Source organism: Myxococcus hansupus, from assembly GCF_000280925.3.
In the GTDB taxonomy this organism is placed as follows: domain Bacteria; phylum Myxococcota; class Myxococcia; order Myxococcales; family Myxococcaceae; genus Myxococcus; species Myxococcus hansupus.
The window spans coordinates 3,787,133-3,902,475 of the sequence record NZ_CP012109.1; the positions used below are offsets into that span (position 1 = coordinate 3,787,133).

At 68.6% G+C, this 115,343-nt stretch carries 79 protein-coding genes (2 of these 79 running past the window's edge); 48 read left to right on the forward strand and 31 right to left on the reverse strand.

Going from position 1 to position 115,343, the window contains the following annotated elements:
• The 3 genes in view from A176_RS14660 to A176_RS14670 are tightly spaced (at most 10 nt apart) and all read left to right on the forward strand, a layout consistent with a single transcriptional unit that may run on beyond the window.
• Positions 1 to 218: the final stretch of a cbb3-type cytochrome c oxidase subunit I gene (locus A176_RS14660; RefSeq protein WP_002639524.1), read on the forward strand. 1,420 nt of this gene lie to the left of the window's left edge; the window shows 218 of its 1,638 coding nt (coding positions 1,421–1,638); its start codon lies beyond the left edge, outside the window; it ends in the stop codon at positions 216 to 218.
• Positions 208 to 858, forward strand: a complete 651-nt coding sequence (locus A176_RS14665; protein ID WP_002639525.1) for a cytochrome c oxidase subunit 3 — start codon at positions 208 to 210, stop codon at positions 856 to 858. Before A176_RS14660 ends, A176_RS14665 begins: the two co-directional genes overlap by 11 nt.
• A 10-nt stretch (positions 859 to 868) precedes the next feature.
• Positions 869 to 1,249, forward strand: coding sequence for a cytochrome C oxidase subunit IV family protein (locus A176_RS14670; RefSeq protein ID WP_044889181.1), 381 nt, complete (start codon positions 869 to 871; stop codon positions 1,247 to 1,249).
• Positions 1,250 to 1,253: 4 nt separating this feature from the next.
• Here A176_RS14670 and A176_RS14675 read toward each other — a convergent pair whose 3' ends face one another.
• From A176_RS14675 to mbhE, 8 genes are all read right to left on the reverse strand, one after another.
• Positions 1,254 to 1,778, reverse strand: coding sequence for a hypothetical protein (locus A176_RS14675; protein ID WP_049872305.1), 525 nt, complete (start codon positions 1,776 to 1,778; stop codon positions 1,254 to 1,256).
• Positions 1,779 to 2,004: 226 nt separating this feature from the next.
• Positions 2,005 to 2,382, reverse strand: a complete 378-nt coding sequence (gene mnhG, locus A176_RS14680; RefSeq protein ID WP_002639528.1) for a monovalent cation/H(+) antiporter subunit G — start codon at positions 2,380 to 2,382, stop codon at positions 2,005 to 2,007.
• Positions 2,379 to 2,660 (reverse strand): MrpF/PhaF family protein, encoded by a 282-nt coding sequence (locus A176_RS14685; protein WP_002639529.1) that lies wholly within the window; start codon positions 2,658 to 2,660, stop codon positions 2,379 to 2,381. The genes mnhG and A176_RS14685 overlap by 4 nt, the downstream gene beginning before the upstream one ends.
• Positions 2,657 to 3,130, reverse strand: coding sequence for a Na+/H+ antiporter subunit E (locus A176_RS14690; protein ID WP_002639530.1), 474 nt, complete (start codon positions 3,128 to 3,130; stop codon positions 2,657 to 2,659). Before A176_RS14690 ends, A176_RS14685 begins: the two co-directional genes overlap by 4 nt.
• Positions 3,127 to 4,632 (reverse strand): proton-conducting transporter transmembrane domain-containing protein, encoded by a 1,506-nt coding sequence (locus A176_RS14695; protein ID WP_002639531.1) that lies wholly within the window; start codon positions 4,630 to 4,632, stop codon positions 3,127 to 3,129. Before A176_RS14695 ends, A176_RS14690 begins: the two co-directional genes overlap by 4 nt.
• Positions 4,629 to 4,988, reverse strand: coding sequence for an NADH-quinone oxidoreductase subunit K (locus A176_RS14700; RefSeq protein ID WP_002639532.1), 360 nt, complete (start codon positions 4,986 to 4,988; stop codon positions 4,629 to 4,631). The genes A176_RS14695 and A176_RS14700 overlap by 4 nt, the downstream gene beginning before the upstream one ends.
• A 3-nt stretch (positions 4,989 to 4,991) precedes the next feature.
• On the reverse strand, positions 4,992 to 5,435 hold the full coding sequence (locus A176_RS14705) for a Na(+)/H(+) antiporter subunit B (protein WP_002639533.1): 444 nt from the start codon (positions 5,433 to 5,435) through the stop codon (positions 4,992 to 4,994).
• Positions 5,432 to 7,741: a hydrogen gas-evolving membrane-bound hydrogenase subunit E gene (gene mbhE, locus A176_RS14710; protein ID WP_002639534.1), complete on the reverse strand. Its 2,310-nt coding sequence runs from the start codon at positions 7,739 to 7,741 to the stop codon at positions 5,432 to 5,434. The genes A176_RS14705 and mbhE overlap by 4 nt, the downstream gene beginning before the upstream one ends.
• Before the next feature lie 328 nt (positions 7,742 to 8,069).
• On the opposite strand from mbhE, the gene A176_RS14715 reads away from it, so the two are divergent.
• Positions 8,070 to 9,107: a zinc-binding dehydrogenase gene (locus A176_RS14715; RefSeq protein ID WP_002639535.1), complete on the forward strand. Its 1,038-nt coding sequence runs from the start codon at positions 8,070 to 8,072 to the stop codon at positions 9,105 to 9,107.
• Positions 9,108 to 9,164: 57 nt separating this feature from the next.
• On the opposite strand, the gene nrfD is transcribed toward A176_RS14715, so the two are convergent.
• From nrfD to fdh, 3 genes are read right to left on the reverse strand one after another with little or no spacing between them, the layout of a single operon-like run.
• Positions 9,165 to 10,304, reverse strand: coding sequence for an NrfD/PsrC family molybdoenzyme membrane anchor subunit (gene nrfD, locus A176_RS14720; protein ID WP_002639536.1), 1,140 nt, complete (start codon positions 10,302 to 10,304; stop codon positions 9,165 to 9,167).
• Entirely contained in the window at positions 10,301 to 11,098 is a 798-nt protein-coding gene (locus A176_RS14725; protein ID WP_002639537.1) for a 4Fe-4S dicluster domain-containing protein, read from the reverse strand. Before A176_RS14725 ends, nrfD begins: the two co-directional genes overlap by 4 nt.
• Before the next feature lie 3 nt (positions 11,099 to 11,101).
• Positions 11,102 to 14,374 (reverse strand): formate dehydrogenase, encoded by a 3,273-nt coding sequence (gene fdh / locus A176_RS14730; protein WP_082282744.1) that lies wholly within the window; start codon positions 14,372 to 14,374, stop codon positions 11,102 to 11,104.
• Between the two features lie 362 nt (positions 14,375 to 14,736).
• On the opposite strand from fdh, the gene A176_RS14740 reads away from it, so the two are divergent.
• The 5 genes from A176_RS14740 to A176_RS14760 all read left to right on the forward strand — a co-directional run bounded on the left by A176_RS14740 (position 14,737) and on the right by A176_RS14760 (position 19,474).
• Positions 14,737 to 15,339 (forward strand): AHH domain-containing protein, encoded by a 603-nt coding sequence (locus A176_RS14740; protein ID WP_226994319.1) that lies wholly within the window; start codon positions 14,737 to 14,739, stop codon positions 15,337 to 15,339.
• A gap of 3 nt (positions 15,340 to 15,342) precedes the next feature.
• Entirely contained in the window at positions 15,343 to 15,921 is a 579-nt protein-coding gene (locus tag A176_RS14745; protein WP_002639541.1) for an imm11 family protein, read from the forward strand.
• A gap of 181 nt (positions 15,922 to 16,102) precedes the next feature.
• The gene (locus A176_RS14750; RefSeq protein WP_044889184.1) at positions 16,103 to 17,068 is read left to right on the forward strand and encodes a Rieske 2Fe-2S domain-containing protein; all 966 of its coding nucleotides are present in this window, start codon (positions 16,103 to 16,105) and stop codon (positions 17,066 to 17,068) included.
• Positions 17,052 to 17,978 carry a fatty acid desaturase gene (locus A176_RS14755; RefSeq protein ID WP_002639543.1) on the forward strand — a complete coding sequence of 309 codons (927 nt, stop codon included), beginning with the start codon at positions 17,052 to 17,054 and terminating at the stop codon, positions 17,976 to 17,978. The genes A176_RS14750 and A176_RS14755 overlap by 17 nt, the downstream gene beginning before the upstream one ends.
• Entirely contained in the window at positions 17,975 to 19,474 is a 1,500-nt protein-coding gene (locus A176_RS14760) for a phosphatase PAP2 family protein (protein WP_002639544.1), read from the forward strand. Before A176_RS14755 ends, A176_RS14760 begins: the two co-directional genes overlap by 4 nt.
• Here A176_RS14760 and A176_RS14765 read toward each other — a convergent pair.
• Together A176_RS14765 and A176_RS14770 are read right to left on the reverse strand one after the other, a co-directional pair.
• On the reverse strand, positions 19,462 to 20,082 hold the full coding sequence (locus tag A176_RS14765; protein WP_002639545.1) for an SgcJ/EcaC family oxidoreductase: 621 nt from the start codon (positions 20,080 to 20,082) through the stop codon (positions 19,462 to 19,464). The genes A176_RS14760 and A176_RS14765 overlap by 13 nt on opposite strands.
• A 74-nt stretch (positions 20,083 to 20,156) precedes the next feature.
• Positions 20,157 to 20,585: a DUF1801 domain-containing protein gene (locus A176_RS14770; protein WP_226994320.1), complete on the reverse strand. Its 429-nt coding sequence runs from the start codon at positions 20,583 to 20,585 to the stop codon at positions 20,157 to 20,159.
• 188 nt (positions 20,586 to 20,773) lie between these two features.
• On the opposite strand from A176_RS14770, the gene A176_RS14775 reads away from it, so the two are divergent.
• On the forward strand, positions 20,774 to 21,718 hold the full coding sequence (locus A176_RS14775) for a patatin-like phospholipase family protein (RefSeq protein ID WP_002639547.1): 945 nt from the start codon (positions 20,774 to 20,776) through the stop codon (positions 21,716 to 21,718).
• A 2-nt stretch (positions 21,719 to 21,720) separates the two neighbouring features.
• On the opposite strand, the gene A176_RS14780 is transcribed toward A176_RS14775, so the two are convergent.
• Positions 21,721 to 22,491, reverse strand: coding sequence for a TVP38/TMEM64 family protein (locus A176_RS14780; protein ID WP_002639548.1), 771 nt, complete (start codon positions 22,489 to 22,491; stop codon positions 21,721 to 21,723).
• 308 nt (positions 22,492 to 22,799) lie between these two features.
• Between A176_RS14780 and A176_RS14785 the strand changes: the two genes are divergently transcribed.
• The 7 genes from A176_RS14785 (at position 22,800) to xerD (ending at position 28,841) form a co-directional block, all read left to right on the forward strand.
• Complete coding sequence (locus tag A176_RS14785; protein ID WP_002639549.1) at positions 22,800 to 23,255, forward strand: general stress protein; 456 nt, start codon at positions 22,800 to 22,802, stop codon at positions 23,253 to 23,255.
• 49 nt (positions 23,256 to 23,304) lie between these two features.
• On the forward strand, positions 23,305 to 23,643 hold the full coding sequence (locus A176_RS14790; RefSeq protein ID WP_002639550.1) for a hypothetical protein: 339 nt from the start codon (positions 23,305 to 23,307) through the stop codon (positions 23,641 to 23,643).
• 32 nt (positions 23,644 to 23,675) lie between these two features.
• Entirely contained in the window at positions 23,676 to 24,896 is a 1,221-nt protein-coding gene (locus A176_RS14795; protein ID WP_002639551.1) for a cation:proton antiporter, read from the forward strand.
• A complete protein-coding gene (locus A176_RS14800; protein ID WP_002639552.1) occupies positions 24,893 to 26,191 on the forward strand; it encodes a cation:proton antiporter in 1,299 nt (432 codons plus the stop codon). Before A176_RS14795 ends, A176_RS14800 begins: the two co-directional genes overlap by 4 nt.
• A 54-nt stretch (positions 26,192 to 26,245) precedes the next feature.
• A complete protein-coding gene (locus A176_RS14805) occupies positions 26,246 to 26,857 on the forward strand; it encodes an L-threonylcarbamoyladenylate synthase (RefSeq protein WP_002639553.1) in 612 nt (203 codons plus the stop codon).
• A gap of 232 nt (positions 26,858 to 27,089) precedes the next feature.
• On the forward strand, positions 27,090 to 27,860 hold the full coding sequence (locus tag A176_RS14810) for a hypothetical protein (protein WP_226994321.1): 771 nt from the start codon (positions 27,090 to 27,092) through the stop codon (positions 27,858 to 27,860).
• Positions 27,861 to 27,905: 45 nt separating this feature from the next.
• Positions 27,906 to 28,841, forward strand: coding sequence for a site-specific tyrosine recombinase XerD (xerD, locus tag A176_RS14815; protein WP_021780966.1), 936 nt, complete (start codon positions 27,906 to 27,908; stop codon positions 28,839 to 28,841).
• Between the two features lie 12 nt (positions 28,842 to 28,853).
• Here xerD and A176_RS14820 read toward each other — a convergent pair whose 3' ends face one another.
• Positions 28,854 to 30,026 carry a DUF4388 domain-containing protein gene (locus tag A176_RS14820; protein ID WP_002639556.1) on the reverse strand — a complete coding sequence of 391 codons (1,173 nt, stop codon included), beginning with the start codon at positions 30,024 to 30,026 and terminating at the stop codon, positions 28,854 to 28,856.
• 263 nt (positions 30,027 to 30,289) lie between these two features.
• Between A176_RS14820 and trpS the strand changes: the two genes are divergently transcribed.
• The 6 genes from trpS to A176_RS14850 all read left to right on the forward strand — a co-directional run bounded on the left by trpS (position 30,290) and on the right by A176_RS14850 (position 40,119).
• Positions 30,290 to 31,336 carry a tryptophan--tRNA ligase gene (gene trpS, locus A176_RS14825; protein WP_044889187.1) on the forward strand — a complete coding sequence of 349 codons (1,047 nt, stop codon included), beginning with the start codon at positions 30,290 to 30,292 and terminating at the stop codon, positions 31,334 to 31,336.
• A 163-nt stretch (positions 31,337 to 31,499) separates the two neighbouring features.
• Positions 31,500 to 32,372 (forward strand): segregation and condensation protein A, encoded by an 873-nt coding sequence (locus tag A176_RS14830; RefSeq protein ID WP_002639558.1) that lies wholly within the window; start codon positions 31,500 to 31,502, stop codon positions 32,370 to 32,372.
• Positions 32,359 to 33,351, forward strand: coding sequence for an SMC-Scp complex subunit ScpB (gene scpB / locus A176_RS14835; protein WP_002639559.1), 993 nt, complete (start codon positions 32,359 to 32,361; stop codon positions 33,349 to 33,351). Before A176_RS14830 ends, scpB begins: the two co-directional genes overlap by 14 nt.
• Before the next feature lie 24 nt (positions 33,352 to 33,375).
• Positions 33,376 to 35,760 carry a pseudouridine synthase gene (locus tag A176_RS14840; RefSeq protein WP_002639560.1) on the forward strand — a complete coding sequence of 795 codons (2,385 nt, stop codon included), beginning with the start codon at positions 33,376 to 33,378 and terminating at the stop codon, positions 35,758 to 35,760.
• Positions 35,761 to 35,845: 85 nt separating this feature from the next.
• Positions 35,846 to 37,972 carry a HEAT repeat domain-containing protein gene (locus tag A176_RS14845; protein ID WP_044889188.1) on the forward strand — a complete coding sequence of 709 codons (2,127 nt, stop codon included), beginning with the start codon at positions 35,846 to 35,848 and terminating at the stop codon, positions 37,970 to 37,972.
• Positions 37,972 to 40,119 (forward strand): cyclic nucleotide-binding domain-containing protein, encoded by a 2,148-nt coding sequence (locus A176_RS14850; RefSeq protein WP_002639562.1) that lies wholly within the window; start codon positions 37,972 to 37,974, stop codon positions 40,117 to 40,119. Before A176_RS14845 ends, A176_RS14850 begins: the two co-directional genes overlap by 1 nt.
• 2 nt (positions 40,120 to 40,121) lie before the next feature.
• On the opposite strand, the gene A176_RS14855 is transcribed toward A176_RS14850, so the two are convergent.
• Positions 40,122 to 40,823: a GspE/PulE/PilB domain-containing protein gene (locus tag A176_RS14855; protein ID WP_002639563.1), complete on the reverse strand. Its 702-nt coding sequence runs from the start codon at positions 40,821 to 40,823 to the stop codon at positions 40,122 to 40,124.
• Between the two features lie 173 nt (positions 40,824 to 40,996).
• Here A176_RS14855 and A176_RS14860 point away from each other — a divergent pair, with 173 nt between their 5' ends.
• Entirely contained in the window at positions 40,997 to 41,830 is an 834-nt protein-coding gene (locus tag A176_RS14860; RefSeq protein ID WP_002639564.1) for a hypothetical protein, read from the forward strand.
• 12 nt (positions 41,831 to 41,842) lie between these two features.
• Here the strand turns inward: A176_RS14860 and A176_RS14865 are convergent, their stop codons facing one another.
• On the reverse strand, positions 41,843 to 43,090 hold the full coding sequence (locus A176_RS14865; protein ID WP_002639565.1) for an ArsB/NhaD family transporter: 1,248 nt from the start codon (positions 43,088 to 43,090) through the stop codon (positions 41,843 to 41,845).
• 122 nt (positions 43,091 to 43,212) lie between these two features.
• Here A176_RS14865 and A176_RS14870 point away from each other — a divergent pair, with 122 nt between their 5' ends.
• The 3 genes from A176_RS14870 to A176_RS14880 all read left to right on the forward strand — a co-directional run bounded on the left by A176_RS14870 (position 43,213) and on the right by A176_RS14880 (position 47,971).
• Positions 43,213 to 45,630, forward strand: coding sequence for a DEAD/DEAH box helicase (locus tag A176_RS14870; protein ID WP_002639566.1), 2,418 nt, complete (start codon positions 43,213 to 43,215; stop codon positions 45,628 to 45,630).
• A 15-nt stretch (positions 45,631 to 45,645) separates the two neighbouring features.
• Positions 45,646 to 47,364: a ribonuclease H-like domain-containing protein gene (locus tag A176_RS14875; protein WP_021780967.1), complete on the forward strand. Its 1,719-nt coding sequence runs from the start codon at positions 45,646 to 45,648 to the stop codon at positions 47,362 to 47,364.
• Between the two features lie 118 nt (positions 47,365 to 47,482).
• Positions 47,483 to 47,971 carry an FKBP-type peptidyl-prolyl cis-trans isomerase gene (locus tag A176_RS14880; protein ID WP_002639568.1) on the forward strand — a complete coding sequence of 163 codons (489 nt, stop codon included), beginning with the start codon at positions 47,483 to 47,485 and terminating at the stop codon, positions 47,969 to 47,971.
• A 95-nt stretch (positions 47,972 to 48,066) separates the two neighbouring features.
• Here the strand turns inward: A176_RS14880 and A176_RS14885 are convergent, their stop codons facing one another.
• Both A176_RS14885 and A176_RS14890 read right to left on the reverse strand, forming a co-directional pair.
• On the reverse strand, positions 48,067 to 49,053 hold the full coding sequence (locus A176_RS14885; RefSeq protein ID WP_002639569.1) for a hypothetical protein: 987 nt from the start codon (positions 49,051 to 49,053) through the stop codon (positions 48,067 to 48,069).
• Positions 49,053 to 49,976, reverse strand: coding sequence for a bile acid:sodium symporter family protein (locus A176_RS14890; protein WP_002639570.1), 924 nt, complete (start codon positions 49,974 to 49,976; stop codon positions 49,053 to 49,055). Before A176_RS14890 ends, A176_RS14885 begins: the two co-directional genes overlap by 1 nt.
• A gap of 254 nt (positions 49,977 to 50,230) precedes the next feature.
• Between A176_RS14890 and tesB the strand changes: the two genes are divergently transcribed.
• Positions 50,231 to 51,100 carry an acyl-CoA thioesterase II gene (gene tesB / locus A176_RS14895; protein ID WP_002639571.1) on the forward strand — a complete coding sequence of 290 codons (870 nt, stop codon included), beginning with the start codon at positions 50,231 to 50,233 and terminating at the stop codon, positions 51,098 to 51,100.
• 80 nt (positions 51,101 to 51,180) lie between these two features.
• Here the strand turns inward: tesB and A176_RS38680 are convergent, their stop codons facing one another.
• The gene (locus A176_RS38680) at positions 51,181 to 51,852 is read right to left on the reverse strand and encodes a hypothetical protein (protein WP_144429546.1); all 672 of its coding nucleotides are present in this window, start codon (positions 51,850 to 51,852) and stop codon (positions 51,181 to 51,183) included.
• Positions 51,853 to 52,057: 205 nt separating this feature from the next.
• Here A176_RS38680 and A176_RS14900 point away from each other — a divergent pair, with 205 nt between their 5' ends.
• Positions 52,058 to 52,330 (forward strand): hypothetical protein, encoded by a 273-nt coding sequence (locus A176_RS14900; protein WP_226994323.1) that lies wholly within the window; start codon positions 52,058 to 52,060, stop codon positions 52,328 to 52,330.
• A 46-nt stretch (positions 52,331 to 52,376) separates the two neighbouring features.
• A complete protein-coding gene (locus A176_RS14905; protein WP_002639573.1) occupies positions 52,377 to 53,078 on the forward strand; it encodes a type 1 glutamine amidotransferase in 702 nt (233 codons plus the stop codon).
• Positions 53,079 to 53,091: 13 nt separating this feature from the next.
• Here A176_RS14905 and A176_RS14910 read toward each other — a convergent pair whose 3' ends face one another.
• Complete coding sequence (locus tag A176_RS14910) at positions 53,092 to 53,517, reverse strand: type II secretion system protein GspG (protein ID WP_002639574.1); 426 nt, start codon at positions 53,515 to 53,517, stop codon at positions 53,092 to 53,094.
• A gap of 73 nt (positions 53,518 to 53,590) precedes the next feature.
• Positions 53,591 to 53,977: a type II secretion system protein GspG gene (locus tag A176_RS14915; protein WP_158513090.1), complete on the reverse strand. Its 387-nt coding sequence runs from the start codon at positions 53,975 to 53,977 to the stop codon at positions 53,591 to 53,593.
• A 354-nt stretch (positions 53,978 to 54,331) separates the two neighbouring features.
• On the opposite strand from A176_RS14915, the gene A176_RS14920 reads away from it, so the two are divergent.
• From A176_RS14920 to A176_RS14935, 4 genes are read left to right on the forward strand one after another with little or no spacing between them, the layout of a single operon-like run.
• Positions 54,332 to 56,698, forward strand: coding sequence for a GMC oxidoreductase (locus A176_RS14920; RefSeq protein ID WP_002639576.1), 2,367 nt, complete (start codon positions 54,332 to 54,334; stop codon positions 56,696 to 56,698).
• 12 nt (positions 56,699 to 56,710) lie between these two features.
• The gene (locus A176_RS14925) at positions 56,711 to 58,258 is read left to right on the forward strand and encodes a GMC family oxidoreductase N-terminal domain-containing protein (RefSeq protein ID WP_002639577.1); all 1,548 of its coding nucleotides are present in this window, start codon (positions 56,711 to 56,713) and stop codon (positions 58,256 to 58,258) included.
• Between the two features lie 24 nt (positions 58,259 to 58,282).
• Positions 58,283 to 59,326: an alpha/beta fold hydrolase gene (locus tag A176_RS14930; protein WP_002639578.1), complete on the forward strand. Its 1,044-nt coding sequence runs from the start codon at positions 58,283 to 58,285 to the stop codon at positions 59,324 to 59,326.
• Between the two features lie 35 nt (positions 59,327 to 59,361).
• Positions 59,362 to 60,651, forward strand: coding sequence for an Nramp family divalent metal transporter (locus A176_RS14935; RefSeq protein ID WP_002639579.1), 1,290 nt, complete (start codon positions 59,362 to 59,364; stop codon positions 60,649 to 60,651).
• 90 nt (positions 60,652 to 60,741) lie between these two features.
• Here A176_RS14935 and A176_RS14940 read toward each other — a convergent pair whose 3' ends face one another.
• The 3 genes from A176_RS14940 to A176_RS14950 form a co-directional block, all read right to left on the reverse strand.
• Complete coding sequence (locus tag A176_RS14940) at positions 60,742 to 61,815, reverse strand: hypothetical protein (protein ID WP_002639580.1); 1,074 nt, start codon at positions 61,813 to 61,815, stop codon at positions 60,742 to 60,744.
• 80 nt (positions 61,816 to 61,895) lie between these two features.
• Positions 61,896 to 62,498 (reverse strand): DUF2378 family protein, encoded by a 603-nt coding sequence (locus tag A176_RS14945; RefSeq protein WP_044889191.1) that lies wholly within the window; start codon positions 62,496 to 62,498, stop codon positions 61,896 to 61,898.
• A gap of 72 nt (positions 62,499 to 62,570) precedes the next feature.
• A complete protein-coding gene (locus tag A176_RS14950; RefSeq protein WP_044889262.1) occupies positions 62,571 to 63,566 on the reverse strand; it encodes a bile acid:sodium symporter family protein in 996 nt (331 codons plus the stop codon).
• Positions 63,567 to 63,693: 127 nt separating this feature from the next.
• Between A176_RS14950 and A176_RS14955 the strand changes: the two genes are divergently transcribed.
• A complete protein-coding gene (locus A176_RS14955) occupies positions 63,694 to 64,470 on the forward strand; it encodes a 3-hydroxybutyrate dehydrogenase (RefSeq protein WP_002639583.1) in 777 nt (258 codons plus the stop codon).
• Here A176_RS14955 and A176_RS14960 read toward each other — a convergent pair.
• The 3 genes from A176_RS14960 to A176_RS14970 form a co-directional block, all read right to left on the reverse strand.
• Complete coding sequence (locus A176_RS14960; RefSeq protein ID WP_002639584.1) at positions 64,424 to 65,776, reverse strand: MFS transporter; 1,353 nt, start codon at positions 65,774 to 65,776, stop codon at positions 64,424 to 64,426. The genes A176_RS14955 and A176_RS14960 overlap by 47 nt on opposite strands.
• A 47-nt stretch (positions 65,777 to 65,823) precedes the next feature.
• Positions 65,824 to 67,263, reverse strand: coding sequence for a hypothetical protein (locus A176_RS14965; protein ID WP_002639585.1), 1,440 nt, complete (start codon positions 67,261 to 67,263; stop codon positions 65,824 to 65,826).
• Positions 67,264 to 67,375: 112 nt separating this feature from the next.
• Positions 67,376 to 68,785, reverse strand: coding sequence for an esterase/lipase family protein (locus A176_RS14970; RefSeq protein ID WP_158513091.1), 1,410 nt, complete (start codon positions 68,783 to 68,785; stop codon positions 67,376 to 67,378).
• A 306-nt stretch (positions 68,786 to 69,091) separates the two neighbouring features.
• Between A176_RS14970 and A176_RS14975 the strand changes: the two genes are divergently transcribed.
• A complete protein-coding gene (locus A176_RS14975; RefSeq protein WP_002639587.1) occupies positions 69,092 to 70,327 on the forward strand; it encodes a threonine aldolase family protein in 1,236 nt (411 codons plus the stop codon).
• Between the two features lie 96 nt (positions 70,328 to 70,423).
• The gene (locus A176_RS37995; protein WP_082282746.1) at positions 70,424 to 70,618 is read left to right on the forward strand and encodes a hypothetical protein; all 195 of its coding nucleotides are present in this window, start codon (positions 70,424 to 70,426) and stop codon (positions 70,616 to 70,618) included.
• A 4-nt stretch (positions 70,619 to 70,622) separates the two neighbouring features.
• Here A176_RS37995 and A176_RS14980 read toward each other — a convergent pair whose 3' ends face one another.
• Positions 70,623 to 71,885 carry an MFS transporter gene (locus tag A176_RS14980; RefSeq protein WP_044889264.1) on the reverse strand — a complete coding sequence of 421 codons (1,263 nt, stop codon included), beginning with the start codon at positions 71,883 to 71,885 and terminating at the stop codon, positions 70,623 to 70,625.
• 114 nt (positions 71,886 to 71,999) lie between these two features.
• Between A176_RS14980 and A176_RS14985 the strand changes: the two genes are divergently transcribed.
• The 6 genes from A176_RS14985 (at position 72,000) to rtcA (ending at position 79,987) form a co-directional block, all read left to right on the forward strand.
• Positions 72,000 to 72,905: a hypothetical protein gene (locus tag A176_RS14985; protein WP_002639590.1), complete on the forward strand. Its 906-nt coding sequence runs from the start codon at positions 72,000 to 72,002 to the stop codon at positions 72,903 to 72,905.
• A gap of 16 nt (positions 72,906 to 72,921) precedes the next feature.
• Entirely contained in the window at positions 72,922 to 73,533 is a 612-nt protein-coding gene (locus tag A176_RS14990) for a YdeI/OmpD-associated family protein (protein WP_002639591.1), read from the forward strand.
• Positions 73,534 to 74,010: 477 nt separating this feature from the next.
• Positions 74,011 to 75,348 (forward strand): sensor histidine kinase, encoded by a 1,338-nt coding sequence (locus tag A176_RS14995; RefSeq protein ID WP_002639593.1) that lies wholly within the window; start codon positions 74,011 to 74,013, stop codon positions 75,346 to 75,348.
• Positions 75,338 to 76,741: a sigma-54-dependent transcriptional regulator gene (locus A176_RS15000; protein WP_002639594.1), complete on the forward strand. Its 1,404-nt coding sequence runs from the start codon at positions 75,338 to 75,340 to the stop codon at positions 76,739 to 76,741. The genes A176_RS14995 and A176_RS15000 overlap by 11 nt, the downstream gene beginning before the upstream one ends.
• Positions 76,742 to 76,810: 69 nt before the next feature.
• Complete coding sequence (locus A176_RS15005; RefSeq protein WP_002639595.1) at positions 76,811 to 78,748, forward strand: CocE/NonD family hydrolase; 1,938 nt, start codon at positions 76,811 to 76,813, stop codon at positions 78,746 to 78,748.
• A 156-nt stretch (positions 78,749 to 78,904) separates the two neighbouring features.
• Positions 78,905 to 79,987 carry an RNA 3'-terminal phosphate cyclase gene (rtcA, locus tag A176_RS15010; RefSeq protein WP_002639596.1) on the forward strand — a complete coding sequence of 361 codons (1,083 nt, stop codon included), beginning with the start codon at positions 78,905 to 78,907 and terminating at the stop codon, positions 79,985 to 79,987.
• Positions 79,988 to 80,008: 21 nt separating this feature from the next.
• On the opposite strand, the gene A176_RS15015 is transcribed toward rtcA, so the two are convergent.
• The gene (locus A176_RS15015) at positions 80,009 to 80,338 is read right to left on the reverse strand and encodes a hypothetical protein (RefSeq protein WP_002639597.1); all 330 of its coding nucleotides are present in this window, start codon (positions 80,336 to 80,338) and stop codon (positions 80,009 to 80,011) included.
• Between the two features lie 78 nt (positions 80,339 to 80,416).
• On the opposite strand from A176_RS15015, the gene sppA reads away from it, so the two are divergent.
• Positions 80,417 to 82,231, forward strand: a complete 1,815-nt coding sequence (sppA, locus tag A176_RS15020) for a signal peptide peptidase SppA (protein WP_002639598.1) — start codon at positions 80,417 to 80,419, stop codon at positions 82,229 to 82,231.
• 24 nt (positions 82,232 to 82,255) lie between these two features.
• On the forward strand, positions 82,256 to 83,329 hold the full coding sequence (locus tag A176_RS15025) for a lipid A deacylase LpxR family protein (protein WP_002639599.1): 1,074 nt from the start codon (positions 82,256 to 82,258) through the stop codon (positions 83,327 to 83,329).
• Positions 83,330 to 83,376: 47 nt separating this feature from the next.
• Here the strand turns inward: A176_RS15025 and A176_RS15030 are convergent, their stop codons facing one another.
• Complete coding sequence (locus tag A176_RS15030) at positions 83,377 to 84,357, reverse strand: peptidylprolyl isomerase (RefSeq protein WP_002639600.1); 981 nt, start codon at positions 84,355 to 84,357, stop codon at positions 83,377 to 83,379.
• A gap of 261 nt (positions 84,358 to 84,618) precedes the next feature.
• Between A176_RS15030 and A176_RS15035 the strand changes: the two genes are divergently transcribed.
• The 3 genes from A176_RS15035 to A176_RS15045 all read left to right on the forward strand — a co-directional run.
• On the forward strand, positions 84,619 to 85,443 hold the full coding sequence (locus A176_RS15035; RefSeq protein ID WP_002639601.1) for a peptidylprolyl isomerase: 825 nt from the start codon (positions 84,619 to 84,621) through the stop codon (positions 85,441 to 85,443).
• Positions 85,444 to 85,518: 75 nt separating this feature from the next.
• Complete coding sequence (locus A176_RS15040; protein WP_049872307.1) at positions 85,519 to 103,875, forward strand: Ig-like domain-containing protein; 18,357 nt, start codon at positions 85,519 to 85,521, stop codon at positions 103,873 to 103,875.
• Positions 103,791 to 115,343: the 5' portion of an Ig-like domain-containing protein gene (locus A176_RS15045; RefSeq protein ID WP_144429548.1), read on the forward strand. Its footprint extends 1,245 nt past the window's final position; only the first 11,553 of its 12,798 coding nucleotides appear in the window; it begins with the start codon at positions 103,791 to 103,793; its stop codon lies beyond the right edge, outside the window. The genes A176_RS15040 and A176_RS15045 overlap by 85 nt, the downstream gene beginning before the upstream one ends.

Sequence of the window (115,343 nt, forward strand, 5' to 3'; positions counted from 1 at the left end):
TGCTGGGCTTCGGGTTCGTCATCGTCGCCATCTATCTGGGGTGGTCCCTGCGGTACGGCAGCGTGGCGGGGCGCAACCCGTGGGGGAGCGAGGGGTACGAATGGCTGAGTGATTCGCCGCCCCCGGAGTTCAACTTCCATGCGCCGCCGATCTTCCCCCGGCCCCCGCATGAATACGGTCCGCCGCGCGCGGACGGGGAGGTGGACCATGCCGCATGAAGGAGGCGCGCGGCCGGTGGCGCCCGGCGCCAGCCACTTCGGGGACGAGTCCTCCCGGCAGGATGCCGCGCACCTGGGCATGTGGATCTTCATCGCCACCGAGGTGCTGCTGTTCGCGGTGCTCTTCACGGCCTATGCGTTCTACCGGCTGACGTATCCGGAGGTGTTCCAGCAGGGCCCGGCGCACATGGACGTGTTCCTGGGCACGCTGAACACCTTCGTCCTGGTGTCGAGCAGCATCCTGGTCGCGCTGGCCGTGGACGCCGTTCGCGGCGGAAAGGAGTTCGTCAGCGCGGCGCTGCTCGCGCTGACGGTGGTGATGGGCATCGCCTTCCTGTCCATCAAGGCGGCGGAGTACGCGAAGCACGTTCGCGACGGCGCGCTTCCGGGCGCCTGGTACGCGTATGAGGCCTTCGCCGCGCCCGGCGCGAACCTCTACTTCACGCTGTATTGGGTGATGACCGGCGTCCACGCCGTGCATGTGCTGGTGGGGGTGGGCGTGCTCGTCACATTGATGCTGCGGACGCTGTCGGGAGAGCTCGGGGCCCGGTTCCATACGCCCCTGGAGCTGGGCGGCATGTACTGGCACCTGGTGGACGTCGTCTGGCTGTTCCTCTGGCCCCTGCTGTACCTGGCGTGAGGGCTTGAGCATGCGCGACGGAGGCCGTCACGGTGTGGGCCAGGTGTTGGGGGTGGGCGTGGCCTTGCTGGGGCTCGCCGCGCTGTCCTTCCTGCTGTCCCGGGCGCACCTGGGCGCGTGGGCCGTGCCGGTGGCCCTGAGCATCGCGCTGGGGAAGGCGGCGCTGATTGCCTGCTTCTACATGCACCTGACGGAGCGGCCCGGCGGCCCCCGGCTCGTCGTGGGCACCGCGGGGGTGTTCGTCGTCATCTTGATAGGGCTGGTGCTGGCGGAGGCCGCGGCGCGAGTCTGGCCAACGTTGCCACCGGGGCCGTTCCCCGTGTCCCGGCTGCCGGGGCAGGAGCGGGAGGGGCCTCCTCGCGTGGCTCCGCCTTGGCAACGGCTGCCCTGAGGGTTCAGCGTGGCGCCCTCGCGGACGCGGCGGCGCGATGACGGAGCCGCGTCAGTCTCAGCAAGGCCCTCCGGGCGGCGGGCAGCGCACCCAGGCAGGCGCCAAAGGACAGGTGCAGCAGGAACAGCGCCGCCGGGGAGGGCTCCGCGCGCGCCAGGGGCGGTGATGCCCAGGGGACCACGAGCGAGGGCATGACGGCCTGGAGCGCCAGCGCGAACAGGAAGCCCAGCATCAGGGGCGCCAGCGCCGTACCGCCGCGAGGCACCATCGAGGCGAAGGCGGTGGCGAGTCCCCCCGCCGTCGCGAAGTGGACCGCGAAGCCCAGCAGCACGGCGACATCGCCGGTGGGCGCGTGACGGAAGAAGACGCCCCCCACCAGCCGGGGCGCGTACCACGGGTCTCCATGCGCCACGGTTCCGAGCAACATGGCCAGCACGGCCATCACGCCCGCGCCCAACGTGCCCGCGAGTCCCCCCGCGAGGAGCACGTCCCGTTCCAGGCTGCCATCGGTCGTGACGTCGTCGGACAAGCCTCGGGGGGATGCTCCATGTCGTCCACCTTCCGCGTGTCGGCCGACCGCATGGCGGTGCGCCTTCACCGTGGTGGCGTGCCTGACGGAAGGCCACCCGGACACGCGGCGGCGAAGGCGCGGTGGCGGTTGTTCGACACCCCGGGGGTGGAGGTGTTCTCGAACCGCCGCGAGGAACGCTCTTCCGTACGAGGGCGGCTGTCCGCGCGGTGCCTCGGCGGAGCCCTTACTCCCAGTCTTCGCCATCCGGCCCGAGGCTCGGCTCGTACGGGCCTCCGGCGGGGTGGTGTTCCTCCAGGTCGTTCTGGTGCGTCTTCTCCCAGAGCGGGATGCCCGCGCGGAACGCCGCCTGGGCGATGAGCAGCGTGGCCACCGGGGTCATCACGAAGACGAAGGCGACGCCCAGCGCGGCGCGCGCCACCACGCTGACGTCGCCCAGGCCCAGCGCCGCCGCGCCCATGAGGAGTCCCACGCCCAGCGACGACGCCTTCGCCGCCGCTTGCAGGCGCAGGAACAGGTCGGGCATCCGGAACAAGCCCAGCCCCGCGAGGAGCATCAGCAGCGCGCCGGTGACGAGCAGTATCGCGGTGAGAATCTCCTTCATCGCTGCCCCCTTCGTGCGCTGTACAGATACCGAGCGATGACGATGGTGCCCATCGAGCCGATGACGGCCAGCACCAGCGCCACGTCCACCAGCTCGGGCTGGCCCACCCACAGGGCGTAGACGGTGATGACCGCCGCCGTCTGGAGCGAGAACAAATCCAGGGCCACCACCCGGTCCGTCAACGAGGGGCCGCGGACCAGCCGGTGCAACGAGAACAGCATCGCGATGGAGATCGCGCCCAGGGCCCCCTGGGTGATGACTTGAAGCCAGGTGCTCATCGCAGGGCCCTCAGCAGGGGAATCTCGACACGCTCGCGCAGCTCCCGGCAGAAGGCCTCGCGGGTGGTGGCGAACATCACGTGGACGTAGATGGATTTGCGGTCCTCCGACACCTCCAGCCCCAGCGTGCCCGGCGCGAAGGTGACGATGAGCGTCAGCAGGGTGATCTCCGCGTCCGTCTCCGCCTCCATGTCGTAGCGATAGATGGCGGGGCGGGTGCGGAGCTTCGGCGTGGCGATTTCGAACGACACCCGCGCGTTGGCGACCAGCACGTCCCAGCCCACCCGGGCCACCAGCCGCACCACGTTCCAGGTCCGAGTCGCGTAGCGGGACGGCAGGTGCTCGGTATCGACCAGGGCCAGCACCAGGAAACCAATCACGAAGCCGGTGATGAGGTTCTCCGCTGTGACGGCGCCCAGCATCGCCGCCCAGAGGAGCGCCAGCATCAGGTTCCAGAGAAAGGCCGTCATGGGCGTCCTCCCATCACCGCCTGTACGTACTCGCCGGGGTCGAGGAGCTGGCCCGCCGCGGCGTCCGCCAGCTCCATCAGCGGCTCGGCGCCCACCCCCAGGACGACCATGAACGTCGTCATGGCCATGCACGGTCCCAGCACGCCGTCACCCAGGCTCAACGGACGGCTGGGCTCCTGCGGCTGGTTCTCCGGCGGCGCCTTCCAGAAGGCCTCGCGCCAGATCTTCATCATCGAGAACAGGGTCAGCAGGCCCACGACGACCGCCGTGCCGGCGATGGCCCAGTTCTCCGCTCGCAGCGCGGCCTGGATGACGGCCAGCTTGGCGAAGAACCCGGAGAAGGGCGGCACGCCCGCGAGCGACAAGGCGGGGACGAAGAAGAGCGCCGCCAGCAGGGGCTGTGTCCGGTACAGGTTGCCCATCTGGTGCAGGTCGTAGGTGCGCGTGACGCGCGCGGTGGCCCCGCTCACCAGGAAGAGCGCCGACTTCGCGAAGATGTAATGGAGGAGGAAGGCGATGAGCGCCGTCAGCGCGCCGCGCGTGAGCAGCCCCAGCGCCGCGATGAGGTAGCCAATCTGGCTGATGATGTGGAACGACAGCAGCCGTCGCATGTCGTACTGCGCCACGGCGCCCAGCACGCCCGTCACCATGGTGAGCCCGCCGATGACCAGCAGCAGGGTGCTGGTGAGCTGCGTGTCCCGGGTGAAGACCAGGGTGAAGATGCGCGCCAGGGCGTAGACGCCCACCTTGGTCAGCAGCGCGGAGAAGAGCGTCGTCACCGCCGCGGGGGGCGTGTGGTACGAGGCCGGCAGCCAGAAGAAGAGCGGAAAGGCCCCGGCCTTCAGCGCGAAGGCCACCAGGAAGAACATGGACACGGCGGTCAGCAGCCTGGGCTGGTCCGAATCCGGAATCACCACGGACAGGTCCGCCAGGTTCAGCGTCCCCGCGACGCCGTAGAGCAGGCCCACCGCGCACAGCAGCACCACCGAGCCCATCAGGCTCAGGGACATGTACTTGATGGACGCCTCGAGCTGCTCCTGACGCGCCTCCAGCGCGAGCAGCACGAACGAGGCGCCGAGCATGACCTCGATCCACACGAAGAGGTTGAAGAGGTCCCCGGTGAGGAACGCGCCACACACACCGCCCACCAGCACCAGGACCAGCGGATAGTAGGCCCCGGCCTCCCGGGAGGCGGGCAGCGTGGCCGCCGAATAGGAGACCACCGTCAGGCCCATCACGCCGGAGACCAGCACCAACAGCGCGCTGAGCAGGTCGGCCACCAGGGTGATGCCGAAGGGCGCCGCCCAGCCGCCCATCTGCGCCGCCTGCACACCGTCTCGGCGGACGGTGACCAGCAGCATCGCCCCCACGACGGTGACGGCCATCATGGTCATCAGCGCCAGCCACCGCCGGGGCCACGCGCGTGACGGGATGAGCTGCCCCGCCGCGGCGGCGCCCAGGCACAGGATGATGGGCAGGCTGAGCAGCGTGGCCGAGGTCATTGTTCAGAGTCCTTCAGCTCGGTGCGCAGCGCGCGCGTGTCGTCGGTCCCGGTCTCCTGGGCCGCCCGGTGCACCAGCACGAGGAGCAGGGCGAGCAGACCGAAGTTGATGACGATGGCGGTGAGGATGAACGCCTGCGGGACGGGGTCCGCGAAGGGCGCGGAGAGCGCCTGCTCCCCCTCGGGCACCAGGGGCGCGAAGCCTCGCTGAAGCCCGTTGACGGTGAACAGCAGCAGGTTGGTGGCGCTGCCCAGCAGCACGAGCCCCAGCGCCAGCCGCACCACGCTGTGGAGCATCAGGCAGTAGAGCCCCGCCGCGAAGAGCACGCCCACGGTGATCGAGAGGAACATCTCCATGCGCTAGGCCCTCGAGTCCGGAGCGGTCGTGTCCTCACCCCGGCCCATGCCCAGGATGAACGCCATCGCCGTGCCCAACACCGCCAGGTACACGCCCACGTCGAAGAGCTGCGGCGTGCCCAGCTTCAAGCTGTCCGACCAGGGCAGGGGAAGCTGGCCCCAGAGGCCCGACAGGAACTCGCGGCCCCCCAGCATCGCGGGGATGCCACTGGCCAGCGCCACCAGGAGCCCCGCCGCCGCGAGCCGCGTGGGATGCACTCGCAACTGCTTGCGCGCGGCGGGACGGCCGAACGCCACCATCTGCAAGGCGAACGCGGTGGCCGCCATGAGGCCTCCGACGAAGCCCCCGCCGGGGATGTCGTGGCCGCGCACGGCCAGCACCAGGGAGACGAGCAGCAGCACCGGCGCCATCATCCGCGCCACGGTGTGCATCACCACGGGACTCATACCTGCCTCTTCTTTCGCTGCGAGCGCGTGCGGAACAGGAGATAGACACCCAGTCCGGACGTCGCCAGCACGGCGGTCTCTCCCAGGGTGTCGAGCGCCCGGAAGTCCACCAGGATGACGTTGACGATGTTCAGCCCCTTGCCGCCGGGCACGCTCTGCGACGCATAGAAGTCCGCCAGCTTCCGGTGCGTCGGCACCGACGCCACGTGCAGGAGCGTCCAGGTGATGAGCCCGCCCACCGTCAGGGGCAGGACCGCCGTCCACCAGCGGAAGCGATGCTCATGGGGCTGCACCGGGAAGCGCGAGAACACCAACGCGAACAGGATGACGGTGAGCGTCTGCACCACCACCTGCGTCATCGCCAGGTCCGGCGCGGCGAAGAACACGTACAGCAGCGCCTCCGCCAGGCCCAACGCTCCCAGCGCGAGGATGGACGTGAGCGCCGACTTCGACACCACCGCCAGCACCGCCGCCACGAGGATGCCCACCAGCACCACCACCTCGTGCGGCAGGATGGCGCGCGAGACGCCCTGGGGCCACGTCCCCAACCGCAGCACCACCGCCAGCCCCAGCAGCCCGCCGAAGGTGGCCATGGTGACGACGATGTACTGGTGCAGCGAGCCGTTCTGGATCAGCCGCGTCACGTTGGAGGACAGCTTGATGAGCGCGCTCAGCGTCTCCTGGTAGAACTGCTCCGGCCCGTGCCGGCTCAGGTTCAGCGACTGCAAGCCGCGAAGCAGGGGCTTCTGCAGCGCGAAGAGCCCGCCGCCCAGCGCGAGGCTCGCCGCGCTCAGCCCCAGCGCCGGTGTCACGCCGTGCCACAGCGTCAGCTCGAGGTCCGCGGCCTGGCTCCCGCCGATGTCCACGGCGGCCGTGGCCAACAGCGGCTGGAGGACCCACGGCACCAGGCCCAGCACGAGCCCGAGGCCGGCGAGCACCGCGGGCCCCAGCCACATCGACGGCGGCGCTTCGTGGACCTCGGCTTCGGGCTTGTCCGCGCGGAAGGTCCGGCCCGTGAAGGGTTGCACGCCGACCCGCATCGCCGCGGCCACCATGCCGCCGAAGCCCACCATGGCCGCGAGCGCCAGCGGCCATCCGCCAGGGCCCTTCAAGCAGGCTTCATAGATGAGTTCCTTGCCCACGAAGCCGAAGAGCGGCGGCACGCCCATCATCGACAGCGCGGCGGCGGCACCGGCGGCGGCCGTCAACGGCAGGTGCTTGCGCAGCCCGCTCAGGTGCGTCAGGTCGCGCGTTCCCGTCTCGTGGTCGACGGAGCCCGCGACCAGGAAGAGGGTGCCTTTGTAGAGCGCATGGGCGGTGAGGAACGCGACCATGGCCTGGATGGCCTCCGCCGTGCCCTGGCCCAGCAGCATCACCAGCGCGCCCAGGACGCTCACCGTCGCGTAGGCGAGCACCAGCTTGAGGTCGGTGTGGCCCAGCGCCAGGAGCGCGCCCAGCACCATGGTCACCGTGCCCACCACGGTCAGGACGGTTTCCCAGGGCGGCGTGCCGCCCAGCACCGGTGCCATGCGGGCCAGCAGGAACACGCCGGCCTTCACCATCGTCGCGGAGTGGAGGTACGCGCTCACCGGTGTCGGCGCCGTCATCGCACCCGGCAGCCAGGTGTGGAACGGCATCTGCGCGGACTTGGTGAAGGCCCCACCCAGCACCAACAGCAGGATGGCCAGGTAGCGCGGGCTGGCGCGCACCGTCTCCGAGGAGGCGATGGTCTGGGAAATCGACAGCGTCCCCGCCACGTCCCCCATCAACAGCAGGCCCACCAGCAGGGACTGTCCCCCCAGCGCGGTTATCAGCAGGGCGCGCTGTGCGGATTCGCGGGCCGCGTCCTCCTTGTGCTCGAACCCGATGAGGATGAACGAGCTGAACGTCGTCACCTCCCAGCAGATGAAGAGCAGGATCGAGTTGTCCGACAGGACGATGCCCAGCATCCCGCCCATGAACAGGAGCAGCCAGCCGTAGAAGCGGCCCAGCACCTCGTGATGCACCAGATAACGGCCCGCGTAGATGACCACGAGCGTGCCCAGGCCGGTGATGAGCAACGCCATCAACAGGGCCAGGCCGTCCAGCCGAAGCGCGAAGTCGATGCCCAGGTAGGGGATCCACTTCACGCTGACCGCGCGCACCTCTCCACTGACCACCGCTGGGACCTGCGCGCTGAACCACACAGCCAGCCCCGCGGGAAACAGGGCAAGCACCCAGCCGGCCCCTGCACGGCCCAGCCGCGTGAGCAGCACGGCCAACGCGGCGGCGATGAAGGGAACGGAGAAGACAATGCTCAGAGCCATGGGCGGCGCCAGCAGGCCATTGCGGGACGCGGGCTCCTAGGCTTCTTCCTTGCACGCTCGGCGTTGGGGCCAATGGTGGACATTCCCCGTGATTCCCAGGGCGGGAACTGTCCAACAGTGCCCGGGGGCCGCCCCGGCCGCTGGACGGGCGGATGATGGGTCGACTCGAACGTGCCGCTGCCGCCGCCGCACATCACCTGCGACGAGGCGCCGGATTCCATTGTTCAGAATGGCTTAACGACCTTTCGACCCCGGGGCGCCTAGTCCACCGAGGAGCCGGCGCGTATCTCTGGTCGAGACGACTCAATTCTGGACCAGGAATCGACGAATGCGAGCGACAGTGATGTACGGCGCTGGCGACGTGCGCGTGGAGCACGTCCCCGACGCGAAGTTGCAGCTTCCCACGGACGCCGTCGTGCGCGTACTTCGGGCATGCATCTGCGGAAGTGACCTCCACCCGTACCACCAGATGGCACCCTCGCGGGAGGGGACGCCCATGGGGCATGAGTTCCTCGGCGTGGTCGAGGAGCTGGGGGCCTCGGTGTCGGGCCTTCGGAAGGGGGATGTCGTCATCGCGCCGTTCGCCTACTCGGACAACACCTGCGAGTTCTGCCGCGAGGGGCTGCACACGTCATGTCGGAATGGCGGCTTCTGGGCCTCGGGCGGGGTTGGCGGAGCGCAGGCCGAGGCGGTGCGCGTGCCACAGGCGCAAGGCACGCTCGTCAAGGTGGCCGTGGGGGAGGACTCGGCGCTGCTGCCGTCGCTCCTGACGCTGTCCGATGTCTACGGCACCGGTTACCACGCCGCGTTCAAGGCCGGCGTGACTCCGCGAACGACGGTCACCGTGATTGGTGATGGCGCGGTGGGCCTCATGGCCGTGTTGTCGGCGCGGCAGTTCGGCGCGGAGCGAATCATCCTGATGGGGCGCCATCAGCGGCGCACGGACCTGGGGCGTGAGTACGGGGCCACCGACGTGGTCGCCGAGCGCGGACCGGAAGGCATCGCCCGGGTGCTGGACCTGACTCGCGGCGATGGGACCCACGTGGTCATCGAAGCCGTCGGCTACCCGGACGCCTATGACATGGCCGTGGGCGTCGTCCGGCCGGGGGGCGTCATCAGCCGCGTTGGGGTGCCTCAGTACGACAATGCCCCCGTGGGGTTCGGCAGCTTGTTCGGCCCCAACATCACACTCACGGGAGGCCCGGCGCCCGCCCGCGCGTACATCGAGCGGCTGCTCCCCGGCGTGCTGGAGGGGAAGGTCCATCCCGGCAAGGTCTTCGACCGGACGGTCAGCCTCGACGAGGTTCCCGCCGGGTATCGGGCCATGGACAAGCGCGAGGCGCTCAAGGTGCTCGTCCGTCCTTGAGCGACGCCTGCCGCCTCACTGCTTTGCCCGAGGTGGCGCCAACCGCGCGCTTCAGGCTCATCGCACCACGGGCAGCGGGAACTTCAACGGCTTGCCGTCCGACGCCGCCGTGTGGCCGGTGACCTCCGCCGCGCCGAGGCCCTGGCGCTGGGCCTGGAAGGTCGCCTGCGGATTGCGGGAGGAGACCTTGCCCGCATGGAAGATGGCGAAGCGTGCCGCCACCGCGCCCACCGTCGTCAGGACGTTCGCCGCCGTGGCCATCCCGCGGGTGCGCCGGGGCAACACATCCAGCAGCAGCCCCGCGCCCGCGCAGAGCTTCGACGCCTTCCACAGCGCGGCTGGGAGTCCTTCCCGCAGCGGTCTGATGACCTCGGGGACGCGCGCGGCATCACGTTCCACCGCCACCCGCGTCGCCAGCTCCGCCACCTTGCCCGCGACCCGGAAGGCGCGGAGCACCGGCGCTTCGTGGCGTGCGTGCGGTAGCAGCGACATCAGCGCGCCAGAGGCCGCCGTCGCCGAAGCCATGAAGAAGAGGGGCAGCGAGCGGTGCATGGACTGCCACAGCGGCACGGCTGTATTCGTGAGCAGCACCGCCGTGTAGCCGGACAGCGGCAGCCCCAGCAGCGCGGCGCTCGCGCCAGCGGCACGGCCCAGCGTCCCTGTCAGACCCCGGCGGTGGCCCAGCACCAGCGCCAGGGTGTTGAAGGCCCCCGATGCGGCCAATACCCAAGAGCCGATGCTCATCGGCGACGTGGGCCGGAAGACGCGCAGCATGTTGAGGAAGCGCTCCGGCCGACCCAGGTCATGGATGAGCAGCCCCGCGCTCACCAGGTCGCCCGCCGTGCCCAACCACACGCAGCGGCGCCCGAGCCCTCGCAGCCGGCGTCCTCCCACCAGGTCCGCCGCGAGGCCCAGCACGCTCGTGGCACCCGCGACGCCGCCCACGTAGAGGTACATGGGCACCGACGCAATCCACACAGGCTCCTTGAGGACGGGGAGCCCGTAGTAGCTCGGGGCCTCGGAAGAAGCGTCCCCGTCACTGGAAGGGCGGAGGCCCGGCGCGCGCTCCAGCGTCTTCACCCGTTGCTGGGCACCCTCGCCGCTGAGCACTCCCATGGCGGGGTCCACGTTGCGTCCGTCGCGCTTGCGCTGGAGCGTGTCCAGCAGCGTCTCCGTGGGCTCTCCAGGCCGAGTCATCCGCGCCGCTCCTTGCCGAGCCACACCGCGCCCAGCGCCGCCGCCGCCATGCCCAGCGCGCCCACGGCCACGGCGGTCCAGGACTCGCGGGCCTTCATCGTGGGCACCACGGGGTCGGGCGGTAGGTTGTAGACCTCGGGCCGGTCCACCAGCAGGAAGAAGGCGTTGAGTCCTCCCGTGCCGGGCTGGTTCACCGCGTCCTTGCCGTACAGGTACGCGTCCGTCAGGCCACGCGCGTGCAGGCTCTCCACGCGAGCCTCCGCGCGCGCGTGCAGGACCTCCAGGTCCCCGAACACGATGGACTCGGTGGGACACGCCTTCGCGCAAGCGGGCGTCATGCCTTCGCCGAGCCGGTCGTAACAGAGCGTGCATTTCCAGGCCCGGCCGTCGTCCTCCCGGCGCGACACGACGCCGAAAGGGCAGGCCGCCACGCAGTATCCGCAGCCGTTGCACACGTCGGGTTGCACGTAGACGGTGTCGAACTCGGTGCGGATGATGGCGCCCGTGGGGCAGGCCTCCAGGCAGCCCGCGCGCTGGCAGTGCTTGCACACGTCCGACATCATCAGCCACGAGAAGTCCGCGATGGCCGTGGACACGCCGGGCATCGGCACCGGCCGCTCGACGAAGGCCACGTGCCGCCAGGTGGACGCGCCCAGCGCGCCCGTCTGGTCGTAGGACATGCCCGTGAAGTGGAAGCCGTCGTCGGGCAGTTGGTTCCACTGTTTGCACGCGACCTCGCAGGCCTTGCAGCCGATGCAGACGGTCGTGTCGGTGAAGAAGCCCTTCTGTCCCATGGCCTATGACTCCTCTGTGTCCGGCTCCTGCGTCGTCGCGTGCGAGACGTCGCCCAGGAAAGGGCTGTCTCGGTGGAGTCGAGGCAGGCCCGGCGGGAGCGCGGGCTGCGTGGCACCCGTCGCCGCGCGAGCACCCGTGGCCTGCCGTCCCGCGACGATGTCGCAGGTGAGGGCCTTGGACTCCTGGATGTCCACGTTGGGGTCCGCCAACAGGGCGGTGAGCTCGTTGGCGCCGTCTCCCCGGATGCGGCCCGTCACGCCCCAGTGGTAGGGGATGCCCACCTGGTGAACCCACGTCCCGTTGAGCTTCAGCGTGGGGATTCTCGGGGTGACGAGCACCCGGCACTCCAGGTCTCCGCGCGCCGTGCGGAGCGTGGCCCAGCCGCCATGCGTCAGGCCTCGCTCGTGGGCGAGTTCAGGAGAGACCTCGCAGAACTGCTCGGGTTGCAGCTCACTGAGCCACGACAGCCAACGGCTCATGCCGCCCGCCGTGTGGTGCTCGGTGAGACGGTAGGTGGTGAGCACGAACGGATAACGCGGGTCGCTCCAGGCGCGGTGGTACGGGTTGCCGCGCCGGCGCCACTCCTTCCGGGCCGGGTTGCACTGCTGCCCGTAGAGCGCGTTTTGCACCGGGGACTCCACGGGCTCGTAATGCGTGGGCAGGGGGCCATCCACCAGTCCGCTGGGTGCGAAGAGCCAGGCCCGGCCGTCCGCCAGCATCAGGAACGGGTCCGTCCCTGAATGCGCCTCCATGCCCCGGGCATCCGGCGTGGGCCGGTAGTCCGGCGGCCGGTCCACGATGAAGTCCGGCACGTCCTCGCCGGTCCACCGCGCCTTCGCCGCGTCCCACCAGACGTACTTCTTGCGCTCACTCCACGGGCGGCCCGACGGGTCAGCCGAGGCGCGGTTGTAGAGGATGCGGCGGTTGGCCGGCCACGCCCAGCCCCACTCGGGGGCAACCCAGGTCTGCTCGCGCCCCGGCTTGCGGCGCGCGGTTTGATTGACGCCGTTGGCCCGGCATCCCGCGTAGATCCAACAGCCACACGCGGTGGATCCGTCGTCCTTCAGTTCCGTGAAGGCACTCACGGGCGCGTTGTCCGCGACGCGGTAGCCGTTGATTTCGTGGAGCACGGCCTCCGCGTCGGGATCCGCGTCGCGGCCCACGGTGGGGTAGTCCCACGTGAGGTCCTGGAGGGGCCGGTCCTTGGCCTCGCGCGAAGTGGCGTAGCGGGCCTTCAGCCGCAGGCCGAGGTGGTACATGAAATGGAGCTCGCTGCGCGCGTCACCCGGCGGCTCCACCGCCTTGTGGTGCCACTGGAGCATCCGCTGGGTGTTGGTGAACGAGCCGTCCTTCTCCGTGTGCGCGGCGGCGGGGAAGAAGAAGACCTCCGTGCGGATGTCCTCCGTCTTCACGTCGCCGCGTTGGATTTCCGGGGCGGTGCGCCAGAACTCGGCGGTCTCGATGAGCGTGAGGTCGCGGACCACCAACCAGTCGAGCTGCCGCAGTCCCTGGCGTTGAAGCGCGCCGTTCATGGAGCCCACGGCGGGGTTCTCGCCCATGACGAAGTAGCCCTGGAGCCGGCCGTCCGCCATGTCCGCCACGGTCTGCATGTGCGAATGGTTTCCGGTGAGCCGGGGCAGGTGGCTGAAGAGGTAGTGGTTCTCCGCCGTGGCCGCGTCGCCGAACCACGCCTTGAGCAGGGAGACGATGTACTTCGGGAAGTGGTGCCACCAACCGGTCTTGGATTGGTGGTCCTCGATGTACTCGTCGAGCACGCTCGAGTGCTCGCAGTACGGCATGGGGATGTAGCCGGGCAGCAGGTTGTAGAGGGTGGGGATGTCCGTGGAGCCCTGGATGGAAGCATGGCCTCGCAGCGCGAGGATGCCGCCCCCGGGACGCCCGATGTTGCCCAGCAGCAGTTGGAGGATGGTCGCGGTGCGGATGTACTGCACGCCCACCGAGTGCTGCGTCCAGCCCACCGCGTAGCAGAAGGCGCTGGTGCGCTCCCGGCCCGAGTTGGCGCAGAGCGCCTCCGCCACTTTCAGGAACTGCGCCTCGGACACGCCACACACCTTGGAGACGATGGCTGGCGTGTAGCGCTGGAAGTGGCGCCGCAGCACCTGGAAGACACATCGGGGATGCTGGAGCGTGAGGTCCTTGGGGGCCTCGAAGGGGGGCAGGTGGCCGGTTTCCCCGCGCGCACCGGCGCCGGGCTCCGCGAAGACCTCTTTGTGTCCCGCCGCGGGAATCGCGCCCTCGACGCCTTCGTACTGCCAGGTGGCGGAGTCGTATTGGTTCTGCTCGCGCTCGTAGCCGCTGAAGAGGCCGTCCAGGTCCTCCGTGTCCTGGTAGTCCTCGCGCAGGATGTTCGCGGCGTTGGTGTAGTGGACGACGTACTCGCGGAAGTACCGCTCGTTCTCCAGCACGTAGCGGATGAGGCCGCCGAGGAACGCGATGTCCGAACCCACGCGCAGCGGCACGTGGAGATCCGCCATCGCGCTGGTGCGCGTGAACCGAGGGTCCACATGGATGATGGTGGCACCCCGTTCCTTCGCTTCCATGACCCACTGGAAGCCCACGGGATGGCACTCGGCCATGTTGGACCCTTGGATGACGATGCAGTCAGCGTTCGCCAGGTCCTGCTGGAAGGTCGTGGCTCCGCCACGTCCAAGCGTGATGCCCAGACCGGGCACCGTGGAGGAATGTCATATTCGGGCCTGGTTCTCGATCTGGACGATGCCCAGCGCGGTGAAGAGCTTCTTGATGAGGTAGTTCTCCTCGTTGTCCAGCGTGGCGCCGCCCAGGTGGGCGATGCCCAGCGTGCGCCGGACGTCGTGGCCGTGGGCGTCCGTGGCCTCCCACGTGGCGTCGCGGGTGCGCTTCACGCGGTCGGCCACCATGTCCATGGCCTGCTCCAACGGGATGCGTTCCCACTCCCGTCCGCCGGGCCGACGGTAGAGCACGTCCTTCACCCGGTGCGTCCCGGTGACGAGCTGGAAGGTGGCGGAGCCCTTGGGGCACAGCCGTCCCCGTGACACGGGCGAGTCCGCGTCGCCTTCGATGTCGAGGATGCGGCCGTCCTGGACATGGACGTCCTGCCCGCAGCCCACCGCGCAGTAGGGGCAGACGGACTTCACGACGCGGTCCGCGCGGGCGGTGCGGGGTTCCAGCGAGCGGCTGCGCTCCGACATCGCCGTCTCGCCCAGCGCGGTGGCGTCTCCCGTCTTCACCTGCCGCAGCAGGGGCCAGCGGGCCAGCAGATCGAAGAGTCCCATCAGCCACCTTCCGCGTGATGAACGGTCGCGGGTGATGATGGTGCCGCACGGGTTTGGATGCAGGGTGCGGGACGTGGCTCGCTGTTGCACCAGCGACGCTCGCGGAGCTGGGATGTTCGCCGGCGTGCGTGCATGTGCCTTCGAATCCACCGCGCGTGGGGCGTGCTCAGTATCCCCCCCAGGGAGTATTCAGCTCTGAGCCGCTAGCGTGTGTGCTTCCGGGCATGTCCGTCATCATCCGTGGAGCCCGTGTCCGATTCCTGCAATCGAAACCCGGAGACGGCCCGAAGCCGCCCCCTCGGCCGCCCTGTGAGTACTGCGGGAAGGCGTGGCACAAGCTCGCCGCCGCATGGGGCTGGCACGTGGGGAACTCCACGGAGTTGCGCGAAAACATCCTGGCGGGGCGCGAGTCCAAAGAACACCCCTGGTACACGGGGCACCGCTCCATCGCCGCCCATCACCTCATCTGCTCGGAAGCCATGGCAGACGACGAGGACTGGGCCCAGTTTTGTCGGGACTTCGGCTACGACATCAACCGGAGGGAGAACGGGGTCATGCTGCCCATGGTGCTGGCCGTGGCGTGCGAGCTTCACGTCCCAGTCCATGTCGGGCCTCACTCGGGTGGCTGGGCCTTCGACATGGACCTGGCGTACCCCGGCGCCGTGGCACGTCTCCTGGAGGGCATTGCGCAAGCCGTCGCTGACGGGTTGTTTTGTGCAGACGTTTCGAAGCTGACGGGTGAGTTGGACCAGTTGAGCCGCACGATCCTCGAACGGCTTGCGAAAGGTCGTTGGACGCTCACCTCGGATGGGCAGGACTACCTGCCTGGCGGAAGGGGCTGCTCCGGCGTCTCCAGCATCGAGGGGAAGCCCCGCGTCCCATGTCCCCGCTCTCGGCGCCACGGTGTCCGCCACCCGAGCACCCACCAGCCGCTGGCACGGCGAGCGCTCCAGGTGGGGGAGTAGGGCATGCAGACCGAGTACTTCGTTCTCACGCGCACCCATTCGCAGGAGCACCCGCTTCTCGCATGGGACCAGTCCGGTATGGCCTTCCGCAAAAGGAAGCCGGTGGACGTACACGCGCCCGTGAAGTTGAAGCTGGCTGAACCGGTGCCACCCCATCCCGTGATGGCGGACCACCACGCTTTGCCGGCGCCCGTGGTGTCCACCCGCCTCATGGAGGTGTTCGCCAACGCCAACCTGCATGGGGTCCAACTCGTTCCAGCGGACGTCCACGCGGGCAACTACGTCCTGCGGTACTGGCTGCTCCACGTCTGGCGGGCGATTGACTGCCTCGACAGGGAGCGCTCGGTGTTTCAGGAGACAGCGACCGGACGGGTACTGATCGCGGTGGACCGCCTCGAGCTGGATACGGGGGTACTCGACGCCGTTCCGCTCGAGGAGCGTTTGGCGTTTCGCCTGGAGGGGGCCGCCATTTTCCTCTTCCACCTCAGCGTGGTGAACCGAGCCCTTTCGCTGACGCCGCCTCCCGTAGGCCTGCGCTTCATCCCCGTGGCGGAGTGGGGCGACGCGTCGGCGTTCCGCTGACGAACGCAGCCGTTTGGACCGCAGTGCCTTGGAGATGGCTGCCCTGAAGCGAGCCCGATGCCGGACGGCGCTCGCGGATGTTCGCCAGCATGTGCGCTCGTGCCTTCGAGGAGGACCCGGAGGGCCCGGCGCCTCGGCATACCGATGGCCAGGGGAGGGGACGGTCCGTTAGGGTCTCGACATGGTGGTGAGGATCGCCTCGTGGGCGGAACCGGTGCGGCATCCCGAGTTGGGACGGCTCAGGGCGTGGCACCTCGTATGTCCCTCGCAAGCGCTTCGTCCCGGGCAGGTGATGCGCTGGAGCCTGGGGGCACGCGAGTTGGTGCTCTTCCGGGGACAGAGCGGCGCGGTGCATGCGTTGTCAGCGCATTGCGCGCACATGGGAGCGCATCTGGGGGGCGGCACCGTCGTGGGCGACCAACTGCGCTGCCCCCTGCATCATTGGCGCTTCGAAGGGAGCGGCGCCTGCGCGCGCAGCGGGCGTCCCGGGCAGCGGGCGTTTCCGGTGGTGGAGCGGCACGGCGCCATCCTCGTCTTCAACGGGCCGGTGGTCCTCTTCCCGCCGCCACGCGTGGGCGGAGATGACTGGCGATGGGGGCTCGCGCCCGCGTTCCGTGTGCGCTGCGACTGGCTCCCGGTGGTGGCGAACGCATTCGACCTCGAGCACCTGCGCACAGTGCATCACCGCGCGTTGCGAGACGAGCCCATCGTTGAGCGCGAGGACCCCTTCACGCTGCGCGTCCGCTACACGTCCCGCGTCACGGGGACGGGGATGAGCGACCGGGTGATGAAGTTCCTGTCGGGCGACCACATCCGCGTCACCTTGACGCTGCATGGCGGCACGCTCCTGTCCGTGGAGAGCGACCTGGGCCGCACGCGCAGCGCGTTGATGGCGGGACTCCAGCAGACCCCCGAGGGCCTCTTCGTCCGGCTCGCCTTCGCCACGCGGCGCTGCCGTATTCCCGGCGTGGAGGTGTTGAAGCTCGCGGTGGCGCGGTGGCTCTTCACGTCGTTCCTTCGGAGGGACCTCTCCGTGCTGGACGGCATGCGCTTCAACCGGGCGGGGGCGGCGGAGGACCCGTTGTTGTTGCATGTGCTCGACTTCACCTCCAACCTTCCGGAGGCCGTTGATGACGAGCGCGCGTGAGGGCGCGGAGACGCCCATCCCCGCCACGCTCAATGTCGCGCTCCTCGCCTGCGCGATGTCCGCCGGTGCCGGCGCCCTGTGGCTGGCGTCGCGCGCGGAGACGTGGCCGGTCCGGCTGCTCGCGGCCGGAGTGTTCTCGTTCGTCAACAACACCGTCTTCTCCCTGCTGCACGAGGCGACGCACGGGGTGCTGCATCCCCAGCGAAAGGTGAACGACTGGCTCGGGCGCGTGGCAGCGACGTTCTTTCCCACGTCCTTCACCATGCAGCGGGCCTTCCACCTCAATCACCACCGCAACAACCGGACGGCGCTGGAGCAGTTCGATTACTTCCGTCCCGGAGACAACCGCTTCCTCAAGCGCGCGCAGTGGTACTCCATCCTCACGGGGATCTATTGGTTCTTCGTGCCCGTGGGCGCGGTGCTGTTCGCGCTGTTCCCCGGCTTGCTGCACCGGCTGCGCGGGACGGGCACGCGCTACGGCGAGCAGACGGGCGCGGACGCCTATCTGGGACGGCTGGAAGCGGCTCCGGGGGGCGCCATTCGCGGAGAGGTGCTGCTCGCCGCGCTGGTGCAGGCCGGGCTCGTGGTGGGGCTGGACCTGTCCGTGACGGGGTGGGGCGTGTGCTACGCGGCCTTCGCGGTCAACTGGAGCGCGCTCCAGTACGCGGACCATGCGTGGTCCCCGCTGCACGTACGGGATGGCGCGTGGGATTTGCGCGTGGCCGCGCCGGTCCGCTGGCTGTTCCTCAACTACCACTACCACCGCGCCCACCACCGGCATCCGCACGTGCCCTGGCTCTACCTGGGCCGGTACGTACAGCCGGACGTCGAGCGGCCATCCTTCCTGCGCGTCTGGTTGTCCATGTGGCGCGGACCTCGGCCGCTGCCGGTCTCCGTGGAGGAACGATGAACCCGCGCCCCGCGCTCTTCGGCTGGCCGCGTCGGGAGGAGCTGGCGCGCACCAGCGCCATGGCGGTCGGCTTCGCGTGTCTCTTCGTCGGAGTCTACGGCGGCGCGAGCTGGGTGACGGGCTTCTATCCGGGAGGCATCCGGGTGGACCTTCCGTACGAGCTTCACATCCCGTTCATCCCGGCCTGGGCACTCGTGTACGTCAGCATGGACGTGCTGCTCTTGCTCTCGCTGCTCGTCTTCCGGACGTGGCGGGACATGGTGCCGTTCGCGCTGGCGCTCAGCGTGGAGACGGTGGTGGGCGCGCTGTGCTTCCTCGTGCTGCCCGTCGAGGTGTCTTGGCCGCCTCGCTTCGTCGAGGGCCCCTGGGCGGGGGTGTTCCAACTGGCCGACACGATGAACCTGGAGCGAAACTACCTGCCATCCCTCCACGTGGCCTTCGCCTGCACGGCGGCGCTGGCGTACGCGGAGCGAGCGGGGTGGCTCGCGCGGACCTTCTTCGCACTCTGGGCCGCAGCCATCGCGGCGTCGACCCTGCTCATCCATGAGCACCATGTGGTGGACGTCGTGGCGGGAGCCGCGCTGGCGTGGGGCACCTGGCGGCTCGTGGCGCCGTGGGCGCGCCGTGAGTCCGTGTTGCACACCCTGCAGGTCGAAGCCCTGTGTGCACGGGAGCTGGTCCGCTTCACCCGCCGCCACATCCGCTACGGGCTGATTGCCTCGGGGCTCTATGTGTATTCGGTGAGCCGGTGGTGGCGTCAGGCCCATACGGCGCGGGTGGGCTTCTGCTTCCTCCAACTCGTCGATGACGTCCTGGATGGAGACCGCACGGTGGAAGGCGAGCCGCTCGATTGGGTGGACCGGCTCCTCGTCGAATTGGAGTCCGGGAGCAATCAGGACACCGGGACGGCGGCCACGCTGGGGCTCACGCTGCTGTCGCGCCTGGAGGGCGACGCGGCGCGGGCCGAGGTGTTCACGCTCATGCGGACGATGCGCAAGGACCGCGAGCGGGTAAAGGACGGACAGTGGTGGAGCGAGGACGCGCTGCGTGCCCAGCAGCGAGAAACCTTCCGCCTGTCCGTGAACCTGATGCTGAGCGTCGCCGGTGCGGAGCTGCGCGCGCACGACGCCCCCGCGTTGCTGGATGCGTTTGGCTGGTGTTCGGCGATGCGAGATCTCCGGGAAGACCTCGCACAGGGGCTCTACAACGTGCCAGAGGAGGTGGCTGCTGCTGTCCGCACGGAGGGCGGGGAACCGGCGACGCTGGAGGGGCTCGTGGGCACGGCCACGGGCCGAGCGTGGATGACCGCGGAACACGCGCGGGCCCGAGTCCTGCTGGAGGCTTCAGGAAGGCAATTGGCCGCGCTCGAGGGACGCTCGGGGTTGCCGCTGCTCCGGCTGTTCCACCGGTCCATCGAGTCGTTCTGGGCCCGGCGTCTGCCCCGGCGGCATCCCTTCCTTCGCGAGGCCGCCGCGGTCCGGCTTCAAGACGCCTGAGCGCCTGACGCGGCCTGCCTTCGCCGTGACCTGCGTCCCAGGACGGCGCCCACCACCAGCGCGCCCAGCCCCGTGACGGTCACCGCCGCCAGGGCCAGGTGCTTCAGGCGCGTGAGCAGCGGGTTGTCGAAGACGTTGGTGGAGTAGTGGAACGCGGCGATCATCCATCGGTCTCCCTCCCGCACCAGCGTGCAGGTCCACCGGCCATGGATGACGACGTCCGTGCCGTCGGTCAGCACGTAATGGTCCCGGGAGGAGCCCCGCGCGATGCCGGTGTCGCCGTAGAGCCGCGTCAGGTCATCCACCTCGAACTTCGCCTGGATGCGGTCCACGACCTTGTTGGGACCGTTCATCATCTCGTCGTAGTACGCGCGGATGGCGTCCTTCCCCACGCGCACGTCATTGTTCATGGTGGTGAAGGACACGTCCGGGTGCAGGTGCTGAAGCAGCCCGTCCAGGTCCTGGGCGTTGAGAGCGTCCTCCATCTGCTGCTTGAGGACGCGCAAGGCGTCATGGGTGGCGTCGTCGCCGGAGGCGGGCTGGGCCAGGGCCGCGGTCGGGAGGAGGGCGATCAGCAGCGCCACCAGACAGCCAGACTTGCGAGTCATCGAGGCTCCACAGGGGTGAAGGCGCCCATCCTAGGCCATCCGGGGGCAACGGTACGTCGCGAGGCGCCCCCCATTCAGCCTCCCTGGCCGTGTTTGCCGAAGGTCTCCGCGGTGACCGTCTTGAGCGAGGCGCGGAGGATGCCGGTGAGCACCGCGAGGTCGACCTTCGAGAGGTCCTTGATGTACAGGCACCCGGTGCCGCCCGAGTGCGGACCGAGCCTCGCGAGCGCAGCGGCGTGAGCTTCAAGGCCGTCCGCGAGGTAGACGACGGTCGCCGCTTTGCGCGGGGAGAAGCTCGCGGCGGGGGCGATGCCGCTGTGGCCACTCGCGTACTGGTACGCGTACTCCCCGAACCCGAGGATGGAGGGACCGAACATCCTCGGCTCGAGCCCGGTCACCTCGCGCATCAAGTCAAGAAGCGTCTGGGCGTCGCGACGGCGCCCTGCGGGCGTCACCTTGGCGAGGAACGTCAACGGATCGGCATCGGTCCACGTGGTTGGCATCGCGGCCATTGTGTTCACCGGTGGAAGGAAACGTCCACGGCCGCCATCACGTCCTTCGACGCGCGCGTCGTGGCGCCCGCGGTGGGCAGCGCATGGAAGTCACCATTCGAGGTGTCCCCGGGGTGATACCTGCGCCCTTGGCACGCCCCTATCCATCTGCGCCAGGTTCGTTTCCCAGGAGGGGTGCCATGATGGATCGTCCCGCAACGCTCGTGCTCTCCGGCGGAGGGGCCAAGGGTGCCTTCCAGGTGGGTGCCGAGCGCGTCCTCCGGGAGGTGCATGGCTTCCAGTGGGAGCGCGTCTTCGGCGTGTCCGTGGGCGCCCTCAACGCGGCGCTCGTGGCGCAGCAGGCCTACCGGGAGATGAATGACATCTGGTTGAACATCCGCGAGGCGGACCTGTACCGGAAGCTGCCCTGGCCGCTGGTCGCGCTCCGCGTGGGGCTGTTCCGCAAGCTGGGCCTCTACGACAACACGCCCATGCGGGAGCTCATCCAGCGGCACCTCGCGGGCCGCGCCTTCCGGGTCCCCGCGCACGTGGGGCGCGTGTCCCTGGTGACCGGCAACTACGAGCTGGTGCCCAGCGACGACAAGGGCTTCCTGGACGCCGTCTGGCAGAGCGCGACGTTGCCCATCCTCTGGGAGCCCGTGGGGGCGACGGCCCTGGTGGATGGCGGCCTGCGCAACGCCACGCCCCTGGGGGACGCGCTGGAGTTCGGCCCCACGGAGATTGTCGTGATCGCCTGCTCACCGTCGAAAATCGAGCGGGCGCGCCCGCCGGCCAACCTGCTGGAGGTGGCCACGCGGAGCCTCACGGACATCACCCTCAACGAAATCCTGCTCAACGACGTGGATGCCTTCGTGCGCATCAACGACATCGTTCGTCAGGCCTATGACGCGGGGCTCACGGTCCGGCGCCCAGACGGCATTCCCTACCGGTATTGCCGCATCACCGTCATCGAGCCCGGGCGGCCCATGGGCGACATGCTCGACTTCTCGCCGGAGGTCATCCGCATGCGCTTGCGGCATGGGGAAGAGGTGGCCCGCGCCGTCTCGCTGCCCACGGGCGTGGGCCCTGGCGAGCGGGTGCAGCGCCGGGTGGAGCTCTTCCCGGAACCGCCCATGCACGCCTAGCGCTAGAGCGCCGCGGGCTTGGCCGTTTCATGCGTGCCCAGCCCGTGCGGCGGCGGAGAGGTCGGCGTTGGCGCGGGAGCCGCGGGCGGCGTCACGTGATCCGGAGGCGCTGGCGGCGTGTCGTTGATCTCCTTGTAGAAGCGCCGCCCGACGAACACGCCCAGCACCAGTGACAGCACCAGTCCCACGGCGGACACGCCCGTCATCACCGTGCGCCCCTGCGCCAGGCCGCTGCCGAGCTGCGCGGTGAGGAAGGTGCCCGGGATGGTGCCCAACATCACGCCGGCCACCGTGGGCCCCAGCCTCGCGCCGCTGGCCGCCGCCGCGGCGATCATCACATCCGTGGGGCAGAGCGGATTGATGCAGGCTGAAAACGCGAAGAGGAAATCGTTGCGCCGAGCCGCCCGCACGAGTGCGGGGTACTTGCTGCCAGCCAGGCGCTTCATCAGTCCCGTGCCCAGCTTGCGCGCCCCCGCGAAAAGCAGGAGGCCCGACAGCAAGCTGCCCGTTAGTGAATAGAGGGTCGCTGCGAGCGTACCGAACATCATGCCGCCCACGGCGGTCAGCAGTTGACCCGGAAGCAACGTCAGGGGGCGGATGGCGAGGAAGCCGATGTATGCAATGGGCGCCCAGTTCCCCAGGGGCTCCAGCCAGCCCGCGAGCCGCTGCTGGTCCACGACGTCCGGCCCCAGGAGCCGGAGCGCGACGAGACCTCCTACGGACGCGAGCATCGGGGCCAATACCCGAAGCCAGGTCTTCACCGACTGCGCCACGCCATGCCTCCCCGCGGCCCCACTTCCGCCGCGCCGTGGGCCTGAAAGTGAAGGTGGTTTCGGGAATCCGCAATGTGCAGTGGGGTGTTTCCAACATGAAAGCGTCCGACCGGGCAGCCCGCCGCCCGGTCCGAATGCTCGGCAGGCGTTGCCAAATGCACGGAATTACAGGTGTTTTCGTGCGACGTAGCAGGCGTGAACGGCTGGCGGTGTACGGAGCTTGCTTGCATCGGGGCGCTTCCGTCCCAAGGTTTCAGGCAAGGGGCACTGAGGCGAGGGCTGGGGAAGTCACGAGAGGAGATGGCGAAATGTCGGACAAGGACAACAAGGGCAGCATGACGGTGGCCGAAGCGGGTCGGAAGGGTGGCGAAACGGTCCGGAACGAGCGCGGCCGCGAGTTCTACGAGACGATCGGCCGCAAGGGCGGCGCGACGGTCAAGGCCGAGCGCGGTCGTTCCTTCTACGAGGAGATCGGACGAAAAGGCGGCGAGACGGTGAAGGCCGAGCGCGGCGCCAAGTTCTACGAGGAGATCGGCAAGAAGGGTGGCGATCGCGTCAAGGCCACCCGCGGACCGAACTTCTACGAGGAGATTGGCCGCAAGGGTGGGCAGAAGGTGAAGAAGCTCATCGAAGAGGGCAAGCGCGCCGCGCGTGCCGCGATGGCGGCCCAGGAAGGGGCGGCGGGTGGAGCCCAGCCGCAAGAGGGGGCTTCTCAGGCTCCCGCGCCTTCTGGGGAGCCGGCGGGTCCGAACCAGAATGAGTAGGCTCTCGCGGAGCGTGGCACCAGGAGCGCGGACCGGCTAAGAGGGCCGCGTGTACCTGGTCATCACGTTCCTCGAACAGATGGAAGCAACTGAGCGGGCCATCCGCCGGCTCCGGGAGTTCGGCATCCCGGAGCCGTGGGTGATCCGGGCACGAAGCGCGGCGGCGGCGTTGTCCGCCGAGGTGCCCGTGTTCGCGGGCCTTCGCAGCCTGGCGCTGGGCGCGGACGATGATCGCGTCCTCCTGGTGAGCCTGTTACCGGGGCTTCCCGCGGAGGAGATGGAGCGGCTGGTCCAGCGCGTCCAACTGGAAATGGACGCGGACGATCCACCCATGGGCCGTTTGGTTGCCATGCCAGTGATTTCAGCGCCCACGCAGCGCCGTTCGTGACGGGGAGCCTCCCGTCGGTATAAGCACGGCCTGTGCAAGCGCTGCTCGTCTTTCTTTCCATTGCGGCGCTGTCGCTGCTCGCCTCCAGCCGCGCGCTGGACCCGGGGCGCTTCCCAGCGCTGGCGAGACTGGCGGCCAGCGGCTTTCTCTTCGTCCTGCTCGGGATTCTCCTGGGGCCCTCGGTCTCCGGGCTGCTCTCCGAACGGAACCTGGAGGCGTTGCGGCCGGTGATGGCGCTGGGCCTGGGCACCGCGGGCGTGCTGCTGGGCCTCAACCTGGAGCCTCGGCTGCTGCGGTCGCTGCCGCGGCCCGTCTACCTGTCCGCCATGGCCCATTCGGGCACGGCCTTCTTCTTCGTGGCCCTGCCGCTGTGGGTGCCGCTCATCTTCACGTCCGTGCGGGGCTGGGTGGGCGCGCTCGGCGCGGCGGCGATGTTGGGCGCGGCGGCCAGCCTGTCGTCGGGCCACTCGGCCGTGCTCGCGTACCGGGCGGGGCGCTTGGATCGCGCGCGCGGCCTGGGCGTGGCGGTGCTGACGATGTTGGACGACGCGGTGGGGTTGGGCGTGCTGGCGCTGGCCTTGATGATCGGCTCCGCCGACAACGTGGGCGAAGGCCTGGGCCTCGTCTGTCTGGCCCTGCTGCTGGGCGTGATGTGCGGCGCGCTGCTGGCCTTCCTCACGCACTCCCTGAAGGACCTGGCGGAGCTGACCACGGTGACGCTGGGCGGCGTGGCGCTCGTCGGTGGCGCCGCGGCGTACCTGCGCGTATCGCCGCTGCTGGCCGGCGTGGCCTGTGGAGCGACGCTGGCGGTGGTGGGCGGCCGGGTCGCGGAGCGGGTGTCGCGCGCGCTGGGGCGGGTGGAGCGGCCCGTGTTCCTGGTGCTGGTGTTCCTGGTCGGGTGCTCGGTGCACGCGCGGGAGTACTGGGCGTGGGTGCTGATGCCCGCGTTCGTGGGCCTGCGCTTCCTGGGGAAGATGGTGGGCGGTCGGCTCGCGGGGCGGCTGGCGCAGTCCGCGCTCGTGCTGCCGCCCCGGCTCGGGTACGCGCTGATCGCCCAGGGTGGCCTGGCGCTGTGCCTGGTGGCGGAGTACGGCATGCTCGTTCCGGGCGTGCTGGCCCGGCGCGTCCTGGATGTGGTGGTGATGGGCGCGGTGGTGAACGAGCTGCTGGCCGGACAGGCCTTCCAGTACGTCGTGGACCCCTCCAAGGGTGTCATGCCGTCCACGGCCCCTGACACGAAGGTGGCCGCATGAGGGGGGCCGTCGTCCGCCTGCTGTTGCTGATGGTGCTGCTGGCCATCATCAGCCGGGCGCAGGTGCTGCGCGCGGACTCGGGGACGCCGGTGATGCTGGCTGCGGGCGCGCTGCTGCTGTGCGGCCTGTTCGCGGGAAAGGTGGCCAAGGGCCTGGGGCTGCCCCGCCTCACCGGCTACCTGCTGGTGGGCGTGGCGGTGGGGCCTTACGCGCTGGGCTTCATCCCCAACGCGGGGGTGAAGGGGCTGGAGCTGGTGAAGGGGCTGGCGGTGAGCCTCATCGCCCTGGTGGCCGGCACGGAGCTGCGGCTGGGGCTCATCCGGCGCGTGGGCGCGCGGGTGGCGCTGCTGTGCGCGGGCGTGTGCGGCGCCACGTTCCTGGTGTGCTTCGCGGCCACCTTCGCGCTCAAGCCGTTGCTGCCGTTCCTCGCGGACCTGACGATGCCGCAGGCCCTGGCGGTCAGCGCGCTGCTCTCCACCGTGGTGGTGTCGTTCTCGCCCACCGTCACCATCGCCATCGTCCAGGAGACGAGCGCCCGGGGCACCTTCACCGAGTTCTTAATGGCCCTGGTCATCATCGGCGACCTGCTGGTGATGGTGGCCTTCGCGTTGGCCGCGGGGTTGACGAAGGCGAGCTTCGGCGGCGGCCTGGACGTGACGGAGCTGCTCGGCGGGGTGGGGTGGGAGCTGTTCGGTTCGGTGGTGGTGGGGTTGGTGTTGGCGGTGGGAATGCTCGTCTACATGCGTGGGGTGAACCGCGAGCTGCCGCTGTTCCTGGTGGGCCTGTGCTTCGCGGCGGCGGAAGGGGGCACGCGCCTGCACCTGTCCCCGCTGCTGGTGTCGCTGGCGGCCGGGGCGCTGATCGCCAACCTGGACGAGCACGCCGGTGAGCGCATCCACCACGCCATCCAGCAAGCGGGCCTGCCGGTGTTCGCGCTCTTCTTCGCCGCGGCGGGCGCCGGGTTGAAGCTGGACACCCTGATGACGGTGGGGCCCGCGGCGCTGCTGCTGGTGGCCTTGCGAGGCGCCGCCATCTGGTTCTCCTGCCGCCGCTTCGCCCCCGTCGAGGATCCCCGGATGCGGCGCTACCTCTGGATGGGGCTCATCTCCCAGGCGGGCGTCACCTTCGGCCTGGCGGCGCTGGTGTCCAGGACGTTTCCGACCTTTGGTCCCCAGGTGGAAGTGCTCATCGTGGCCATGATCACCGCCCACGAACTGGTGGGGCCGGTGCTCACGCGGCGGGCCCTGGCCGCCTCCGGAGAGATCCGCGCGGACGACGCCCAGGGAACGGCATAGGCTGTCAGGCATCCAACCTGGCAGTACCGTTACTCAGGAGGCACGGAGGACATCATGGCCGCACCCATCCTCGAGGTGGACATGGAGCACCCGTCACCCCGCCATCTCCAGCGCGCGGTGGAGGTGCTGGAGCGCGGCGGCTTGCTGGCCTACCCGACGGACACGTACTTCGGGCTCGGCTGTGATTTGAGTTCCAAGAAGGGCATCGAGCGCCTCTATCAACTCAAGGGCCGCGACAAGAAGAAGCCGCTGTCCTTCCTGTGCCCGGACCTGTCGGATGTGGCCCGTTACGCCCACGTGAGCAATTTCGCGTACCGGACGATGAAGGGGCTCACTCCGGGTGCGTTCACCTTCATCCTGGAAGCCACGCGCCTGGTGCCCGATTTGATGATGTCGAAGCAGAAGCAGGTAGGCATCCGGGTGCCTGACTCACCGCTCGTCCGCGAACTGGCCCGCGCACTCGGCCGCCCTCTGGTGACCACCTCCGCCACCAACACGGAGGGTGAGCCCCTCACGGACGCAAAGGATATCAAGGCCGAGCTGGGACACGGCCTGGACCTCATCCTTGACGGGGGTGTCACGCTCAACGAGCCGTCGACGGTGATTTCACTCATCGGCGATTCACTTGAAATCCTACGGCAAGGCAAGGGTAGGCTGGAGGACTAGAACCCGAGAATAGGGGGATTTCTTGGCACAGGGGGGAACACGGCCGAGCTCCGTGGATGTACCGGAGCAGGTCCCAGGGCTGCTCAAGTTGTTACTGTTGCTACTCTTTCGGCCGGTGGATCTGCATTACCGGCTCCGGGCCGCGGGCATTGCCTTGCCGGGCGCCCGGCACGCGACGCTGAATCACGCCGCTTCGGAGGGCCATCGGGCCACGGCCCTTTATGTCCGGCGAATGCTGCTGCTCCTGCTCGTCGCGTCTCCGGTGGTCACGGAGCTGTTGGGGATGGCGCTGATGAGCGCGGGGCTTCCGCTGGAGCGGGGCTGGGTGCTGTCGGCGTTGTTCTGCTCTGTCGCGGGCCTGGTGGTCGCGCAGGTGCTGGGGTTGTCCGCGGGGGTGCTGCTCGGCTCGTTGTCCGGCCTGTCCACGCTGTTGGGCTTGCACGCCACGAAGGCGGACGCATTCGGGCCCAGCCTGAGCGGAGCGGCCGGCATGGTGGTGGGCCTGTGCCTGGGCGCGGTGGCGGGCCTGGCGTGTGGCAGCATCAGCGGCATCTCCATTGGCCGGGGCCCCACGGTGGTCCGGGTCCAGATGGCGGCCATCGTCACCGGCCTGATGCCCATGGTGGTGTGGAGCGGAACGACGAACACGTCCTATGCGGGCGCGGTGGCGGCCAGCGCGTTGGTGGCCTTCATCATCAGCGCGTTCCGCCTGCCGCTGTACGCGGTGGAGGTCCTGGCCTCCGCGCTGGCGTACGCGGTGGAGCGCTGGACGGGGCGGCCCACGCTGGGCTGGGTGCCGGTGCGCCACCACAACCTGAGCTATCTGCCGCACCCCTTCCTGGGGCGGCACCTGGCGCTGGCGGTGCGCTCGCGGCCCGCGGAGGTGCTGGCCGTCGCGGATGCCTGCCTGCGCTCTCCGGGGAACATCGTGGTGGGCTGGCCCTGGGTGGTCCAGGCGCTGGAGTCGGCGCCGTCCGAGGGAGCAGGGGAGCCGCGCGCGTGAGCCACTGAATTGCCTCGCCGCGCGCCTCCGGTAGCCTGCGCGGCGATGGAAGGAATGCTCGACGCGTTCATCGCCTTTGTCCGCGCGGAGCGCGGGTTGTCCGGCAAGACGGTGGACGCCTACGCGGCGGACATCACCGTCTACTTCGAGGACCTGCGCTCGCGCGGGGTCTCCGATGTGACGCAGGCGCGGCAGGAAGACGTGTCCGCGCACATGGTCGCGCTGGGCAAGCGGGGGTTGGGAAAGCGCAGTCAGGCCCGGCATCTCGCGGCGCTGCGCGGCTTCCACCGCTTCCTCGTCGCCGAGCGCATGGCGGACAAGGACCCCACGGAGGACCTGGACACGCCCCGCTCGGCGCGGAAGCTGCCCATCTTCCTGACGCTGGAGGAAGTGGAGCAGCTCCTGGCCGCCCCGGACGAGCGCACGTCCACGGGCGTCCGCGACAAGGCCATGCTGGAGGTGCTGTACGCCACCGGCCTGCGCGTGAGCGAGCTGTGCGGCCTGGGCATCAACGACGTGCAGTTGACCGCGGGCTACCTGGTGGCGAAGGGCAAGGGCGCGAAGGAGCGGCTCGTCCCGCTGGGCAGCGTGGCCATCGAGAAGGTCCAGACGTACCTGGCCGAGGCCCGGCCCGCGACGCTGGGCAAGCGCAAGTCGCAGGCGCTGTTCGTCACGCCGCGCGGCTCGGGCTTCACGCGGCAGGGCTTCTGGAAGCTGCTCAAGCGCTATGCGTTGAAGGCGGGCATCCTGAAGCCGCTGTCGCCGCACAAGCTGCGGCACTCGTTCGCCACGCACCTGGTGGAGCGCGGCGCGGACCTGCGAGCCGTCCAGCAGATGCTGGGGCACGCGGACCTCGCCACGACGCAAATCTACACGCACGTGAACGCGGCCCGGCTCCGGTCCGTGTACGACGAGTTCCACCCGCGCAGCGACGTCTTCGTCCCCAAGGCGAAGAAGAAGCGGGCGGCGGCCGCGCGGTGAGGGCCCGGGCGCTCAGCCGCCCAGGTTGTGGACGGGGAGGCCAAACGGGTCCGTGTGGGCCCGCCGTGGCTCGCTCCCCGGCAGCGGCGCCACGCGAATCAGCCCACAGGCCATGAGCCGGTGCACCGAGCGCGACGCCGCCAGCTCCCCCATGGCCGCCGTGCGCAGCGCCTGCCGGATGCTCCGGCTGCCGCGCAGCTTCGAGTACAGATAGAGGTCGTCCGCCGTCAGGTCGGGCGGGGTGGGGCGCGGAATCGGCTCGAAGACGAGGCGGCCGTCCAGGGCGAAGAGCTCGTCACTGAGGGCCAGCGTCAGGCGGATCTCCGCCTCCCGGTACAGCGCGTGGGCCTCGGGCACGGGGCCCCGCTCCAGCACCTGCGCGGCCAGGGCCACGGCGTGGTCGTACTTGCCGGCCTCCAGGAAGCGCTTCACCAGGGTGAGGAGCTCCGCCAGCTCGGCGGCTTCGCCCAGCTTGGGGCCACCGGCCTTGCGCGGAGCCAGGGCGCCCCGGCGGTAGAGGTGGAGCACCCAGCGCGCGGCGAACAGCGGGGCCTCCCGGGCGCTGGCCAGCATCTCGCCCAGCGTGGCGCCGCTCGCCGCGAGGTCCAGGAGGACGTCCTCCTCCTCGGAGTACGTCTCCACGGCGAACTCACGGAACACGCGGAACGTCATGTCCATGCGCGGGAAGATGTCGCGGAACATGGTCCATTCGCGCTGCCGCGTCACCGCGTCGCGGTGGAGCGTCGACAGCGACAGCTTGAGCCCCACCGCCCGGCCCGCGGGCGGCAGGCCGGGCGTGAACTCCACCTCGCCCGACTCCCAGGCGTAGCAGTCGAAGAGGGACTCGCGCGCCTTGTGCTCCAGCGCCTCGATGAGGCGGGGCAGCTCCACGAAGCAGCGCTGCACCAGGAAGGTGCCGTAGGGCATGCCGGCGCCCTCGGCCGCCTCGAAGGCCGCCGCGGCCCGGGGCGCGTCCAGGATGCGGAGGTTCACCAGGACCTGGGACAGGTGCTCACGCGGATCATTCGAACTCTCGCCCACCAGGTAGCCGTCCTTCACGTGGAAGCAACGCCGGACCGCGCCGCGTTCCACCCTCAGCACCCCTTCGACCCCGGGCGCGCTGAACAGCGGCGGCATCACCATCTGCAGTCGGTAGCTGGCGAGACTTCCGTTGAAAGGCTCCATGCAGGTGCGTCCTCCAAGATGGGTTTCCCGCGTGTGGAAACCCCAGGGTACCGGCGCACCCGGATGTGATTCAATTGCAAGTCCCTGGATTTGCTCGGGATTTCCTGGCGGAGCGCAAAGTTCCAGGGAGAGTCCATCTTGACTTCCACTACCGAACGGACGCCCTGCGGGGTCAACGGACGGTTGCAGGGCCGCGTCGGGTATGCGAACCACCCGCGTCAGGTAGCAGACCCCCGAATTCAGACTTCAGGTTCGAAACCGATATGCGGATTCTCTCAGGAGTGCAGTCGTCCGGCAGGCTGCACCTCGGCAACTACTACGGTGCGCTTCGCCAGTTCGTGCAGCTCCAGGACGAGGGCGAGGGCTACTACTTCATCGCCAACCTCCACGCGCTCACCACGGTGCGGGATCCGAAGGCGGCGCTGGACCTGACGCGCGAGGCCGCGATGGCCTACCTGGCGCTGGGGCTGGATCCGAAGAAGGCCGTCCTGTTCCGCCAGAGTGATGTTCGCGAGGTCCTGGAACTCTACTGGATCCTCGGCTCGGTGACGCCGCATGCGCACCTGGAGCGGGCTCACAGCTACAAGGACAAGGTCGCCAAGGGCATCAGCCCGGACTTCGGCCTCTTCGCGTACCCGGTGCTCATGGCCGCGGACATCCTGCTCTACAGCGCGGACTTCGTCCCGGTGGGCAAGGACCAGATCCAGCACATCGAGTTCGCGCGCGACTGGGCCGTGAAGTTCAACACCCAGTACGTCCCGGGCTACGACCCGGCGGACCCGGAAGGGAAGGAGCGGGGGCACTCGCGCGGCATCCTGAAGCTGCCCGAGGCGCGCATCCAGGAGGCCACCCAGACGGTGCCCGGCGTGGACGGACAGAAGATGTCCAAGTCCTACGGGAACACCATCGAGCTGTTCGGGGACGAGAAGGAAATCAAGAAGCGCATCATGTCCATCAAGACGGACTCGACGCCGGTGGACGCGCCCAAGCCGGTGCCCCAGCAGCCGGCGACGACCCCGGGGCTCGTCAGCGATGCGCCCCTCTACGACTTGCTGAAGCTGATGCTGCCCGAGTCCGACTTCGCCGAGGTGGACGCCACCTGGAAGGCGGGCGGGAAGGGCTACGGCGACTACAAGAAGAAGCTCCTGGAGGCCTACCACGCGACCTTCGGACCGGCCCGTCAGCGGTACGCCGAGCTGGCGGCCGACCCGGGCGAGGTGGAGCGCATCCTCCAGGACGGCGCCAACCGGGCTCGCGCCGAGGCCTCCCGGCTCATGACGCAGGTTCGCAAGGCCGTGGGAATCCCCTGAGTCGGGGTGCCTGAACAAGCTTTCACTGCCGATTGTTTGACCCACCTAGGGGGCACTGGTATGGGTGTGTGTCCTCCAGGCTCGTGCCCGCTGCCTAAGAAAGTCGGGCCCTTACGCGACACCGCGCCCCCACCCATACCGTTGACGCCATCCAGGACATCCGGTGAGTGAGGAACGTCGCTCGCCGGCCGATGAGGCCCTTCGTGAAGGGGAGTTGCCGCGAAGTCCGAGCGACAACTTCCGCATCGCGCTGCCCAATTTCGAAGGTCCGCTGGACCTGTTGCTCCATCTCATCAAGGAGCACCGGGTCGACATCTTCGACATTCCGCTGGCGCTGATCACGGAGAAGTACCTCGAGCACCTGGACCGGATGCGGGAGATCAACCTCGACATCGCCGGGGAGTTCCTGGTGATGGCCTCCACGCTGGCGCACCTGAAGAGCCGCATGCTCCTGCCCCGTCAGGACGCCGTCGCGGTGCAGGAGGCGGGGGAGGTCCTGGGCTCCGTCTCCGAGGAGGCCGAGGACCCTCGCGCGGAGCTGGTGCGGCGCCTGCTCGAGTACCAGAAGTACAAGGACGCCTCCGAGCAGCTCGCCACGCAGGACCTGCTCGGCCGCGACGTCTTCACCCGCAACGTGCCGGTGGAGGCCGTCCCCATCCCGGATGACGAGGTGGGGCTCCAGGAGTTCAGCGTCCTCAAGCTGGTGGAGGCGCTCGACCGGGTGCTGGAACGGTTGCAGCCCAAACTACAGCACGAGGTGGTCCGCGAGCGCGTGACGCTGTCCGAGGCCATCCTCCGCGTAGTAGAGCGCCTGCGCCCGGATGGACAGGTTCTCTTCGAGAGCCTGTTCACGGAAGAGGAAACCCCGTCGCGACAGGAGGTGGTCATCACCTTCCTGGCCATCCTGGAGATGGTGAAGCGGCGGCTCATCCGGGTGGTGCAGGACGAGCCGATGGGGCCCATCCTGCTTCTGCCCAATGGGGACGCGTTGGCGAAGCTGGCCCCCTCGGAGGTCGACGACAGTGACTACCGGTAGCAACGGACCGCAGGACGAGACTCCCGAACCGGGCACCCCCGGCGGCCCCGGCCCGTTCTCCGAAGAGGAAATCGCCGCCGTCACGGGTCCAGGCCCCGCGGACGAGCTGGACGAGCTGGAGGCCGCGTCCATCGAAGAGGACTCGGACGAGGCACCTCCGGATTTGGAGACGTCGTTCGAGAAGCTCGTCTCCAAGAGCCGTAAGTTGTCCACGGACCGCATCCGCACCGTCATCGAGAGCGTGCTCTTCGTGTCGGAGCGGCCGCTGTCCGTGGAGGAGCTGTACATGGCCACCGGCATCGAGCGGGAGCTCATCGCCGAGGCCCTCAACCAGCTCTCCGGCATCCACCGAGACGGCATCAGCGGCATCGTGCTGTACGAGGTGGCGGGTGGGTGGCAGTTCCGGACGGACCCGCACTCCGCGGAGTACGTGCGGCGCTACCTGCGCGTGAAGCCGCAACGCCTCACCCGCGCGGCGGTGGAGACGCTGGCCATCATCGCGTACCGCCAACCGGTGACGCGCCCGGAGATTGAAGACATCCGTGGCGTGGATTGTGGCGCGGTCATCAAGGCCCTGATGGACCGCAAGCTGGTGAAGATCCTGGGCAAGCGCGAAGAGGTGGGGCGGCCCATCCTCTATGGCACCGCGCGCGAGTTCCTGGAGTTCTTCGCCCTGAAGGATCTGTCGGCCCTGCCCACGCTACGTGAGTTCCACGAGCTGACGCAGGAGCACCGGGAGATCGTGGAGAAGGAAGAGAAGCCGGCACCGACGGCATCGGGCACGGTGGAAGCCCTGTCGGACCCTGCTTTCACGAAGCGGATGGAGAAGAGCGCGGCGGCCAGTGAAGCCGCGCTGGAGGACCTGGAGGAGGCCATGGCGGCCGCGGACCGGACACACAAGGTCAGCTCCAGCGTCCTGGACACGACGCCCCCAAAACCCGAGACGGGTGATGATACGACGGGGCCCAAGCCCGAGTGACGGGCAGCATGGAAGAAGGATGGTATGGCGGCCGAACGACTACAGAAGTACCTGGCCCGCGCGGGAGTTGCTTCGCGCCGGCACGCAGAAGAGCTGATCACCGCGGGCCGCGTGGCGGTGAACAACAAGACGGTGACGGAGCTGGGCAGCCGGGTGGAGCCCGGCACGGACCTGGTGACGGTGGACGGGACGCTCGTCACGCCTCCGGATGAATCCTCCTACTTCCTGCTCTACAAGCCCGTGGGCGTCGTGACGACGCTGTCGGATCCGCAGGGCCGGCCCACGGTGGCCAACTACGTGGAAGAGACGGGCAAGCGCCTGTTCCCGGTGGGCCGCCTGGACTACGACGCCGAGGGCGCGCTGCTGTTCACGGACGATGGGGCGCTGGCGCACAAGCTGACGCACCCCAGCTTCCAGGTTCCGCGCACGTACCTGGCGAAGGTGAAGGGCGCGCCGGACGCGGCCACGCTGGACAAGCTGCGCGGCGGCGTGCGGCTGGAGGACGGCATGGCCACGCCCGTGTCGGTGGGCGTGTTCGAGGCCGCCGAGCGGAACACGTGGTTGAAGATTGTCGTCGCGGAAGGCCGCCCGCACCTCATCAAGCGGCTGTGCGCCGCGGTGGGGCACCCGGTGGTTCGCCTGTTCCGCCCGGCCTACGCGGGCGTTGGCGTGGAGGGCCTGCGTCCCGGTGAGCTTCGGCCGCTGAAGACCAGCGAGGTCGAGCTGTTGAACGCCGTTTCGGATGGCAAGGCCACTCCGCCGACGGCTGCGCTGAAGCTGCCTCCGCGCCGGCATGGCCGCGCGGCGCCTGGTTTTGACTCGGACGACGAAGAGGAGCTGTCCATGGATGACGATTCCCCTGTGACCGCCAAGCCCGCCCGCAAGGCGCCGGCCCGTGCGGCGAAGTCCGAAGGTGGTTCGGGTCTGGCCCGGTTCGGCCGCGCGCCGAAGTCCGCGGCCGAGGGCAAGCCCGCGCGCCGTTCCTTTGGCGGTGATGAGGGCGGTGCTCCGCGCGGTCGTTCTTTCGGTGGCGAGGGTGGCGCTCGCGGCCGTTCGTCCGCGGCGGGTGGCGCTGGCCGCCGCTCCTTCGGTGGTGACGAGGGTGGGGCTCCGCGCAGCCGTGGCGCGGGGCGCTCGTTCGGTGGCGATGAGGGGGGAGCCCCTCGGAGCCGTGGCGCGGGTCGTCCCGAGCGCCGTGAGTGGAGCGCGGGTGGCGACGCCGCGCCGCGTGGCCGGGGTCCGGGTGCCGGCCGTACCTTTGGCGGTGCCGAGGGCAAGCCCGCGCGCCGGTCGTTCGGTGGAGACGAGGGCGGTGCTCCGCGCAGCCGTGGTGCCGGCCGTACCTTTGGCGGTGCCGAGGGCAAGCCCGCGCGCCGTTCGTTCGGTGGAGACGAGGGCGGTGCTCCTCGCAGCCGTGGCGCCGGCCGTACCTTTGGCGGTGCCGAGGGCAAGCCCGCGCGCCGTTCGTTCGGTGGTGATGAGGGCGGCGCGCCTCGCAGCCGTGGTGCCGGTCGTGCCGAGGGCGGTGCTGCTGGTGGCCGCCGCTCCTTTGGTGGTGACGAGGGCGGCGCTCCGCGCGGTCGTACTTTCGGAGGTGCCGCGGGCCGCGCTCCCGGTGGCCGTCGCGCCTTTGGTGGCGACGAGGGTGCTGCGCCTCGGAGCCGTGGCGCGGGTCGCTCCTTCGGTGGTGACGAAGGTGGGGCTCCCCGGAGCCGTGGCGCGGGTCGCTCCTTCGGTGGTGACGAGGGTGGGGCTCCTCGGAGCCGTGGCGCCGGTCGCACCTTCGGAGGTGCCGAGGGTGGTGCGCCGCGTGGTGGCGCAGGCCGTGCGTTTGGCGGAGCTTCGGGCGCCCGCCGTTCCTTCGGTGGTGACGAGGGTGGGGCTCCGCGCAGCCGGGGTGCTGGCGCGGGCCGTCCCGAGCGCCGTGAGTGGAGCGCCGGCGGTGACGCGCCTCGCTCGCGGGGACCTCGCGCCGGTGGTGAAGGTCGTTCCTTCTCCCCGCGTGGCGGTGCCGCGGGTGGTGCCAGCCGTGCGCCGCGCGGTGAAGGCCGTTCCTTCTCCCCTCGGGGTGCTGGCGCGGGTGCCGGTCGTCCGGAGCGCCGTGAGTGGAAGCCGTCGGGTGACGCGGACAGCGGTCCTCGGGGCCGGGGTGGTCCTCGCCGCGAGGGTCCGGCGGGCGGCCGTGGCGCATCGCGTTCGACCTGGACGCCCACCGACGAAAGCGGGAATCCCCGTGAACGCGTCGTCCGGGCGGGCGCGCGCAAGGGACCTCCCTCCGAGAAGTCCTCGGGATTCCAGGACTGGGGCAAGAAGAAGGAGCGGGACAGCGCCCCGCGCTGGAGCAGCAATGAGCGGCCCAAGGGTGGCGCGGGCCGGCCTCCTCCTCGGGGGCCCCGTCGTCCGCGTTGATACATGACGCGGTGGATTGGGCGGGAATCGAGGGGATTGATATAACCGGCGCCGACTCCTACACCGTTTCCCTCACCGGAGACCGATGCGAACCGGCGCGCGCCCCCTCATTCTCGCACTAGCCCTGCTTCTTGGCTGCAACGGCAGCAGGGATCAGCTCCTCGCCGACCTCCAGAGTCCTCGTCCGGAGGTCCGCGCTCTCGCTGTGAAGAAGCTGGCGGGGCAGGGCAATCCGGACGACCTCGTCCTGTTCACCCGCGCGGCCAAGGACTTCGCCGCCATTGTCCGGGCCGAGGCCGCTGTCGCGCTGGGCGAAAGTCAGGACGCCCGCGTGGTGGACCTGCTGGGCGAGCTGCTCGAGGACCAGGACGAAGAGGTCCAGGGCCGCGCCGCCATGGCGCTGTCCAAGGTGAACAACGAAAAGGCGAAGGCGTACCTCACGCTCCAGTACGGGCGGCGAGGTCGCGCCACGCGTCAGATCATCGTCCAGGCGCTCAAGAACGCCAACGTCCCCGGCGCCATGACCGAGGTCGTGTCCGCCGAGGCGCGCACCCAGTGGGATCGCAATCAGCTCGCGCTCACCGAAGGCGCGCTGCCCGAGCGCGTGGGCGCCGCCGAGGAGCTGGGCAAGAGCGGCCGTCCCGATGCCGTCAACCGGCTGCTGCCCATGGTGCGAGACAGCCAGGTCATCCTGGCCGCCGCCGCGGTGCGCGGGCTGGGGGACGCGGGTGACAAGCGCGCGGTGGGTCCCATCGCGCTGCTGCTCGAAGAGAACTTCCCCGAACTGCGTGAGTCCGCCATCCACGCGCTGATGAAGCTGCAGGACCCGGTGGCGACGCAGCGACTCCAACTGGTGGCGGTGGAGAAGAGCGCCGTCAGCCCGTTGGCCATCGACGCCATCGTGGCCTTCGCCCGGACGCCGCAGACGGATGCTTCGCTGTGCGCCATCGTCCTCGAGGGCGCGCCCGCCGAGGCGCTCGTCGCTGGCCGGAGCATGCGCACGCGCGGCGGTTGCCCGGTGGACCCGATTGGAGAGCGGCTGGCCCGTCCGGCCACGGCCGCCAGTGGCCTCCAGGCCATCACGGGGCTGGGGCCCACGGCGCAGCCGTTGCTCGCCAAGGTCGTTCCGTGGCTCAGCCACCCCGACACCGCGCTGCGGCTGCTCGCCGTGGAGGCCGTGGCGGAGATCGGCGACGCCTCGGTCGTCCCCGTCGTGCAGAAGCTCTACGAGCAGGAGACCAAGGGCCTCGAGGCGCTGCGCGCCGACTGGGTGACGGAGGCACTGCCCCAGAAGTTCGGCGTGGGCTTCGACCCTTCGACGACGCCGCCTTCCGCCGCGGTGGCCGAGCTGAAGGATGAGCGGCCCGCCCGTCACGCGGACCTGCTGGGACGCGTGAAGGAGCTCAACGCGGCCCGCGCGCGTGAGACGGGCAGGGACGTGGTGCGGCACCGCGTCCCCACGGAGCTGTATGACGACGTGGCGCCGGAGCGGCTGGTGCCGCTCGCGACGCTGCTGAGGGCGCTCGGTGCGCTGAAGGCGCCCGGAGCCCTGGAGTTGCTCACGGGCTACACGCAGGACCCCAGCTCCGTGCTTCGCGTGGCGGCCCTGGTGGGCCTGACGAAGCTGGGCCCCGACGGCGTGAAGGTGGCCAAGGCCGGCCTCATCGAGCCCGACCGTGACTTGCAGAAGGCCCTGGCCCAGGCGCTGGCGGAAGCCGGCGAGCCGGGGCAGGCCGCGCTCCTCGAGTTGTTCCCGAAGATGGGCAACGAGAAGCTGCTCGCGCTGGACGCGCTCACCCGGGCTGGCGGCGTGGTGGCGGCCTCGGCTTCGGAGTCCCTCCAGGCGGTGGTTCGCGAGGGCGGTCCCGAGGCGGCGCTCGCGGCGGCGCTGCTCGGCCGCATGCAGGCGAAGGATGCCGTGCCCACGCTCGTGAAGGCCCTGGACGAGAACAACAGCGTGGCCCGCCGGGACGTGTTGCTGGCGCTCGGGACCATTGGCGACGCCCAGGCGGCGGACGCGGTGGCCAAGGACCTGTTCCACGACCTGCCGGAGATTCGCGCGGCGGCCGCGTCGTCGCTTCGGAAGCTGGGGGCCTCGGCGTACGCCGACCAGTTGGAAGCCCTCAAGGCGGACTACTTCCGCACGGTGCGTGAGGCGGCGGGAGCCCCCGCGCCGGCACCGGCGAGCACGGCCGCGGAGGGTGCTCCCTGATGGAGCTGCGCATCCTCAAGGACAAGGCGTCCGAGGCATTCTCCAAGGGACGCTTTTCCAAGGCCGCGGAGCTTTACGAGGACTACTGCCGGGCGGAACCGAAGGACCACCAGTCGCGTCTCCGCACCGGGGACGCGTGGGTGAAGGCAGGGCAGAAGGGCCGCGCGATCTCGGCCTACCAGTCCGCGGCCGAGGGCTTCGCGCGCGAGGGCTTCCTTCCCCGGGCCATCGCCGCGAGCAAGCTCATCCTCGAGCTCGATCCAGCGCATCGCGGCGTGCAGCAGATGCTCGCGGACCTGTACGCGCGCCGAGGCACGCCCGTGGGCCCTCGGGCTCGCGGGCCCCTGAGCAATGGCTCCTCCGTGTCGAGCCCGCCGCCCGCGTCGCCGCCGCCGAACATGCCCGCCGTGGCGGACGCGAATCCCGTGGCGGACGCCATGCCCGCGTCCCCCGTGGCGGACGCAAAGCCCGTGGCGGACGCCATGCCCGCGTCCCCCGTGGCAGACGCGAAGCCCGTGGCGGACGCCATGCCCTCATCGCCCGTGGCGGACGCGAATCCCGCGTTTCTGGACGGGGAGGGCGCTGGTCTCGACCTGTCGGCGGAGCTGCCTCCGGAGCTCGCAATCTCCCTGGGCGCGGAAGACTCCAGCCAGGGCCGCGAGGAGGTCGTCCACTCGGTCCACATGGGCCTGCCTCACGAAGCAGGGGCGTCCGAGCACGAGTTCACGTTGGACATCGAGTCGGCCGCGGAGGCGGCGCCGGTGGTGCAGGGCCAGTTGCTCCCGGCCGCGGTCTCGGAGGACGCCCGCGTCACGGCCCCCGAGCCAGTGCCCACGCGCATGGCTGTTCGCGAACCCGCGAGCCCTCCGGTCGCGGCCCGAATCCCCGCGGTGCAACCCGGCGGTGCACGGCCGGCGACCAGCGCACTGCCACCGGGCCTCGCGCCCCGGTCGTCGCAGAAGGTGCCCTCCGTGGGGACAGGCCGCTCCGTGTCCAACAGCGGCAGGTGGCAGGCCTTGTCCTCGCCCATTGGCGATCAGTCACCCGCGAGCCCCGCCCCCGTGCCGGCACCGTTGCCGCCCCCTGCCGAAGCTCAAGACGCGGCGGGCGCCCGGGTGCTTCCGGGCCATGACCTGACGTCAGCGCTCGGTGCCTCGCTCCGGACGCCGCAGAGCCGCTCCGCGTTCACTGAGTTGGAGCTCGAAGCCGACTCCCTGCTGCACGCGGTGGAGCTGGCCGCGCAAGCAGGCCTGGGCTTCGAGGACGCCGAGGAAGAGGTCTTCAGCCTGACGGAAGAGGTCCCTCCGGGCTCCGCCGCGTTGGAGACGCTCCCCACGATTCCGCTCTTCTCGGACCTGCCCCGCGACGCGTTCATCGAGCTGTTCGAACGATGCCCGCTGCGGCGCTTCGGCCCCGGCGAGCGCATCATCGAGCAGGGCAGCCACGGCGATGCGTTCTACGTCATCTGTGAAGGCGCGGTCCGCGTCTTCCGGACGGACGAAGGCCAGCGCCAGGACCTCGCGACGCTGGAGGGCGGCACCTTTTTCGGTGAGATGGCGTTGCTCTCCGGCGCGGCGCGAACGGCGTCCGTCGAGTCCGCCTCCGAGGACACGCAGCTCCTGGAGATCTCCGCCAGCGTGCTGGCCGAGCTGTCCCGGAGCCATCCGCAGGTGGCCCGAGCGCTCAAGAAGTTCTGCCGCCAGCGCATGCTCACCAACGTGCTGAACACGTCGGAGCTGTTCAAGCTCTTCGGCCGCAAGGACCGGCGCGAGCTGGTGGAGCGCTTCCGTTCCCGGGACGTCGAGCGCGACGCCGTCATCATTCGCGACGGCGACGTCACGGACGGGCTCTACGTGGTGCTGTCCGGCGAGGTCGAGGTGCGCAAGGACGGCCACCTGCTGACGATGCTCAAGGAGGGGGACGTCTTCGGAGAGATTTCCCTGCTCCAGAAGACGCCGGCCACGGCGACCGTGACGGCGACGCGTCACACCACGCTGCTGCGGTTGCCCCGCGCGGACTTCGACACGCTGATGTCGAGCCACCCGCAGATCCTGGCCATGATTTCAGACCTGAGCGACGAGCGGCTCCGGCGCACCCAGCGCGTCCTCACCGAAGCGGGCGTCGAAGAGGACATCATCCTCGTCTGAGGTCAGCGCACCTTGGCGAGGTAGTCATCCCGGGTGACGAGGCCCCGGGTCTCCAGCAGCTCCAGCATGGCCCGAAGGGAACGGGCCTGCTGGGCCACCATCCGCTCCAGCCCGGCCACCTGCTGCGTCAGCGCCTCCACTCGCTGGGACAGCTCGTTCTCACGGGCGGCCTGGGCCATGGGCGAAGCCGAGGCGGGGCGCAGGGGCACGGGCGTTGACGCGGACTCGGCGGGTGGCGCCAGCTCGAACGTGGGCTCGTCCATGCCGAAGGCCAGCGGCGTCGCCGTCGCGGAGGTGACCTCTCCGTGGTAGTGGCGGCGGATGGCGCGCTCGATGGACGACGCGCTCGCGACGACCACCTGGAGCCGCTGGCCGCTGTGGAACGCCAGCTCCTGGAAGGACTCCACGTTGGTGGGGTCGGCGGTGGCGACCGTGAGCGACTTGGTGGCCGGGTCCGCGGCGGTGGGGAAGACGGTGTAGCGCTCGGCGATGTCCGCCCGGAGCGCCTGGAGGGCCACCGCGGACGGAGTGTGGTTCTCCAGGTCCACCGTGGGAATGGAGAGCTGCCGCGACAGGGCGTGCACCATGGAGCTTTCGTCCACGAAGCCCATCTGCACCAGCGTGAGGCCCAGCTTGCCGCCCCACTTGCGTTGCTCGGCGAGGGCGGAGCGGAGCTCGGTCTCCGACAGGAGGCCAGCGTCCATGAGAATCTCACCCAGCCGGCGCTTGCGGCCAGGGAGTGAGGCAGAGGGTGCGACGGGCGGCTGTTTCACGGCCGCGCAGCATAGCAGCCTGTCACGCGGTGTCCGAGGCCAGGCAGGCGGGGTGGGGCCGAGGAGGAGCGTGAGCGCCGGGAATGGGGTAGAACCCCTGTCACATGACGCGACGGATTCTGCCGTTTCTCGCACTGGTGCTTGTATCGGGCTGTGCGTCGCAGCGCCTGGCTGGCGCGGACCTGGACCGCGTCCGGCGTCCGGCCTTCATCTCTCGCATCGAGGACGGGGCGGGCCCCAAGAGCCTCGTGTTCCGGGAGGACTCGGCGTACCGGAACAAACTCAAGAAGCTGGAGCCCGTGGAGGCCGACCGCCGGCTGACGGTGAAGCTGCTCCAGGCCGTGACGCGCTTCGAGGTCTCCGAGCGCCTGCGGGTGACGACCCTGTCGCAACTGCCGCGCGAGTTCCCGTGGACGCACGTGGTGGACCCGGCGCGGGTGGCGTCGGTGCTGGAGAGCTTCCTCGTGGAGGAGGTCCCCGCCAACGCGCCCGACTACGACCTGGTGGCCTCGCTGGGCGCGGACACCATCGTCGAGTTCGTCATCGTGGACTACGGCATGCGCAGCGATGACGGCCGCGCGGGCGCGTACCTGCGGGGCTATGGCCGCATGTTCACCTTGGACGGGCGCACGGAGGTGTGGCGCCGGCCCTTCGCCCTGGACCAGGTGGAACAGGGCAAGGCGCATCTGGATCCATTCAAGGTGGGGAAGGACCCGTCGCTCTTCCGCGCGGCGATGACCTCCCTGCTGGACGAGGTGGCGCGCACGTTCGTGCAGGACCTGACGCCCAGGGATCGCGGCGGGGCGCCGCCCGTGGCCCGAGGCGGCTCGGTGGGTTCGGACGTCGTTCCCGGCAAGGCGGGGGCCCCCGCGCCCGTCATGACGCCGGTGCCCGAGGACGGCCTGGCGCCGGGCGAGCTGCCCGACCCGGACCCCTGAGCGCGGGGCTTCTCAGAACAGCGCGTGCTCCACGAGCAGCACGGTCAGCCCCACCACGAAGCTGACCAGCGTCACGGGGACTCCCACGCGGAGGAATCTGACGAAGCCCATGTCGACCTTGCCGCGCGCGGCCTCGAAGACGATGAGGTTGGCCACGCTGCCCACCAGGGTGAGGTTGCCCGCCAGCGTGGAGCCGAGCGCGAGCACGTGCCACCCCAACTCCGCGTCATGCAGCGTGGGCACCCAGGTCCGCGCCAGCATGACGAAGGGCACGTTGCTGAAGAGGTTGGACGCCACCAGCGTCAGCCCGGCGAAGCCCAACATCTCGGACAAGGGCGGGCCCGCCATGAGGGGGGCGAACAGCACCCGGATGTCCTCCGCGTAGCCGTGCTTGTTCACGCCGTAGACGACCACGAACAGGCTGGCGAAGAAGAGCAGCAGCACCCAGTCCACGCGCTCCAGCGCCTCGCGAGGCTCCCGCCGGGCCAGGGCCATCACCAACGCCGCGCCCGCCAGCGCGCTCCAGCTCATGGGCATGCCGGAGAAGAAGGCCACCACCACGCCGGCCAGCACCCCCAGCGTGAGAATCAGGAGGCTCAGGTCCACCGGCGGTGGTGGTGGATTGGGCGCGAAGCGATGGTCTGGCAGCTCATTCCGGAAGAGGTAGAGCAACCCCGCGGCAACGACGATTGTCGAGAGCAGGGCGGGCAGGGCCATGTACGCGGCGAAGCTGGCGTAGGACAGGCCGGACGCGCCCTGGATGAGCATGTTCTGCGGGTTGCCGGTGAACGTGGCCACCGAGCCGCTGTTGCTCCCCATGCAGACGGCCAGCAGGTACGGCGCGGGCGGCAGGCGCGCAGCCTCCACGGTGGCCAACACCAGCGGCGTGAGCATCAAACACACGGTGTCATTCACCAGGAACGCGGACAGCCCGGCCGAGATGAACGTCACCGCGAGCAAGAGCTTCCGGGGCGTGTGGGCGTGTTTCACGGCCCAGGCCCCCGCGGTGCGGAAGACGGCCGCCTGCGACATGTAGGCGGCCAGCAACATCATGCCCAGCAGCAGGACGATGGTGTCCGCGTCGATGGCGTGCCGCTCTGGATTGTCGCTGTAGTTGTAGACCTCGTCGGACGTGACGACGCCGCAGACGACCATGAGCACGGCGCCCAACAGCGCGCCGCCGGGGCGGTCCAGCTTCAGGTACGGAAGACGCGCACCGGCGATGAAGACGTAGGTGAACAGGAAGATGGCGAGGGCCACGGCGCGGCACAGTAGTGCAGGACCTTCCAGGCCGCCCCGTCATGTTTTTCGCTGGAGGTCAAACAAATGAACAGCGCTCTCGCGTTGTTTGGTCCGGTACACGTCTGTACAGTGCCCGCCCCATGAAGCCAGAGAAGGAACCGGGCGCTTTCGGAGGGGCCCGCCGCACGCCGTGGAACGCCCCCAGTGGACTGGACTCCGTCCTGGACGGATGGAAGGCGGACCGGCGGCTCTGGTCCTGCTTCGCGTTGGACGAGAAGACCCCCGCGCGCCCCGGCGCCTTCGCGCCCATTCCGGAGGAAGTGGCGCCGCAGGTGCGCGAGGCGCTCCACCAGCGCGGCATCACCCAGCTCTTCTCCCATCAAGCGGAGGCGTACCGGCTGGTGCGTGACGGGCGCAGCATCGTCATCGCCACGCCCACCGCCTCGGGAAAGAGCCTCTGCTACAACCTGCCGCTGCTGGACCGCTTCGCCCACGAGCCCCAGGCCCGGGCCCTGTACCTGTTTCCCACCAAGGCCCTGTCGCGCGACCAGGAGGAGTCCCTCCGCGCGTTCATGCGCGAGGCGGGGCTGTCCCATGGCGCCATCACCTTCGACGGTGACACGCCCGCGGATGCGCGGCGGGCGGCCCGGGAGCGCAGCGGGGTGCTGCTCACCAACCCGGACATGCTGCACACGGGCATCCTCCCGCACCACGCGAGCTGGGCGCGATTGTTCTCCAACCTGCGCTACGTCGTCATCGACGAGCTGCACACGTACCGCGGCGTCTTCGGCTCGCACCTGGCCAACGTGCTGCGCCGGCTCCAGCGGGTGGCGCGTTTCCATGGCGCGGACCCGGTGTTCATCGCGGCGTCCGCCACCATCGGCAACCCGGAGGCGCACGCGCGGCGGATGCTCGGGCGCGAGGTGTCGCTGGTGTCGGAGAGCGGCGCGCCTTCGGGCGAGCGGCGCGTGATGGTGTTCAACCCGCCCGTGTTGAATCCCGAGCTGGGCATCCGCGCCAGCTACCTGAAGACGGCGGTGCGGCTGACGGCGGACCTGGTGCGCGCGGGCGTGTCCACGCTGCTGTTCGGCCAGTCGCGCAACAACATCGAGGTGATGCTCAAGTACCTCCGCGACCGCTTCGTCGAGGAGAAGCTGGACCCGTCCCTCATCCAGGGCTACCGCGGCGGCTACCTGCCGGGCACGCGACGCGCGACGGAGGCGGCGCTGCGCGCGGGCGAGGTCCGGTGCGTGGTGGCGACCAACGCGTTGGAGCTGGGCATCGACATCGGCTCGCTGGACGCGGTGGTGTGCGCGGGCTACCCGGGCTCCGTGGCCGCGCTGATGCAGCGCTTCGGTCGGGCAGGGCGCCGGGGTGCGGGCAGCCTGGCGTTGCTCGTGACGTCGAGCGCGCCGTTGGACCAGTACCTCGCTGGAGACCCGCGCTTCCTCGTGGGCTCACCGGTGGAGCACGCGCGCATCGACCCGGACAACGTGGAGATTCTCGTTCAGCACCTCAAGTGCGCGTCGTTCGAGCTGCCCTTCGAAGAGGGGGAGCCTTTCGGGGATGTGCCACCCGAGTCGACCGCAGAGGCGCTGGGCTTCCTCGCGCAGCACGAGGTGGTGCATCCGACCATCGGCGAGACGGGCCGCCGCGTGTTTCATTGGTCCACGGATGCGTACCCGGCGAACCACGTGTCCCTGCGCAGCGTGGGCTGGGACAACGTGGTCATCATCGAGAAGGGGACGGATAGGACCTTGGCGGAGATGGACTTCCGCTCGGCGCACACGATGCTGCACGAGCAGGCCATCTACCAACACGAGGCCGAGCAGTATCAAGTCGAACGCTTCGACTACGAGAACCACAAGGCCTACGTGCGGAAGGTGGCGCCGGACTACTTCACCGACGCGATGACCTACGTGCGGGTCCACGCCATCCAGGAGGACCATTCCGCGCCCATGGGGCCCGACCTGCAGGCGGGCATGGGCGAGGTGAGCGTCATCGAGAAGGTCGTGGGGTACAAGAAGATCAAGTACCACACCCATGAGAACGTCGGTTACGGCGAGGTGGCGCTGCCGGAGATGCAGATGCACACCGCCGCGCTCTGGTTGACGGTGCCGGAGGCGGTGGTTCGGTCGATGCGCGCGCCGCGCCCCGCGGTCATCGACGCGCTTCGTGGCATCACCACGGCGCTGCGGACGGTGGCGTGCGTGGGGCTGATGATCGACCCCAGGGACTTGGGCAAGACGCTCGGCAGCCGGGACGACGCGGAGGGACCGCCGCGCAAGGACGGGGGCGTGGGCTTCGACCCCACCATCTTCCTGTACGACAACGTGCCCGGCGGCGTGGGGCTGGCGGCACGGCTGTATGACCAGCGCGACGAACTGCTGAACCGCGCGCGCCGGCTGCTGGAGTCGTGCGCGTGCGAGGACGGATGCCCCGCGTGCATCGGCCCCGCGACGGGCACGTTGCCGGGACAGGCGCCCGTGGACCCGCATCCGCGCAAGCGGCTGGGGCTCGAAGTCCTGTCGGCATTGGGCATCGCGGGGATGCAGTAGCAGGGAGGCGCGGTCGTGGACCTGAAGCGCAAGCTGTCGCGCCTGACGAGCGTGGGACCTGGGGGCAAGGCCCCCTCGCGCCCCGCCGTGCCCGCACCCACGTCCGAGCCCGCCGCTGGCACGTCATCGGTCGCGGGCGAACCATCTTCGCTTCGAGCCCAGACCTCCTTGGATGAAGCGGGGCAGCGGGCGCCATCGGAATCCGGCAGCCATGGCGGCGAAGGCGCGGAGAACCTGCGCCCAACGGACGCCGCCCCCCACGGCACGGCCGCACGGAACGTGGCACAGGGGGCCGGCCTCGTCGGGAACCCCTTCGCAACGCAGACGCTCGAGGGCACGGCGCCCCTCCGTGTGCCTTCAAGCGCGGAGACCTCGCCCGAAGTTTCCCAGAGCCGGGACGCGGCGCTCCGTGCGTCGACGTCGGCGGCCCTCGAAGCGACGCCGTCCTCACCGGCAGCGCGCGACCCACGGGTCGATGCCCTGCGCCGGATGCTGTCGGACTGGTCCGAGCGCCAGGAGCTCGCGGCGGCACGCAGGGGCGCCACGCCCGCGCCGCCCCGGGGACCGCTGCCCGTGGAGGCGCGGACCACGACGTACGGGACGGTCCACGTCTCCGAGCGCATCCATCCGCCCGACCACCGCCACGGCTCCGCGCCCGTGGCGGCTGCGCTGGACGTGGAGGGCTCGCTCGTGGCGAGCCTCGCGCTGCACGCCGACCTGGCCGGCGTGGACTACCAGCGGATGCTCTTCCTCGACACGGAGACCACGGGGCTCGCGGGCGGCACGGGCACGGTGCCGTTCCTCGTGGGCCTGGCCTGGTTCGAGGGGCGCTCGCTCAAGGTGCACCAGCTCTTCCTGCGGCGCCTGGGGGAAGAGGGGCCCATGCTCCGGGCGCTCGCCGAGCGCATGGCGGCCTCCTCCTGCCTCGTCACGTTCAACGGCAAGAGCTTCGACTGGCCGCTGCTGCGAACGCGCTTCGTCCTCAACCGCGTCGCCGCGCCCGCGGAGCTGCCGCACCTGGACCTGCTCCACTGCGCCCGCCGCGTCTTCAAACACCGGGGCGCCGGAACCCGGCTGGTCCACCTGGAGGACCAGGTCCTGGGCTTCCGCCGGGTGGACGACGTGGACGGCTCGCAGATTCCGGAGCTGTATTTCCGCTACCTGCGCGGCGGTGACGGCTCGGCGCTGACGCCGGTGCTGGAGCACAACATCAACGACCTGTTGCTCCTGGCGGCCCTGCTCGGCGAGCTGGTGCGCCGCTTCCGGGCCGGGGGCGAGGGGGCGGCCGTTCCCCGGAGCGAGGACCCTCGGGACCTGCTGGGCTTCGCGGGCGTGGCGCTCCGGGCACGCGACTACGAACGGGCCCAGGCCTTTGCCCGGGCCGCTGCGGCGGGGGACCGCGGCGCGGTGGGCATCGAGGCGCTGGCGCTGGCCTCCCGGCTGTCCCGCAAGGCGGGGGATGCCCCGTCCGCGGCCACGCACCTGCACCGGGCGCTCGAGGCGGCCCGGGGCTTCCAGGCAGCGACCCTGCACCTCGACCTCTCCAAGCTGTACGAGCACGCCCTCAAGGACCTCGCGAAGGCGCTGCACCACGCGAAGCTGTCCAAGGCGGCGGAGACACCCCCGGACCATCAGCGCCGCGTCGTCCGGCTGGAGGCGCGAATCGCCCGGAGCACCCGGACGCCCGCGCTGGACCTGCGAATGGGGCTGGGCAGCCCCCGGTCGGGGACCTGAGCGTTCCGGGTTGCCACCTCCCTGGAATCGGACAGTCGGGCAGGGCGGGCTGCTCGCTCCATTGTCAGACGGGCACAACATTGAGGCATGCGCCACGGCCGTGCGCTATGAGGGCCCCATGAAAATTACCAAGGACAGCGTTGTCTCCATCGATTACCGCCTGCACCTCGGCGACGGCGAGGCCGTGGACGAGAGCGACCCGGGAGAGCCGCTCGTCTATCTGCAGGGCCATGACGAAATCGTTCCCGGCCTGGAGAAGGCCCTCGAGGGCAAGGCGCGTGGCGACACCCTCAAGGTGACGGTGACCCCGGACGAGGGCTACGGCGACTACGACCCGGAAGGCATCGAGGAAGTTCCCAAGACGGAGTTCCCCGAGGGCCTGGAGATGGTCGCCGGCGGCGTGCTCAGCGCCACGGACCCGGACGGCGACGAGGTGGACTTCATCATCAAGGAAGTGAAGGCCGACACGGTGATGGTGGACTTCAACCACCCGCTGGCGGGCAAGACGCTCCACTTCGAGGTCACCGTGCGCGACGTGCGCGAGGCGACGAAGGAAGAGCTGGAGCACGGCCACGCCCACGGTCCGCACGACGACCACGAACACTGAGTCCCGTAGCGTAGGCGGGCCCTGACTCGGGGCCTGCCTCGCGGTTCCTCGCCGGGCGGGGCGGTGTTCAGCCCGCCGCCCGGCGACCCCCACGGCTATCCGCCGAGGATGTCGGACGTGAAGGCGAAGCCCGCGATCATGTAGGGCACCAGGCCCACCCGGTTCGGGTGCTTCAGGTACCAGGACGCGTGCACCAGCAGCGTGGGCTTGTTGAACGCGGTGCCCTCGCGCGTGGTGAAGGCGTAGGCGAGCAGGGGCCCCACGCGCATGTGGCTGTTGTCCACCTCCGCCGCGCCCGGGCCCATGCGGTCCGTGTAGCGAGGCCACACCGCGCTGAAGCGAGCGCCCACCGTGAGCTGCGGGGTGGCCAGCATCAGCAGGTCGCTGTCGTTGGTGAAGACCCAGCCCCGCCCAGGCACGAGGGTGTCGAGCAGCGGGTCATAGAACGTCGCGGCGCTGCCCTCGCGCAGGTCCATGTTCCAGTACTCGACGGACGCCTTGGAGCGCACCACGATGGAGCCGAACTTCGCCTGGAGCGTGGGCTCCACGATGTAGTGGTGGCCCGACGTGCTGTACGAGCGGCCCTCCGTGAGGCTTCGCGCGTCGTCCGAGAAGTCCATCCGCGGGTCGCCGTACGACTGGAGAAACCCCATGGTCCCCATGAAGCGCACGTACTCGTAGGTCGCGCGCAGGTTGAGGATGGCCAGCGGCTGGAACTCCACCACGGGCCCCACCTTCAGCGCCGCCGGGTTGGCCTTGAGCGAAACACCCCCGTTGACGAAGTTGTCCCGCGTCAGCAGGGACTGACCTTCGTACAGGCGCTTCTGGAGGATGAGGCGGTTCTGGGACTCCAGGCCCAGCGGGTTCCAGCGGAACACGTTGAAGGTGGTGAAGTAGAGGCGCACGTCCGGGCCCAGGGGCGGGAGCGTGGCCGCGTTCGGCGTGTCACTGGGGTCGGGCGTGGTCTGCGGCGTCTCCGGCACGGCGGAGCGCTCTTCCTGGGCCGAGGAAGCGGCGGCGGGCGCGGCGGCCCCCAGGCAGAGCGACAGCGAAAGCGCGGACAGCGTTCGACGCAGCGTCATCAAGACACCTTCTCGGAGAGGGACGTGGGGGTGTGGGGAACGGCGGGAGCGTTCGGCTCGTCCGGGAGGCGCCGGCTGACGTAGAAGCCGAACGCCGCGGCGGTGAAGTACATGATGAGGCTGTAGATGGCCGGCGGAATGGCCATGGTGGAGTTGGCCAGCAGCGTGGGGCTGAGCGCGATGGCGATGGCCAGCATCCCGTTGTGGATGCCGATCTCCATGCCAATGGCAATCGCCTGACGCTTGGGCAGACGCAGCAGCATGGGCACGAAGTAGCCCACGCCCAGGCTGACCAGGTTGAAGGCCAGCGCCGCCGGGCCCACCTGCCGGAAGAAGCTGAGGGCGTTCGCGCGCTCCGTGTAGACGGACGCGCCGATGACCGCGAGGAGGAACACCGTGGACAAGAGCCGGATGGGCTTGTCCATGCGCTGCGCCAGGGCCGTGCTGCGCGAGCGGATGAACATGCCCACGCTCACCGGCACCAGCACGATGAGCACCACCTGGACGATTTTCGCGAACTGCATGGGCACCGCGCGCGAGTCGTCCATGAAGTGCGCGAGCGACAGGTTGATGATGAGGGGCAGGGTGACGAGCGACAGCGCGCTGTTCACCGCCGTCAGCGTGATGTTGAGCGCCACGTCCCCGCGCGCCAGGTGGCTGAAGAGGTTCGCCGTGGCCCCGCCAGGCGACGCCGCCAGCAGCATCAACCCCACCGCCAGCTCCGGCGGCAGCCCGAAGGCATGGGCGATGAGCGCGCACGCCACGGGCAGCAGCAACATCTGACAGACAAGCCCCACCAGGATGGCCCGGGGATAGACGATGACGCGTTTGAAGTCCGCGACCGTCAGCGCCAGTCCGAGCCCCAGCATGATGATTGCCAGCGCCAGCGGCATGAGCACCGCCGTGAATACATTCGACTGCATGCGCCCCCCAAATGGAGTGTCTTGCGTTGAGCAGGAGCGTCGCGCAGGAGGGCAGGGTGCTTCAAGCCTCCTGCTCCAAAAGGTTGCGTGGACGCCGCGCAACCTATGACGCTGTATGTCATTGATGCAGTGCGGCGCGGCGACTTGAAACGTGTAATTCAAGGATGAAACATGCGGGCGGAGGTCCGGGGCGGGACGCTTTCCGGGTGCTCGGCGCCCGAGACAGGGGGGCCGGGGTCGGTTAGGAGAGGGCCATGAGCCGAGTCCTGAACGAGCTGTTGGAGCTCCTGAAGCTGGAGAAAATCGAGGAGAACCTGTTTCGCGGCAGGAGCCAGGACCTGGGGTTCCGCCAGCTCTTCGGCGGCCAGGTGCTGGGACAGGCGCTGTCCGCGGGCAGCCAGACGGTGCCGGCTGGGCGCCACGTCCACTCCCTGCACGGGTACTTCCTTCGTCCGGGGGATGCGTCCCTCCCCGTGGTCTACACGGTGGACCGGGTCCGGGACGGCGGCAGCATCACGACCCGCCGCGTCGTGGCCGTCCAGAAGGGGGAGCCCATCTTGACGATGATCGCCTCGTTCCACGGGGATGAGGACGGCTTCGCCCACCACGCGCCCATGCCCGAGGTCCCCGGTCCGGAGGGGCTGGCCACCGAGCAGGAGCTGCTCGGGCAACTGGCGGACCGCATCCCTCCGGCGCTGCGCGAGAAGTTCCTGGGCGAGAAGCCCATTGAGATTCGCCCCGTGGCGCCGGTGGATCCGTTCAATCCGGTGGCCAAGGCGCCCATCAAGCACGTGTGGTTCCGGGCCAACGGGGACCTCCCGGAGGACCCACAGGTGCACCGGTACGTGCTGGCCTACGCGTCCGACTTCAACCTCATCAGCACCGCGCTCCAGCCGCACGGGGCCAGCTTCTTCCAGCCCCACATCCTGGGGGCCAGCCTGGATCACGCCCTGTGGTTCCACGGGGACCTGAAGGTGAGCGACTGGCTGCTGTACTCCATGGACAGCCCCTGGGCGGGCAATGCGCGCGGGCTCTCACGGGGCAGCGTCTACACGCGTGACGGCCGGCTCGTGGCCTCGGTGGCCCAGGAAGGGCTGCTGCGCATCAAGAAGGCCAAGGCCTGAGCGTCGAGGTCGCCGCCCCACACCCAGGTGTGGGGCGGAACTCACCCTCACGGGCGTGCAGAGACCGGCGTGGGTGCCGATCAAGGGTTGTGGTCCTCGGATGGAACGACGTCAAACTCGAGGTCGGCGCGAGCCTGACGTATCGGACACGGGCCGGCCGCTTGCCCGGACATCTCGATGACGAGGCGGCCCGACACCCGCTCCAAGGTATTGAGTCGAAATTCGATGCTGCCTTTTATGTCCTGCTGAGCGGTTTCTTCGAAATAGATCTCACCGCCACAACTGGCACGGACCCATGCCCGTTGCACCCTCGCGGAATGGCTCCCACGAGGTACGAAGGTGGGCGGGGGCAGATTGTCATTGCCTGCAACAGAAACCCCGATTTGTCCGTCGATGACCAAGGTTGTTGGGCCCGAGCCTAAAACAGTCTTGTCCAGGTGCAGGTCGAAGACCAACGCATCGGTCGTCCCAGGACCACTCGACGAGACTCTCACACTGGTGAATCCGCCGAGGGCAAAGCGATGCACGTCCGACGGAAAGCGTCGTCCCAAGGTGTCGAAGCGTTGGCCCAAGGGGTCGTAGGCTTCCCACTCGCCGTTGTACTCCACCTGAAGATTGCCATGCAGACCCGTGGGTACATCACGACGGGGCACATCATCAGAGGAGTCTGAGGGACCGCAGGCGATAATCGACAGCGCGCAGAGGCCCATCGGCAGGGCACGGACAAAACTCAGCAGGGCAGACGTGTGCATGGCTGGCGCTGCATAGCACGCGCCTTCTTCCACCCGTCAACGTTGGCCCTCGGGCATCGGACTGCACACATTCCACCGGCGGCGCCGGCGCGTCAGGTTCGGCGAGCGCCACGGGCGGAGTCGATCACACATGTCGTGAATACGGCGGCGTGACGGCCGTCGGGAGCAGACAGGCAGCTTCTTCCTGCTCCCGAAAGGTCCCGCGATGCGTTCCCGATTCTTGCTGGCCGTGGTTTCCGTCTTCGCGCTGGCGTCGAGCGCCTGTGTCATGGCTCCGCTGGAACAGGGTTACACCGACTGCGGCAGCTTCCTGGACGCGGAGCCCTGTCATCCCGGGCAGTACTGCGCGGAGTCCACCCTCAGCCGTTGTGAGCTCGGCTGCACCAGTGATGAGAACTGCGCTCGCAACCAGTCCTGCGTGAAGGAATCCGGGCGACAGGTCGGCATCTGCCTCAACAAGTGCCCGTCGTGCACCTAGGATGACTCCCGAGGGCCCCGGGCCCGTCGTTCGGGAGGTGACGTCGATGCGCGCGGTGGTGTTCCAGCACGAAGAGCATGAGGGGCCGGGCCTGTTGGCGCCGGCACTACAGGCGGCGGGATTCACGCTGGTGCCGCGCTTCCGCGCCGTGCGCCGGGAGGACGTGGACGCGGAGCTGCTCGTGGTCATGGGTGGCCGCATGGCCGTCTACGAGTCGGACCAGCACCCCTTCCTGCGCCAGGAACTCGGCATCCTGATGGAGCGGCTCGCCTACGAGCGCCCCTGCCTGGGCTTCTGCCTGGGCGCGCAGATGCTCGCGGCGGCGGCGGGTTCGGAGGTGTCCGCCGGGAAGAACGGCTTCGAGGTGGGCGTGGGCCCCGTGCGCTGGACCGCCGCCGCGCAGCAGGACCCGGTGCTGTCGGGGGCGAAGCCGCGCACGGTGGTCGCGCACTGGCATGGTGACACCTATGCGCCAGTGCCCGATGCAACGCTGCTGGCCTCCACGGACCGGTACACCCAACAGGCCTTCCGGCTGGGCGCGTCCTATGGCTTCCAGTTCCATCTGGAGCTGACGGCGACGGAGATGGGGCGATGGCTCGACATCGAGGCGGAAAGTCTTCAGCAGCGGGGGAAGAACCTTCAGGAGTTGAAGGCACAGCTCCCCAAGCTGAAGGCGGCCGAGGCGGACAACACCGAGGTGCTGCACCGTCTGGCGAACCACTTCGCGCGCGTGGCGGCGGGCCGCTGAATCAGCGTGATGGTCAAGGGGCCACGTGCTGCACGACTTTCACCACGATATCCGCATCGTGCCCCTGGCCCCCCGCGACACCGTCAGCCCCATATGACAGGACGAACGGAGCATCGCCTTCGTTGACGTACACGTAATCCCGGCCCCAGGGGTCCGTGAGAAGCACATCGAGCGTGCCTGACCGCACGATCTCCGCAAATGCGGAGGACGTGGTCGGGTATTGCCCCGTCTTCGTGTCGTGGCGCTTGAGTGCCGCTGCAAGGCCATGGAGGTCCAGGCTGGCTCGGTCCCTCCTCGCTGCTTGCAGCTTGGGGTGAATCACGACCACGAACATGGCCGTGACGACGAGACCGAAAATGAGGAGGATGATCATGTACTCGCATGCGGTTCCGCCACGCGCGCGACGGTGCCGCGAGTCCACCTTCTGGGTGAGCTTCATCTTTGAATTTCAACCTCCTGTGATGGGATGACTTCGAGCTGCGCGCGGAGACAGGGCGAAGCTGCCTGCCGATTCAGGGGGCGCAGTGCGGACCGTCGCGAGGGCGCGGGACACGAGGCGCCACCTTGATGGTGACGTCCTGGCCTGACCCGGTTCCGCCCGCGACGCCTTCCTCGCCATGGCTCATCACGACCGGGTGGCCGTCATCATTGACGTACACGTAGCGATGACCCCAGGGATCCAATGGGGGCTGTTCGAGCACCCCTGATTGCTCCAGGGCCGCCAACCCTGTGTCGGTGTCTGGGAAGCTTCCTGTCCTGCATTGGTGAAGCTCGAGGCCTAGCGCGATGATCGTGAGATCGGTCCTCGCCCGGCTTGGCTTCGCCATGTCCCTGTGGACCGCGAGCGTGATCGATCCCGCGATCGCGGCGATGAGGCCCATGATCGCGAAGATGACCATGAACTCGATCAACGTTACGCCCGGAGGGGAACGGCGCCGCGGCTTCTGAGTGGGTCTCATCGCTGAGTCGTGACCTCGTGTGACGTTGTGTCAGTCGCGTGCGCCGCCGCCGTGCCGCCATGTCTGCCGTTGCCAGGGCGTTGCACGCGCCTCCGGCAGGGCTGAGCCAAGACATCCGGCTCGCCCCAGGCGCAGTGCAGCCGGCGTGCCCGATACGCGCCCCTGCGCGTGAAACAGCGAAATCAAGGGGTTGGCACCGCTCGGTGTGTGGAGGTCGAAGGATCAGACCCTCGTGCGTTAATAGGATGGCAGTTGAAACCTGCCCTTGGGGGACGGGTCGAGACGAGGGGGAACATGGCGCCGACGTACGACGCGCTGGTGATTGGCACCGGCTTCGGGGGAGCGGTGGCCGCCTGCCGTCTGGCGCAGGCGGGCCTGTCCGTGCGCGTCCTGGAGCGGGGCCTGCGTTACCCGAAGGGGAGTTTCCCCCGCGACTGGAGCAACCCCTTCAACGGTTGGCTGTGGCAGTACGGCCAGGGCCTCTTCGACATCAAGCTGCTGCCCGGCATGAGCATCGTCCAATCCGCGGGGTACGGCGGCGGCTCGCTCATCTACGCCAACGTCCACCTCCGACCGCCCCCGGAGACCTTCGATTCGGACTGGCCAGCGGGCTACAGCCGCGCCGCGCTGGACCCGTATTACGACCTGGTCGCGTACATGCTGGACCTCCAGCCCATCACCGCGTCCGCCCGGGGCCTGCCCACCAAGGCGAAGCGGATGCGGGAAGCGGCGCGTCAGCTCGGCCGCGAGCCCCAGTTCTTCTATCCGGACCTCGCAGTGCGCTTCGCCCCCAGCGGCGAGCCGATGCCCAACAAGTTCGGCGTCGCGCAGGAAGGCTGCAACTACTGCGGCGAGTGTGACATCGGCTGCAACGTCCGAGCGAAGAACACCCTGGACCTGAACTACCTGGCCGTCGCCGAGCAACGCGGCGCGGAGATGACCACCCAGGCCGAGGCCACCCGCATCGAGCCGCTGTCACCCGAAGGCTACCGCGTCACGTACACCGACCACGCCGAGGGCGGGGCCGCGCGCACCGTGGACGCCAGACGCGTGTTCCTCTGCGCGGGCACCGTGAACACCACCGAGCTGCTGCTGCGCTGCCGCGACACGTTCGGCACGTTGCCGCGCATCAGCGACCGGCTGGGGCACCGCTACTCGGCCAACGGTGACTTCCTCGCCTTCGCCTTCGAGACCCGTGACACGTGGGACCCGTCCGAAGGTCCCACCATCACCACCAGCTTCGTGGTGGACGAGGGGCAGGGGAAGGACAAGACGTGGTTCCTGTTCCAGGAGGGCGGCCACCCAGGGCAGGCGGCGGGCTTCCTTCAGGTGATTGACCTCCTGGGCCGGGACGTCCGCGTCCCCTCGGACCTTCTCCAGAAGGAGCTGGTACAGGCCCTGCGAAGCCGCGCGGGCACCGCGTCCGCCATCGAGAAACAGCGCGGCCGCTTCCAGGCCGTGTTCCTGGCCATGGGGAGGGATCGCTCCAACGGCCGTCTCTCGCTGAGCCCCTTGTCGAAGAGCCTGGAGCTGCGCTGGGACGTGCCCGCCAACCTGGCGCTGTACCGGACGCAGGAGCAGCTCTGCCAGGACATCGCGAGGGCGCTGGGCGCGCGCAGTGTCTACAACCCGCTCTGGGACCGGCTGCACATCCCCGTGTCCGTGCACAACCTGGGGGGCTGCGCCATGGCGGAGGAGCCGGCTTACGGCGTCCTCACGCCCGAGGGTGAAGTGCACGGCCACCCTGGCCTGTACGTCCTGGACGGCGCCGCGCTGCCCGCGAGCACGGGCGTCAATCCGTCCTCCACCATCGCCGCGGTGGCGGAGCGCAACGTCGAGCTCGCCATCCGAAATGCGCTGGGACACCCGGCCTGGACGGCGCCGGAGCGCGCGGGGACGCCCGCGGGCCGGAGCGCGGTGGAACCTTTCCGAGCGTCGATGCGGATGTCCATGGAAGTGGCACCCACGCGGGTGGTGCCCAGGGAGGACCCGATGCGGAGTGTGGTGATTCCAGAGGGGGGAACGGTGTTGTCGCCAACGCCCGTGGTGGGCCTGCGCTTCACCGAACGGATGCGGGGTTTCATCACGTCGGCCCATGTCCCGGAGACGGACTTCCAGGGCGCGGAGGAGGAGGGGAAGGCGGAGGGCCACGTCGCCGAGTTCACCGTCACCATCACCTTGCCCAACCTGGACCGCTTCCTCGCGGAGAAGGCGCACACGGGCATCGTTCAGGGCACGCTCCATGCCCACGGCTTCACGTCTCCCGGGGGCGCCAAGGTGGAGCGCGGCGTGTTCAACCTCTTCGTGGACACGGACAGCTACTACGAGCGGCGGATGCTCTACCTGCTGCCCTTCACCGGCCTGGATGGGCGCCAGTACCTGCTGGACGGCTACAAACACGTCCGCGACGACGACGGCTTCGACATGTGGAGCGACACGTCCACGCTCCACACCGTCATCCGCCGGGGCGAGGACCGAGAGGCCCCCGTGGTGGCCACCGGAATCATCCGCCTGGGCATGCCGGACTTCCTCCAGCAGCTCACCACCTTCACCGTGCTGGGCACGTCGTCACCGCTGGCGAAGGCAAACGCGCTGAGGCGGTTTGGCAACATGTTCATGGGCAACCTCTGGGACGTCTTCGCGCGCACCAAGCTGGAATAGGGGAGGCCCACCGTGCCGAAGACACCGCGGTATGACGTCGTCATCGTGGGCTCGGGGTTCGGGGGCTCCATCAATGCGCTGCGCTTGTCCCAGGCGGGCAAGTCGGTGGTCGTCCTGGAGCGCGGCAAGCGCTACCGGCCCGGAGGCTTCCCTCGGGACGTGACGCGCGCGGACGAGCTGCTCTGGCAACAGCCTTCGAGGCATCAGGCCCAGGGCCTCTTCGACGTGCGCTTCCTGTCCGGCATCGGCACGGTGACGGCGAGCGGCGTGGGGGGCGGCTCGCTCATCTACGCCAACGTTCACGTGCGCCCGGACGCGGAGGTGTTCGAGGACCCTCGCTGGCCCGCCTCGTACCGCCGCGACACCCTGGAGCCATACTTCGACCGCGTGGCCCACGAGCTGCGGCTCAACCCGGTGCCTCCCGAGCTGCCCCTGCGCAAGCGGGACCTCTTCCTGCGCGCCGCGCGGGGCATGGGCCGCGAGACGTTCGACCCACCGGTGGCGGTGGCCTTCAAGGAGCCGCCAGGACCAAACCGCCGCGTGTGCCAGCTCTGCGCGGAATGCGAGTTCGGCTGCCAGCACGGCGCGAAGAACACCCTGGACCTGACGTACCTGGCGCGAGCCGAGGCGCTGGGCGCCCACGTGCTGGCCCGCACGCTGGTGACGCACGTCGCGCCGGTGCGTGACGGCTATCGCGTCTACTGCCAGGACCTGGTGTCGGGGGAGAAGCACGTCATCGATGGCTCGCGCGTGGTGCTGGCGGCGGGGACGCTGGGGTCGGTGGAGCTCCTCCTGCGAAGCCGCGACGTGGCGCGCACGTTGCCCCGGGTGAGCCGGAGGCTGGGCCACGGCTATTCGGGCAACGGTGACTTCCTGGCGTCCATGCAGGGCGCTCGCGAGGACATCCAGCCCTGGGTGGGCCCCGACGTGTCCACGGTGATGCGCTTCACCGATTCGAAGCCGCGCTTCACGCTGGTGACGGCCACGTTCAACCGCCCCGCGACGGAGGTGCTCGCGGGGATGGGCCAACCGGACGCCGGCCCCTTCCAAGGGTGGGGTGCTCCGATGTGGACCTGCCTGGGCCCGGTGGTCCACAAGGCGTTCGCGAAGGGGCTGATGAGCCGGCCGTTGCGCAAGGACGTGGACGCCGCGCGCACGTCGAACCTCTTTGGCATCGGGCAGGACAACGCCAACGGACGCATGCACCTGAAGGGGGGCGAGCTGGACGTGGCGTGGGACTTCGCGGGCGAGAACGCGGAGCTGGTGCGCCGGATGTCCCAGGCGATGCGCGAGCTGGCGGCGCAGTACGGCGCCACGTTTTCACCGCTGATTACCTGGCAGCTCTTCAAGCGGCCTTTCACGGTGCATTCGCTGGGCGGCGCCCACCTGGCGGAGACTCCCGACGGGGGCGTGGTGTCAGCAGAGGGCGAGGTCTTTCACTATCCCGGGCTGCATGTGGCGGACGGAGCCGTCATCCCGACCGCCATCGGGTTCCACCCGGTGATGACCATCAGCGCCGTGGCCGAGCGAATCGCCGAGGCCGTGGTGCACGGTTTCTGAACGAAGGCACACGAGGCACATTCCATGGACAGCTTTCCAGCCGCCGAGCGGCACGACTTTCCCGCGGGCGACGGCGTTCCGTTGCAGCTCACCCGTTACCAGGGAGGGTCGAAAGGGCCGGTCCTGCTCGTCCACGGCGCGGGGGTCTGGAGCGGCATGTTCATGCTGCCCACGGTGCGGGAGAACTTCGTCCAGTTCCTCGTGCGCCACGGCTACGACACGTGGCTGCTGGACTGGCGTGCCAGCGTGGAGCTACCGGTGCGTCAGTTCACCCTGGACGAGGCGGCCCTGCACGACATGCCCGCCGCCGTGCGACAGGTGCGCGAGCGCACCGGCGCGAAGTCCGTCCAGGCGGTGGCCCACTGCGCGGGCTCGGCGACGTTCTTCATGTCCATGGCGGCGGGACACCTGCCCGACGTGCACAGCGTGGTCGCCTCCCAGGTGGCGCTGCACCACATCGTCCCGCCCTCCACGCACCTCAAGGCCATGCTGCGGGTGCCGGACGTGTTGGACATCACCCGCGACTACCTCACGCCCGACGAGGACCCTCGCAGCCCGCTGTTCCAGGCGGCCTTCGGCACGCTGGTGGACCTGTTCCGGCACGAATGCGACAGCACCGTGTGCAAGCGGCTGACGTTCATGTACGGGCAGCTCTTCCGGCACGCGCGCATCAACCGGGAGACGCATGACCGGCTCGACGAGCAGTTCGGCCCCTGCAACATGCTGACGTTCCGCCACCTGGCGCAGATGGCGCGAGCGGGCTACGCGCTGAGCTTCGACTACGGCCGCGAGGAGAACCGCCGGCGCTATGGCCGCGAGAAGCCTCCGTCCTATCTCCGCGCGGAGCACCTGAAGCGTCCCATCACCTTCGTGTCCGGCGAGCAGAACGGCACGTACATGCCGGCGTCCACGGAGCTCACCTACGAGTGGCTCCGCGAGGAGAACGGCGCGTCGTACTACCAACGCAAGGTGCTCGCGGACTACGGCCACCTGGACACCTTCATGGGAAGCACCGCGTCACGGGACACGTACCCGGTGCTGCTCGACGCGCTGGAGGCCATGGCCTGAGCCGGGGCGGCGGGTTACCGTCCGGGGCAAGGCCCATGGACACGTCCTCTCCTTCAACGGCGCAGTCGACGGCCGGTGCTCCTCCCGCTGGCTTGGGGTTGATGGCCCGCTTCGGGCCCGGAATGCTCGTCGCGGCCACGGGCGTGGGCGCGGGCGATCTGCTCACCGCGAGCCTGGGCGGGTCGGCGGTGGGGATGAGCATCCTCTGGGCCGCCGTCGTGGGCGCGGTGCTGAAGGGCTTCCTCAACGAAGGCATCGCCCGGTGGCAGCTCGCCACGGGGACGACGGTGCTGGAAGGCTGGGCCCGCTTCGGCGCCTGGCTGCGCTACGCGTTCTTCCTCTACCTGCTCGGCTGGAGCTTCTTCACGGGGGGCGCGCTCATCTCCGCCTGCGGCGCGGCGGGCGACGCGCTGTGGCCGCTGTCGGAGGACCCGGAGACGTCTCGCCGCATCTGGGGCGTGCTGCACTCGCTGCTGGGCCTGGGGCTCGTGTGGGCGGGAGGCTTCCGCTTCTTCGAGCGGCTGATGGCCGTCTGCATCGGGGTGATGTTCGTCACGGTGATTGTCACGGCCGTGGCCTCGGGGCCGGACTGGAGCGCCGCGGCCCGTGGGCTCGTGATTCCGAAGATGCCGGAAGGGGGCACGGCGTGGGTGCTCGGCCTGTTGGGTGGCGTGGGCGGCACGGTGACGGTGCTGTCCTATGGCTACTGGATTCGAGAGCGGGGCCGTGAGGGCACCGGCTGGCTCCGCACGTGTCAGGCCGACCTCGCGGTGGGCTACTCGCTGACGGCGCTGTTCGGCATCGCGATGGTCGTCATCGGCTCCACGGTGCAGCTCCAGGGCAGCGGGCTGCGCGTGGCCATGCTGCTGGCGCAGCGCCTGGGCGATGTGGTGGGCCCGCTCGGGTACTGGCTCTTCCTGTGGGGCTTCTGGGCCGCCGTGTTCTCCAGCCTGCTGGGCGTCTGGGAAGGGATTCCGTACCTCTTCGCGGACTTCCTCCGCGTCCACCGCGAGGAGCCCGTGGCGAAGGTCCCCTTGCGTGAGACGCGGGAGTGGCGCTGGTACCTGGTGGCGCTGGCGGTGGTGCCCCTGCCTTTGCTGTGGCTGCCTTTGCAGCGCGCACAGCTCGCGTATGCGGTCATGGGCTCGCTGTTCATGCCGCTGCTCGCCGCGACGCTGCTGTGGATGAACAACCGCCGCGACTGGGTGGGCGGCCTGCGCAACGGCTGGCTCGTCAATGCCGCGCTCGTCGCCACGCTGCTGCTGTTCCTCGGCGTGGGCGCGAGCGAAGCATTGGACGCGGTCCTCAAGCTGATGGAGCGCTGAGGGACATCAGGCTCCGCTCGCGATGTTCCTCGACGTGGGCGCGAACGAGGCACTGAACGCGGTTCGCAAGGGGAGGGGTGCCTGCGAGCGTCAGGCGCCCCTGGCGATGGAGGGCGCCGCCGCGCCCGGGTCCGCGAGAGACGTCTCGTCCCAGCCGATGTAGCGCACCCCCTCCATGGGCTCGGGAGCGTGGAACTCGAGGGCGCCCACCGTGGACGTCAGCCGGCCCGCCGGACGCCACGCCGCGAAGGGGTGGGGACGGGTGAAGCGCTCCAACTCGCAGGTGGCCACGTCACTCTGGGCCACGTGGACATCCCAGCCCGTGGGGTCGCGGTACACGTAACCGACGAGCGTGCGAGGCTCACACCACGCTCGGCCCTTCACCGCCACGGTGGCCGAGCCCGCATGGAATGTCAGCACGCCCGCGCGGGGTACGGACATGTTCGTGAAGAGGAGGTTCGGAGCCTCGTGGAAGGCGTGCTCCGTCTGCCCGGTCCGCAGGTAGATGGGCGTCAGCCGCGGACTGAGGACGGAGCGCCGAGGCCGCACGGAGAGGGCCTCCAGCCGCGCGTCCGGGTCCTCCTGGAAGCGCGGCACGTAGAGCCACGTCAGCTCCTCCAGCCGCCGGTGGCCCCAGAGGTGCTTCTGCAGGCCGGGCGCGCCCTGGACCTCGTACCGGTGTCCGTCCACCGTGACGGTGCCGGTGAAGCACATGTCGTCCTGGGAATGGGCCACTTGCGTGGGCAGCGGCAGCAGGTTCGCCCCGCGTGGGGTGCGGCGCACGGCCTGGCCCGCCTCGGGCGTGTAGCGCAGGTCCCACGCGATGGCGTGCCCTCCGGACTCGACGTGGCCGTTGCACCGCCCGGGGGCCAGCTCCGCATCGCCAATCCGAATGCCGAAGCGCCCCGAGGATTCGGTGACGAAGTGGGAGAGGGGATGGATGGCTTTGAGTCCCAGCGCGGGCGAGGGAGACGCGGCGTCGAAGGCCGCGGCCCACAGCATGGCGCGGGGCTCGCCCGGCGCTCCCGGCGCGGGGGTGAAGCGGGTGTAGCGGAACCACCAGGCGCGCTCACCGCCCGGGTCGAGCACGCACAAGAACCAGATTTCGAAACAGCCCTGCTGCCCCTTCCAACGCGGCAGATTGGCGCGCTCGCTCGAAGGCATGTCGTCCCCCCTCAACGGTGGCGCCGGCACGCCACCCGGGGACTAACGTCGCAGACGGGCGGGCCCGAGAGCAAGCTGGCTCAGCGGGCAGCGTCCTTCCAGGAGACGCGGTACGTGACGCAGTGGTCATCGAACACGCGCACATCCACCGTCGTGGATGCGCCGCCCGCGGCCCGCGACATGGCGAGCATCACGCCCTGCTTGAAGTAGCGCAGCATGCCGGGCTCGTTGAGCCAGACCTCGGCTTCCGTCGGGCCCGTCTCGGTGATGCGGACCTCGGTGTAGTTGTTGCTCGTGCGAAAGCCGTGCTGGGCCTTGGACAACATCCGCCACGGGCCCAGCAGCTTCATCACCCCGAGCAGCGCGCGGCCCATCAACGTGTCCCGGTAGCCGTCAATCATTCGCTCACCGAGCATCCGCCACGCCACCTCGTCGGACTCGCCGGGGTGCAGCGCCTTCGCGGTGAGCGCGACGCAGCGAATCCACGTCTCCAGCGAGTAGGCGGGGAGCAGGGGCCGGTCCAAATCCAAGCCCTCGCTGCGCAATTGCTGCCGGAGCAGGGGCGTCACCCGTCCCGACAGGCCCCGGACGAAGAGCCCTTCGACGATGGGCGGAAACACGAGTCGGTCGGCGGGAGCCGCCTGGGCGGATGGGACCCCAGGGGCTCGGAGTGGCTCGGGCATACGTTTCCGCGCACCTATCACAGACTCCAGGGAAAGGCGCTTGTCCCTGGGACTGACGCGGCGCGCCTGCCCCTACGTATTGGGTTGCATCGGGCGCTTGGCGTAGCGCTCCGCCAGCAGCGAGCACACCAGCAACTGGGCCTGGTGGTAGAACATGAGGGGTAGGACGATGAGCCCCAGTGCGGGGTTGGCCCCAAAGAGCAGACGCGCCATGGGCACCCCCGACGCCAGCGTCTTCTTGGACCCACAAAAGACCACAGTGATTTCGTCTTCCTTGGAGAACCCCAGGGCCCGGGCGACGCGCGTCGTCGAGGCCAACACGATGGCGAGGATGACCACCGCGCCCACGAAGGCCATGGCCAACACCTCCCAGCCGTAGTCCGTGAACAGCCCCGACGCGATGGAGTCGCAGAACGAGGCATAGACGAGCAGCAGGATGACCGCCCTGTCGAAGGCATTGGTGTAGGGCCGGTAGCGCGCGAACCAGGCCCCCAGGAGCGGGCGCAGCAACTGCCCCAGCGCCAGTGGCAGCAACAAGAGTGTCGCGAGCTTCAGGACCGCCTCGCCCATGGACAGCGATTGGCCCGTGGCGCTGGCGAACACAGCGATGATGACGGGCGTCAGCACGATGCCCAGCAGGCTGGACAGGCTGGCGTTGAAGATGGCCGCGGGCACGTTGCCTCGCGCCAACCCCGTCATCGCCACGGACGAGGAGATGGTGGACGGGACCGCGCACAGGTAGAGCAGGCCCAGGGACAAGTCCGGCGGCAGCCAGTGCCCCAGCGACAGGTCGCTGAGCCACCACAGCAGGGGGAACACGCCGAAGGTGAAGGCCTGCACCACCAAGTGAACCCGCCACTGCACCACGCCCGCGCGGAGCTGGGCCGCGGGCAGTCCCAGTCCGTGCAGCAGGAACACGGCGAAGATGCCCACGTCCGCCACCACGTCCGCGTGCAGCGGGCCTCCCGAGGCACCGAAGGAGGGGAAGAGGGCGGCCAGGATGACGGCGGCCAGCATCCCCAGCAGGAACCAGTCCCGGGCGAGTCGTTTGAGGAGGCGCAGGGGCATGTCCGCCACCCCTTACTCCGGGTGGCGTCCGACCTCCACCGCGAATGGGACGTGTAGGACATTCGTCCGCCGCGCCCGGTCACCGGAATCGTTGCTGACGGAAGGCCCTTGCTCCACGATTACCGCCATGAACATGAATTCACCTTCAGGTCGATGTGCGGTCGTCACGGGTGCGGCGCACGGGATTGGCCTCGCGGTGGCGGAGGCGCTGACGGCGCAGGGCGTGCGGGTGCTGCTGGCGGACCTGGACGAAGCGGCCGGCGTGGCGGCGGCCCGGCGGCTGGAGGGCGCCCGGTTCCAGCGGGCGGACGTGTCCTCCCGGGAGGACTGCCAGGCGCTGGTGGCCACCGCCGAACGGGAGTGGGGGCGGCTGGACATCCTGGTCAACAACGCCGGGGTGCAGCACGTCGCGCCGGTGGAGGAGTTCCCGGAGGACCGCTGGGAGCAACTCATCCGCATCATGCTGGTGGGGCCGTTCCTGCTGACACGGTACGCGCTGCCGCTGATGTATGCCCGCAAGTGGGGGCGCATCATCAACGTCTCGTCGCTGCACGGGCTGGTGGCCTCGCCGTACAAGTCCGCCTACGTGTCCGCCAAGCACGGCTTGATGGGACTCACGAAGACGGTGGCGCTGGAGGCCGCGGACAAGGGCGTGACGGTCAACGCCGTCTGCCCCGCCTACGTGCGCACGCCGCTGGTGGAGAAGCAGATCGCCGACCAGGCCCGTGTCCACGGCATCAGCGAGGCCGAGGTCGTGGAGCGAATCATGCTCGCTCCCGCGGCCGTGAAGCGGCTGCTCGAACCCTCCGAGGTCGCCGCCTACATCACCTTCCTGTGCTCGGAGGCCGCGGCGGGAATCACCGGGGCGGCGCAGGTGATGGACTGTGGCTGGACGGCGCGCTGACGCCCTCCGGGCCAGGCGCTTCCGTGAGCCGCTCCCGGAACGTCTCGGCCGACAGATAGACGGACACCAGGGTGACGGCGGCCAGGGCCAGCATGTAGAGCGACACTGGCCAGGCCTGCCCGCCGGACTGGGCGAGCAGCGCGGTGGCAATCACGGGGGACAGGCCGCCCGCGAACACGGACGCGAGCTGGTACCCCAGTGACGCGCCGCTGTAGCGCACGCGCGTGCCGAACAGCTCGGAGAAGAAGCTGGCCTGCGGGCCATACATGGCCGCGTGCGCGATGATGCCCAGCACGATGGCCAGCCAGATGAGCCCGGTCGCCTTCGTGTCGATGAGCCAGAAGAAGGGGAAGGCCATCAACGCGCAGCCCACCGCGCCCGCCAGGTACACCGGACGCCGGCCGAAGATGTCGGACGCGGCGCCGAAGGCGGGAATCGCCACCAGGTGGACGGCCGTGGCCACCAGCACGCCGTTGAGCAGGGTGGAGCGGGGCAGGCCCAGGCGCTCGGTGCCGTAGGAGAGAACGAACGTGGTGATGATGTAGAAGAAGCCGTTCTCCGCGAAGCGCGCGCCCATGGCCAGGAGGATCTGCTTCGGGTACGTGCGCAGCGCCTCCATCACGGGGAGGCCGGGCGGCTGTTTCTCCTGCTGCCGCTGCTCGAAGACGGGGGACTCCGCCACGCGCAGCCGGATGAACACCCCCATGCCAATCAGCAGCGCGCTCATCAGGAAGGGGATGCGCCAACCCCAGGCGAGGAACTCCGCCTCGGGCAGCCGGGAGAAGTACGAGAACACCGCCGTGGCGACCAGGAGCCCCGCGGGCGCGCCCATCTGCGGCCAGCTTCCGTAGAAGCCCCGGCGGTTCGCGGGAGCGTGCTCGACGGCCATCAGCACCGCGCCGCCCCATTCACCGCCCAGCCCGAAGCCCTGGATGAGGCGCAGGAGCACCAGCAGCGCCGGCGCCCACGGGCCAATCGTCTCGTAGGTGGGCAGCAGCCCCACGGCGAAGGTCGCAAGTCCCATCAACATCAGGGTGGCGCTGAGCATCGCCTTGCGGCCAATCCGGTCGCCGTAGTGGCCAAACACCACGCCGCCCAGGGGACGGGCGATGAAGCCCACGGCGAAGGTGCCGAAGGCCGCCATCGTCCCCGTCAGCGGATCGAACGAGGGGAAGAACAGGCGGTTGAACACGAGCGCCGCCGCCGTTCCATAGAGGAAGAAGTCGTACCATTCGATGGCGGTGCCAATGAAGCTGGCCACCGCCACCTTGAGAATGGAGTCCTGCGTTCCCTGCGTACCAGCCATGCCATCCCCTCCCGGGAGCAACCCAACCTGCGCAACCGCCGTCGACGTTAGAGGACCAGCCGCAGCGTCGCGAAGTATGACGCGTCAATCTCGTCGCGCAGGCCGTCCTGCTTCTTCTGGTAGCGCGCGTAGCGGACGCCCAGGGCCACGTCCTCGGTGAGCCAGTAGGTGCCGCCAATGTTGAGGTACGTCTGGAGCGTGCGGGTGATGGGCTCCCGCGCGGGCGTCTCGCCCGTGGGCGCCACGAAGCCCGGCGAGCGGTCGGAGACGCGGGCGAACTGGAAGCCGATGCCCGAGCGGCCGTGGAGGTTGATGTCCATGCCGGCGGAGACGGTGGTCGCCGTGTAGCGGGTGTTCAGGAGCTGGTCCGCGAACCCCGGCGCGCTGTTGACGACGTCGTTCTGCACCCGCGCGATGTTGAAGAAGGGCGTGATGAACAGGGGGATGCCCACGTTCGCGTGCAGCTTCAGCATCACGTTGCCGCGCAGGTTGTTGCCGCGCAGCAGCGGGTCGGTGCGTGACGAGGTCTGGTAGTTCACGTCGAACACCTGCGCCATCGCCTTGAGCTCGACCAGGTCGTTCGCGTACGTGAGGGACGGGCTGAGGATCTGGAAGTGCAGGTCGTCATCGGGCTGGCCATTGCGGAAGTTGGCCAGGGGCCGCTCCCAGAACCGGCTGCCGCCGCCGAACGAGCCGCCCACCTGGTAGGAGGCGGAGGTGCTCAGCGGGTTGGCGGCGGTGAACCCCAGACCCACGCGGAAGCCGTTCCATTCATAGGCCGCCTGGGCGCCCTGGCCGCGGTTGAATCCGCTATAGAGCAGCGGGTCCCGCGTGTACTTGTCCGCGATCAGCGTGTCCGCCACGTGCGTGGAGATGAAGTCCACGCTCGCGGGGTCCAGGACGATGCCCGCCTCCAGGACGGCGTTCCACCGCTGAAGGCGGATCACCTGTTCGCGGACGCTGAAGGAGGCGGTGCCTTCCCAGACGCCGGAGCCGTGCGCCTTGATGTTGCGCTCGAACTCGCTCCGGAAGGCGATGTACTCGCCCAGCCGTCCCTCGAAGCCGAAGCGCGTCAGCGCCAGCGTCGTCGCGCGGCTCTCGCGGTTGGGGTTGAGCGTCTGGATGAGGTTCTCCACGTGGATGCCACCCGCGATGGCCAGCACGGGCTTCACGTAGAACGTCTCGTTGCCCACGGCGATGCGAGGCCGGATGGCCGGAGGCGGCCGGGCGTCGACCACCTCGGTGGTGCCCGCCATCTCCTCGGCCGTGGCGGGCGGCGCCACGTCTTGGGGCGGCGGCGTCACGGCCCCGGCCCGCGGGGCCTGGGAAACGGGCTCGCTCGCGGGAGGCTGCGATGCCGCCGCGGGCTCGGGCTGGGTGGGGACATCGGACGTCGCGGGCTCGGACGTCTGGGCCCAGGCAGCGGGCGAGACACCCAGTGCAACCGCGCACAGGGGCGCGAGGACGGGAAGTCGCTTCAGCTTCATGGCGAGGCTCGAGGAGAAGTCTCAGGGATGGAAGGGTCCACCGCCGCCGGCCCGCAAGGGAGGGGAGGGGAGCGCGGGCCGGCGGCGGGGACCGAAGGGGAGGAGCGGGGCGTTACTCGGCCAGGTAGCGCATCACCAGGTCCATGCCCGCGTTGGAGCGCATGGAGCCGAAGTGGTTCGCGATGAAGCCCTTGTTGAAGTAGCCGCTCGTGTCGTAGTCGTTCAGCGTGGTGAGCGTGTTCGCCACGCAGCCGTTCATCTCGATGCGGGAGGCCGCCTCGGACACGTAGAGGTCCTGGTAGTTCCGGCCCTGCTCCTTGTCCGTCATCGTGATGGTGTAGTAGCGCACCACGTTGCCCCCGCACTGGCCCGTCTTGCCGAACGCGTAGTCACCATCCGCGCAAGGCGTGCTGAAGAGGTCGCGAGGCCCGTTGAGCGGCTTGTGGAAGTACGTCTGCACGTAGTTGGACCGGCTGCCCATCTCGCAGACGATGGTCCCGCGCATCGTCGGGTTGCGGAAGCACAGCTCGCCCAGCGCCGGGTCATACGTGGACACGCCGTGGTTCGCGCCCGAGCCCAGGATGACGTGGCTGACCTGGGTGAAGGGGTTGAAGCTGTCCGCGCGGCCCTGGCTCCACTCGACGTAGAGGCGCCGCAGGGCGTCCCGCGCCACCGTCACGCCCAGCGAGTGGCCAATGAGCGCCACCTTCCGCTGGGGGTTGTTCCGCATGACGGCCTTCACCAGCGACTGGAGGATGGGCGTGGACCAGCCGTGGTCGATGTTGCCCGACGAGTTCTGCGTCTGGCTGTTCTCCGCGGGGTCGACGTTGGTGACGATGTCGGTGCGGAAGTCGACCGCGATGACGCGGTAGCGCTGGGCGATGAGCCGCTCGGCCAACTGCTCCCGGGCGGAGCTGTCCGCGGTGAACTGCACCTGCTCATAGGCGGTGTCCACCGTCGTCCCGGCGGGGAGCTGGAACTTCTCCCAGGTGTGCGGCCGCGTGGAGTTGCCGTGGACGAGGATGACGATGGGCTTGGACGTGTCCTCGTTGTCCTGCGTGTACTCCTTGGCCGCGCAGGGGAAGCCCTCGATGACCGCCCGCTGGCCGCGGATGAAGCCGGTGGCGGCGTTGGGGCCGCCGAAGGCGGTGTTGCCCGTCCACTTGCCGTCGTTGTTCCCGTCGACGTACGGCGTGGAGCCCGTGGTGTTGGCCCGGTCGTAATAGAGGTTGTCGACGGTGCAGCCAGGGTGGTTGGTCAGCGGCCGGTAGTGGCCGTCATAGTCCTGGTAGTTGTCCCGGGTCTGCGGAACCGTGGTGGTGATCTCCGTCATCTCCGGAGCGTCGGTGATGGGCCACGCGGAGATGTCGATGCCCGCGGCGTTGACCTCGGCCGTCTTCGCGGCGATGCGCTCCCGGCAGGCTTCGATACTGACGGTCTGCGAATCCGTGGGTAGGGGTTCGTCACCGCCCGAATCCTGGTTCTGGCACGCCAGTCCAAACAGGCCGATCACCGCAGCCACAGACCGCACATGCATGCGACGTGTTGCCATTTGCTCGCTCCGTTTCAATCGCTGACAGGGGTGGCGATCCGTACCAAACGTGAAGCCAATGAATCAAATCGGAGTTGAAGGGTGATTCACCTTTCGGCGCGTCGAGAGGAATCCGTGCTCATGCGCGGCGCGTCATGAGTTGAATGGTGATTCAGGATTCCACTGTATCGACCCATTGGGTCGCTGTTGCGCATTGCGTCGCGACAGGGATTGAGCCGGTTTCCACCGGCGTTGCGGCGCGTCACGTCGCATGGAGCTGCGGTAGGCTCGTATCCCATGAGTCCGCGCCACCTCAGTCGAAGCGAGTTCCTGGCCCTCACCGGGCTGCTCTCCGGAGCCACCTTGTGGCCTCGCGGGGCCTCGGCCGCGACGCCCTCCACCACGCCTGTGCCCACGGGGAAGCCGGCCACCGTCACGCCGAAGCCGTCACCCGTGTCCACCGCGGCCTTGCGGCGAAGCTGCCGGGCGGCGCTGGCTCCCGGCGCTCCCGTGGACCCTGGCGCCGAGCTCATCCGCATTGGCGAGTGGATACAGAGCCGCGGACTGGAGCAGGACTTCTATGGGAACAGCGCGTTCATCGAGGAGTTCGAGGCGCGCCTCGCGAAGCTGCTCGGGGCCGAGGACGCGTGTTTCATGCCCACGGGCACCATGGGGCAGCTCATCGCGCTGCGCATCTACGCGGACGCCAGTGGGAACCGGAACGTGGGCATGCACCCGTCGTCCCACCACGTGCTGCACGAGAACAACAGCCACGAGGTGCTCCACGGGCTCCGTGACGTCCTCATCGCGCCATGGAACCGGCCGGTGCTGGGCTCGGACGTTCGCGGAGCCCGGGAGTCGCTGGGGACGGTGAGCGTGGAGCTGCCGGTCCGCTGGCTGGGCGGTCAGCTTCCGACGTGGGCACAGCTCGAGGACCTCAAGCGGACGTGCCGCTCACGAGGCGTGAAGCTTCACATGGATGGAGCGCGGCTGTGGGAGTGCCAGCCCTATTACCAGCGCTCCTACGCGGACATCTGCCGCGGCTTCGACTCCGTCTATGTGTCCTTCTACAAGACGGTGGGGGCCCTGGGCGGCGCCGTGCTCGCCGGCAAGCGCGACTTCATCCGGAGCGCGCGCATGTGGCGGCACCGGCACGGGGGCAACGTGTTCCAGATGCTTCCGTACGTGGCCTCCGCCGCGATGCGCCTCGACGACGCCCTGGCGCGAATCCCCGAGCAGGTCCGGCGGGCGAAGCTGCTCGCGGAGGCGCTGGCCGCGGATGAGCGCCTCACGGTGCTGCCCCGGCCGCCTCCGACGAACATGTTCCGCGTCTACCTTCGGGGAGACCCCGCCGAGCTCTCGGCCCGGAGGGACCTCATCGCCCGGGAGGACAAGGTCTGGGTGGCCAACGGCTTCGGTCCCACGCGCGTTCCGGGCGTCTCGGAGACGGAACTGCAGGTGAGCGACGAGCTGGGGGACGTGTCGGAGGAGGCCGCCGCCCAGGCGTTCCGGAAGCTGCTGAGCCCCGCCTGAGCGCGGAGCAGGCAGGCAGCCGGGCCCTGGGCGGAGGTTGCGAGAACACGCTCGGCGGGCGGCTTGCGGCGGGGCACGGACGCGTTAAGTCAAAGCATGACCGAAGTGAACGCAACCTCCCGTGACTACACGATTCCCGAGGGGTGCCCCGTGTGCTCGGCGGATCTGCCGGTGCGCGTCACCTCTTCAGGCCCCAGCGCGGTGTGCAGGCGCTGTGGGTGGCTGGGCCGGCCGCTCATCACGATGACCCACCGCGGCCTGCGCGTCAGCTACGACGGCGCGCAGGCCTGAGCCTTCAGCCCGCGGGGGTCGCGGGCTGCTTCTTCGCGAAGGACTCCAGGCGGTCCACGTCGCGCAGCTCGGGGAAGGCCCAGGCCCAGATGGCCACCACGGCCAGCGTCCCCACGGCGCCCGCGACCACCGCGGGCACGGCGCCCGCGAATTCGGCGAGCCCGCCGGCGCGGAACTCGCCCAGCTCGTTCGATGCGCCGATGCACATCATGTTCACCGAGCCCACCCGGCCGCGCATGTCGTCCGGCGTGGCCATCAGCTCCAGCGTGTGACGGACGACGACGCTGATCATGTCCGCGGCGCCGGCCACCGCGAGCGCCAACAGGGAGAGGGGCAGGGAGCGGCTCATCCCGAAGACGAGCGTGGCCGCGCCGAAGATGGCGACCGCGATGAACATCTTCCGTCCGCTGTTGCCGCCCATCGGGCGCAGGGCCAGAAAGACGGCCACCGCCGCCGCGCCCGCCGCTGGCGCGCACCGCAGCAGCCCCAGGCCCCAGGGCCCCGCGTGGAGGATGTCCCGCGCGTAGATGGGCAGCAGCGCCACCGCGCCACCGAAGAGCACGGCGAACAGGTCCAAGGTGATGCTGCCCAGCAGCAGGCGCTGGCGGCGCACGAAGCCCAGGCCCGCGACCAGCGTGGACAGGGACAGGGGCTCGGCGGATGCGCGTCCGGTGCGCACCTTGAGCATGAGAATCCAGACGACCGACAGCGCGCACAGCGTCGCGGAGGCCGCGTACGCCCCAGTGGCGCCCGCCCAGCCATAGAGGATGCCACCCACAGCCGGGCCGCCAATGGTGGCCACCTGCCACGTGGTGGAGTTGATGGCCACCGCGCGCGTCAGGTGCTCCGGCGGCACCAGGTGTGGCGTGAGGGCTGAACCGGCGGGTGCGTGGAACGCGCGCGCGGCGCCGAACAGCACCAACACGCCGTAGACGAACCGGATGTCACTCACGTGGCCCAGCGTGAAGGCGAGCAACAACAGGCTGCACAGCAGCATCACGGTCTGGCACACCGCCAGGATGGCGCGCCGGTCCACGCGGTCCGCGACCTGCCCACCGAAGAGACACAGGCCAACGAAGGGGATGAACTGCGCCAGCCCCGTGTACCCGAGCGCGAGCGCGCTGTCGGTGCGCTCGTAGACCTGCCAGCCGATGGCCACCGATTCGATCTGCACCGCCAGCACCGCGCACAGGCGCGACAGCAGGTAGAAGCGAAAGTCCCGGTGGTGGAAAACGCCGCGAGCGGGGACGACATCCCGATGAGTCATGCTGGCGCCGCTGTAGTCCAGGGCCGCGCCGCGCGCCACAGCCGACGTGCTGCCGCCCTGGCTGACTGCCTGGACAGGGGTGTGCCCAGGTCGTCGTGATACCTTCCTTTCCCGATGAGCACGGAATCGAAGGACGCGGCGACGGCGCACGGCTCGCGCCCGGTGCGGAAGGATGTGCTGCCGTTCGACGGGACCTTGAGCGAAACCGCTGTCGAGTTCATGGCGGGCTACGGCGCCCTGATGTTCCTTGTCGCCCAGCTCCTTCCCGCGTTGGACGGAAAAGCGCTCGACTTGAAGCGCGTGGCGTTGGCGGTGCTGGCGCTCCCGGTGGGCCTCTACTGCATCGCGTGGGGACGCGCGCGCCGACTGAAGCGGAAGCAGGAGCGCGCGGAAATCGAGGCCTCCATCCCGAAGGAGGACTGGATTCATGGAGACCCCCTGTCGGCGCTCTCGACCTCCATGATGGGCACCAGGCTGGCGGCGATTCGCCAAGGCTTCGTCGAGTCAGTTCGAGCGCCGGATCAGCAGGGGGCGCCAGAGCGCTTCGACCGCGTCCAGTTCGTCCGCGACGGTGTCTCGATGGCGGCCTACGAGAGCCGCTACTCCTCGTGGTCGAACACCCCCTTGAACGAGCGGGGGCCGGACCTGGCCTTCCACCTCCATCCTTACTGGCGAGTGCGGGCCGAGGTCGCCTCGACGTCGACCTTCGCCATCCACGCCAAAGCGCCGCCCCTCACGTGGCACTTGAAGCCTGGGGAAGACCCCGTCCCGTCCTCATTCGAGGACACCTTCGAAATCCACGACGCGTCCGGGTGGGTGCGGAGCCATTTTCCAGAGGCGCTTCGTGCGCGGATGCTCCAGCGCCCCGCGTTCTATGTCCGGTGCCTCCATGGCCGGGTGGAATGCCTCTGGCCTCGGCATGTCGTGGGCGTCACGCACTCCCGTTTCGAGGACGCCGCGTTCATCGTCGCCACCCTCGTGCGCCTGCTGGAGAAGCTGCCGCGGGAGCAGGTGTCGTGATACCTCGTGGCTCCCCATGAGCCCGACGAAGAAAGCCCCCGCCAAGAAGGCGCCCGCCGCCGAGCTGCCCATCCTGGCCTTCGCCACCCCCGCGGATGTGTCCGCCTGGATGAAGAAGCACCACGCCTCCGAGCGTGGCTTCTGGCTCAAGCTCGCGAAGAAGGGCTCCGGCATCGACTCCGTCACCTATGCGGAGGCGCTCGACGTGGCGCTCGAATGGGGCTGGATTGACGGCCAGAAGCAGTCCTTCGACGACACCGCGTGGCTCCAGAAGTTCACGCCTCGGGGCCCGCGGAGCGTCTGGTCCAAGGTCAACTGCGCCAAGGTGGAAGCGCTCATCGCCGCGGGCCGGATGAAGCCGTCTGGAATGGCGGTCGTGGAGAAGGCCCGCGAGGACGGCCGCTGGGACGCCGCCTACGAATCCCAGAGCAAGGCCACCGTGCCGGAGGACCTGGCGCAGGCCCTGGCCGCCAATGCGAGGGCCGCCGAGTTCTTCTCCACGCTCAACGCGGCCAATCGCTACGCCATCCTGTGGCGCGTGCACACCGCGAAGAAGGCGGAGACGCGGGCGCGGCGCATCGAGCAGTTCGTGGAGATGCTCGCCCGGCACGAGTCGCTTCACGCCTGAGCCGGGTAGGGCTGGGTACGCCCCATGGCGACAGGCGTGGGTGTCGGTCCTCCGCGCGGTGGGCCCGCCGGAAATCCGGCACCCCCGCCGGATGCCCGGCGGCCGCGTCTTCATCTTTTTTCACGAGAAGGCGGCGTGGGGGGCGTGGCACGGTGCGTTTCGTCTCCAGTTGGGAGGAGACCTGCCCCGGAGGGTGGCCGGTTCCGGTGGCACTACCATTGCTGAGTGCTGAGCACGTTGAATCGCACAGCGCACGCCAAGGGGAAGGCACTCCATGTTGCTCGACATGTACCTGTACTACGGTCTGCCGCTGCGGCCCGCGCCGCGTCGCGCCGCGACTGCCGCCACCCCTGTGAGGGAGGCTTCGAAGGAACGGACAGCCCGCAAGCCGGAGCGTGCGACTCAACTCCAACTCATCGAGGGAGGGCCCGCGGCGGACGCTCCCTGAGCAGGGCGGTTTCAGCGGAAGAGGCCGACATGGACTCACGGACCCAGGCCATCGTCGACGACCTCAAGCTGAAGCACTTCGGTCCGTTGTTCGGCCGGTTGATTCGCTACCGCCTGGGGATTCCTGTCGTGTTGTTGGTCTCCTCGGTGCTCGTCGCGCTCCTGGATGGGGCGCCCTGGCGTTGTGCCTTCATGGGATTGGTGGGGGTGGGGGCCTTCGCGCTCTTCTTCCATGAGTTCCGCCGCTACGAACGCGACGGCTTCAGCGCCCGGTCCATCCACGCCAACCTCTGGGCAGGGCAGCTCATCCTCCAGTGCGTCATCGTGGGGACGGGTGGCATCGCGAGTCCCATCCTGGCCGCCGCGCTGCCCTTGGGCTTCCTGTCGAGCCTCGCGGCGTCACGCGAAGAGCGGCGGTGGCTGCTGGGCATGCAACTGGCGTGGCTGCTGCTGGTGTCCATCGTCCAGGTCTCCGGGCTGGTGCCCGGCCTGCCGCTGCGCTTCATGGGCACCCCCTCGTCCGCGCTGCTCGCCACTGGCGCGGTGGTGACGGCCCTGGCGCTCGTCGTCAGCACCGCCGCGGGCAGCGCCGTCCGGACCACGTTCGACAACATGATGACCGAGGTGTTCGCGGGCCGGGACGAGCTGCTCGCCACGCACCGCTCCTATGCCGGTGCCCTGGAGGCCATGTCCGGTGAAATCGCCCACGAGCTGAAGAACCCACTGGCCACCGTGAAGGGGCTCACCCAGCTCATGGCCCGGGAAGCGGGGCGTCCACAGCCCGCCGAGCGCCTGCAGGTGCTCGCCGGAGAGGTGGTCCGGATGCAGGGCATCCTCGAGGAGTTCCTCAACTTCACCCGGCCCCTGGTGCCGTTGACGGTCAGCCGCGTGGACCTGGGGGAGCTGTGTGACGAAGCGTTGGTGCTGCACGAAGGGCTCGCGGCGGGGCAGGGGGTGCGGCTCGAACGCGTGGGCGCCGCGCACGTGGACGCGGTGTGCGACCCACGCAAGGTGAAGCAAGTCATGATGAACCTGCTCCACAACGCCATCGAGGCGAGCCCGGCGCGAGGCCGCGTGACGGTGTCGGTGAGCGCGCCCCGGCCCGGCGAGGCCCACGTCGCCGTGCGCGACCATGGCCTGGGACTGGCGCTGGAGCTGGGCGGACGCGCCTTCGACGCGGGCGTCACGACCAAGGCGAAGGGTTCGGGCCTGGGACTGACGGTGGCCCGCGCCCTCGCGCGGCAGCACGGAGGGGACGTCACGTTGGCGAACGCGTCGGGCGGGGGTTGCGAGGCGGTGATGATTCTCCCGCGAGAGCTGCCGGCGGAAGTTCTGAGCCCGGTGCACGGAGTCGCCCATGTGGGATGAGACGGCCGCGCCGGCCGCGCGCATCCTGGTGGTGGATGACGACGCGGGCGTCCGCTTCACGCTGCGGGAGCTGCTTCGGAGCCTGCCCGGCGTGGAGGTGAATGACGCGGTGGATGGCGAGGACGCGCTGGAGAAGCTGGCGGAGCGTCCCTGCGACCTCATCATCTCCGACCTGCGCATGCCTCGGATGGACGGGATGGCGCTGGTGCGGCGGCTGAGCACGTTCCCCACCGCGCCGCGGGTCATCGTCATCACCGCGCATGGCTCGGAGCGCTTCGCGGTGGAGGCCATGAAGGCGGGGGCCTACGACTACTTCCGCAAGCCCTTCGACGTGGACGAGCTGCTGGCCGTGGTCACCCGCGCGCTGGAGTCGGTGCGGCTCCGCGAGGAGAACGCGCGGCTGTCCGGCGAGCTGAACCTGTCCCGCTCCATGGTGTTCAGCTCCGAGCCCATGGCCCGGCTCGCGCAGCTCGTGCAGCTCGCGGGCTCGCGCGACGTCACGGTGCTCATCTGCGGTGAGAGCGGTACGGGCAAGGAGCGGGTGGCGGACGCGCTCGTCCGGGCCTCGCCGCGCGCGGACCGGCCCTTCCTGCGCTTCAACTGCGCGGCCCTCACCGAGGAGCTGGCGGAGGCCGAGCTGTTCGGTCACGCCAAGGGGGCCTTCACGGGCGCGCACCGCACGCGCCTGGGGCTCTTCCGGGAGGCGGACGGAGGCACGCTGCTGTTGGACGAGGTGGGGGAGCTGGCGCCCACGCTCCAGGCCCGGCTGCTGCGGGTCCTCCAGGAAGGCGAGGTCCGCCCGGTGGGGGAGGACCGACCGGTGAAGGTGGACGTGCGCATCATCGCCGCCACCCACCGGGATTTGCGGCGCCTGGCGTCGGAAGGCGCGTTCCGGGAGGATCTCTTCTACCGGCTCAACGTGGTGCAGCTCCGGGTGCCGCCGCTGCGAGAGCGCCCCGAGGACATCCCCGTGCTGGCGCGCGTGTTCCTGGGCCGGTTCATCGACCGGTTCCACACCGGCCCGCTGAAGACGCCCGACGGCTTCTTCGAACGACTGCGCGCCCTGCCGTGGCCCGGCAATGTGCGCGAACTGGAGAACACGTTGGAGAGCCTGGTGGCCCTTTCGAGCGGCGGCGTGCTGAACCTGGAGCAACTGCCCTCGGCCGGCCCCGTGGCGGAGACCGCCCGGACCGCCGCGCCGCAAGAGGCCCCCCTGGGCGCGGGGCTCAAGGAGCGCGTGGAGGCCTACGAGCGGGGGCTCGTCCTGGACGCGCTGCGCATGGCGGCTGGGAACCGCAGTGAAGCGGCGCGGCGGCTGGGCATTGGACGGGCCACCCTGCATGACAAGCTGCGCAAGTACGGGCTGGACGACGGAGGGGAAGAGCGGATGTGATTCCGGGAACAAGCAGGCGGCCAGGCTGTTGCGGGCCGGCTGTTCCGCATCCTCGTTCCTGGAGCGTTCATGCATCCCGTGTCTCGACGCCTCGCGGCAGTCCTCCTGGCCTGCGCCACGGGCTCGGCGCAGGCCCAGTCCACCGCGCAGGCCCCGAAGCGTCCCGCAGGCCCGCCCCAAGAGCGGGTGGAGCGCGTCCGGTCGCAGTTCACCAAGTACGAGTACCGCATCCCCATGCGCGACGGAACGCGCCTCTTCACGTCTGTCTACGTGCCCGCGGATGCCTCGCCCGGGAAGCGTTACCCCATCCTGATGGTGCGCACGCCCTACACCGTCGCGCCGTATGGCGTGGACCGGTATCCGCAAGCGCTGGGGCCCACCGAGGCGTTCGAGAAGGAGGGCTTCATCTTCGCCTTCCAGGACGTGCGCGGCCGCCACATGTCGGAGGGCGAGTTCGTCAACGTCCGGCCCCACAAGGCGAAGAAGGCCGGCCCGAAGGACTTCGACGAGAGCACGGACACGTACGACACCATCGAGTGGTTGGTGAAGCGCGTGGCGAACAACAACGGCCGCGTGGGGCAGTGGGGGATTTCGTACCCCGGCTTCTACGCGTCCGCGGGCGCCATCGACTCGCACCCGGCGCTCAAGGCGGTGTCCCCGCAGGCGCCCATCGCCGACTGGTTCTGGGACGACATGCACCGCAATGGTGCCTTCAACCTGTCGCTCGCGTTCGGCTTCTTCTCGACGTTCGGCAAGCCCCGGCCCAAGCCCACGGACAGCGAGGACTGGCAGCGCTTCGACCATGGCACGCCGGACGGCTACCAGTTCTTCCTGGACCTGGGCCCGCTGAGCAACGCGGACTCGAAGTACTTCAAGGGGGACGTCGCGTTCTGGAAGGAGGTCGCGGCGCATCCCAACTACGACGCGTTCTGGCAGGCGCGGAACCTGCTGCCACACCTGAAGAACATCAAGGCGGCCGTGCTCACGGTGGGCGGCTGGTACGACACCGAGGACCTGTACGGCCCGCTGCAGACGTACGCGGCCATCGAGAAGCAGAACCCGGGCATCTCCAACACCCTCATCATGGGCCCCTGGCCCCACGGCGGCTGGCAGCGCGGCGACGGTGAGTCCCTGGGCGACGCGGACTTCGGCTTCGCCACCAGCATGGCCTACCAGACGCTGGCCCTGGACTTCTTCAAGCACCACCTCAAGGGCGGCCCGAAGCCGGACGTGCCCGAGGCGATGGTGTTCGAGACGGGCGCCAACCGCTGGCGCCGCTTCGACACCTGGCCGCCCAAGGGCCTTCGCCAGACGAAGCTCTACTTCCAGCCCAAGGGCGGGCTGTCCACCCAGGCCCCCAAGGCGGCCGGCGCGGCCTTCGCCGAGTACGTGAGCGACCCGGACAAGCCCGTGCCGTACACGCAGGAGCTCACCACGGGCTGGAGCAAGAGCTACATGACGGAGGACCAGCGCTTCGCCGCGCGTCGGCCCGACGTGCTGGTGTTCGAGACCGAGCCCCTGGAGCAGGACCTCACCGTGGCCGGCCCGCTGGAGGCGGAGCTGTGGGTGTCCACCACGGGCACGGACGCGGACTGGGTGGTGAAGCTGGTGGACGTCAACCCGGGCAAGGTGCGCGGCTTTCGCAAGGGGGACGAGGAGAAGGGCGTGAAGAACCGCGGACATCAGCAGACGCTGGTGCGCGGGGAGCCCTTCCGCGGCCGGTTCCGCGACAGCTTCAGCGAGCCCAAGCCCTTCAAGGCCGGCGAGGTGACGAAGGTGCGCTTCGTCATCAACGACGTGTTCCACACCTTCCAGCGCGGCCACCGCGTGATGATTCAGGTCCAGTCGAGCTGGTTCCCGTTCATCGACCGCAATCCCCAGACGTACGTGCCCAACATCTTCGAGGCGAAGGAGGAGCACTTCATCCGCGCCTTCCACCGCGTCTATCACTCGGCCGCGAATCCGAGCTTCGTCCAGGTGGGCGTGCTGCCCGCGCTGGACGAGTAGGGCGGAGCACCGGGGGCGCGGCGGAATCCGCCGTGCGCCCCGCCATCAGGGCTGCTTCTGTACAGCGGTGGTGAGAAGGGCGTTCTCGTGGGGGTGGGGGCCTCGTGTTCCTGCTACCCTGGGCCTTCACGCGGTGGAACCCGAAGCGGGAGGGGCATGACTGGCACCGAGGGGCCCGGCACCGGGCTGGTGCGGCTGGATGGAGGTGAAGGCGAGGGCGGCGGACAGATTCTCCGCACGGCATTGTCGCTGTCGCTCATCACCGGCCGCCCGTTCCACATCACGCGCCTGCGCGAGCGACGTGATCCGCCCGGTCTGCGGCCCCAGCACCTGGCCTGCGTGCGCGGCGCCGAGGCCCTCTGCGGCGGCGGCGCCACCAGCGAGGGCGCCACGGTGGGCGCCTCGGAGCTGTCCTTCACGCCGGCCCCCGTGCGCGCGGGGGACTATCTGCTGGAGGTGGGGACCGCGGGCAGCACGCCGCTGCTCTTCCAGTGCCTCGTCTATCCGCTGGCACTGGCCGGGGGCGGACGACTCACGCTGCGCGGGGGCACGCACCTGCCGCACAGCCCCAGCTTCCACTACGTCGCCACCGTCTGGCAGCCCGTGGCGCATGCGTATGGCCTGCCCGTGCTGCTCTCCCTGGTTCACGCCGGGTTCTATCCGGAAGGCGCGGGGGAGATTGTCGCGGAGGTCGGCGCGCCGCAGGAGCCGCCCCGGTTGGTGGAGCTGCCCGCGCGGGGCATGCTTCGCGAGGTCCGGGTGTCCTCCTTCACGGGTGGGCTGCCCTTCACCATCGCGGAGCGTCAGTCCCGCGCGGCGGTGGCAGCGCTCCGGGAGCGCGGCATCCTGGCGGAGGCGGACAACCGGCCGCTGGCCGTCACGCGCTCGGTGGGGACCGTGACATTCGTACTCGCCCAGTTCGAGCACACCATCGCGGGCTTCACCGCGCTGGGAGAGCGGGGCCGTCCCGCCGAGGACGTGGGCCGCGAGGCCGGTGAAACCCTGGCGCGGTTCATGGAGACCGGGGGCGCGCTCGACGAGCACCTCGCCGATCAGATTCTGCTCCCCGCCGCGCTGCTGGCCGCGGGCCGCTTGGGCTCGGCCACGCAGGGGACGACGCGCTTCACGGCGGCGCGCATCACCGACCACCTCACCACCCACGCCCGCGTCGTGGAGCGCTTCCTGCCCGTGCGAGTCACGGTGGACGCAGGAGGTTCGGTGGAGGTCCGCCCCGCCTGAGCTCCGGCGGGGGACGGAGACTCAGGCCTCCTCGTCCTCGCCGCCGCCACGGTTGGTGCCGAAGGCGTTCTGCCCGCCGATGTCCTTGGACGTCCGGCGGTAGGCGCGGATGGCGAAGGGCGTCGTGACAAGGAAGACGATTCCCGCCAGGCCGGTGGCCATCCACGGGAAGGGCTTCTGCTTGAGCTGGACGTCCTTGCCGTACGAGTTGAGGTTGTTGCCCATGGCGCGCTGCTTGGCCGCCTCACGCTCCTCGGCCGTCATCTCGCGGGGGGCCTGGAAGTCCTGGACCTGCTTGCGAGGCTGGGCCAGGGCGGCACCACCCGAGCAGAGCGCGAGGACGAGGATCATCCGGGGAACGATGTTTCGCATATGGCGGCCGAGGCTATCACGACCCAACGGATGGACTGAACAGGGCTTGCACGCCGAGTGAGCGTCCGTTACGGGCCGGAGACCCACATTTCCTTCTGGGACGCCATGCTGCGCCTGCCCTTCATCGCCCTCGCCAACCTGTCCCTCCTCGTGCGCACCGCCGTGGGCGCCCCCTTCCGGATGATGTCTTCGGGGGACAGGCCCACCTACGTCCGGTTCCGGCTGACGGGCGATCCGCCGTACCGCGAGCGCCGCCGCCCGAGGCTCCCGTTCGGAGCCAGCCGGCCCGAGCCCGCGGATGTCACCTCGGTGGAGCGCTTCCGCGAATCGTTGGAGCTCCTGGCGAAGGACGCCCGGGTGAAGGGCGTCCTCCTGGAGGTCGAATCCCTGCACGTCCCCGCCGCCAAGCGCGACGCCCTGGTGGCGGTGTTGCGGCGCTTCCAGGGGCAGGGGAAGCGGGTGGTGGGCTGGGCAGTGAGCGTGGACAACGAGGCGTATTCGCTGCTGTGCGCGGCCGACGAGGTGCTCCTGGCCCCCATGGGCCGCGTGGAGCTGGTGGGCTACGCCGCCGAACCCCTCGCGCTGGGCGAAGGCCTGTCCCGCGTGGGCATCCGGGCCCACTTCGTGAGGCGAGGGCCCTACAAGACGGCGCCGGAGCTGTTCACGGACACAGTCGTTTCGGACATCCAGGCGCGGACGGTGGAGACGTTCCTGGATGAGCGCTACGCGGACCTGGTGGAAGTGGTGGCCCAGGGACGGCGGAAGACGCCGGAGGAGGTCCGGGCGCTGATCGACCGGGGGCCCTTCAGTGCCCGGCGCGCGCTGGACGCGGGGCTGGTGGACGCGCTGGTGAGCGAGGCGGACCTGCCCGAGCGCCTGGGGCTGGTGAAGGACGGCGGGGACGCGGAGGAGACGGAGCTGGAGCCGATGGGCACGTACCTGTCCACGGTGCCGTTCCCGCCGGTGCGGTGGAAGCCGGTGAAGCGGGCGCCTCGGCTGGCGGTGGTGCCCGTGTCCGGGATGATTGTGCCGGGCAAGGGCGGCGGCGGGCGGATGGCGACGACGGACACGGTGGTGAAGGCGCTGCGCGCGGCGGGCCGGGACAAGCGGTCGAAGGCGGTGGTGCTCTACATCAACAGCCCGGGTGGCACGCCGCTGGCGTCGGAGCAGATGCTGGAGGCGGTGCAGCGGGTGGCTCGCAAGAAGCCGGTCATTGCGTACATGGACCGGGTCTGCGCCAGCGCCGGGTACATGGTGGCGGTGGGGGCGAAGGAGATCTGGTCCTCGCCCCACGCCATGGTGGGCTCCATTGGTGTGTTCGCCGGCAAGTTCGAGCTGTCCGGCTTGATGGAGAAGCTGGGTGTCCACCGGACGACACTGGCGCGCGGGGAGAACGCGGCCATCTTCTCCAGCTCGAGGGGGTTCAGCCCTCACGAAAAGGAGACGCTCGAAGCCGAGGTGGAGGAGATGTACCAGGCGTTCCTCGACATCGTCGCGAAGGGCCGGGGGCGGACGAAGGAGGAGATCCACCAGTTGGCGGAGGGCCGCGTGTACTCGGGCGTACGTGGGAAGGCGGCGGGGTTGGTGGATCAGATCGCCGGCTTCGAGGACGCGTGCCGCCATGCCCTGACGCTGGCGAAGTCGCCCACGGAGGGGTTCGAAATCATGACCTACGGCGGGCCCAAGCAGCGGGTGAACCTGGTGAAGCTGCTGATGGGCGCGTCGCAGTCCCGGGCGTTCGCGTTGTGCCCCACGGCGTTGGGTTTGAGCCTGCGCGATGGCACGGAGGCGTTCGAGGACACCAAGCACCTCGGGCTCACCGACCTGGTGGGTCAAGTGTTCCCTGATGACCAGTGGCCATTCGGGGGCTGACGGGCGCGGGCGGTAAACTGGGGGATGCTGAAGGCACTCGTGTTGCTGACCGCATCCTGTCTGGCTCAGGCGGAGACCTCATCCACGCCCGCGGTGGAGGAAAAACTCCCCTTCGTCACGAGCCTCCATTGGGAGAACGACGTGCTCGCCAAGAGCGACCGCCTGTACACGAACGGCGTTCGCATCGAGCACTTCGGGGAGTACGACGGGTGCCGCGCGTTGGCACGGACGCTCGGGCTGCCGGGTGGTGTGCAGCACCGGTACCTGTGTGGCGGCTCGCTGGCGCAGAACATGTACACGCCCAGCCGCATCGTGCCGCTGCCGGACGAGGCGGTGTTCCCGGACCCGAATGACCGCCCCTACGGGGGCTGGCTGCACGGCGGGTTCCTCTTCCAGCATGTCTTCGCGGGAAGAGAGCCCAAGGACTCGTCGAGACTGACGCTGCAGGCCACGGTGGGCGTCACGGGCCCGGCGTCTGGCGCGGCGCAGACGCAGCGGTGGCTGCACCGGACGATCAACAGCCTCGTGGGGCACACTGCGGCGCGAATCCCGGTGGGCTGGGAGAAGCAGTTGCCGACGGAACCGGCGTTCCACTTCTCAGCGCTCCGGGAGCAGCCGTTCCTTTGGAGCCCCGTGGTGGACGTGACGTGGTCGGCCGGGGCGATGCTGGGGACGGTGTTCGTGAACGCGAGCGTGGGAGGAACGGTCCGTGTGGGCTGGCTCGCCCGACCGTATGGCCTGGCCCCCATCATGCCGTCCGTGGTTCGGGAGCTGGAGTCACAGCGGGCCCCGGGCGAGGCCTCCGCCGAGCGGGTGGCCCTGCGGGACGAACGCGCCTGGGAGGCCTACCTGTACGCCCGGGGGCAGGTGAGGGTGGTCGCGAGGAACCTGTTCCTGGACGGAACGCTGTTCCGCCCGAGCATCAGCGTCCGCAAGGCGCCCATCGTGGGGGACAGCGAGTTCGGCGCGGCGTTTCGGACCGGCGGGTTCCAGTTCGGCCTGGGCATGGTCTTCCGCTCCCAGGAAATGGCCGACCCGCCCAACCCGCTCCTATCCGGCCACCGGTTCACCCAGCTTCAGCTTTCGTATCTACACTGAAGGCTGGGGTTTCAATGACTCACACCGGTGGTCCGGCCGGGCTGGCATCAAGGAATCTGAGGCTCGGCCGTGGAGGGGGAGGGAGGTGCCTCTACCGTCTCGGGATTGATCTGCGCCAGAACGTCGTCCTTCACCTGAACCTGCGTCTTGTCTCGCAGTGATTGGACCAAGGAATCCAGTGCCTTCGCTCGGCGCTCGGACTCCAGCCGCTGGACAATTCGCGCCTTGACCTGGTCGAAACGCTGGTCCAATCCGACTTGGCGCCCTTGCAGAATGAGGATGTGGACGCCCGTATCCGTCTCGATGGGCGCCGAGAGCTGGCCGATTGCCTTCAGGGCAAACGCAGAGTCCGCGAGGGATTCACCGCCAGCGGCAATCAACTCCTCACGCGTCCGGAATCCCAGGTCGCCGCCCTGGGGCTGCGTCGCGGTGTCCTGGGAGTGTGCGCGGACGGCTGTGTCAAAAGCCCGAGGCACGCTCTCTCCACGCTGAATCTCCGTGGACAGGCGGACGGCCTGGGTCAGCGCCTTGGCCCGCTCCGGGCTTCCCCGGGCGGCCTTCAGCAACAATTGACTGACACGCACTCGTGGCGGCTTCACGTACTCAGAAACATTCGCATCGTAGTAGGCGCGGGCCTCGTCATCACTCACCGTCGCACCTGCTGCGGATTCCGTGTGTGACTTCACGAGCCGCTGGACCATGACCTTTTCAAGCATGGCACGGACTTCAGGGTCGGAATCCAATCCCTGCCGCTTCGCTTCCTGAACCAGCAATTCGAAGCGAACAAGATTATCCAGAAACTCTTTCTTCTTTTCCGGCGTGGAATAGCGAGAGCGCACGAAAGACGGCTGCTCGGCGAGCTTGGCCTCGAACTGCTGACGCGTGATTCGGCCCTCGCCCACGAGCGCGACGACTGGACCTTCGTCTTTGTTGGGATTTCCTGACTTAGCGCGATCGCATCCGCTCGCACCCAGCGTCAAACCAACAGCCAGTGAGGCCGTTCCCACCCACCGCAACTGCCTGACCATCGAGCACTCCACCTTGAAGACTGCATCCCCGGACCTTCATCCGGGATGGATGCAATTGAATGTCATTCGTCCGCTGACGGACAACTGCCTTGCGATCTTTCTTACATATAGAGTAATTCTATCGTCGGACGGAATAGCGGGTACGAAAGCACGATGAAACACCAGAAGGTGCTGTGGAAGTGGCTCTGTCTCGGCAGCCTGCTCGGTGTCTCAGCATGTGAGCGATCCGCTCCAGCCCCAGCCGGCCTCTCGGCGAACGTCGTGGCGAGCTACAAGGGTGGAGCCATCACGGCGGAAGAGGTTCTCCGCGAGAGCCAACGGCTGCCTCCCACCTTGAGGGCGCGCTTCGAGCAAGGAACAGGGCGGGAGGAGTTCATCCGCGCCATGGTCGACAAGCGCCTCCTCGCGCTGGAGGCCGAGCGGCAGGGATTCACGCAAGATCCCGAAATCCGCCGCCAAGTCCGAGAGCTGGAGGAGCGGCTGACCATCCAGGCGCTGCTGGCCCGGGAAGAGAAGTCAGCGGGCGCGCCAACGGACGAAGAGGCGCGCGTCCACTACCAGGCCCATATCGAGCGCTTCGCCCAACCCGAGCGGCTTCGAATCGCTCGGATCCTGGTCGAGGTTCCGCCGGGCAGCCCGCACACCGCGTGGACCCAGGCGCAGCAACGCGCGGAGGCCTTGCGCCGCCGGGTCGTCACCGGAGAACCCGTGGCGAAGGTGGCGGAGTCCGGAGACGGGCCGGAGCGCAGTCGGGGCGGCGAGCTGGGTCTGCTGGCGCGCGGAGAGTTCGGCAGCGCGGCCCTGGAAAAAGCGGCTCTGGCGCTGACCCGGCCCGGAGAAGCGACGCCCGTCATCGAACAGCCAGCGGGGGCTGTCGTCCTCGTGCTGCTGGAGCGGTTGGCGCCCAGGGTGCCTCCTTTCGAGGAGGTCCGGGAGGCCGTCCTGGGGCAGATGGCACCCATGCTTCAGCGACGCGCGTTCGAGCAGGTGTTGGCGCGGTTGCGCAAAGAGGCCTCGATCGAACTCTCGTCAGCGGGTGCCCCGGCAGGGGCGTCAGCGGACGTCGATACGGTGGCGCAGCACTGACGTATTCGAGGTGGTGGGCGTGGATTGCGGCAGCGGCACGCCGCGGGTGGTTTTCGTCGGACTCGAGGGGGAGCTGTGCTCCTGGTTGACCTGAAGCGGGGCCTGGCGCTGGTTGCGCTGGTGGCCGGACTCGTTGTCGCGGGCAGCGCTCAGGCGCAGTCGCGCGTGGCCACTGCGTTTCCGCTGACGCCTCTTCGGCCGGGGACGACGGCGCTCGACCTGGGCCTGTCCGTGGAAGGCGACGCCCGCCAGATTCGCGTCGCCGTGAAGGCGACTTCGGCATCGTCCGGCACGGTGGTGGACGTGCGAGACCTGGTGGTGAACCGGGACCTGGCTGGCGCGGTGCCGTTCCACGTCCGGGTGCCCCTGCGCCGGGAGCTGCCGTCGGACGCCGTGGTGGAGGTCGAGGCATCCCCCACGGAAGGCGGCACGGGGACGCCGCTGATCGCCCAGTTCGATTTGACCCAGGCGCCTCCCGTCGTTCCCGCGGGCTCGGTGCGCGTCAACGCGAGCCAGGACCTGTCGCACCTCGTCGTCAGCGTGCAGGCCCAGGGGCCCGTGGCGTCCGCGGAGCTGACGCTCGTCGGCGCGTCGGTGGAGGCCCTGCGGCGGGTGCAGGGAAGCCTGAGCGACGCGGAGTCCGTGGCCTTCGCCAGCGTTCGGCGGCTGATGTCGCGCCCGCGCGAGCAGAACTCGGGGCAGATCGACTTCGTCGTCCCCATGCTCAATGGAACGCAGGTTCCCGCGGATGGCGTGGTGGTGGTGGATGTCGCCGTCCAGGACCCCTACGGACGGGTCGTCAACACCTCCGCCGTCGAGTTCACCAGCGGGCGCGCGTTCGATCCGCTCGTGGGCATCTCGTTGAGCCCGTCTCCCTTGCTGCTCTCCGGAGGGTACGGTTCGTCCGTGCCGGTGCAGGTCACGGGGCATTTCTCGCTCGCGGGAGATGTGAACCTCAGTGGTGCGCTCCAGGGCGTCGTCTACGCGTCCTCCGATGCATCCATCTTCGTCGTGTCGCCGGAAGGCGTCGTCCAGGCTCGGAATGACGGGACGGCCACGCTGACTGCGACCTTCGCGGGGGTGACCGAGACCGCGGTTGTCGTGGTGGACTCGGATGCGGACCTCGTTGGGGTCCAGTTGCTGCCCTTGCAGCCCACGGTGGAGCGCGTGGGCGGGACGTTGGCACTGCGCCTGGAGGGCATCCTGTCGGATCCCGCGGCGCCAACGGGTGAGCGTCGCGTGGACCTCACCGCGGGCAGCCTGGGAACCGTGTGGACCTCCGAGGCATCGGATGTCGCCACGGTGGGGCAGGACGGAAGGGTGACGGGCTTGCGCCCGGGCGTGGCCCGGATTCGCGCCGTGCATGACGCCTTCAATGCGTCCATCGACGTGGCGGTACGCGACGGTGCTCCCACCATCCGAATCGCGGCCCCCTCGACGGTGACCGCCGGAACCTCCTTCGATTTCCATGCGACCGCGACGGACGACATCTCGGTGTCGTACGTCGAGTTCCTGGTCAACGGGGTCCCCGCGGGCAGGGACATGGAAGCGCCGTACTCCATGCGCATCCAGGCCCCTCCGTATGGTGGCGCCACCATGTCGCTGTCCGCGGCGGTCGTGGACAGCGGCGGCCAACGGGTTGAAGCACCGGTGGTGAAGGTGCGGGTCGCGGGCGTTGCCGCACCGAGCACCCAGCCCGTGGTCATCGAGGCGCCGACGCCTGGCTCTCTGCTCGTTCAGGGGCTTCCCCAGGTGCTGCGTGTCACGAGCGGGGCTTGGACGGGTGGCGGCCTTTCGACCGAGGACTTCCAGGTCGTGCGGTACTACGTCGACGATGTCTTCGCGGGCTCCGTGGACCTTCCGCGGGTCGAGATTCGCAGGCATCCGAATACGGGGGACATCATCCCCGTCCCCCTCTGGGAACTCACCTTCACGCCTCGGTCCGGCACGGCTGGAACGAGCCTCGCCATTCGGGTGGAGGCCCTGGATCGAGGCGGTGCCCTGGTCCGGTCCGACACCTTGCTGGTGCGCGTCGTCCGGGACACGCCACCGCTCTTGAGCGTGGAGCAGCCTCAGACGGCCACCGCGGACGCCGTTGCGGGCACGCCTTTCCGCGTGACGGGCACCGTGAGCGATGACGCCCTGGCCTTCGGCACCCAGGTGTCGCTGCGCGTGGATGGCACCACCGTGGACGCCGTGCGTGTCGCGCGCGGAGGCACGGGCGGAACGGCGTCGGGGAGCGAGCGGTTCAATCTGGCGTGGACGCCCGCTCGTACAGACGTGGGGCGCGCCCGCAGGTTGGAGTTGGTGGCGACGGACAGCGCTGGGAATGTTGCGTCCAGGCTCTTCACCGTCACGGCCAAGGCCAATGCCGCGCCCCACATCGCCATTCTTTCCCCAGCCTCATCCCTGGTGCTGGTGGGCGGAAGCCAGGTCCGGCTCACCGCGAGCGTGACGGACGACACGCCCGACCCCGTGGAGGTCCGGTGGCTGGTGGGGGAGTCAGTCGTAGGCAGATCCTCCGTACCGCCTTACAACGTTGCCTACACACTGCCGTCCGTTACGGCGTCCACGGAGTTGACGGTCGTCGCGGAAGCCCGCGACTCCGCGGGGAACACCGCCCGAACCCAGGTGAAGTTCTTCGCTGTTCCGGACACCAAGGCGCCCGCGGTGTCCTTCGTCGTTCCCAGGAACAACGTGTCGGTGCCCCGGACGAGTGACCTGCTGGTCACCGTTGCGGGGCTCGATGACGTCGCCGTGTCCAAGGTGGAGATCCTCCTGAACGGCACGGTGGTCTTCACGGACAACGCGCCCGGAACGCAAGGCGGCGTGCGGGGATCGTTCGTCACGCACACGGTGCTCACGGCGGCCCAACTGGGGACCGCCGCGACGCACACGTTGGAGGCCAATGCCTACGATTCGTCGAACAACGTCGGCGTGGCGCCCAAGGTCACCGTCAACACCACCGACGATGCCAAACCTTCGGTGGCGTTCGCGCCGTCCACGCCGACCGAGGCCACCGTGGGCACGGACATCCACGTCGAGGTGCTCGCCACCGACGACGTGGGTGTCACGTCGGTGGAGCTCCTGGTGAATGGCGTGTCGAAAGGCACGGCCGTGGTGGCGCCGTACCGCTTTTCGTTCACCGTCGATGGGCCGCCGGGCACCGTCCGACTGGAAGCCCGGGCGCGCGACCAGGCTTCTGAATCCACGGCGGAGGCCTTCCTCACCGTGGTTCCGGACACCCGCAAACCGCTGGTGACCTTCCGCGCGCCGCTCCTCGGCGCTCCCGTCTTCGCGGGGCGTCCGCTTTCCGTGGAGGTCGCCGCGGCCGACGACGTGAAGGTCGCGAGGGTCGAGTTGTTCGCGCCCCACAGCCTGGGTGCACTGACCCAGGGCACCGAGGAGAACCTGTACCACGTGTACCGGTGGTCGCTGCCGGCCACCGCCATTCCCACGGAAGGGAAACTGAAGCTGAGGGCCGTGGCCACGGACTCGTCTGGACTCACGGCGGAGCGGGAGCTCGAGGTCGCGGTGGTCGAGGACCTGCCGCCCGTGGTGACGCTGACGTCACCGGCCTCTGGGACGATCTACAAGGAAGGTGAGGACGTCCGCATCGTCGCCACGGTGGGCGATGACGACGGCATCATCGGCATGATTGGCCTGTCGGGAGGGCAACGGCAGGGCGTTCTTCCCGAAACGGGACCGGTGATTCCGATCAGCGCCCAGCAGTCCTTCACCGTCTGGGCGCCCATCATCAGCCAAGGCGCGCTGCCGACCGTGGGCGTGGAGGTGCGGGATACAGCGGGCCAGACGGGCAAGGCCGAAGTACACCTCTCGGTCCGAGCGGACACCGAAGCCCCGACGGCGGAGTTGCTGGCACCCGCGGCACCAAGCAATGGCGGCCCCTTCTCCGTGCGATTCAACGGCGCGCTGGGCGTGCGGGTCGCGGTCCAGGACGACGTTCGTGTGGCGAAGGTCGAGGTGGAGCTGGCGGCTCAGGACGGGACGCGTGTGCCGCTGGTGGGCGCGGACACCCTCCTGTCCGCCAAGGACAGCCGTTACGAGGAGACCCGGGTTCCGAATCCGCTCGCGCCTGGCGAGATCCTCATCAGCCGTCGGTTCTTCGCGAGCTTCGAGGGCACGGTCAAACTCCAAGGCGTCGCGGCGGGACAGTACGTCCTCAGGGCACGGGCCTTCGATCCGGCGGGCAACGCCACGCCCACCCAGGACCTGGCGTTGGAAATCGTCGAGGCCCAGGACTCAGAGGCCCCTCGCGTCACGATGCGGTTCCAGGGCACGCCCTCCGACAAGTCCTGTGTGGCCGGCTCCCAGATCACGCTCCATGTCGACGTCACGGACGACGGCACCATCCAGACGTTCAGCGCGGAAGCCGACAACGCGCCGCTCGAAGTCACCGGCTTCACGCCCGGGCCGCGCGTCTCGCGCACCTGGGACCTGACGCTGCCCGCGCTGGGGACGTTTGGTTCCCGGACTTACACCGCCAAGGCCCAGGCGACGGATGCCGTGGGCCGCACGACCCACGCGAGCGTGAGCTGTGAGTTGGTGGCGGATGTCCCGGCCGTGGTGCGCTGGGTTCAACCGGCGAGCGGGGGAGGGTTGATCGAGGAGGCGTCGCAGGCCGCCGTGGTGGAAGTCGAAGAAGACACGGGCATCGGCGCGGCCTGGCTGCTGGCGACGACCGTCGCGCCCGTGAACTTCACCGGCGAGGGCCGCTTCCTGCTTCCGACGTCAGGGGCGTCCGGGAACGCCTACGGCTCCGCCATCCGGTTGGAGTTCGGGCCTGCTCAGGCCTTCGCGGTGACCGCGGGTCCCACCGCGTTGGAGGTCTCGACACCGGCCACGGGTGTGGTGACGGGCGAACCCCGACGCCTCATCTTGACCGCCGAGCCCGAAGCGGCAACCGGCCTCAAGGCCGAGGTCCGCTACCAGTTCACCGTGACGCCAGGGATGGAGGGGAACGCCTCCGTGCAGTCCTTCATCGCCCGGCATCCGGGTGGCGTGCGCCAGGTGGACTTGAGCACGGCGCCCCACCAGGCGGACCTGACGTTCCCCTCTGGACTTGTCGTGGAGGACGTCCGGGTGGCGTTCCTCGCCCAGCCGGGAACGAACGCGACCTCCGCTGTTTCGGACGTAGGCATTCGCTACGAAAACCAGTTCGTCCAGGTCCGGGCCGGGGCGGGTGGTGAACGGATGACGGCGCAGCCCTGGGCGATGACGGTGACGCCCGGGAAGAGCACGCCCGTGAGAACGGACTATCGCCTGCCGGCGGGCTGGTCCCCGAGCCCTGTCACCCTGAGCGCGGTCGTTCGTGACCTCGCGGGCGCTGTGACCTTGCGAAGTCAGCAGGTGGCCGCCGTTCCCGACACCCAAGGGCCCGAGGTCCGAATCAGCCAGCCCATCGCGGGAAGCTCCGTGGTGGCCGGCATGCCATTCACCGTGCGCGTCCAGGTCCGTGATGCGGTGGAGGTCCGTCGCGTCGAACTGCTCGTGGATGGAGCACCTCGGGGGACGCGAGAAGGACGTGACCTCACGGACGTCGGCTTCCCCATCTCCATTCCGGCGCCAACGGCCGGCGTCCCGATCGCCATCACGGCCATTGCCGTGGACCAGGCTGGCAATGCGTCCGTGTCGCAGCCGCTCTACCTGGATGTCCACGAAGACAGGCCGCCGCAGGTCGCGCTGCGACGGCTCAGGTATGACCTGACGCCGCAAGGAGGAGGGCTCCACAACATCTCCGAGACCGAGCTGAACAGCGGCTATGTCCGGTTGATTCAGGCCGTGCCGCACTCGGTGGATGTGGCCGCCAGCGACGACGTCGGGCTGGCGCAGATTGAAATCAGCTACCTGGGCGCCACCCTACGGTCCGTCACGCCGCCCGCGGGAGCGCGGGAGGCCCTTGAGACCGTGACGTTCACCCCGCCGCCCGGGGCGAACGGTGCCCCCACGGTCTTGCAGGTCCGGGTCACCGATACCTTGGGCGCGCAGCAGTCACTGCGACTCGTCATCGAGGGGCGCAAGCCGCAGGCTCCGTCACTGGTCATCGCCAGTCCGGTGGCGGGTGCCACGCTCACCGAGGGAAGCCTCGGACTGGTGCTCTCCTCCGTGGCCGCCGACGACACGGGCGTGGCCCGGGTCGAGTACTTCCTCAATGGTCAACGGGCGTTGTCCGTGTCCAGGGCCGAGGCGAATGACATCAGCGCCATGCCAGGAGACGGTTCGGAGGGCAGCTACCCGCTGGCCAACGACCCGATGCTCCAGAGCGCCATCGCGCGGCTGCCGGATGACTTCCGGAGAGACCTGTCGCGGGTCAAGGAGTTCCGGGGCAACGTTCGCTTGCCACCGGGATTCGTCGCCTTGGATCCGAGCCGTCCGGACACACGAATCACCCTTCGCGCCGTGGCCACCGACCAGGAAGGGCACGTCTCCTGGTCGGAGCACACTGTTCAGGTCGTCCCCGACCAGACGCTGCCGACTGGCATCGTTCTCCGGCCTTCCTTCGGCCAGGACCTGGTGGAGGGGAGCGCGGTCATTGTCGAAGCCGTGGGCATCGACAACATCTTCATCGAGGAGCTCGAAATCCTCGTCGGCCCCACCTTGAACCAGCTTCGAGTCATCCGGACCGCGGGCGGATTCAGCCCGGACTCGGCGGGTGAGCGGGACGGCTACTCCTACTCCAGCCCGGTGGTCCGCGCGGAGTTCACGGTCCCCCGATTGAACGAGCTGGGGGCAGGGGACTCCGCCCCCTACTTGATCGCGGTCCGCGTCCGGGACTCCGCTGGGAACTCCAACGAGAATGAGCTCGCGCTCCAACTGGTCGACATCGTTCGGGACCGCGAGCCCGCGGTGTCGCTGATCTCGCCAGTCGACGGCACGCGCGTCGTCGAACAGAGCTTCGTCACGGTGACGGTGTCCGCGGAGGACGACGTGGCGGTCACCAGTGTCTGGCTCTTCGTCAATGGTGTGGAGCAGAGCCTCGTGCTTCGGGCTCCGCCGTTCGTCTTCAGTGTTCCTGTCCCGGAAGGCGCGGAGGCCCTCACGATCCAGGCCGCCGCGCGAGACTCGTTCAACCACGAAGTTCGCAGCCAGGTGGTGCACCTCCCTGTCGTCAAGGACCAGCCTCCCACGGTGGCCATCGCCGAGCCTCGAGCAGGCGTCACGCTCACCGAGGGACGGGACTTCGCGTTCGTGGTGGCGGCGCAAGACGACGTGGGCGTCACGTCCGTCGAAGCGGTCGTTGAAGGCGGCATCGGTGGGACGCTGCGACTTTCCGCTTCAACCGCGCCCTATCGGTTCCGCGTCCCGCTTCCGTTTGGCTCAAAGGACCGCACGCTGACACTGCGGGCCACGGCGAGAGACACGTCCGGGAAGGAGGCGCGCGCCCCCGTGGTCCAGGTGTCCGTGCAAAAGGATGAGACGCCCCCGGTGGTGTCGTTCCTCCGTCCGGCGGACCAATCGGAAATGGTCGAGGGGCAAGTCCTGCGCGTCGAAGCCACCGCGGACGACAACGTGGGCGTCGTTCGAGTCGCCTTCAAGATCGACGGCCGGGACCACGTCACCATGCCCGCGCCGCCGTACGCGTTCTCGTACCGCGTGCCGCAGGCGAAGGTGGGCAGCCAGCTCTCCATCGAGGCGACCGCGACGGACACGTCTGGCCTCACGTCCTCCAGTACGGTGAGGGTCGGTGTCGTGAAGGACGATCCGCCCGTTGTCGCGCTGAAGCCGATTTCCCAGATGGTCGCCGGTCGTCCGACTGCCCTGGTGGCGGAGGCCTCGGACGACGTCGCGGTCGCGAACGTGCGCTTCTTCGTGACGCGCCCGGGTGAATCCGAGGTGGAGATTGGCCGGCGCAACCAGTTGCCCTTCGAGTTCATCTACACGCCGGATCGCAGCTTGGGCATCGATCCGCCTGCGACCCTGACGTTCCGCGCCAGCGCGAGTGATGTCGCGGGCCAGGAGGTGTTCAGCAGCCCCGTTTCCGTGACCATTGAAAAGGACCAACCGCCCACGGTGGCCATCACCGGTCCGCCTTCGGGCAGCGCGATTTTCGAAAGCGCGGCGGTCAGGCTGGAGGCGGACGCGAGGGATCGTGAAGGGCCCGTGAAGGCCGTTCACTTCTTCGTGGACGGCCGGAACGTGGCGACCTCCTATGCTCCGGCGGGCTTCGCTGGAAAGCCCACGGTCTACGCCGCCACGTTCCATCCCGAGCTGGGCAGCGGCAACCGGACCCTCGTCCTGACCGCGGTGGCTGTCGACTCCGCGGACCAGGAGACGGAGTCGCAGCCGGTGCTCCTGGGGACCGTGCAGGACACGGTCCCGCCCGAAGTCGATCTGGTGGATCCGCCCGGCCACGAGGTGGTGACGGAAGGGACGTCCATTACGCTGTCCGCCGCTGCGTCGGACAACGCGACGGTCTCGAACGTCGAATTCCTGCTGGATGGCGTTGTCATCGGCTCCACGACGGTGTCCGTCCCAGGGCCCGCGAACAGGCCCCTGTTCAGCGTGAACTGGCCTGTGCCCACGGACCGGGCCGGTGCCGAGCTGTCCTTCCGCGCCGCCGCGATGGACCCCAGTGAAAACCGGGGCATGTCGGCCACGGAGAAGGTGGAGATCGGCATGGCGCCGGCCTTCACCTTCGACCCGTTCCAGGGTGGCGTGCAGTCCTTCATGCGAGAGGGCCCGCTTGACCGGCTGCTGCTCGGACTGGATAAGGAAAACGACCATCAGGTCGCCGTGGTCCAGCTTGGCGAGGGGACTGCGACGACGCTGGGCAAGGCGTTCGTGGATGGCCCGCCGCGAGCCGCTGTGCTGTTGCGGGATCTGGCCGTGGTGGCGACCGGACGCTCGGGTACCCCGAGCACCGTGCAGTATCCGCCGCAGCTCACGCTCATCGACCTGGCCGGCGTACCGAGCGTGATTCCGCGCAGGCAGGGCTCCGTTGACCTCCCGGGTGAATCCATCCATGGGTTGGCCGTATCGGGTCACCTTGCCTTCGTGGCCAACGGCGCGGCAGGCGTCGCCGTGGTCGACATCGAGGACCCAGAGGCCCCGGTCCGTTTGAACACGCGGCCCATCACGGGCACCGCCCAGGACGTCGCGGTGCAAGGCCACCTGTTGCTCGTGGCCGGAGGTCCCGCGGGCCTCCGCGTGCATGACCTGCGCGATCCGTCCTTCAGGGAATTGAGTTACCTCGCGCTGCCTGGAGAGGCCGTGCGTGTCGTGGTGCAGGGCGCGCGCGCGTACGTTGCGTGCAAGGACCCTGCGGCGACGTTGGCGGTCGTGGACCTGTCCCAGCCGAACAGCCCACTGCTGAAGTCGCTCCTGACGCATCGCCCGAAGAACGCGGCCTTGCGCGCCACGGGGCTCTCGGATGTCGCGGTGAGCGGCAACCTCGCGGTGGTGGCCGCTTCGTTGGTGGACGCCAGAGGCGTGCCCACCAAGGGGCTGCTTTCCGTGTCGGCGCTGCGTCCGGACGGAGCCCTGGAGCACGATCCCCTCAATGCTTCCGAGCCGCTCAAGGCCAATCTCCCACGTGCGAACGCAGTGTCCATCGCCTCGGGTGTCCCCCTCGCCACCTTCGGGGTGACGGGGAGCGCGGCATTCACGCCAGGGCGACTCGTCGTCACGGGCGTAACGCCCGACGACGGCGCGGCCCAGGTGGCTGTCAACGCCCCGGTGGCCATCGAGTTCTCGACGCCTCCCGCGCCCGACACCGTCACGGCGCAGTCCGTCCGGCTCCGGAAGGGGGACGCGACGATCGGCCAGTGGGTCGACGCGACGCTCGCGGCGGACGGCAGGACGGTGACCATCACGCCCGCGCAGCCGTTGGCCGTGTCGACGCAGTACTTCGTCTCGGTGACAACGGACGTGAAGAGCGTCGGTGGAACGGCCTTGTCGGAGCCGTTCATCGCGAGCTTCAAGACCCGGGCGACCGCCAACGCATTGCCAAACGTGTCGAAGGTGTCGCCCCCGGCGGGACCGCTCGCGGGTGGAACGCAGGTGACGATTCACGGCGACCACTTCGCAACGGGGGTCCGCGTCTACATCGGCAACTCCGAGGCGCGGGTGCTGCAAGTCGCCGAGGTCCCCAATAGCATCGTTCTCCTCACGCCCCCCGGTGTCGAGGGGCACGCGGTCGTGACGGTCGTCAACCCGGATGGCGGTGAAGCGTCCGTCGTAGGCGGCTTCGTCTATCTACCGATGCTGCAGGTGTCGTTGGTGGCCCCTGCCTCGGGTCCCGTGGCCGGTGGCACGCAGGTGGAAGTGTCGGGCGCGGGCTTCCAGCGTGGCGCGACCGTGACCTTCAACGGCACCGCGGCGACACAGGTTCGGGTCCTGGCTCCCGGACGGCTGGTCGCCGTGACGCCCGCGGGGGTGTTCGGTCCCGCCGACGTGCTCGTGACGAATCCGGATGGCGAACGCGCCTACGCGCCCGGTGCGTTCCTCTACAGCCGGCTCGCGGTCTCCAGGGTCATTGGCCGCCACGATCCGCATGCGAACCCTGGTGGCCAGTCGGACCACGAGTTGTCCCAGGGGAATCCCCTGGCCGTGGTGCTCCGGGACAAGACGGCCTGGGTGTTGTCGGCGGCGCAGGTCTACACCGCGGCGAGAACGCCCGCCGAGTTGTTGTCGAACAGCATTCCGGGCGGACTGGGTGCGGTGGATGTCACGACGCCCGAGGACGCAGCGGTGCTCGGCGGCATTTCCATTCTGCCGCCCTACGAGCCCGTGGCGCTGGCGATCCGAGGAACGCGTGGCTTCGTCGTCGCCAACGGGAAGTCCCTGCCGCACGTGGACGTCGCAGGGGAAGGGCAGGCGGCACTGCTCGTCTTCGACCTGACGCAACGGACAGCACCCACCTATGTGGATGTCGTGAGCTTCCCTGGAACGGCGCATGCGGTCTCCCTGGTGGGGGACCTCGCGCTCGTCGCCGCCGGAGAGGCGGGCCTGCAGATGTTCTCGATCGCGAACCCGGACCGGCCCCTGCTGCTGGGCGCGAAGCAGAACTTCCTGATGGCGGGCGTTTTCGGCCCCGTGTCCGTGCAGAAGGTCACGGCCTCTGGACGGCATGCGTTGATTCAGGCCACCCGGAACGCGGCGACCAGTACGTTGCTCGTGGACCTCGCGACGCCTGGGCTCTCCGTCCTGGGGGAGCTGGCCGGAAACTACGGCGAGATGGACATTCGCGGTCCGCAAGCGCTTTCGGCTGCACGGTCGCTGCGCACCGTTTCGCTGACGCCGACGTCACGCCCCTACGTCCATGCGGTCATTCCTCCTCTCATGCGTTCGGGGCTCTTCGTCAGTGGGGCCGCCCATCCGCATGTCATGGCGGGCATCACCTCGCCCATTGGACCGCTCGGCAGTCCCGCATCGTTGCAGCTCGTCGAGGCGTCCAGCATGGCGTCGCCCCGGAGCATCGACGCGATCGACCTGTATCCTGCGGTCAGCCTGTCCGGTGTGGACATCGACGGCGACGTGGCTGTCGCGACAATTTCGGCGACCGATATGCGCGCCGCGAAGAACGCCCTGGCCGTGGTTCGGCTGCCGTTCCCCGTGGTGGTCGCCAGCACACCGGAGAATGGCCAGGAGCATGTCCGCCCCACGGAGGCAGTGCGGCTCAGCTTCAATGTCCCGGTGACGCGGGGCAACCCGGGGGACAGCTCCATTCGGCTGTACGAACTCGATGGTTCGGCGGAAGGCAAGGACGTCACCGGGACAGTGTCGGTGGTCGGCACGGAGCTGTCGGTCATGCCCGCCGACCAGGAGCTGGGGCTGTCGAAGCGGTATCGACTGGTCGTCCAGGGCCTCCGTGAGGTTGTCGAAGGGAGCTCCGCGACTGGGGCGCTCATGCCAGGGCCCTACACCCTGGAGTTCACCACGGCGGCCGCGCGCGACGCGGTTCCCATGCACGTCACGAAGCTTTCGGTCCGGGAAGGTCCTGTGGAAGGTGGGACCGAACTGAAAATCGAGGGCAGTGGGTTCAGTCCAGGCCTCAAGGTGACCTTCAACGGGGTCCCCGCGGAAGCCCCTGCCGTGTCCGAGGACGGAACGGAGGTGACCCTGCTCACGCCGCCGGGCGTCGAAGGTGCCGCGACCCTGGAGCTGACGAGCCTGTCCGGGGCGTCGTTGGTGATGCCGGGCGCGTTCCTCTACAAGCGAGCGTTGGGCCTCACGAGCGTGTCGCCCTCGCGCGGCCCCACGTCCGGAGGCACACGCGTCATCATCGAGGGGCACGGGTTCGCGGTCGATGGGCAAGTCATCGTTCGCTTCAATGGCGTCGAGGCCCAGCGGGTTCGAGTTCTGGGGTTGAACAGGCTCGAGGCCTACACGCCGAACGGGGCCCCAGGCGTCGTGGATGTCTCCGTCCAGAATCCCGACGGCGTTGTCGAAACGCTCCAAGGGGCCTTCATCTACGACGCCCCCGTCGGCGCCTCCGTGGCATTGGCGGGGACCCTGCGTGACGCGGTGGTCATTGGTTCCTACGCCTATGTGGTCGGTAGTAACGGCCTGCACGTGGTGGACATGTCGGGCGTCTACACGCGAGGGGATGCTGAGCTCCAGGGCCTCCCCATTCCGCCGGACCGCCAGGCGGGGGTTGTGGACGAAGACGGTCAACATGGCGACGACCGAATCATCGGCACCCAAAGCGCGGGAGACTTGTGGGCCGTGTCGTACCCCGCGACAGGCGGACACCGGCTCTTCGCCAGCGGTGTCTCCGCGCGAGATGAGGACGGTGCCGTTCTCGCGGGAGCCATCTACGAGTTCAACATTCAAGACCCCGCGAATCCCGTTCTCGTCAATGAGCGCGCCATCCTGGGGGCCGGCGTGTTCGATGTGGACGCCCGTGGAGACCGGCTGCTGGCGGCTGCCACCAGCGCGGGCTTCCACACGTTCGACATCTCGTACGCGCCATTCCCCATTCGCGATTTCGCTTCAGCCCCGCACGCGCAGGCCGTGGCGCTCGAAGCCGGGCAGGCCGTGGCCGGTGTGGGAACCCGAACGCAGGGAGGGACCGTCACGGGCGGGCGCCTGCGCACGCTTTCGGTGGAGGGGCCTCTCGCGGTGCAGGGGGAACTGGATCTCAATGTCCAGCGAGTGCGGTTGCGGGGCCCCCTCGCGGTCGTTGCGGCGGGCAGTGCCGGGTTGGTGCTGGTGGACGTCAGCGACCCTGCGCATCCGGAGATCCTGAAAACGGTTGATGTCCATGGGTTCGCCACCGACGTGCGTCTGGTGGGGTCGCTGGCCTATGTGTCGGCGGGCGCCGCAGGTGTGGCGGTCGTGGATGTGAGCAACCCGCGCGAAGCGCAACTCCTGCACCATGTCACAGGCGCGCATGCGGGAAGCACGTTCGCGGCGGCCGTGACGCCGGGCGGACGGGTGGTGAGTCTGCGTCAGCGCACGGGGGGCACTTGGTCGTTGGATTTCGGTCCGGGGACCGAGCTGTCCGTGACCAGCGCCTCCGTCTCCACGGGTGACGTGGTCCCGCTGAACCTCGGCTCGATCACAGTCACGTTGTCCACCACCGTGGACCCCACGACCGTCGACTCCGCGGCCCAGCTCACCGCGGGAGGCGTCCTGGTGGCTGGCGAGTGGGAAGCGGGAAGCGCCCAAGAGAGCCGCAGCACCATGGTCTTCAATCTCGCCCAGCCGCTGCCTCCGGACGCGCCCATGCGGCTGTCGTTGAGTGTGGACCTGAAGAGCCGCGATGGCGCGCAGCTCGTGGCGCCCTTCGAGGTCGAGTTCTGGAGCGCGGGGGCCGAAGGAGGCGCGCCCAGGCTCACGCAGGTCGTTCCTCGCGTGGGGCCAATCACCGGCGGAGGGATCAGCGAGCTGCTCGGGTTTGATTTCGACGAATCCGTCGAGGTCTTCGTGGGTGGCGCACCCGCGAACGTCCTTGCTCGGTCGTCGGGGCGGCTCACCGTGGAGATTCCGCCCGGTGGTCCCGGGCTGGCGGACGTGGTGGTGCGGAGCATGGCCACGGGGCTGAGCTCGCGCCGTGAGGGTGGGTATCTGTACACGCTGCCGCTCTACGTCGAGAGCGCCACCCCTCAGTTCCTGAATCCTCGCGGTGGGAGCACGGTGGACATCCAGGGCACGGGCTTCCTGCCGGCTTGGGCCCATCCGCTCGGCTCCACGCAGGTGCGGGTCCGCGGCATTCCCGCGACGCAGGTGCAGGTGCTGTCACTGACCCGCATGCGCGCCGTGGCGGGACCGGGCTCCTTCGGCGACGCGCCGGTCGTGGTCGTGTCCCCTGACGGCATCGAGCGAAGCACCGCGCCCAATCGTGTGGGCTACGGTCTCCCGTTTTCGGGCGAGGAGAAGGCGCTGTCGGTGAGGCCGGGCGCGCTGTCTCGCAGCCCGCTGTCTCCGTATTACATCTATGCGTCGGGTGGCTCCTCGGTCAGCGGCAACCGGTTCGAACAGGAGTACCGAGGGGAGCTCACCGGAGATGGCCGGGTCCCCCAGTCCTATCGGATGGCGGCGTTCGACGTGCAGTTGGCGACGCGGCCCAGGGCCGCTGGCGCGCAGGTCGTGAATCCGGACGGCTCGGCCAACGCGCAGATCGACAGGCTGGTCGCGGTGCTGCAGGGACGGTTGCCCAACGGGACGCCGTTGCCGGATGTCGAGCTGATGCCGGACTCGCTGGACGTGGCGATCTCGGGCGACAAGCTCTATGTCGCCAATGGTCAGAGCGGTTTGTCGGTGATTGACGGTCGCGGCACCTCCGAGCAGCCCGATGGAACGCTCGAGAGCCTGAAGTTGCTGGGGCGTGCCAAGGTGTCTTCCGCCGAAGGCATGCTGGCCTCTCGCGTGATCCCGACGCCGGTGGGCGCGTGGGTCTTGTCGAATGGCCTCCGAGACGACCCGACTGTGCCTCCGCCCAACCTCTGTCTCCCCTTGAAGCCGATGATTGGCTTCGGCGGCATTCTGAGCCTGATTGACGCGCGCAACCCCGCGGACCCGGTCCTGGTATCGCAAGTGGGCGGCGGCGAAGCCTTCCAGCCCTATGGCGCGACGGTGAAGAACGGGCGGCTCTTCGTCGTTACAGGTGAGCACCAGGGTGCCCAGTACGTGAAGTGCGAGCCGGCCCAGCCCATGCCCCCGGTTCCGTACTTGTCGCTCGATTACGGTACGCGTGCGACCTACAAGGACGCGTCTGCGCTGCCCGCAAACAACCGGCTCTACATCTACGGCTCGGCGGGAGCTGACGCGCAGGTCGTCGGGTCGATTGCCATCGCTGGCAACCTCACGGACGTCGTCGTCCACGGCGATGTGGCCATTGTCGCCTCGGCCGAATTCGGCCTCACGTTCGTGAACGTCGCGAACCCGGAGGCGCCCTCGATCCTCACCCAGATCGCGTTCGACGAAAGGTTGTCGAATACGCCGGGGCGGCCTCAGCGCTTGCGCCTCGTGGGGGATGTCCTCTTCGTTTCCGCGGGTGAAGGCGGCATCGTCCTGGTGGATGTCTCCGAGCCCGCCGCTCCCGTTCTACTGAGCGGTGGCAACACGGAGTTCGCGCTCGACTCGTTGACGGTCGGCGACCGGCTGTTGCTGGCGGGAAAGACCCAACTGACGGAGCTGGAGACCCCGTTCATGCTGGTGACGGACTACACGCCAGCGCGTGGCGCCCGTGTTCCTCCGAGCGGACTGCAGCTCGTCGTCCAGACAAGCCGCCCGCTTGCTGCGCCGAGCGTCACGACCGATTCGGTTCGGCTGCTGGGGCCCGATGGCGTGGCGGTGCCCCTGGATTTGTCGGTCCGCAACAACCCGGGGCAGCTCGACTACGCCATCGTCGCGGCGCTCGATGCGCCGTTGCAGCCCGAAGCCGAGTACCGGCTGCAGGTCGACACAACGGTCACGGATCAGCGCGGCGGCGCCTTGTTGGTTCCTCTGCGGACGTCGTTCGTGACGGGCAGGGCGAACGCGCAGCAGCCCGTCATTGAAGTGATTGAGCCGTCCACCGTGTCCACGGCGGGCGGGCAAGACGTCTTCCTGCGAGGAAAGGGCTTGGGCGGCGCGATCGCCGTGAGGCTCACGTCGAACGTCGAGGCCACGATTGTCTCCAGGTCCGACACGGAACTCAGGGTCACCTTGCCGCCGCTGCCTGCGGGCCCCATCGACGTTTGGGTGATCGACCAGGGACTCCCCGAGGCTTATTTCCCTTCGGGCTTGCTGGCGCTGGAGCCCCTGAGCGGGCAAGTGACCCTCAGCCCGAACCATGGGCCCGTCGAGGGTCACACGCGCGTTCGCCTGTCGATGTCCGCGCGTGCCGTGGCTCCGCTCTCGACGGTGTGCATCGGAGACAGCCCGGGCGTCGACGTGGACATCGTGGACCTGTCCTCAATCGAGTTCACGACACCCCAGGCAAATGGCGCTGGCATCGCGACCGTGCGGCTCATGCCTCCGGATGAGTCTTCACCTGAGACCAGGTGTGCGGGAGGCGGCGGGGTCCCGGTAGGGGTCTTCTCGTATGACCTGCCCATTGGCGAGACCATGAAGCTCCCCGGGTTCCCGCCGCGCGTGGCCTCGGACATCAAGCTGGAAGGGGACAAGCTGTACGTCGGCGTTGCCTCACCGGGGACGTCGGGCCTCGAGATCTTCGATGTCCGACTGCCGGAGCGGCCGCTGCGACTGGGAGGGCTCGCCACCGAGTCGCCCGTGCGGGGCCTGGACGTGGGAGGGGCGATTGCCCTGCTGGCGAACGATGTGGCCGGCCTTGCCGTGGTGGATGTGACGCATCCGGAAACGCCGTTCCTGCTGCGACAGGTCACCACGGGCAGCACCGTTCCCGGCGCGGGCCTGGCCACGTCGGTGCGCATCGAGGGACCGTGGGCGTACGTCTCGACCGTGGATTCCACGGTGGCTGCAGGGAACGTGCAGGTGTTCGATGCCAGCTCCCCGGCGTTGCCGCTGCTGGAGACCGTGCCGTTGGATGCGGACGCCCTGGCGCTGGATCTCGGACCCGAGCGCCTGTTCGCACTGACCTCGAACGTCGTGGGAACCCAGGGGAGTGGGCTCTACCTGTCCATCTACGACAGGCAAGGGGATCGGAAGGGGCGAGTCACCGTGGACGCCGCCAACCGTCCGTATGAGACGCTGGTTCGCAGCCGCCTGGTGGTCCGTGCGAATCGAGCCTACGTGACCGTGGGGCGGCGGCTGTACGTGTACGACCTGTCGAACCTGGCGGACATCAAGCTGGTGCAGAACTCCGACCTGGGCTCGGAGTTGGCGGGCCTGGGCTGGGCGGCGGGCACGCTCTTCGTGTCGACGAGCGGCCAGAACACCGTTCAAGCCGTCCCGCCGAATGAACTGCTCCCTGTCGGCATGGTGCCTGCTTCAGGCAGTGACGCACGTCCTGACACGCACGTGAGGGTCGATTTCACGCTCCCGGTGCTGGAGTCGTCCCTCACATCGCAGACGGCCACGGTGTCCGTGGTCCGGGCAGGACAGGACTTCACGGCGGAGGGGACTTGGCGCGTCGAGTACGCGGTCCGAGGGTCCTCCGTGGTCTTCACTCCGAGCGCGCAATTCGAGCCCGGAGATGTGGTCACGGTGACGCTGAATGGGCTTGAGTCGTTCGATTTGAGGCCCCAGGCCTCGGCGTTCGTGGGCACCTTCCGGGTCGTGGCTGCGGACGCGCTGCAACCGGTCATCGCGAAGTTGGAGCCTTCAGCGGGCCCCTCGGACCAGACGACCGCGGCGACGCTCACGGGAAGTGGCTTCCGGCCGGGCACAACCGTTCGCGTCGGAGGCCAGCTCGCGGGAGCGGATGTTGCTGTCGGGGGAACCTCGATTGCCGTGTCCATTCCGCCGTCCGTCCTGATTCCAGGAGGCCGCGCCGCGGGCCCTGCCGCCGTGGAGGTCATCGACCCGAGCGGTCTCTCCGCCCGGCGACTGGGCGGCTTCGTGTACCGGGATCCCTTGTTGCTGAGCGCCCTGGCGCCCAACCGTTCACCGCAACAGGGCGGGACCCGCGTTCGCCTGCAGGGCCGGGGATTTGCCCCTGGAATGAAGGCGACGTTTGGTGGAACGGACTCGTTCGACGTTCGCGTCTTGAGCAGCCAGTTCGCGGAAGCCACCGCGCCCGCGCGCGCCGGAGGCCTGGTTGATGTGTCCGTCTCTCTGGGCGCCTCATCCTCCACGTTGCCTGGCTCCTTCCTCTACGGCGCAGGCGCGATAGCGCGTCTCGCGACCGCGCCGGTCCGTGATGTCCTCGTCGATTCAGGCGTGGCGTACGCCGCATTGGGAGCGACGGTCGATGTTCACGGCGTGAATGGCGGGCCTCCGCTGTCCGCGAACCGCAGGACGGGCAAGGGGGGCTGGTGGTGGCCAACCTCAGCGAGCCGACGCACGTCACCGTCATCAGCTCACTCGAGTTCCCGGGCGAAGGTGGCAGCAACCGGGTGCTGAAGCGGGGCAACACGGTCTACGTCGCAGCCGGTGCGGGAGGCGTCCGCGTCGTGGATGTCTCGAAGCCCGCCGACATCGAAGAGGCTTTCCTGCCGCTCGAGGTCAGTGGCGCGGCCACGGACATCGCGATGGGGGGCTCGCTGCTCTTCGTGGGTGACGCGGAGGGCGTGAAGGTGTTCGACCTGGCGGATGGCAGCCGTCGTCCGCTTCGCGTCGGCAGCCGGGTCATTCCGGGTGGCGTGAGTGCGATGGCGCTGCACCGCGGCAACCTGCTGGTCTCGAGCGCCTCCGTGGGGGCGCCCCTGCTGCATGTCCTCGACGCCCGGACGGGCGGTTTGAGCACGCACGGCACGGTCTCGCTCTCGGCGCCCGCGGTGCACATCACGGTGGAGGGAACGCGTGCCTTCGTTTCGCTTGGAAAGGCGAAGCAGGTCGCCATCTACCAACTGTTCGACATCCAGAACCCGGCGCCGGCAGGCACCCTGACGGTGGACGGGCTCGTGGGAGGGTGGGCCTCCGCCGAGCAGACCCGGGTGGCGGGAGGCGTGGCGTACGTGGCGGCCGGAGGCGGCAAGGTGCTGCGGTTCTCCGTTCGCGAAGGCGAGACTCCCGTGCAGTTGGGCCGCGCCACGGTCGTCGGCGATGCACGAACCCTGGCCTTCATGGGGCGCTATCTCCTCGTGGGGACGTTGGTCCTCGACAAGTCGGGGACGCCCGTCGAACTGCCCGTGAGCGATCCGGCGGATGCGTCGCTGCCGCTCGCGGGGGCGCTCGCCTCCGTGGAGCTCGACACGCTGGACATCCGGGGTACGCATCCACGAGACGGGGAGGTCGTGTCGCCGGGTGAGTCGGCGCAGGTCCTTTTGACCGCGCTTCCAGAGGCCACGAGTGCCACCGAAGTGACGCTGTACCGGCGGACGCCCGAAGAGATGGTTTCGGTGGCCCGGCAGGTACTCCCGGATGTGCAGGGGGGCCAGGTGGTCCTCACGCCGTACTCGCCGCTGGCGTTGGATACGGCCTACGAACTTCGAATCGGCGCGGGCCTGAAGGACCTTCGTGGCGCGACGTTGGGGACAGAGGGGAGGGTGCGGTTCCGGACCAGCCTGGATGCCTCACCGGAGCGTCCTGAGATTGCCTCCGTGACGCCCGCTTACGGGCTGACGGCCGGTGGCAACGAAGTCGAGCTCCTGGGGAGCGGGTTCCGAAGCGGTTGCACCGTGACGATTGGCGGCATCCCCGCGCCCATTCAGGAACTGGCATCCGACGGAAGTCGCATGCGGGTGCTGGCGCCCGCGGGGCTTGCCGGAGCCGCGGCGGTCGAAGTCACGAACCCGGGTGGACTGTCTCACCTCTTGCTGGGGGCGTACCGGTATCTGGTAGCGCCCGTGCTGACGGATGTTCAGCCGCGGCATGCGACGTTCAACAGCCGCGCGGTGGTGCGGGTGACGGGCGAGGGGCTCTTCCCCGGGTCGCAAGTCCACTTCGACACGGTGCCGGCACATTCCGTGGTCATGGACGATTCCGGAGCGTTGCTCGTCACGGTCCCGGATCAGGTGATCGGCCGTGTGGCGCTGACCGTGCTCACGCCAGGAGCGAATCCTCAGCAGGGGACGCTGCAAGGCGGGTTCACCTTCAGCCTGGCGGAACGCACCCGGCTCAACGACATGGGCTCCGTGCTGGCTCGCCGGGGCAACCTCGTCTTCGCGGCGCATACGGACAGGAGCCTCTCCGTCGTGGATTTCGCCGTGGCGGGAAGTCCTGGAGTCCTGGGCTCGGCGGTCAATGGCGTCAGTGGGCCCGTGGACATGGTCATCCACGGGGATGACCTGTTCTTGGCGGGGCGCAGCGAAGTCGTCCGGTACAGCATCGCGGAGAATGTGTGCGGGACTTCCCCAAGTGCGCCTTGCAGCCCGCTGGAACTGGAGCGGGTGCAGTTCGCGCTTGCCCCCAACGTCGGGTTGAGGGCAGTCGCGGCGGGAGGCGCTGGCGCCTACGTCGCCGTGGCAGGGGGGAACGAGCTGGCGCTCATGTCCCCGATCAATGGCGCATATGAAGTCATCGCGCGAACGTCGCTGGGGTCTGGGACGGTCATCGATCTGGACGTGGTTGATGACGCGCTGCTCGTGCTCGTTCAGGACGGAACCCAGTCGCGGCTGGAAGTGCGCAGCACCGAAGGCAGTGCCTTGCCGTTGCTTGGCGAGATTCCCCGGTTGGGAAGCCCCATGGGAGGAATGGCGCGTGAGGGCAGCCGAGTGGCGGTGTCCGCGGGGACGCAACTGCACCTCATTGACGTCACGCATGGGAGCGAGCCCCAGATCCTGGCCTCCGCGGTGGATCCGAATGGCGGTTCCTCCGAAACGCTGACCCTGAGCGGTCCCTGGCTGTTGGCCAGCAAGGGAAGCCGGGTCTCCTGGCTGGATACGTCTCAAGGCTCCACGTTGGTGGAGCGCACCTTCGCGAGCATGGGGAGTTCGGTTTCGAGCGCGGCGATCGTCAATGGTGTCGCGGTGGTGAGCGTCGCCAACTCGCTGCGGGTCCTCGATGTGCCGTACCCCACGGTCGATGCCCTGCGGCCGTTGCCCGGCGCGGCCATCGCTCGAAACGGAAGCGTTGCCGTGGGGCTCCCCACGGCGTTGCCAGGCGCGGTGCTGTCCGGCTCGACGCTGCAGCTCTGGGCTGGTGCGCTGCAGGTGGTGGGCAACACGGTGCCTTCAGGGACGGCACTGACGTTCGTTCCGTCGAATCCTCTGGATTCGGAGCGAACCTACGTTGCCCGGTTGGTGCTCGCGCCGCTGCCCTCCGTGACGGGGGGGCGTCTCCTGGCGCCTTGGGAGTATCCCCTGCGTGCGGGCGGGGTGCCGATGTCCCTCCGGGTGGATGCGGTATCGCCTGCCAGTGGCCCGGTTGCCGGAGGGATTCCGGTCACGGTGTCGGGCTTCGGTTTTGGAACCGCTCCGAAGGTGCTCTTCGGCGGCGTGGAGGCCGTGATCGTCGGGGAGGTGCAGGACAACCTTCTGACCGTAACGCTCCCTCCGTCCGTGGCCGCGGGGCCGGCGGTGGTCCGGGTCGTCCGCGGTGACGGTGCGAGCGCCGTTGCGGTGACGCCCTTCGTGTATGCCGCACCGATGAGCTTCGTCGACGTGACGCCAAGAACCGTGGACGTGGCGGGCGGCTGGGTCACGATCTCGGGCGTTGGCTTCCATCACGGCTTGGAAGTCCGTTTCGATGGCGCTGTCGCGTCGACCCAGGCCAACCGGGCGACCAGCGTTCAAGCACACGTGCCCTCAGGAGGGCTTGGCCACCTGACGCTCACGCTGTCCCAGCTTGGCTCCGATTCAGTCGTCGTTCCGAATGCGGTCTACCGCGGTGACGTGCGCGCCCCGGAATGGGAGCGCATCGAACCTCTGGACACCATCAGCAACACGAACGTGCCACTGACGTCTGTGTTCGACCTCCGGTTCGATGAGCCGTTGTCGACCGCGAGCGCTGGCCTGTTGCAATTGCGCCTCCACCCCTCGGGCGTCCCCGTTCCGGGCGTTTCTCAGCTCCTGGCGGATGGGAGAACCCTGCGGTTTACCCCCGCGGAGAGCCTCCGCTCGACGACGTACTACGCCGTGACCGCCACGGGAGTCACCGACGTCGCTGGCAACGTGGCCCGCGTCTACACCCGGAGCTTCCGCACCCTGGACATCGTGAAGCCGACGGTCGAGATCCGCCGTTTGGGCGGAGCAATCGTGGTGAACCAGGACTCATTCGCAGCGGGCGTGAACTGGACGTTCCAGGTTGTGGGGACCGACGACAGCGGGCCTGTCGTGACGACCGCGCTCAGTGTGAATGACATGCCCGTGCCCCGGTCGCCCTCCGGTCATTTCGTGTACCAGTGGCACCAGGATGAGGTGAACACCTGCCAGGTCCTGAAAGCGACGGCGACGGATTCCAGCGGAAACATCAGCGACACCTTCTCCGTGGTGGTTCAGGTCGTCGAAGACTCACCGCCCGAGGTCGATATCGAGCAGCCCGCTGCTGATATGTCGATCGAAGAGGGCGGCTCCGTAAGTGTCGTTGTCGTGGCCAGGGACAGTTCAAGCGTCACATCCGTGGAGTTCCACGTGGATGGCGTTCCGATGGCAAGGCTTGCGGGGCAAACGGGAACGCTCGTGACCCTGTCGCGCAGCATCCCGTTGGGCCTGCTGAAAGGCTCCGCGACCAGTGAGCAACGCGTCATGACGGCCTATGCGACGGACAATAAAGGCCAGGTCACTGCCGCTGCCCCTCGGACACTCACGGTGACTCGGGATTCCGTGCCTCCTTCGGTGGTGATGCGGACTCCCGTGACGGGGGCTCAAGTCGTCGGTGGCTCGAACTTGATGATTGAGGCGCTCGCCTCGGATGAGAACGCCGTCACGGAGGTCGAGGTTTTCGTCAACGGGGCCTCGGTTGGGCTGGCCCACACGCCGCCGTGGAGAGTTTCGTGGCAAGCGCCCTTCGTGTCGAACCCTGAGCCACACGTGGTTCGAGTCGTCGCACGCGATTTCAGAGCCAACGAGGGCGATGCTACGGCCGCATTCACCGTGGTGCCGTCGCCGACTCGCCCCTTCGCCGCGATCACGTCGCCGGATGCTGGAACGACGCTTCCGGAAGGGAAGCCCTTTGGCGTAACCGTCAATGCAACTGCTGCTGTTGCGATCGCATCCGTTCGTGTCACGGCAGGCACCGATGAACGCGTTTTGACGCAACCGCCGTGGCAGGCGGAATTCGTAGCCCCTGTGCTTGATGGCGGCACGGTACCGTTGGAACTCACGGCCCAGGTGACGGACGAAGCTGGCATGTCGAGCCACATTTCGCGCGTCCAAATCAATGTCGCTGACGACGGACAAAGCCATATTGGCGTCGCTCTTGTTCGCGAGCCCTCGGGTCCGTTGTTGCTGGGCGGAACGGCGCTTACGCTGAAGGGTGAAACCGACGGAGGAGTGACGCCCGAACTGTCGGCAAGCCTTGGGGACAGCCCAATGGCATTGAGGCACCTGCCAGGGGCCTCTTTGGCCGAGGCTCGGTTGCCCGAAGGTCCTGAAGGCGCGTCGGTGGTGATGCGGGCAACGGTCCAGGCCCCAGGCGGGGCGTCGGCCGTTGCCGAGCAGAATGGGACCTTGGCGGTGATGACCACAGGTCAGGCCCGGATTGTCGAGGACGCCAGCGACGTCTTGGAGCCAGTCGTCCTCGCCAGCCGAGGGGATCAGATTCTGGTCGTTCGCTCGGATGGTGGAGGTACTGGCGAGCTTGAGCTCCGGACTCGGCAGGCCGGTGCAAGAGTGGCCTCGCAGCGCTTTACTGGCACCCCAGTGGGTGCCGTATTCGTTGGTGATGAGATCGTCGTGGCCATTCGCAAGCAGGGAGCAGGGGCGCTTGAGCGCTTCACGTTGCCTGCCCTCATTCATAAGCCTTTGGAGTCGGTGCCTCTCGTTCGTGAGCCCCACGCAGTGGATGGGGCGAGGAACTGGATCGCGGTGGCCACCGATCAAGGTATTGAATTGCGGCACGCCAACGGTGCGGTGGCGAGCCAGTTGTCGCTGGGGAACGTGACGGCTTTGGCTGCGGAAGGGCAAAGGATCTTCGCCACGACGACAACCGAGGTGGTGGCGATCGATGTCCCCATGGCCTCCGCGCCACGAGAACTCGCACGCACCGCCATCGAGGAGGCCCCCATCACGACGATTGCTGCGCTCGCTGACGGTGGCGCCTGCGTGGCTGGCAACGTAGTCCGTTGTTTCTCCTTGGTCGAAGCCGAGCACTCGGCAACGCACCTTCTGAGCAGAGGGACTGCTCCTCTGAACTCCGAAGCGCTCAGCGCCTCCGCCTTCGGAGAGTTGTTGGTGGTGGGGTCGCGTGATGGCGTTCGAGTCATTGACGTTCGAGGCACGCCCATGAGCGCAGGCATGTATCCTGCACTCATGGGACGGGCGGCGCTGGTACCCGGGGCGCTGGTGACTGGAACGTCGAAGGGCGTGTCTTACCTCCCTGTCGTCCGGGGCTCGGCAACGCCCCACGTCGATTTGAATCTGCCTGCAACGGTTCCCCAGGGCACACGCGTTCCAATGTCCGCCCTGGTTTCGGATGACGCGCTGCCGCTCAACGGCTTCACCGCGGCTGTGGCCATCAATGGGGTGGTCGCCGAGACGCGTGACACGCGGCTTCCTCCTTGGATTGACATGCCCATGACGGGTGCATCCGCATCCGTGGAATTGGCGGTCCGGGATCTCGCGGGCCGCCACGTTGTGATTCAACGTGAAGTCTTGTTGAGTGAATCTGGGCAGGAATCGGGGCCCGCTATCGCGAATGTGATCGTGCCCACGGAAGTAGGGGAGGGCGCTTACTTCTCGTTCGTGGTGTTCCCAGAACACCCGGCGCAGGTGGACCGAGTGGAGGTATCCGTCGCGGGGGGCGATCCTGTCCTATTCGTAGCGCCAGGGTTGGCCGGCGAACTCCTTGCCCCCGAAGTTCCAGCGGGAGCTCCTAGCGAGGTCCAGGTCACGTTTGTTGCGCTGACTGCGCAAGGGACGCGAGGTCCGCCACTGACACGAACGGTGTTGGTCCATGATGGCGCGGCGGCGCAACGTCCCGTTATTGCTACACTACGGCGCGCCAACGCCTCGCCCATTTACGAAGGAGCGCGTGTCCCGATCGAAGTGGCTGTCGCGAGCACGACCGGCGGCGAAAGCATCCTGTTGCGAGTCGATGGACAAGAAGCCGGGCGCGTGAGCGGCGGCCATGCAATCGTCCCCGTGCGGATCCCCTTCGGAGGTGGAACGCGCACGGTGACGGTGACCGCCGTCGCCAGAAACGGGGCTGGGCTCGAGTCCGAACCTGCCACGTTGGCGCTCAACGTCGTCAACGATGTGACGCCGCCAACCATTGTTGCCATCCACACCGACCCATCTGGAGAGTACGTCTCGGCCGGGAGTGAGATGACCGCGAGTGTCTCCGCGACAGATGATGATGCCGTGGAAAGCGTCTCCCTCGAACTGTCTATCGACGAGGTTCGCCACGCTCGCGGTGGATGGGAGCTTGTGTATCGAATCCCGCCAGACCTGCCGCAGGGGACAGTCCTGACCCTCCGCGCTCGTGTTGAAGACCGGGCCGGCAATGTTTCGACCCAAGAGTTGACGCGCACGGTAACCGGAGCCGTCGTGCTTCACTCCTTGGCCAACGTCGCGCTCGAAAGCGCCTCTCGACTCGCCCGATTGGGGGACCGGGTCTATGTCGCTACTTCAACAGGGCTCTGGATTGGGCAGTTGGGAGGCTCCACGGAGGCCCCCCTTCTTTCGACTCTGGGTACGCTGACAACCCCCAAGGCGCCTGTCGGGGTCGCGGTGCTCGATCAGCTTGTCGCGCTTGCGATCGAGGACGAAGGCTTGTGGCTCATTGATGCCAGTGTACCGGCGTCCCCAAAGGTGGTGTCTCGCGTTTCAGGAACTTTCACTGGCGTAAGCGCGTCCGACAAATTCTACGTCCTGCGAAAACCGATTAGCACCCAGTATCAAGTCCACTCCATCGATGTTAGCGATCCGAGTTCTCCGGTTCTAGCGGTGTACGTAAACGCAAGCAGTGAGCGGCGCGTTCTCGTGGAGGCCAACTCGGACGGGCCCGTTTTCATACAGGGCACATCAAAGATTCAGGTGCCAATTGTGTATGGCACGGGAAACGCATCCAACCACGTCTTCGACGTCGGTCCGGCATTGGCTCGAGCGGCGGAAAGGGATGGGGACCTTGTCGTTATTGGCACGGACCGTTCGCTGCATGCATTTGTGGGCGACGCCCTTTCTCGAACACAGGTTCCGACTCCAGTGGTTTCAGTACCCTCCGGCGTCCGAGCGCTAGAGGTCGTGCGTGGCATCGCCTACGTGGTCAGCGACGATGGTTGGTTGCAACTCGTGGATTATCGTGAGCCCCTCGCGCCCAAAGTGATGTCTCGAATCCGATTCGAGGCGCATGCTGTTCAGATTGGCGGCGGCCTTCTGCTCTCGACAAGCACATCGGGTGTTCACGTCACGCGGTTGTCGAGATCCGGTGAGGGGATCGCAGCCGGCAGCGTCCACGTGGGAGACAGTGCGCTGGGCCTCGCCCCGTTCCGAGGAGGAGCCCTGGTTGCGGCACGTTCGTCTGGAACTCGGCCTGTTGATGTCTCGGGAGGAAGGGCTCCGCAGCTACGAAATCCATCTGAGCCAGGCTCTAATGTTCGCCAGGTGGAAAGCTGGCAGCGGAGTGTTTTCTCACTCGACGGACAAGCCATCCGCGTTTCGGGCGTGAATGAAGTGCTGGGTGGGCGGCTCCAACTGCATGGCGCCAATTCAAGTGCGCTTCAACAGGCGTTGGGAGCGGTTGAACAGTTCTCGGTCGCGCCCGGCCGCGTCTGGGCTATCTCTTCAGCGGGAGGCGTGAGTACGGTAAGGTGGCCTTTGACCCCCGTACCTGACAGGCAATCCCTGGCCCTTGGGCGCGCGGCTTTCGGAATTGCAGGAAACGAACGTCGAGCGCTCGTGGCATTGGGGGAGCAGGGGGTTGCCGTGCTCGAGGTGGCTCCATCGGGCCAACTTCGTCATCAAGGCATTCTTCCAGTTTCAGCATCAGTCGTTGCATTGGACGGAAACTTGGCGGTCACGGGTGGAGCCAATTCAATTTCACTTTTCAATCTAGGGTCAGACGGGGCACCTCAGTTGATCGGGACCCTACCCACGGCTGGCGAGGTCCAACGGATTCGCCTTGAAGGCCGACTGGCGATCGTTAGCGAAGGCGCTGCTGGCGTTGAAGTCTGGCACATCCACGAGGGGGAGCCAGCTGAACGACTGGCTTTGCTGAGTGCATCAAGCGCACAGGATGCCGTATTTACATCAGGTCGCATTCTAATCGCAGACGGAGATTCGGGACTCGTTCATTCATATACCGCTCCTCATTCGGCCACCCCGACAGTGCGAATCCTTTCAGACGGCGGACGCTTGGAGGCAGAAGCCGGTGGTCAAATCAATCTCACGGGCATTGCTCATGGTGTGGGGATCGATGACGCAGTTCTGGTCATCAACGGCCACGCGGCCACCCATCTTGACGAAGCGGATTTGAGAGCAAGCTGGACCTTGCCCAATAATGCGGTGCCAGGAAGCGTTTACTCAATTCAGATTCGTGTCTATGACGCTGGAGGACTGACGGCCACGTCGCAACCAGTTGAAGTCTTCGTGGTGCCGTCTTCTGCAACCCACCCCAGTGTCAGTGTTTCGGCAGGAGGGCACAGCACCCTCTATTCCGGAGCAGTCGTGGACGTGATAGCGAACAAGAACAATGGGCTGCCTCCATTTACCGTTTCAGCGCGCCTGGGCACTGCGTATCTTGGAACGCTCCAGCAGACAGCAACCAACGTAAATCGTTTCGAGGGGTCTTTCCGTATACCCATCTTCGAATCTTCAGGCTCCATGCCATTGGCGGTGATCCTGACGGATGGGGCGGGGCGAACGGCGGAAGCGTTCGTCAACCTCAACGTTGTTGGAGACACGCAGCCGCCAGGCACGCCCAGCGGGCTGCCCCCTGAATTGCGAGCGGGTCCTTACGTCCATCAATTGACCTTGAGAGGCTCCGACGATGGAATGCACTGGCTCGAGCTTGAACAGGATGGACGCCTGATCGCTGTTTCGCCAGAGCGGACAGGAAGCATTGCCTTCCAGTATTCACTCCGCCTGCCGGACGACGCTGTCGGACAGACAATAACGCTGGCATTGACCGGCGTTGATCAAGCCGGGCGCCGGACGCGAATCACGCAAAGCTATATCGTCCTTCCGGACGGCTCTGCTCCAACGGTTACGTTCCCCTATGGTCTTCCCCACCTATCCGCCAAGGAGGGCGAAACAATTTCCGTCAATCCCTCTGCCAATGACGTGGATAGAGATCTGGCAAGTATCCATGTTTACGCCGATGGAGTGGAGATTGGCTCGACGACATCGTCGTCCGTACTCATCAGACATACGCTCCCTAGACTGAGCGAGCGTCCCCATGTGGTGTTCAAGGCTGTCGCTACTGACTCACGTGGACGCACGGCGACAGTCGAACGCACGACGGTTCTACTCCCCAATCCACCTCCGACCTTCAATTCCTCGGTGTTGCCAAGTCAGCCAATCCAGCGGGATACGGTGAAAGTGTGCGCACGGGCGTTCGATGACGTCAGCATTGTTGACCTCGTCGCCTCGGTCGACGGGGTCGCCATGACGGAGCCTGGATCATGCTTCACTCAGGCATGCAGGGAGCTTTGCGGAACAATCACATTGAGTGCGACCGCGACGCAGCTAGAGATTGCGGCGAGTGCGACGGACAACCTGGGCGCCACCACGAACCTGGCCCGGATCATCCCCGTGGGCGTGAACCGACCGCCTAATGTCACGTTGAACGCACAGACCTATATGCTTGTTGGACAACCGCGAGAGTTCCTCGGCAATGCCACGGATGAGCGGAACACTCTCGCCTGGGCGGAGTTCCGGGTGAACGGCGTCGCCGTGGGCGATCGCTTGATTTCTCCGACAAGCGGCAGTTCGCTTCGGCGGACTTACACTCCCGTGTCCAGTGGTATGGCTCGAGTCTCGCTGGTCGCTCAGGACCAACACGGGCAAGTGAGTGAGTCATTTCAAGATGTCGTGGTGCTGGATGCGAGATATCCGGCAGACTCCACCCCTGTCATTTCGGCTGAGGATCTCAGTTTCGAAGGGCAAGACATCATCGTTCGGAGCGGTCAAACCCTCCAAATCGACGGCACGCATACGTTCAGAAATCTGTATGTCTTGCAGAACGCAGTGGTGACCCATGCGCCCCAAGCGAACGCTGGGACTCACTTCCTGGATCTCACGGTCTCGAACGAGGTTCGGATCTATGCCACCGGCAAGGTAGACGTGAGCGGACGTGGTTATCTGGGTGGGTGGCAGCCTGGGAATTCTGATCGAAACGGGAAAAAGCAAGGCAATGCTCCGACAGGAGCAGACTCCGCCGCAGGCAGTCATGGTGGATACGGACAGGGGCTTGCTCAAGCAGGGGTTGAATCTCCTGTGCCCATTTACGGCGACTACAGGGATCCCTCGGAGCCGGGCTCTGGCGGTTCCGGAGGAGCGGCCACAAGCGCTCTCGGCGGGAACGGCGGCGGTTTGATTCGATTGCAAGCGGCGTCAATTCGCTTGGACGGCGAATTGCTCGCAAACGCAGAGTCAGGTAGCACCAACAACGCCAGTTACGGCGGTGCCGGTGGTGGAATCCGAATCGACGTGGGAGCCCTGACAGGCACCGGTGCGATCCGAGCCAATGGCGCGGGACGTTCCGCCCCCTACGGCGGCGGTGGTGGCCGTGTCGCGATCTACTACAATTCTGAGACGACTGCGTTTGATTGGTCCAAGGTCGAAGCCAAGGGGCAGTATGCAAACGCAGGCACGGTCTTCCTGAAGGGGAAT

What these genes read in the sequence shown, in the direction of transcription:
- A176_RS14665 (WP_002639525.1), top strand. Translation starts at nt 208, where the DNA reads ATGCCGCATGAAGGAGGCGCGCGGCCGGTGGCGCCCGGCGCCAGCCAC.
- A176_RS14670 (WP_044889181.1), top strand. Translation starts at nt 869, where the DNA reads ATGCGCGACGGAGGCCGTCACGGTGTGGGCCAGGTGTTGGGGGTGGGC.
- mnhG (WP_002639528.1), bottom strand. Translation starts at nt 2,382, where the DNA reads ATGAAGGAGATTCTCACCGCGATACTGCTCGTCACCGGCGCGCTGCTG.
- A176_RS14685 (WP_002639529.1), bottom strand. Translation starts at nt 2,660, where the DNA reads ATGAGCACCTGGCTTCAAGTCATCACCCAGGGGGCCCTGGGCGCGATC.
- A176_RS14690 (WP_002639530.1), bottom strand. Translation starts at nt 3,130, where the DNA reads ATGACGGCCTTTCTCTGGAACCTGATGCTGGCGCTCCTCTGGGCGGCG.
- A176_RS14695 (WP_002639531.1), bottom strand. Translation starts at nt 4,632, where the DNA reads ATGACCTCGGCCACGCTGCTCAGCCTGCCCATCATCCTGTGCCTGGGC.
- A176_RS14700 (WP_002639532.1), bottom strand. Translation starts at nt 4,988, where the DNA reads ATGGAGATGTTCCTCTCGATCACCGTGGGCGTGCTCTTCGCGGCGGGG.
- A176_RS14705 (WP_002639533.1), bottom strand. Translation starts at nt 5,435, where the DNA reads ATGAGTCCCGTGGTGATGCACACCGTGGCGCGGATGATGGCGCCGGTG.
- mbhE (WP_002639534.1), bottom strand. Translation starts at nt 7,741, where the DNA reads ATGGCTCTGAGCATTGTCTTCTCCGTTCCCTTCATCGCCGCCGCGTTG.
- A176_RS14715 (WP_002639535.1), top strand. Translation starts at nt 8,070, where the DNA reads ATGCGAGCGACAGTGATGTACGGCGCTGGCGACGTGCGCGTGGAGCAC.
- nrfD (WP_002639536.1), bottom strand. Translation starts at nt 10,304, where the DNA reads ATGACTCGGCCTGGAGAGCCCACGGAGACGCTGCTGGACACGCTCCAG.
- A176_RS14725 (WP_002639537.1), bottom strand. Translation starts at nt 11,098, where the DNA reads ATGGGACAGAAGGGCTTCTTCACCGACACGACCGTCTGCATCGGCTGC.
- A176_RS14745 (WP_002639541.1), top strand. Translation starts at nt 15,343, where the DNA reads ATGCAGACCGAGTACTTCGTTCTCACGCGCACCCATTCGCAGGAGCAC.
- A176_RS14750 (WP_044889184.1), top strand. Translation starts at nt 16,103, where the DNA reads ATGGTGGTGAGGATCGCCTCGTGGGCGGAACCGGTGCGGCATCCCGAG.
- A176_RS14755 (WP_002639543.1), top strand. Translation starts at nt 17,052, where the DNA reads ATGACGAGCGCGCGTGAGGGCGCGGAGACGCCCATCCCCGCCACGCTC.
- A176_RS14760 (WP_002639544.1), top strand. Translation starts at nt 17,975, where the DNA reads ATGAACCCGCGCCCCGCGCTCTTCGGCTGGCCGCGTCGGGAGGAGCTG.
- A176_RS14765 (WP_002639545.1), bottom strand. Translation starts at nt 20,082, where the DNA reads ATGACTCGCAAGTCTGGCTGTCTGGTGGCGCTGCTGATCGCCCTCCTC.
- A176_RS14770 (WP_226994320.1), bottom strand. Translation starts at nt 20,585, where the DNA reads ATGCCAACCACGTGGACCGATGCCGATCCGTTGACGTTCCTCGCCAAG.
- A176_RS14775 (WP_002639547.1), top strand. Translation starts at nt 20,774, where the DNA reads ATGATGGATCGTCCCGCAACGCTCGTGCTCTCCGGCGGAGGGGCCAAG.
- A176_RS14785 (WP_002639549.1), top strand. Translation starts at nt 22,800, where the DNA reads ATGTCGGACAAGGACAACAAGGGCAGCATGACGGTGGCCGAAGCGGGT.
- A176_RS14800 (WP_002639552.1), top strand. Translation starts at nt 24,893, where the DNA reads ATGAGGGGGGCCGTCGTCCGCCTGCTGTTGCTGATGGTGCTGCTGGCC.
- A176_RS14805 (WP_002639553.1), top strand. Translation starts at nt 26,246, where the DNA reads ATGGCCGCACCCATCCTCGAGGTGGACATGGAGCACCCGTCACCCCGC.
- A176_RS14810 (WP_226994321.1), top strand. Translation starts at nt 27,090, where the DNA reads ATGCTGCTGCTCCTGCTCGTCGCGTCTCCGGTGGTCACGGAGCTGTTG.
- xerD (WP_021780966.1), top strand. Translation starts at nt 27,906, where the DNA reads ATGGAAGGAATGCTCGACGCGTTCATCGCCTTTGTCCGCGCGGAGCGC.
- A176_RS14820 (WP_002639556.1), bottom strand. Translation starts at nt 30,026, where the DNA reads ATGGAGCCTTTCAACGGAAGTCTCGCCAGCTACCGACTGCAGATGGTG.
- trpS (WP_044889187.1), top strand. Translation starts at nt 30,290, where the DNA reads ATGCGGATTCTCTCAGGAGTGCAGTCGTCCGGCAGGCTGCACCTCGGC.
- A176_RS14840 (WP_002639560.1), top strand. Translation starts at nt 33,376, where the DNA reads ATGGCGGCCGAACGACTACAGAAGTACCTGGCCCGCGCGGGAGTTGCT.
- A176_RS14845 (WP_044889188.1), top strand. Translation starts at nt 35,846, where the DNA reads ATGCGAACCGGCGCGCGCCCCCTCATTCTCGCACTAGCCCTGCTTCTT.
- A176_RS14850 (WP_002639562.1), top strand. Translation starts at nt 37,972, where the DNA reads ATGGAGCTGCGCATCCTCAAGGACAAGGCGTCCGAGGCATTCTCCAAG.
- A176_RS14855 (WP_002639563.1), bottom strand. Translation starts at nt 40,823, where the DNA reads ATGGACGCTGGCCTCCTGTCGGAGACCGAGCTCCGCTCCGCCCTCGCC.
- A176_RS14860 (WP_002639564.1), top strand. Translation starts at nt 40,997, where the DNA reads ATGACGCGACGGATTCTGCCGTTTCTCGCACTGGTGCTTGTATCGGGC.
- A176_RS14870 (WP_002639566.1), top strand. Translation starts at nt 43,213, where the DNA reads ATGAAGCCAGAGAAGGAACCGGGCGCTTTCGGAGGGGCCCGCCGCACG.
- A176_RS14880 (WP_002639568.1), top strand. Translation starts at nt 47,483, where the DNA reads ATGAAAATTACCAAGGACAGCGTTGTCTCCATCGATTACCGCCTGCAC.
- A176_RS14885 (WP_002639569.1), bottom strand. Translation starts at nt 49,053, where the DNA reads ATGACGCTGCGTCGAACGCTGTCCGCGCTTTCGCTGTCGCTCTGCCTG.
- A176_RS14890 (WP_002639570.1), bottom strand. Translation starts at nt 49,976, where the DNA reads ATGCAGTCGAATGTATTCACGGCGGTGCTCATGCCGCTGGCGCTGGCA.
- tesB (WP_002639571.1), top strand. Translation starts at nt 50,231, where the DNA reads ATGAGCCGAGTCCTGAACGAGCTGTTGGAGCTCCTGAAGCTGGAGAAA.
- A176_RS38680 (WP_144429546.1), bottom strand. Translation starts at nt 51,852, where the DNA reads ATGCACACGTCTGCCCTGCTGAGTTTTGTCCGTGCCCTGCCGATGGGC.
- A176_RS14900 (WP_226994323.1), top strand. Translation starts at nt 52,058, where the DNA reads ATGCGTTCCCGATTCTTGCTGGCCGTGGTTTCCGTCTTCGCGCTGGCG.
- A176_RS14905 (WP_002639573.1), top strand. Translation starts at nt 52,377, where the DNA reads ATGCGCGCGGTGGTGTTCCAGCACGAAGAGCATGAGGGGCCGGGCCTG.
- A176_RS14910 (WP_002639574.1), bottom strand. Translation starts at nt 53,517, where the DNA reads ATGAAGCTCACCCAGAAGGTGGACTCGCGGCACCGTCGCGCGCGTGGC.
- A176_RS14915 (WP_158513090.1), bottom strand. Translation starts at nt 53,977, where the DNA reads ATGGTCATCTTCGCGATCATGGGCCTCATCGCCGCGATCGCGGGATCG.
- A176_RS14920 (WP_002639576.1), top strand. Translation starts at nt 54,332, where the DNA reads ATGGCGCCGACGTACGACGCGCTGGTGATTGGCACCGGCTTCGGGGGA.
- A176_RS14930 (WP_002639578.1), top strand. Translation starts at nt 58,283, where the DNA reads ATGGACAGCTTTCCAGCCGCCGAGCGGCACGACTTTCCCGCGGGCGAC.
- A176_RS14935 (WP_002639579.1), top strand. Translation starts at nt 59,362, where the DNA reads ATGGACACGTCCTCTCCTTCAACGGCGCAGTCGACGGCCGGTGCTCCT.
- A176_RS14940 (WP_002639580.1), bottom strand. Translation starts at nt 61,815, where the DNA reads ATGCCTTCGAGCGAGCGCGCCAATCTGCCGCGTTGGAAGGGGCAGCAG.
- A176_RS14945 (WP_044889191.1), bottom strand. Translation starts at nt 62,498, where the DNA reads ATGCCCGAGCCACTCCGAGCCCCTGGGGTCCCATCCGCCCAGGCGGCT.
- A176_RS14950 (WP_044889262.1), bottom strand. Translation starts at nt 63,566, where the DNA reads ATGCCCCTGCGCCTCCTCAAACGACTCGCCCGGGACTGGTTCCTGCTG.
- A176_RS14955 (WP_002639583.1), top strand. Translation starts at nt 63,694, where the DNA reads ATGAACATGAATTCACCTTCAGGTCGATGTGCGGTCGTCACGGGTGCG.
- A176_RS14960 (WP_002639584.1), bottom strand. Translation starts at nt 65,776, where the DNA reads ATGGCTGGTACGCAGGGAACGCAGGACTCCATTCTCAAGGTGGCGGTG.
- A176_RS14965 (WP_002639585.1), bottom strand. Translation starts at nt 67,263, where the DNA reads ATGAAGCTGAAGCGACTTCCCGTCCTCGCGCCCCTGTGCGCGGTTGCA.
- A176_RS14975 (WP_002639587.1), top strand. Translation starts at nt 69,092, where the DNA reads ATGAGTCCGCGCCACCTCAGTCGAAGCGAGTTCCTGGCCCTCACCGGG.
- A176_RS37995 (WP_082282746.1), top strand. Translation starts at nt 70,424, where the DNA reads ATGACCGAAGTGAACGCAACCTCCCGTGACTACACGATTCCCGAGGGG.
- A176_RS14980 (WP_044889264.1), bottom strand. Translation starts at nt 71,885, where the DNA reads ATGACTCATCGGGATGTCGTCCCCGCTCGCGGCGTTTTCCACCACCGG.
- A176_RS14985 (WP_002639590.1), top strand. Translation starts at nt 72,000, where the DNA reads ATGAGCACGGAATCGAAGGACGCGGCGACGGCGCACGGCTCGCGCCCG.
- A176_RS14990 (WP_002639591.1), top strand. Translation starts at nt 72,922, where the DNA reads ATGAGCCCGACGAAGAAAGCCCCCGCCAAGAAGGCGCCCGCCGCCGAG.
- A176_RS14995 (WP_002639593.1), top strand. Translation starts at nt 74,011, where the DNA reads ATGGACTCACGGACCCAGGCCATCGTCGACGACCTCAAGCTGAAGCAC.
- A176_RS15000 (WP_002639594.1), top strand. Translation starts at nt 75,338, where the DNA reads ATGTGGGATGAGACGGCCGCGCCGGCCGCGCGCATCCTGGTGGTGGAT.
- A176_RS15005 (WP_002639595.1), top strand. Translation starts at nt 76,811, where the DNA reads ATGCATCCCGTGTCTCGACGCCTCGCGGCAGTCCTCCTGGCCTGCGCC.
- rtcA (WP_002639596.1), top strand. Translation starts at nt 78,905, where the DNA reads ATGACTGGCACCGAGGGGCCCGGCACCGGGCTGGTGCGGCTGGATGGA.
- A176_RS15015 (WP_002639597.1), bottom strand. Translation starts at nt 80,338, where the DNA reads ATGATCCTCGTCCTCGCGCTCTGCTCGGGTGGTGCCGCCCTGGCCCAG.
- A176_RS15025 (WP_002639599.1), top strand. Translation starts at nt 82,256, where the DNA reads ATGCTGAAGGCACTCGTGTTGCTGACCGCATCCTGTCTGGCTCAGGCG.
- A176_RS15030 (WP_002639600.1), bottom strand. Translation starts at nt 84,357, where the DNA reads ATGGTCAGGCAGTTGCGGTGGGTGGGAACGGCCTCACTGGCTGTTGGT.